Source organism: Roseovarius confluentis (genome assembly GCF_002917925.1).
GTDB lineage: Bacteria > Pseudomonadota > Alphaproteobacteria > Rhodobacterales > Rhodobacteraceae > Roseovarius > Roseovarius confluentis.
Genome location: NZ_PPFE01000001.1, coordinates 1 through 113861, shown reverse-complemented (window position 1 = coordinate 113861; position 113861 = coordinate 1). Strand labels below are relative to the sequence as shown.

Below are 113861 nucleotides of genomic sequence, written 5' to 3'. Positions count from 1 at the left end.
GTAGTGGTGCACGAAGTCCATGACCTGACGGTCGAGGGCCGCACGGTAGAGCGCGAACTGGCGCTGTTGCGCGTCACCGGCACCGGCGACAAGCGGGTCGAGGCCCTACGGCTTGCGGATATCTTCCGCGCCAGTGTGGTGGACAGCACGCTGGACAGCTTCGTCTTCGAGATTACCGGCACGTCGGAAAAGGTTGATGCGTTCGCTGACCTCATGCGTCCGCTGGGCCTGGAAGAGATCGCCCGAACAGGTGTTGCCGCGCTATCCCGAGGAAACTGATCCGCGGTACCGTTAAAATCTAGCGGGACAGATTGACCTTCCCAAGGCGAGCGCTGGGCTGCTGCGGCTGCGCGGCAGTTCGGACGTCCATGCCGGGCTGAACCGGAAACGGCAGAACCTTGCGCTCTTCGCTGTCCTGCGCAGCGGCGTATCCAGGATCACTGTCCGAGGTAGCGCAGCGCAGATCGGCCGCGAGGCAGGGGTATTCCTCGGTTGCAACGACCTCGACCTCGAAGGCAAGGCGCATGCCGCGACCGTCACGGATCTTGAACGCAACGAAGTCTCCCTCCTCGAATTTCGAAGCTTTGGTGGAGTCGCTCGGTTCACCTTCGAAGAACGCCAGTTCGCCATGATCTTCACACCAGATCAGCGCGCGGTTCGAACACCGATCAGCCCACAATACTGCACCGTACATAGCAACCTCGCTGTATCCTGAATTTAGGATAGGCCAGCGCAAGGTTGCGATCACTGGAAATCTGAAGCATCTGCGGCACCTATTTGTGTCAGCAGTCAACGAATCTGACGCTAAAGCGCGTCAACTTCTGGACAGAATCGTACATCTTCGTGTAGCGAGGGCAATAATTCCATTCGCGAGACTATGGACGACGTATGGGAGGACGGAGAATCGGTACTGTTTTGAACCGGAAAACCCAGTCAAACACCCCGCCTGCCTTGTCGCCCGATCCTGCGGTCCTTCGCGGTATATTTGGCCAGAACTTACAGATCCTTAGTGCACCGTACAAATCTGTCTCAGGCCTGTGCCGGGAGATTGGGATCAATCGCACGCAGTTCAACCGCTACCTCTCTGGCGAAAGCTTCCCACGGCCCGATCTGTTGTACAGGATCTGCCAGTTCTTCGATGTGGATGCCCGGATCCTTCTGGAACCGGTCGAGTCGATTTTCGCGACATCGCCCGAACTTCTGGGCCATTCTTTCCTGTCAGGCTTTTTCGGAGCGTCGCCCACCGCTGTGCCCGAAGAGATTTTTCCCAGCGGGTTCTACAGTTTCGTCCGACGGTCCTTCATCGACGACACCCTTTTTACCATCGGCCTTGTCCACGTGCACCGCGAGGCGCCCTATACGTTTCTGCGCGGATTCGAGCCGCGTGATGCGATGCGCAGCCAGGGTCTGTCCACAGAGCCCGCGAGCAGGGAATTCCGCGGCCTGATCATGCGGCAGGAGGAAGGCGTGGCGGCGCTGGTCACGCATCGCAACTCGCTCGCCTGTTCGTTCAACTTCCTGACCCCCGAAACCTCTTTCCAATCCAATATCTGGGAAGGCTACGCGACACGCACCGTGCGTGAGAAAGTGACCGGGAGGCGCGCGGCCCGGATGGTCTATGAATACCTTGGTCCGGGGCTGACCAAGGCGCTGCCGGTGGCGCGGCAAGCCGGGCTGGTAACACTGGAAGAGGTTCCGGTATTTCATGCGCGACTGCTGCGCCTGAAAGAGGAATTCCGCTAGGCCGCAGGCCTCACCTGCGTTTAGACAGTCGCTTTGCGGAAATTCGTGTCGTGAATCGTCGGTTTTTCCGGCGCGGTTTCAGGCAATCGGTGAACATCACCAGCCAAGGGGATGTGTTACCGATGTCTGCAACGATCACCGATCTCTCCGCCGTTCGCACCAGTGTCGAAAAGGCCAATGGCCTTCCCAACGCCCACTACATCGACCCCGCCATCTACGCCGAGGAACGCCAAGCGCTGCTCTATACGCAGTGGGCCGGGCTGTCTGTCGCGGCCGACGTGCCGGAGCCGGGTGACGCCAAACCGATCGAGTTCCTGGGGATGCCCCTGCTGCTTTTGCGCGACAAGGATGGCGACGTCCGGGTGTTTCAGAACATCTGCCGTCACCGGGGCATGATCCTTGTGGAAGAGCCACGCAAGATCGAGGGTGCGATCCGCTGCCCCTATCATTCGTGGTGCTATTCCACCAAGGGCAAGCTGGTCTCGACCCCGCATGTGGGCGGACCGGGTCACAATACGCACGACGCGATCAAGCGCGACAACCTGGGCCTGATCGAGGTGCGCAGCCACGTGTGGCGCGATGTCGTGTGGATCAACGTCTCGGGCGATGCGCCGGTCTTCGAGGAGGCCATGAAGGACGTCATCGCGCGCTGGTCGGAATTTGAATTGCCGGTCTATCACGGCGGATTCGACAGCAAGATCGAGTTCGAGGTCAACACCAACTGGAAGCTGGCGGTGGAGAACTATTGCGAGAGCTACCACCTGCCGTGGGTGCATCCGGGGCTCAACAGCTATTCCAAGCTGGAGGACCACTACAACATCGAAGAGCCCGGTGCATTCTCGGGTCAGGGCACGATGGTCTATCGCCAGCTGACCAACGAGAACGGCGAAAAATTCCCCGATTTTGAAGGAGTTGGCGCAAAGTGGAATGAACAGGCGGAGTACATCGCCGTCTACCCGAACGTCCTGCTGGGCGTCCATCGCGACCATGCCTTCGCCATCATCCTGGAACCGAAAGGTCCCGAGAAAACGGTCGAACATATCCACCTCTACTATTCCGTGCCCGATAGTGACGAAGGGCTGCGGATGCGTAACACGCAGCTTTGGAAGACGGTCTTTGAAGAGGACATCTTCGTGGTCGAAGGCATGCAGCGCGGGCGGCACGCGGACCAGTTCGACGGGGGGCGTTTCTCGCCTGTGATGGACAGCCCGACCCATTGTTTTCACTCCTGGGTCGCCGGCAAGATCGAAACCTATCGTGGTATGGGAAAGGCGGCGGAATGAGTGCAGTTCTGGACAACGCGATGATCGCCGCGCACGAGGCGCATGACAGCTCCGCGCTGATACAGCTTTACACCAAAGCCGCGGATACGGCGAACGATCTGGATGCGTCGTGCTTCTACCTGACGCATGCGTATGTGTTCGCGTTGGAGGCCGGGGCGCCGGATGCGCGGCGGCTGCATGCGCGGCTGGTGCGACACGGTCGCGAGGCGTGAGGCGACTCAAAAGTTAATTTTTTCGAACGCCCGATTCCGGCGTCGGTATCGCGTCGGTATTCGGGTGGTATCGCGACGGTGCGGTTTTCAGCGGAGCCCGAGTTAACAGGACGTGCGGTGGAACGGCGCGATCGGAAAGACGTGAAGATAGGGTGAAGACGGCGCGCGGAGGTCGCGTGGGTTTTCACCCACCCTACGAATTCGGCAAGACGTTATCCCGGACCTGATCCGGGATCTCTGGCGGCAAGGGATCTTCGCCCCTGCCCGCAAATCGAACGATCAGCGGGCCAAAACCGCCTTAATGGAATGGCAGGAATTTCGCGCGACACTGAGCGGACCCCCCGTCGAGGCCACATGCAGAGCAGACCGGACAAATCCCTGATTCAACGCCACGCGCGGCTTTTCGAGCTTCTGCGGCAGGAGAATGCCGCGCGGCGGGTGCGTGACAGGTCAACACAAGTGCAGATCACTGACGGCAACGCGGCGCTGACGTTTCGGGAACTGGCGGAGTTGTCTTTCGACACCCGGCCCGCGGTGCTTTAGCCGCGGAACCCCGTGGCGATGACAAACTTCTCGGAACTGTCCGAGCGTGACGCGGGTGGCTTGACGTTGGCGACTTTGGCGAAGCGTTGCTTCAGCAATTTCTGCAAATCGCCCTCGGCCCCTCCGGCCAGCACCTTGGAGACAAAGGTGCCGCCCTCTTCCAGAACGTCGAAGGCGAGATAGGCCGCGGCCTCGCACAGTGCGATGATGCGCAGGTGGTCGGTCTGTTTGTGGCCCGAGGAGGAGGCCGCCATGTCCGACATGACCACGTCCGCCTTTCCGCGCAGCCATTCCTTGACCTTGTCGTCGGCGTCGTCTTCCATGAAGTCGAGCACGTGCAACTCGCAGCCCGCGATGGGTTCGACCTCTTGCAGGTCGATACCGAGGATATAGCCCTGCGCCTTGCCGGATTTCTCGCCCAGTGCGTTTACGCGCGGCACGGCCACCTGGCACCAGCCGCCGGGGGCACAGCCGAGGTCTACGACGCGCGCGCCGGGGACGAGAAAACGGAACTTGTCGTCCAGTTCCATGATCTTGTAGGCGGCACGGCCACGATAGCCTTCGGCCTGGGCGCGTTTCACGTAAGGGTCATTGAGCTGCCGTTGCAGCCAGCGGGTGGAACTGCTGCGCCGGCCCTTGGCGGTCTTGACCTTGACGGTCAGGTCGCGCTGGCCGCGGCCGGACGTGTTCTTGCCCGTGGGGCCCTTGCCGGTTGGTTTCTTCGCCATCAATCCTGTCCTTCGATCAATACGCCGTCGGCGGCCATCTGGGCGTAGAGCATCCCCTCGCGCAGGCCGCGGTCAGCGACCGACAGGCGGTCGGTGGGCCAGCAGCGCAGAAGCGCCTGAAGGATGGCTGCACCCGACATGATGAGCGCCTGACGGTCGAGCCCGATACGCGGGTCACGACGGCGTCCGGCGGGGCCCATGGCGAGGTAGTCGCGGATCACGCGGTCGATCTGATCGGACGTCATGCGGAGCCCGTCGACCTTGTTGCGGTCGTAGCGTTTGAGGCCGAGATGGCTCGCCGCGACGGTGGTGACAGTGCCCGAGGTGCCGACGATCTGAAAGCCTGCGCGGGGCGGCTCGTCCTTGTAAGGGGCGAATTCAGCGAGGTTTTCCTCGAAGAACCAGCTCATGAGGGCAAAGCGGGCGGCGTCATCCTCGACATCGTTGAACTGGTCACGAAGCGTGGCCACGCCAAGCGGCACGCTGATCCAATCGACCACGCGGGCCGACGGGCCATCGCCGCGTCGCGCGTCGGGAAACCCGCCATGCATCCGCATGATGGCCGAGGCCCGCTCGCGCGGGCGCACATTGGTCAGGTCGATCCACACAAGCTCGGTCGAGCCACCGCCGATATCGACGACCAGCAGTTGCTCGGTCTTCTTGCTGACCAGCGGGGCGCAGGACACGACGGCCAGCTGCGCCTCTTCCTGGGGTTCGATGATGTCGAGGCGCAGGCCGGTCTCCCGCTCGACCTTCTTCATGAAGGCGGCGCCGTTGGAGGCGCGGCGGCAGGCCTCGGTGGCCACCAGCCGCATGTTCTTGACCTTGTTGCGCTTGAGCTTTTGCTGGCAGACGCGCAGGGCCTGGATGGTGCGGTAGATCGAGGCGCGCGACAGCTTGCCGCTCTGTTCAAGCCCCTGCCCCAGCTGCACCGATTTCGAGAAGCTGTCCACAACTTTGAACTGAGCGCCGTCAGGTCGGGCGATCAGCATACGACAACTGTTCGTTCCCAGATCCAGCGCCGCATAAAGCGAGCCGGATTCGGGCGAGATCAGTGCGGGGCTTTCGACCTTTGGTCGTTCTGGTGAACGAGGGACCGCGCCCGCACTTTCGGGACGCTTGGGCGCCATAACTCACGCCCTCCATTTCGAGTTACCTAGAAGGTAGTGGTTGCTTGGGCTTCGCGCAAGCTTTGAGCCGCGCACGGGATAAACTTGAATCATTTTCCAGTGCCTTGCGATGGCCTCGAAACGGCATGGCGGATAAGGTGACGTCGCTGGATGACGTCGTTAAGTCGAAAAACGACCCTGTCGGAGGCAACGGGTGAATTAGAGAGAGTCAACCGAGGTAGAGGAATCAGCGATGGTTGATGTGACTGTGGTATACTGGCGGGACATCCCCGCGCAGGTGATCGTCGGCAAAGGCCGGCGCGGGTCCAAGCGCCCCCTGCCCGAGCGGTTCGAGCAGGCCATTGACCGCGCCGCGATGAAGATCGGCGCCGAGGATACCGATGCCTATCTCGCCGAGTGGCGCAAGGCCGCCCCCTACGAGGTGGAGGGCGATGCCGACGCGGTGGCCGAGGCCGAGGCCGCACGGCTGGACAAGGAATACGATCAGGCGCGCATCAAGCAGCTGATCGCGAATGACGGTTGGGCCGGCTCGTCGTGAGTTCTGGCCGCAAATCTTTCTGGGAGGCCGCGATGGCGCTTTTGAACTTCAAGAAACGTGAGACCCCGGGCGCGCGCACGGTCAACCCGCAGGTGGAGGCCTTCCTGGACGGCTATTCCATCGAGGTGATGCCGCGTACTGCCGAGAAGGTGGACAATTTCCGCGATCTGCTGCCCGAAGGCACGCGCGTCTACATCGCGCATATCGAGGGCACGCCGATCGAGGACATGGTCGTGACCGCCAAGCGCGTGGCCGCCGAAGGCTACAAGGTGATGCCGCACTTCCCCGCGCGGATCATCAAGGACCAGGCGACGCTGGAGGACTGGATCGCGCGCTACCAGGGAGAAGCGGGCGTCGAGCAGGCGCTGGTGCTGGCCGGTGGCGTCAAGGATCCGCATGGCGATTTCGACAGCTCGATACAACTGTTGCAAACCGGCGCGTTCGACCGGGCGGGATTCAAACGGCTGCACGTGGCGGGCCACCCCGAGGGCAACCGCGACATCGACCCAGATGGCAGCATGAAGAACGTCGAGGATGCCGTTCAGTGGAAGCAGAAATTCTCGGAGCGCACCGATGCCGAGATGGCTCTGGCCACGCAGTTCGCCTTTGACGCCGACCCGATCATCAAGTGGGCCGACGACCTGGCCGCGGCCGGTGTGACCCTGCCCATCCATATCGGCATCGCGGGGCCCGCGAAACTGCAGACGCTGATAAAGTTCGCCATCGCCTGTGGCGTGGGCCCGTCGCTGAAGGTGCTGCAAAAGCGCGCGATGGACGTGTCTAAGCTGCTGTTGCCCTACGAGCCCACGGACGTGCTGACCAAGCTGGCGGCGCACAAGGCGGCCAACCCGGACTTCAACATCACCAACGTTCACTTCTTCCCGCTGGGCGGCATCAAGACCAATGCCGAGTGGGCGATCGAAAACGGTGGCGCGTCGACCGTGCCCGCCGCCAAGCAAGGATAAGTCATGACGCGTACCATCGTCGAAAGCAAAACCAAGACCGCCATCATCGGGTTCGACCAGCCGTTCTGCGTGATCGGTGAGCGGATTAACCCGACCGGCCGCAAGAAGCTGGCCGCCGAGCTGGAAGCGGGCGATTTCTCCACCGTGGAGGCCGATGCCATCGCGCAAGTCGCGGCCGGCGCGACGGTTCTGGATATCAACGCGGGTGTTGTCTACAACTCGAACCCCGATCCCAACCAGACCGAACCGCCGCTGATGCGCAAGGTCGTGGAACTGGTGCAGGGGCTGGTCGATGTTCCGCTGTGCATCGACAGTTCGGTGCCCGGCGCGCTGGAAGCGGGGCTTGAGACCTGCGAGGGCCGTCCGCTGCTGAACTCGGTCACCGGCGAGGAAGAGCGGCTGGAACTGGTTCTGCCGCTGGTCAAGAAATACAACGTTCCGGTGGTGGCGATCTCGAATGACGACACCGGGATTTCCGAAGACCCCGACGTGCGCTTTGCCGTCGCCAAGAAGATCGTGGAACGGGCCGCCGATTTCGGCATTCCGGCGCATGACATCGTGGTCGATCCGCTGGTCATGCCGATCGGCGCGATGGGCACGGCCGGTTTGCAGGTCTTCACGCTGGTGCGGCGCCTGCGGGAAGAACTGGGCGTGAACACCACCTGCGGCGCATCGAACATCAGCTTCGGGCTGCCCAACCGGCATGGCATCAACAACGCGTTCCTGCCGATGGCGATGGGTGCGGGCATGACCAGCGCGATCATGAACCCGATCGCCCTGCCCGTGAAGGAAGCCGACAAGGCCGCCAAGCGGGCCGAGGCCGAGGCCGCGGGGATCATCATCCCCGAGGACATGGACGACGAGACCTTCTGCAAGCTTTTTGAACTGGGCAGCACCAAGCCGCGTGCCGGCAAGGAAATGGAAGCCATTCGCGCGGCCAACTTCCTGACCAACAACGACCCGCATGGCGGCGAGTGGATCAAGTTCAACAAGGCCCCGCCGAAAGCCGGCGAGGAAGAGGCCGGACGTGGCGGACGCGGTGGACGGCGGCGTCGCCGGGCCTGAGGAACAGGACAGTGAAATGGGAAAGCCCCGGTTTCGGCCGGGGCTTTCCTGCGTTCAGAGGCGGAGACGCGGCTCAGCTAGGGGTGGTCGTATCGCTGTCGGCCTGAGTCTCGATCTCGGCGTTCAGCTTGGCGCCGAGCAGCACGATGAAGGCCGAGAGCCACAGCCATGTCAGCAGGATGATGACACCGCCCAAGGTGCCGTAGGTCTCGTTGTAGCTGCCGAAATTCTGTGTGTAGACGGAAAAGGCGACCGTACCGACCAGCCACAGGGCCGTAGCGGCCACCGCGCCGGGGCTGATCCAGCGCCAGCGGGCGGGCGGACGGGACGGGCCGAACCGATAGAGCACCGCAAGGCCGAGGATGGCGAAGAACGCCAGGATCGGCCATTGCAGCCACAGGATCGCGGTTTCCAGCCCCTCCGGCAGGACGAGAAAGCCGATCATGTTCGGCAGGACGATCATCGCGCCCAGGGACACCAACAGGCCAGCTATGATGAACAGCGTCAGCGCGATGCCGGTGGCGTAAAGGGCGACGAAACCGCGGGACTCCTCCTCGTTATAGGCGATGTTCATACCTTCCATCAGCGTCATCATCCCCTTGGTCGCGCCGTAAAGCGCCAGTAAAAGACCGATGATGGCCGCCAGTCCCGTGGCGCCTTCGTCGCCGCCGGTGACCTGAAGCACCTGGTCGCGGATGATCTCGGCCGCGTTCTGGGGCAGGATGGCGACGATCTCCTTGAGCTGCGTGGCGACATCACCGGGGTCCAGCAGGACACCCGCGATGGAGATCAGGGCGACCGCGGCAGGGAAGATCGCCAGAAGCCCGAAGAAGGCGACGCCGGCGGAGACCACCGACATGTGGTCTGCGACGATGCTGGACTTGATCCGAAGTGCGATGTCCCACCAGCCGCGGCGCGGGATGCGGGCCGGGTGTTCTGCGATGTGTTCGCTTGCGTCGTTCTGCATGGCGTCCTGTCCCCTAGCCTGTGGTGTTTCGGACTCAACGCATGACCGGGCCAAAAGATCGGGCCGAGGACCGTGAAAAATGCTGAGGCCGCGCGGGTGGTCCCGTGTCGGGGCCCGCGGGGTATTGGAAACACGTCGGTACAGGACCTGATTCCGGCGCCTAAAGGTCCCCTGCACCGGTGCTCGGCGCGCAAGGCCGGGCCCCTTGTGACACGATATCAAGGCCTGAGCACACTCCGGAAGCGAAACGAGCGGTGCTTCGCCCACATCTTTGCGAAGTATTTGATACCGATCCCAAGCCACTGATATCATGTTGGTTTCCGGTGGAACACTCCTGCATTTCTGTGTTCAAACCGCAAGCGTTTCAGAACAGTTGTCTTCGGCGGTCGAACATTCTACGCAACCAATGGTATATTTTGGTTGATATTTGGTGTGTGGGATGCCAGCCTACCACGGCGGGCAAAAGATGACGCGAACCAGGAAGTGCACAGCGTTTCATACTGCCTTGGAAAACAAGAGTTTGCCCGACGCATGTCGCGGACATCCGATGGCCCGAGGCCCATCGGGCACCGTTCCTGCCGAGGGCATGTTTTATGTCTGGGAGGACAAGAGTTGAGTGACATTTCGATACCCTTGGGTGGAAAGGACGCCGACAAGGGCGCGTCCGACGCATCGGAGAGCGAGACAATCTATTTGGATGCGCCGGGAACGACGCTGAAAGACACCTGGAAGAACGCAGGCCCCGGCATCGCCGCCGCGATGACCGGTATCGGCGCCAGCCACATCATGCACGGGCCCACGGCCGGCGCGCAGTTCGGCTATGCCCTGCTGTGGATCATCCCGGTGGCCTATATCCTGAAATACTGCTGTTTCGAATTCGCCCACCGCTACACGATGGTGAAGGGCGAAAGCATCATGAACGCCTATGCCCGGGTCGGCCAGTGGCCGTTCTGGTATCTTGGCTTCCAGTCGCTGGCCAACACGTTTGGCATCGCTGGGCGGGCGCTGGGGTGTGGCGCGCTACTCTGGGCCGCCTTCCCGTTCATGCCCCTCGAGATGTGGTCGATGTCCGTCCTGCTGATCAGCGTCGCCATCCTGTGGCTGGGCAAGTACGAGGTGTTCGAAGGCATCGTCAAGGTCGCGATCATCGTCTTCGCGCTGTCGTCCTTTGTCGCCTTCGCGCTTCAGGCGCCGCCTGCGGGTGAATACCTGTCGCGGCTGCTGCCGAGCCTGCCGCCTGCCGGTGCCATGATCCTTTTCGGGTCGATGTTCGGGTACTTCCCGACCACGACCGAGGTCTCGGCGATGCAGTCCAACTGGGCCGTCGACAAGAAAAGCGGCATGGTCTACGTGCGGGAAATGCGGGAGAAAGGCCACAAGGTCGACGTGCATCCCGACTACATGAAGAACTCGATGATCCTCTATCGCCGTGACATGAATGTGTCCTACATCGTCGCGGCGCTGACCGGCATGGTGTTCCTGATCGTCGGTGCCGTCGTGCTGAACCCGATCGGCCTTGTTCCCTCGGGGCGTGAAATGGGCGTAACGATCGCACGCATCTACACCGACACGTTCGGCGCGTGGGTCTTCCCGATCATCATCGCCGGCGGTATCGCGGCGCTCTTTTCGACCGTATTCACCTACTTCGACGGTCAGGCCCGGGTGTTCGAGGAATGCTGTGTCCGGCTCAAGACAAGCTGGGACAAGCCTACGACACGCAAGCTGATCAACCGCGGTTTTCAGGTGTTGTGGGTCGTCGGCGGCGCTGCCGTGATGTTCGGCATGCCGAAGCCGATCCTGGTGGTGCAGGTCGCCTCGATCCTCGCACTGGTCTTCTCACCGGTCATCTACTGGCTGACGATCAAGGCGGTCACCGACGGCTTTCAGACGCCCGAGGAGCGCGAGCATATGCCCGGCCGCTTCATGATGGGGCTGGCGTGGACCGGTACGGTGGGGCTTGCCCTTGTCTCGGTTTACGTCCTGTTCATGATGGCCACGGCGTAGCACCAAACAGGACCTTGCAAGCGCAGGCCGCGCCACGGGAAACCGTGGCGCGGTTTTTTGACCGGACCGCTCTTTCGTTTCAGGTCACGCGGTGAGCCACCAACGCTCCATGTAGCGTTCGCCGTCGAGATCCCAGTTGGTAGCAATCGTCTCGGGCGTGCCGACGTCGTCGCCCACCCCGAAGACATAGGATGCGAACATCGGGATGGCCGAGCCGCCCTCTTCGTTTAGGATCTTCTGCATTTCGAAATACATGTCGCGGCGCTTGGTCTCGTCGAGTTCCGCGCGGGCCTCGACCAGAAGCTTGTCGAAACGCTCGTTCGACCAGTGTGACTCGTTCCACGACACGCCGGTCTGGTAGGTGGTCGAAAACATCTGGTCCTCCACCGGACGCCCGCTCCAGTAACTGGTGATGAAGGGGGATTTCATCCAGTGGTCGGCCCAGAAGCCGTCATTGGGCTGGCGGTTGACGTTGAGATCGATGTTTGCGCCCTTGGCGGAGTTCTGGATCAGGATGGCCGCGTCGACCGCTCCGGCGAAGGCGGCCTCGGAGGCCATGATCTCGATCTGGAGCGAGTCGAGGCCCGCCTCCTTGAGGTGGAACTTGGCACGGTCGGGGTCATAGGTGCGCTGTTCCAACTCGTCGTTGTAGAAGCGCTGGCCCGAGCCGATGGGATGGTCGTTGCCGACCTCGCCGTAGCCGAAGAGGATCTTGTCCACCAGTTCCTGCCGGTCGATGGCGTATTTCACGGCGAGCCGGATGTTGTTGTCGGTATAGGGATCGACATCGCAGAGCATCGGCAGCGAATAGTGCAGCGTGCCGGTGGTGGTCTTGAGATTGACCCCGTCGCGGCGGCCCAGCAGGGCGGCGGTCTTGAGATCGACCCGGTCGATGACATGGACGTCGCCCGAGACCAGCGCCGAGGTGCGGGCGTTCTGGTCGATGATCGACAACACCTCGACCGTGTCGAAGAAGGCCACGTCGTCGTTCCAGTGGTTGGCGTGGCGGGAAAGCTGCGAGCTGACGCCGGCATCGTAATTGTCGAGGACGTAGGAGCCGCAGCCGATGTAATCCTGCCAGTTCATCGTGCCGTCATCGTTGGCGGGCATCACCGGCAGGTGGTAGTCGGTCATGATGAAAGGGAAGTCGGCGTTGCCGCTCTCCAGCTCGACCACCACGACGAGGTCGCCATCGGCGGTGATCTCGGTCACCGGTGCGACGAGCGGCCCGGCGGCAGAGGTGTTGCCCTCGCCCCGGTGGTGGTTGATCGAGGCGATGACGTCGCTGGCCTTGACCGTGCGGCCATTGTGGAATTCCAGACCGTCGCGCAGCTTGAACGTCCAGGTCTTGGCGTCGGGCGAGGATTCCCAGCTTTCGGCGAGCGAGGGCGCGAGGCTGCCGTCGGGCGCGATTTCGGTCAGGTAGCCCTGGTAGCCACCCAAGGAGAGGCCAATCGTGTAGCCGTTCTCGATGACGCCGGGATCGAGCTTGTCGGTGGTCGCGCCGTGGCCACGGGCGACGCGAAAATGACCGCCTTTCCGTGGGGTCTGGGCGTGAACCATGTCGGCGGTCAGGGACAGGGCCGAGACAGTCGCGCCGGCGGCCAGCCCCTGTTGCATGAAGCGGCGGCGCGAGATCCGTCGCGTGCGCAGGTCGCGCGTCAATTTGTCGAGGAAATCCATTCTCTTCTCCTTGTTGGACCGGCCTTTTGGGTGGCCGTTTCTTGTTTTTGCCGGGATGCGACGCATGTCTTGCCGCTCCCGCAGCGCAAGCATAGCGCGGTTATTCGCGGCCTGTCTCTTGGTTGTTGGCGCGATGCGCGGGTTCCCTCTGGCAAGCGACTGGTTTTTCAGCGCCCTGCCCGTCCCAGCGGCGCTGCGAATGGCAGGGGCGCATTGAGGGTCGATGAAAGGACGGCAGCCGGTGAGGTACGGTGGGTTTTCACCCACCCTACGCGGCGGACGCCATCCCGGGACAGGCCCGGGACCGGAGCACCGAGGCGCGGTCAGGCGACCGCGGTGCGTACGCCTTCGGTCTCGAAGAGCCGCCCCGGGCCCCATCCGCGCGCATCTATCCCGGCGCGGCCCAGAATGTGCCACAGCAGCGCCTGGTTGGAGCTGATGACCGGCAGGCCCAACTCGGATTCGAGGGGGTCGATCACGCCGAAGGTACGTAGGTTGGTGCAGGAGGTGAAGATGGCCTGCACGCCCTTGGCCTTGGCGGCCTCGGTGACGGCGGCGTGGGTGGAGCCTTCGGTGATGCGCGCGACGCGACGGTCGTCGGTTTCGCCGAAGCTGAGGTTGTGCACGACCTCGATGCCGCGTGATTCCAGAAAGCTGCGCATGGGGGCGATGACCTGCGCCGAGTATGGCGTGACCATCGCGATGCGCGACGCCCCGAGCGCGCGGAGACCGGCGACGACCGCGCTGATCGGGTTGGTGACGGGGACGCCGGGATGGGCCAGTTGCACCTGCCCCTCGACCAGCTCGGGGCCCATCAGCGCCGAGGCGGAGGTACAGCCATAGCCCACGGCATCGAGCCCGTCCGGCAGAAGCGAGGCGGAGGCGGCCATGCGTTCCTGCATGGAAACGAGGTTTTCGGCCGTGACCTCGTTGTCCGAGAAGATGCGGGTGTGATGCACGGCCACGTCGCGGCCCGCGAGGATGCTGCGCGCCTCGGTTTCCAGCGTCTCGTCGGTGCTCAGGACCACGAGACCGATGCGCGTTCCCATACCGTTGTCCAGGTCGTATTTCATCGCGTGCTCCCGTCCGGCCAACTGACAGTGCCGCCTGCCACTGCCGCCGCGACGCCGGTTGTCGCGGGGCAGGATGTTGGCAGGCCGCGTAGCACGCGCACGGCAAGATGGCCGAAGGCCTGTGCTTCCAGCATATCACCATCAAGGCCCACCGCCTCGACCGGGTCCACCACGGCGTCGAGTGCGGCGCGCAGCATGGACATCATGACGGGGTTCTTGCGCCCGCCGCCGCAGACCAGCAGGCGTTCGGGCGGGGATGGGCAATGCTCCATCGCCTGCAGAACCGCCGCGGCGCTCATCGCCGTGAGGGTGGCCGCGGCGTCGGCGTCACCGAGTTCGTGCACGAGGGTGTAGAGGTCGGAAAACGCGTCGCGGTCGAGGCTTTTCGGGGGGATCTTGCGAAAATACGGCTCGTCGAGGAAAAGCTCGAGCGCGCCTTGCGCCACGGTGCCTTGCAGAGCCAATGCGCCGTCACGGTCGCAGGGCTCGCCCCTGCGCTGCATCATCAGGTCGTTGACGGGGGCATTTGCAGGGCCGGTGTCAAAGGCCAACAGCGCGCCGTCCTGATCGGGGCGGTCGCGGCTGGGGTCGATCCAGGTGATGTTGCCCACGCCCCCCAGATTTAGGAACGCGAGCGGGCGTTCGGCCCCCATCCACTTGGCGCAGGCGAAGTGGAAGAACGGGGCGAGCGGCGCGCCCTCGCCACCAAGGCGCACATCGGCCGAGCGGAAATCCCAGATCACCGGGAGGTCGAGATGCATGGCCAGCGCCGCACCATCACCCAGCTGGTGCGTTCCGCGCCCCTGTGGATCATGCGCCAAGGTCTGGCCGTGGAAGCCGACGATCTGCGCGCCTTCAAAGCGCGACAGCACGTCGACATGGGCCTGTTGGACGAGCGGCAGGACCTCCTGCCCCACCTCGTCGGGCCATTTGCCAAGGGCGTCGCGCAGAACGGCTTCTTCCGTGGAAGAATACTCGCGATAGCCGCTGTCGCCGAAGGCAAAGATCGCCTCGCCATCGGTCTGGACCATGGCGGCATCGACCCCGTCGAGAGAGGTGCCCGACATCGCCCCGAGCGCCCAGACCGGGCCGCTCTTCAAACCGGCCTTCAACATGGCCTTTTCCTTCGCCTGAACCATCCCTATACATGCCGCGCAAAACCAGCTGGGACAAGCGATATGACCTACCACGCCAAATCGGATTTCATGGCCACGATGATCGAGCGCGGCTTTCTGGCCGACTGCACCGATTACCAGGGGCTGGACGACGCCCTGAGCGCGGGCGTGGTGCCGACCTATATCGGTTATGACGCCACAGCGCAGTCGCTGCATGTGGGGCACCTGCTGAACATCATGATGCTGCGCTGGTTGCAGAAAACGGGGCACAAGCCGATCACGCTGATGGGTGGCGGGACCACGAAGGTGGGTGACCCGAGCTTTCGGTCGGACGAGCGGCCCTTGCTGGGGCCCGAGCAGATCGAGAGCAATATCAACGGGATGCAGCAGGTCTTTGCGCGATACCTGGCCTATGGCGACGGGCCCACGGATGCGCTGATGCTGAACAATGCCGAATGGCTGGACGGGCTGAATTACCTGGAGTTCCTGCGCGATATCGGGCGGCATTTCTCGGTCAACCGGATGCTGTCTTTCGAGAGCGTCAAGTCGCGGCTGGACCGGGAGCAGTCGCTGAGCTTTCTCGAGTTCAACTACATGATCCTTCAGGCCTATGACTTTCTGGAGCTGAACCGGCGCTATGGCTGCCTGTTGCAGATGGGCGGGTCGGACCAGTGGGGCAATATCGTCAACGGGATCGACCTGACGCGGCGGGTGCTGGACCACGAGATCTATGGCCTGACCTCGCCCCTGCTGGAGACCGCCGACGGGCGCAAGATGGGCAAGTCGGCGGATGGCGCGGTGTGGCTGAATGCGGATATGCGGTCGCCTTACGAGTTCTGGCAGTTCTGGCGGAACACGATGGATGCCGATGTGGGGCGGTTCCTGAAGCTTTACACCGAGTTGCCGGTGGACGAATGCAACCGGCTGGGCGCGCTGGCAGGGGCCGAGATCAACGAGGCCAAGGTGATCCTGGCGAACGAGGTGACGACCCTGCTGCACGGGGCCGATGCGGCGGCGAAGGCGCAAGCCACGGCGCGGGAAGTGTTCGAGAAAGGCGGTGTCGGGGACGATCTGCCGACGCTGGAACTGTCGCCGGCCGAGGTAGGCGACGGGATTTCCATCGTGCAACTGATCGTGAAATCCGGACTGGCCGGATCGGGCAAGGAGGCCAAGCGCCTGATTGCCGAGAACGGCGCCCGGATGGACGACCAGCCGCTGACCGATGCGGGGTTGATCGTGGATCAGGGTGCGCTGTCGTCACCGATCAAGCTGTCGGCGGGCAAGAAGCGGCACGCTTTGGTGAAGATCGCCAAATGAGGCATTGACGCCCCGGAATTATTGAAAAATTCCGGGGCGTTTTGCTTGCAAGACAACGAGCGCGTGGCGGCGTCAGGGTTTCAGCATGACCTTGCCATCACGACCGGGGGTCAGAGAAGCGGTCACGGCGTCGGTGACCTGATCGAGGGAATACGTGCCGTCCGCTGCCAGCGGCAGCTTGCCCTGCACCGCGAGTGTCACCAGTTCGGTCATCAGGCTTTCGCGGCGGTCGGGGTCCATCTCGGGCCCGACACGGGCGCCCCAGAAGCCCTTGACCGTGATCTGTTTCATGATGAGCGGACCAGAGGCAAGCGGCATTGGTGCGCCGGTTGCTGTGCCGAAGACGATCATTTCGCCGTCGCTCGACAGCAGGTCGACAAGATGTGCCGCGACCTCACCGCCAACGGAATCGATGGCCGAGACGCCCTTGCCGTCGCCGATGGTTTCACTGACTTGATCGGTCCAGTCGTCGTCAGAGGTGGAAATGACATTCGTGGTTCCTGAGTCGCGCAGGCCTTGCGCGGCTTCGTCCCGGCGCACGAGGTTGACGAGGTTGATGCCGCGTTCCTTTGCTAGAACGGCCATGATGCGGCCCACAGCCCCGTTGGCGGCAGTCTGGATGACCCAGTCGCCCTGCTCGGCCTTGAGGCTGTCGAGCAGGGAAATGGCCGAGAATGGCATGGCGATAAGCTGCGCGCCCTGCTCGTCGGAGATCTGCTCGGGCAAGGGCATGAGGCCGTTCGCGGGCGCGAGGAAATACTCGGCCCATGTGCCATGCACGCCCGCGACGGCGACGCGCTGGCCCTTGAGGCTGTCATCGACGCCTTCGCCCACGGCGTCGACGATGCCCGCCGCCTCGGAGCCGCCGATCGCACCGGGCAGTTCGGGCTTGTAGCCGTAGGTGCCGCGCACCGTCCAGAGGTCGTGGTTGTGGATGGGCGACAGGAGGGTCCGGATACGCACCTGCCCCTCGCCCGGTTCGGGCGTGTCGGTGTCGGTCGTGTAGAGGACCTTGGCGGGGTCGCCGAATGTATCGTGGATCGCGGCTTTCATGAAGATCGACCTTTCCTATTTGGTGTGTGGCCGGACAACGGACCTATTCCCGGCGAAACGGGTGGCGATGTGCTTTGTTCCTGCGCCGCCGCGCTGCCGTCGCGGCAGCGGTTCAATGTTACACAGAGATCGCTTGCGTTCCACGCTATATATCCATATTTCGCGATATATGGATAAGCCAAGCGCCCTTGCCGCCTTTCAGGCCCTGTCACAGGATACACGGCTGGACGTGTTTCGCCTGTTGATGCGGGCTGGCCCCGAGGGCATGGCGGCGGGCGAAATCGCGGCAACTTGCGGCGTGCGGCAGAACACCATGTCGGCGCATCTGTCGATCCTGTCGCAGGCCGGGTTGGTCCGGGCCACGCGGGACGGTCGCTCGGTGCGCTATCGCGCCGAGATCGGGGGCCTCCGTGGGCTGCTGGCGTTTTTGATGGAGGATTGCTGTGGCGGAAATCCTGCGCGATGCCAGTCGCTTATCGACGAAATTTCGCTGGAATGCTGACCCGGACAGACGCGAAGGATAGGCAGAGATGACGGACAGAACCGACACCCCGCAGGACAGCGGACTGGGCGTTTTCGAACGCTACCTGAGCGTCTGGATCGCGCTGGCGATCGTGCTGGGTATCGCGCTTGGCGTGATGGCGCCGGGGCTGGTGGAGGCCGTCGCGGCGGCAGAGGTGGCACGGATCAACCTCGTGGTGGCGGTGCTGATCTGGGCGATGATCTATCCGATGATGATCGGTGTGGACCTGAGCACCATTCCGGCGGTGGCGAAACAGCCGAAGGGGCTGGTGATCACGCTGATCGTCAACTGGCTGATCAAGCCGTTCACCATGGCGCTGCTGGCGGTGCTGTTTTTCGATTACGTTTTCGCGCCGTGGATCGCGCCGGAGGATGCGGCGCAGTACATTGCCGGGCTGATCCTGCTGGGCGCGGCGCCCTGCACGGCGATGGTCTTCGTGTGGTCGCAACTGACGAAGGGCGACGAGACCTACACACTGGTGCAGGTGTCGGTGAACGACCTGATCATGGTCTTCGCATTCGCCCCTATCGTCGCGGTTCTGCTGGGGGTGACCGACATCACAGTGCCGTGGCAGACACTGGTGACGGCGACGGTCCTCTACGTGGTGCTGCCGCTGGTGGCGGGGCTGGTGACGCGGCGGATGCTGGGCTCGAAAGCGGCGATCGAGGCGTTCACGACACGGGTGAAGCCATGGTCGATCATCGGCCTGATCGCGACTGTGGCGATCCTGTTCGGGTTGCAGGGCAGCATCATCCTGGCGAATCCCTTCGTGATCGCGCTGATCGCGGTGCCGATCCTGATCCAGAGCTACGGGATTTTCGCGCTGGCCTATGGCGCGGCCTACGTGATGCGCGTGCCGCACCGGGTGGCGGCGCCTTGTGCGATGATCGGGACCTCGAATTTCTTCGAGTTGGCGGTGGCTGTGGCCATCAGCCTCTTTGGTCTCAATTCGGGTGCGGCGCTGGCCACTGTGGTCGGTGTGCTGGTGGAGGTGCCGGTGATGCTGTCGCTGGTTGCGTTTGCAAACCGGACGCGGGCGCGGTTCGGTCAACGCCAAGAGGTGCGCGGATGAGTGATTTACCCAACCTGAACGCGGACGCCCTGCCGGGCACAGACGAGGACCGCCTGTTCCCGGCGGAGCGGGCCCGCCATGCGCCGCAAATCCTGCTGCTCTATGGCAGCTTGCGGGAACGGTCGTTTTCGCGGCTGTTGAGCGAAGAAGCGGCGCGGGTGTTGCGCCATCTCGGTGCAGAGACGCGGACATTCGATCCGCATGGCCTGCCCCTGCCCGACGATGCCGAGACGAGCCATCCGAAGGTGGCGGAGCTGCGCGAGTTGGTGCTGTGGTCGGAAGGTATGGTCTGGGTCAGCCCCGAGCGGCATGGCGCAATGACCGGCGTGATGAAGGCGATGATCGACTGGATCCCGCTGGCGCCCATCGGCGGCATCCGCCCGACGCAGGGCAAGACCCTGGCCGTGGCGCAGGTGAGTGGCGGGTCGCAGAGCTTCAATGCGGTGAACCAGATGCGGATCCTGGGCCGGTGGATGCGGATGCTGACGATCCCGAACCAGTCGTCCGTGCCGAAAGCGTGGGACGAATTCGACGAGACCGACCGGATGAAGCCGGGGCCGCTATACGACCGGGTGGTGGACGTGATGGAGGAGTTGGTGAAGTTCACGCTGCTGACGCGCGATCAGGCGGCGTACCTGACCGATCGGTATTCCGAGCGGGTCGAGACGCTTGAGGAATTGTCGAAGCGGGTGAATACGTCAAAGGCGATCGGGACAGAGTGAATGGGTCGCGCGTGGGTTATCACCCACCCTACGCAGGTGGCGGCGGGACTCAGCGCGCGGCCAGTGCCTCGGACAGGACTTTGTGGACCACATCCATGTCCACGTCCTCGGCCACGAAGGCGTCTCCGATGCCGCGCGCGAGGATGAAGCGCAGCTTGCCGTCGACCACCTTCTTGTCCTGGCTCATGAGCTCGATAAGGCCGTCGGCATCCGGCAATTCTCCTGCAATATCCGACAGGTCCACCTTCATGTTCATGTCGCGCAGATGGGCGCGGACGCGGCTGGGGTCTTCCTGCGAACACAGGCCCAGACGGCTTGAGAGCTCGAACGCCAGCGCACAGCCGATGGCGACGCCCTCGCCGTGAAGCAGGCGGTCGCCGTATCCGGTGGCGGCCTCGAGCGCGTGGCAGAAGGTGTGACCAAGGTTCAGGAGCGCGCGGCGGCCGTGTTCCTTTTCATCCTCGATGACGATCTCGGCCTTCATTTCGACCGAGCGTTTGACCCCCGCGATCCGGCCAGCCATGTCGCCCTGCGCCATACTGGGACCGTGGGTTTCCAGCCAGTCGAAGAAGGCGGCGTCCCCAAGCAGGCCGTACTTTACCACTTCGCCATAACCGGCCAGGAAATCACGACTTTTCAGCGTTCCGAGTACATCCGTATCCGCCAGAACGAGGCTGGGCTGATGGAAGGCACCGATGAGGTTCTTGCCCTGGGGCGCGTTGATGCCGGTTTTGCCTCCCACGGAACTGTCGACCTGGGCAAGCAGGCTGGTGGGTACCTGCACGAACCGCACCCCGCGGCGCAGGACAGACGCGGCGAAGCCCACCAGATCGCCGATGACGCCGCCGCCGAAAGCGATGACCACGTCGCTGCGTTCGACCTTTTCGGACAGGAGCCATTCGACACAACGCTCGAACTGCGGCCAGCCCTTGGTGCCTTCGCCGGGGGGCAGCGCGAGGGCGGTGCTGTCGATGCCGCCCGCCTTCAGTCCCGCCTGAAGCGTGGCGAGATGCAACGCTCCGACTGTTTCGTCCGTGACGATGGCCACGCGGGGGCGGCGCAGCAGCGGCGCGATCAGCGCCCCGGCCTGTCCGAGAAGCCCGGGGCCGATATGGATGTCATAGGCCCGGTCGCCCAGCCCCACGTGAACGCGTTCTGTCATGTCACCTTCTCCAGCACATCGGGCCGCTGTTGAAGCGCCTCGCACACCTTGATGGCCATCTGGTCGATCGTGTAGGATGCATGGGCGGGCACCGCGAGATCGGCCATTTCGTAATACGGCAGCCGCGCCTCATAGAGGTCCTTTAACGTCTTGTAAGGATCAGCCGTGCGCAGCAAAGGCCTGGTATCTTTATGCTTTACGCGATTCCACAAAAGCTTCAGGTCGGCCTGAAGCCAGACCGAGACGCCCTTGGCCCCGATAAGATCGCGGTTGCGCTCGGAGAGGAAAGCGCCGCCTCCGGCCGACAGAATGCAACGATGGCCGTCGAGCAGCCGGTCGATCACCTGCGTTTCGCGGTCACGGAAAAACGCCTCGCCGTCGCGGGAAAAAATTTCGGCGATCGTCATGTTCGCCGCGGCCTCGATCTCGACATCGGAGTCGAGCAAAGGAACATCAAGCATGGCCGCCAACGCCTTGCCCACGGCGGTTTTTCCGGCGCCCATCATACCCACCAGCACGACGGTTTTCTTCAACTGCCAATGTCCCGAGGCCGCCACTTTCGGCGCTCCTATGCCAATCTCTTCTTTTCAGCCACTGAATGACGTGATCTTGATGAAATTGCCAGTTATAAAGTGGTAAAAGACGGTAAGAAACGGGCAGGCACGTTATGTTCAGACTTCTCAAATGGCTGATCTATCTTGGCATTCTGGCGTTCCTGGCGCTGGTCGGCTATGCCTATATCGGCCCGTTCTTCGGGGCGGATTTCTCGCCCGAGCGAGAAGAAATTCGACAGGAAATCATACTTGAAGACACTTGAAACCATTTGTTTCTCAATAATTCTTGCCACGCCGGTGCTGGCGCAGGAACCGCTGGCGGCCATCGACTGGTTGAAAGATCCCGCGCCGATCAGCGTGGCCAGACCGCTGGAAGAGGCGCTGAAACCGCCCGCGGCGGACGACGTGGAAGGCGCCGTGGTGCCGGACGTCGAGGTGATGCCGCTGGACGGAGCACAACCCGATGCGGCGGGGCTCTTGCCCGGCAGCACCACGGGGCTGCCGCCGAACCTGTGGGCGGGCAGCAGCACCGACACCCTTGTGTCGCAATTCTCGCGCCTGCCGCCGGATCCGTTACCGGCGATCCAGGCGCTGTATTACACGTTATTATTGGCCGAAGCCGAGGCGCCCGCTGACGCGGGACGCGACGCGCGGTTTCTGCGGGCACGGCTGGCCGCGCTGCGCAAGATGGGGGCCGTGGATCCGGCGCTGGCGCTGGTGCAGCAGGCGGGAAGTTATGATGCCAATCTGTTCGATCAGTGGTTCGACCTGTCGCTCCTGACCGGCACCGAGGAAGAGGCCTGTGCCGCGCTGAGCCGGGAACCCGAGTTGAGCGAACGATACGACGCACGGATCTATTGCGGGGCGCGCGCCGGGGACTGGCAGACTGCGGCGCTGACTTACGAGACGGCCACGGCGGTGGGAGTGCTGGACACCGCAAGCACGCGACTTTTGGCGCAGTACCTGGACCCCGAGACGATCGGGGCCGAGGTGTCGCTGGCCCCGTCGACGCAGATGACGCCGCTTCTGTATCGCCTGTACGAGGCGGCGGGCACGCCCCTGCCCACACGCAATCTGGCGCGGGAATACGCGGTGGCGGACCTGCGCGGGCTGACCGGGCTGAAGGCCGAGATCGAGGCGGCAGAGCGGTTGACCCGCACCGGCGCCCTGCCCGCCAATCGCCTGCTGGGACTTTACACAGACCAGCGCCCGGCGGCCTCGGGCGGGGTGTGGGACCGCGTGGCGGGCGTGCAGAATTTGGAACAGGCGATTGCCGATACCGACCCGCAGGCGGTGGCGCGCCATCTGCCGGGGCTATGGCGGGACATGAAACGCGAAGGCCTTGCGGTGGCCTTTGCCACGCTGTTCGCGCAGTCCCTGTCGACGCTGGAGCTGGACGGGCGGGCACGGGACGCGGCGTTCGAGGTGGCACTTTTGTCACAGGATTACGAGACGCTGGCACCGAAGCTTGCCGGGAGCGACGCACGGGCGCAGTTCCTGTTGGGGGTGGCGCGGGGCGCACCGGATGCCACGCTGGCCAGCGAGACTCCGCAGGTCGCCATAGCCGAGGCCTTTGCCGCAACAGCCGCGCACACCGACCACGCAGACATGTTGGAAGCCGGGCGGCTGGGCCAGGCGATTCTGACCGCGGCGTTGCAGCTGGACACTGCCGGACCGAACCAAGCGAGCGACATCGTGGCGGGCCTCGCGACACTGCGCTCCGTGGGGTTGGAGGACACCGCGCGACAGGCGGCGTTGCAGATCCTGCTACTGAAGGCGGACACGTGAGCACGGCGCACTGGCTGGCGAATTTCCTCGACGCGCAGGCGGCCGAGGCCGGGGCGGCGAAAAACACGTTGCAGGCCTATGCCCGAGACCTGACGGATTTCACCGAGTGGCTGGAACGGACCGGCCAGGATGCCGCCAGCGCGGGCCAGGCGGATATCGAGGCCTACCTGGTGCATTGCGACGCGCAAGGTCTGGCACGCTCGACACGGGCGCGGCGGCTGTCGGCGATCAAGCAGCTCTATCGGTTCGTTTTCGACGAAGGGCTGCGTAGCGACAATCCGGCGATCCAGATCAAGGGGCCGGGCCGGGATCAACGCCTGCCCAAGACGCTGGAGCTGGACGAGGTGGACCGGCTGCTGGAGGCCGCACGGGCCACGGGCCGGAGCGAGGCCGACAAGCTGCGCAACACCTGCCTGATGGAGCTGCTATACGCCACGGGGATGCGGGTGACCGAGCTGGTGTCGCTGCCGGTGGCGTCCTGCCGGGGCGATCCGCAGATGTTGTTGGTGCGCGGCAAGGGCGGCAAGGAGCGGCTGGTGCCCATGTCGCCGCCTGCAAGGCAGGCGCTGGCGGCGTGGCTGGAGAGACGCGATGCCGCCGAGGAGGCCGCGAAAGCCAAGGGCAAGCCGGTGTCGGCCTTCCTGTTTCCCTCGGGCGGCAAGGCGGGCCACCTGACGCGCAATCGCTTTTTCCTTTTGGTCAAGGAGTTCGCCGTGGCGGCGGGAATCAGCCCCGAGCGGGTGTCGCCCCACACGCTGCGCCATGCCTTTGCCACGCATCTGCTGGCCGGGGGCGCCGACCTGCGCACCATCCAGACGATGCTGGGTCATGCCGATGTGGGCACGACAGAGATCTACACCCATGTGCTCGAGGACCGCCTGCGCGAACTGGTGTTCGACGCGCACCCGCTGGCTCAGGAGGAACGGCGCAACGATGCGGGCAGCATGTCTTCGGACGGCCAGTAGCCGGTGCGAAGCGCGTTGTCGTAGCCTTGGGTCAGGCCTGCCGACTGCATGTCCGCATGGGCAGCGGCATGATCGTAGTCCAGTTTGTGGAACGTGACCGCGCCGTCCCGCAATAGCGCGTACTCGGTGCGCGGCGTGCCGTCATTGGGCGGCATGCCGATCACACCGGCATTGACCCAGTCAACCTGCCCGATACGGCGCTGGAAGGCGATGCCGGAATGACCCGCGAAGACGATATCGACGGGCCCGCCCTGCGTCTCGATCAGGGCGATTTCGCTGGCGAAGGCAGACGCGGGGCTGCTGGACCAAAGAAAGCGGCTGATATCGCTGAGACCGCCATGGATGACGGCGCAGCGCAGGCCGTGATGGGTGAAGCGGATCATGTCAGGCAGACCGTCCATCCATGCGCGGGCGTTCGCACCGATGGCCGCGTCGGCATGGGCATACCAGCCCGCCGACAAGAGGTCGCAGACGCTTCCGTTCTCGAAACCGCAGCCGCAATCCATCTGGTGCGCGGCCAGCTGTTTCTCGCAATTGCCGGCCACGACGGGCAGACCCGCCGCCCGGATCAGCGCCACGGTCTGTGCCGGCGCCCCGCAATAGGCCACCAGATCGCCGGTGCAGATGGTGTCGCGCGGGGCAATTCCGAGACGCGCCGTCAGGGCCAGCAGAGCCTGCGTCGCGTGCAGGTTCGAATACGGCCCGCCGAAGACCGCGAGCGGAGTGTCCCGCGCGCCCAAATCGACAAGTTTCATCGCCTGTTTCCTTGAATGACCGGCGTCCACGCCCCATAACCCCTGCAACGCACAACGTGACTATTGGACAATGGACCCCGCCTTAACAACCTTTGACACTGCCTTCTGGATCTCCGCCGGTGCGATCCTGCTGCTTCTTGTTCTGTCCGCCTGCTTCTCGGGCAGTGAAACCGCGCTGACCGCCGCATCGCGCGGCAAGCTGCGGGCCCGCGCCGACAAGGGGTCGAAAGGCGCCGAGCGGGCGCTGCAGATCACCGAGGACAACGAGCGTCTGATCGGCTCGGTCCTGCTGGGCAACAACCTTGTGAATATCCTGGCGACCTCGCTGGCGACGGCGCTGTTTACCCGCGCCTTCGGTGAGAGCGGCGTGGCGCTGGCGACGCTGGTGATGACGCTTCTGGTCCTGATCTTTGCCGAGGTGCTGCCCAAGACCTACGCGATCACCAATGCCGAGGCGGCGGCGTCGCATGCCGCTCCGGTCATTCGCTGGGTGATCGTCGTGTTCTCGCCCGTGGTATCGGCGGTGCGCCTGCTGGTGCGCGGCGTGCTGCGGGTGTTCGGGGTGAAGACCGACCCCGACAGCCAGATCCTGGCCGTGCGCGAGGAAATCGCCGGGGCTCTCTACCTTGGCCACTCCGAGGGCGTGGTGGAAAAGGAGGACCGTGACCGGATCCTTGGCGCGCTGGACCTGGGCGACCGCGCGGTCGAGGAGATCATGCTTCACCGCAGCCAGATCGAAATGATCGACGCGGCGCTGGAACCAGAGGCGATCCTGGACCAGTGCCTGAAATCCAACCACACGCGCCTGCCGATCTATCGCGACGATCCCGACAACATCATCGGGGTGGTGCACGCCAAGGACTTGCTGCGCGCCATGCACACGCTTGCCCTGCAGGCCGAGGGCGCGCGCGGCGCCTTGGCGACGTTCGATATCTGCGACGTCGCGATGGAGCCCTATTTCGTGCCGGAGACCACCACGCTCGATGACCAGATGCGGCAATTCCTGCGGATGCGGAGCCATTTTGCGCTGGTGGTGGACGAGTATGGTGACTTGCAGGGGCTGATTACGCTGGAAGATATCCTGGAAGAGATCGTGGGCGAGATCACCGACGAGTTCGACCCGGACGGCGACCACCCCGTGGGGCGCAGCGATGACGGGCAGTTCCTGGTGGACGGGGGCACGACGATTCGCGATCTGAACCGGGCGACGGACTGGACGCTCCCGGATGACGAGGCCAACACGGTGGCAGGTCTTGTGATCTACGAGGCGCAGATCATCCCGGAAGTGGGACAGGTGTTCAATTTTCACGGCTTCCGCTTCGAGGTGGTGGAGAAGGAAGACAACCGGCTGACCAAGTTGAAGGTGCGTAAATTGTAGCGCGGGTGTGGTGGGTTTTCACCCACCCAACGGAGGCTGTGACGGCGTGGTGGGTCCGCGCGTGGGTTTTCACCCACCCTACGGAGGCATCGAGGTCCCGGGTCAAGCCCGGGACGGGATGCGCGTAATTCGGGGCGCAGTGGTGGGGTGCAACCCCACCCTACGGAAGCCGGCAGGTCCCGGCGCGATGTCGTGCGGACCCGTAGGGTGGGTGAAAACCCACGCGCGGACGCCGATGTGATCGCCCATCTCAAAACAACTCCATCTGGTCCCCGGCCCGTGCGGGCGGTTCAAACAGATCACATCGCAGCGGCGGCTGCTTGGCATCCAGCCCCAGCCGCCTTGCAGCCACCTTGAACCGCTGCGCCACCATCTCGGCGTAAGGCCCTGACCCGCGCATCCGGCGCCCCCAATCCGCGGCGTAATCCTTGCCGCCATGCATGTCGCGCACATGGCCCATGACGCGGGCGGCCCGGTCGGGGCAGGTCGCGGCCAGCCATTCGCGGAACAGCGGCGAGACCTCCAGCGGCAGGCGCAGCATGATCCAACTGGCGGCATCGGCCCCTGCCCCGGCAACGGATTTCAGTATCGGCTCGATCTCGTGGCAGGTCAGACCCGGGATCACCGGCGACACCATGGCGCGTACCGGGATACCCGCACTAGCCAGCCGCTCGATCACTTTCAGCCGCCGCGCCGGGGCCGGTGCGCGCGGCTCCATCGCGCGCGACAGCTTTGCGTCGAGCGTGGTGACGGAAATGCCCACCCGTGCCAGCCCGCGCGCGGCCATGTCCGACAGGATGTCGATGTCGCGCTCCACCAGGCTGCCCTTGGTGACGATGGCGACGGGGTGATTGAACTGTGACAGAACCTGGAGGCAGGCGCGCATGATGCCATGAGTCTTTTCGATGGGTTGGTACGGATCGGTATTGGTGCCGATGGCGATGGGCCGAACCTTGTAGCCGGGCTTGCGCAGTTCCGCGGCCAGCACCTCGGGGGCGTCGGGGCGGGCGACCAGCCGGGTTTCGAAATCAAGCCCCGCCGACAGGCCGAGCCAGGCGTGACTGGGCCGGGCGAAGCAATAGATGCACCCATGCTCGCAGCCCCGGTAGGGGTTGATCGAACGGTCGAAGGGCAGATCAGGCGAGCGATTGTACGTGATGATACTGCGCGGCCGCTCGATGCTGACGCGGGTGCCGAGGGCCGCCTCCTCGGGTGCGAGGTTCCAGCCGTCGTCCTCGAAACTTCGCGACTCGCGCTCGTAGCGGCCCACGGCGTTGCTGACCGCCCCCCGGCCCGGACGGCGCAAACGTGGATCGATGGTGTCGGAGGCATCGGACATGCCCGAATTATAGGAACATTAAGAGAACATATGCAACAAGCGGATAGTGAGCATGGAGATTTTCCACCGCTGCGGGCGTGAAACTGCGCCATCTGTCGGTGCAAGAACCGAGCATGTCGGAATTGGAAAGTCGTGTGCGACAAAATGGACGTAATCGCGGAGGCTAGACAACGGGCCACGCGCCACACCAAGGGATCAAGCACATGTCCGACGAAGAAGACGACATCATCCTCAGCGAACTGGACGACGAGGAGCTTGTCCAGCAGATGTTCGACGACCTCTATGATGGTCTGAAAGAAGAGATCGAGGAAGGCGTGAACATCTTGCTGGAGCGCGGCTGGCAACCCTACCAGGTGCTGACCGAGGCGCTGGTGGGCGGCATGACCATCGTCGGCAAGGATTTCCGCGACGGTATCCTGTTCGTCCCCGAGGTGCTGCTGGCCGCCAACGCGATGAAGGGCGGCATGGCCATCCTCAAACCGCTGCTGGCGGAAACCGGCGCGCCGCGCGTGGGCAAGATGGTCATCGGCACGGTCAAGGGCGACATCCACGACATCGGAAAGAACCTGGTGTCGATGATGATGGAAGGTGCGGGATTCGAGGTGGTCGATATCGGCATCAACAACCCGGTCGAGAACTACCTCGAGGCGCTGGAAACCGAAAAGCCGGACATCCTGGGCATGTCGGCGCTGCTGACCACCACGATGCCCTACATGAAGGTCGTCATCGACACGATGGTCGAACAGGGCCTGCGCGACGACTATATCGTGCTTGTGGGCGGTGCGCCGCTGAACGAGGAATTCGGCAAGGCCATCGGCGCCGATGCCTATTGCCGCGACGCCGCCGTGGCGGTGGAAACCGCAAAGGACCTGGTGGGTCGCAAGCACAACCAGGGTGCGACGGGCTGAGCCTTTGCCAATGGTGACCGAGAAAGCCCTGCCCGACCCGGCGGGGCTTTTTTCGTCAAAGCACTGCGCTTATGTCATTGCGGAAAGGAACACGCCCATGCCGCTCAACAAGCTGGTCCTGCTGCTGATCGCGGTGATCGCCGCCGCTGGCGCCACGATCTTTGTGGCGACGTCCGCCTGGGGCCCCGAGACACTGTCGGAGAACTGGATGATCGCGGTGCCGCTGGTGCTGGTGGTCTATCTTTTGGTGCGCGCCATCGGCCTGCGCGGCGGCGGGCGCTGAGATGCTGCCGAGCGACACAACCCTGACCGAGGACGGCTTTTCCGAGCGCACGAAAGGCAACATCCTGCTGGTCGCCTGTGGCGCGCTGGCGCGCGAGATCCTGGCGTTGAAACAAGCCAATGGATGGGATCACATGGTCCTGCAATGCCTGCCGGCAAAGTACCACCTTTTTCCCGACAAGATCGTGACAGCGGTCGAACGAACGGTGGCCGAGAACCGCGATGCCTATGACCAGATATTCGTGGTCTACGCCGATTGCGGCACCGGCGGGCTCTTACAGGCGAAATGCCGCGAGCTGGGCGTCGAAATGGTCGAAGGACCGCATTGCTATTCCTTCTTCGAGGGCAACGAGACCTTCGCGGCCCGGGACGAGATCACCGCCTTCTACCTGACCGATTTCCTGGTCAAGCAGTTCGACGCCTTCGTCTGGAAGCCGATGGGCCTCGACCGGCATCCCGAACTGCGCGACATGATCTTCGGCAACTACACCACGCTGGTCTACCAGGCCCAGGTCGAGGACCCCGCCCTCAAGGCCAAGGCCCAGGACTGCGCCGACCGGCTCGGGCTCGACTTCGAATACCGTTTCACCGGCTATGGCGACCTCGAAACCGCGCTTGCCGCCCGCGCCTGAGCGGCCTTTTCCTCTGGCCAAAAATGTCCCGGGGAGGAGGTCGAAACCAAAGTTTCGACCGGAGGGGCAGCGCCTCTCTTCATGAAAAAAATCGAGCGTGGCGCAGCCACTCCACTGGGTTACGCGGCCTCCGACGCGACCACGCGAATGCGTTCGATCATCGCGCGAAGACCGTTGGAGCGTTGCGCCGACAAATGGTCGTTCAATCCCAGCCGGGCCAGTTCGCCGGGGGCATCCACCTGCCCCACCTGCCCCACCGGCAGATCATTGTAGAGCGCACGCAGCACCGCGATCAGGCCGCGCACGATCAAGGCGTCCGAATCGCCATCGAAGCGGAACGTGCCGGCCTCGGTCTGCGGGTGCAACCAGACCTGGCTCGCACAGCCATCGACCTTCGTCGCGGGTACCTTGAGCGCGTCGTCGAGCCCGTCCATCGCCTTGCCGCGGTCGATCACGTAGCGGTAGCGGTCTTCCCAGTCCTCCAGAAACTCGAAATCCTCGACGATCTCTTCGAATGCCTGCTGCGCCATGCAACGCGTCTCCTGTCTGTTTCTTGCCCCACAGTTAGGCGTGCAACACCTCGAGGTCCAGTGCGCCAAGTCCCTTTTCAAGCCCGCGCGGATGGGGTAGTCGAAGAGAAACGAGGAAGGGGCGGTCGAAATGCGGGTTCTGCTTTCGGTGATGTTGATCTCAAGCATGACGCTGACAGCGTGCAGCGGCTGGCGTGATTCCGGCGCCAACCCGCGCAACTGGTTCGGCAACAGCAGGTCCACCCCGATCGTGAACACCACCAATACCGGCGAACGCCGTTCGCCCAGCGACCGGCAGACCGGCAACCCGCTGATCGACGATCAGAACGCCGAGCTGATCGTGCGCCGCAATGCCTCTTCGGCGCAGAAGGCGGGCATCTTCCGCCGCCGCGCCAAGGTCGAGATCTACGACGGCAGCCTGGTGGACCAGGTGACCAGCCTGGTGGTCGAGCCGCTGCCCACGGGCGCCATCGTGCGCGTGACCGGCCTGCCGCAGCGCGAGGGCGCGTTCGACGTGCGCCTGCTGCCGATCAACGAGGACGGACCGATCAACGGCGTCATGGAATACACGCTGAACGCCTATCAGCCGATCGAGACGCCGGTGGGCGCGCAAAGCACCCGCGAGGTGCGGGTGGGCGCGTTCCTGAGCAACAACGACCTCGAAGAGATCAACGAGATCCGCGTGCGCGGCGAGTTGAACGCTCTCAGCTCACGCCGCTGACGGCTTAGAGGTCGATCGCCACGATCGACCCGCGACGCGCGGCCAGCGCCACCTTGCCGTCGCACAGCCGCATCGCATCGTCACCGAAGACGTCCCGCCGCCAGCCTCCAAGGGCCGGCACATCGCGTTCGCCCGCCGAGATGGCGTCCAGGTCGGCTGCCGAGGCTATGAGCTTGGAGGCGACCGAGTATTCCTCGGATTTCGCCTTGAGCAGAACGCGCAGAAGGTCGGCCAGCGCCGGGTTGATCTGAAGCCGCTCGCGGCTGCGGTCAGGTTTGGGCAGGTCGTCGTTGGCGCAATCGAGCCCCGCCTTGACCGCAGCGATGATACCGTCGGCGACGTCGCCCCGTCGGGCCTCGCGCAGCAAGAGCCGCGAGCGTGACAGGTCGTTCGCCGATTTGGGTTTGGTCGAGGCCAGCTCGACCAGCGCATCATCCTTGAAGACCCGGTTGCGGGGGATGTTGCGCGTCTGGGCATAGTCTTCGCGAAAGCGCGCCAGCTCCCGCACGATGGCCAGGAACCGGCCCGACGCGTTGCGAGTCTTGACGCGCTGCCATGCCTCTTCGGGCCGGGTGATATAGGTTTCGGGGTCAGTCAGGACCTGCATTTCCTCCGCGACCCACTTGTCGCGGCCCGACTTTGCCAGCTTTCCGGCAAGAAACTCGTAGATGTCACGCAGGTGCGTCACGTCGGCAATGGCATAGGTCTTCTGAGCGTCGGTCAGCGGGCGGCGCGACCAGTCGGTGAAGCGCGAGGTCTTGTCGAGCGATTGCTTGGCGATCTTGCGCACCAGCGTCTCGTATCCCACCTGCTCGCCGAACCCGCAGACCATCGCCGCCACTTGGGTATCGAAGAGCGGGTCGGGAATGAGCCCGGCATCGACGTAGAAAATTTCCAGGTCTTGCCGGGCGGCGTGAAAGACCTTGACCACCGAAGGGTCGCGAAACAGGTCGTAGAGCGGTTCGAGCGACATGTCCTGCCCCTCGATGGGATCGACCAGCACGGCATCGTCCTCGCCGCGGGACGGCAGGGCCAGTTGGATCAGGCAGAGCTTGGAGTAATAGGTCCGCTCGCGCAGGAACTCGGTATCGACGGTGACATACTCGGACTCGGCCGCACGGGTGCAAAAGGCGGCGAGGTCTTCGGTGGTGGTGATGGTGTGCATTCCTGCTCCCGCGGATCAAACGTGGTAATCCAATCGCCTATACCGAGGCGCGGCGGAAAGCAAAGCGCAAGTGATGCGTAGAGGCCGGCGATCGGATGAGAGGCCCACAAACGCATCACCTTTCGTGATGATGTGCGCAACATTCATTCGTTTTAAAAATACTTTGCCCGGGTCTATGTGACATGCAGTTCCAATAATGGAGACATGCCATGACGACCCTCGACCATATCCCCGCCCGCCCTGCCCCGCGGTTCGACCTGCGCACCGTGGCAATGACGCTGAGTGCTATCCTGCTGCTGGCGTTAGGCGCCGTCGCGCTCACCGCGCCACCCGACCGTGTGTCGGCGGACTGGCACGGCAACGTTGCGGCTTCGGCGCCGCGTTAAGACCATGAAAGGGCCCGCTTGCCCTGTCCTGTCAGGGCAGGTGCACCGGCGTGTGGTCGCCGGCGGCGAAACGGCGCAGGACGGCCGGGTAAAGCCGGTGTTCCTGTTCCAGCACGCGGGCGGCCAGCACCTCTGCTGTATCACCGGGACGCACGGGCACGCGGGCCTGACCGAGGATCGGGCCGTCATCGAGTTCCAGCGTGACCTCATGGACGGTACAGCCGGCCTCGGCCTCGCCCGCCTCGATGGCGCGGGCGTGGGTGTCGAGGCCGCGATACTTAGGCAGAAGCGAGGGGTGGATGTTGATCATCCGGCCCTGCCAGCGCGAGATGAAATCGTCGGTGAGGATGCGCATGAAGCCCGCGAAGCAGATTATGTCGGGGGCGTAGCGCTCAAGGGTCCGGGTCATCACGGCCTCGAAGGCCGGGCGGTCGCCCTTGAAATCTCGGTGATCGACAAGCTCGGCCGGCACGCCGCGCGCCTCGGCCTTGGCAAAACCGGGGGCATCGGGCGTGTTGCAAAGCGCCACCACGGGGCGTGCCGGGTGGTCGCCGGTCATGCTGTCGATCAGCGCCACCATGTTCGAGCCGCTGCCGGAAAACAGGATTGCGACGCGTTTGGTCACGCGAGATTGCCAGTGTAGCGCACGCCCTCACCCTCGGTGACATGGCCCAGGCGGACCACGGTCTCGCCGGTGCCAACCAGAAGGTCCGCAAGCGCGTCGGCGCGGGCCGCATCGACCGCCAGCACCATGCCCACGCCGCAGTTGAAGGTCTTGAGCATCTCGGTCTCGGCCATACCGCCCTGCGCCATCAGCCAGCGAAAGACGGGCGGCAGGTCGAAGCTGTCGAGGTCGATGTCGACGCCAAGGTCATCGGGCAGAACGCGCGGGATATTCTCGGTCAGGCCACCGCCGGTGATATGGGCGAGCGCATGGACGCCGCCAGCACGGATCGCTTCCAGCGCTTGGGTCACGTAGAGGCGCGTGGGGGTCAGCAGGGCCGCGCCGAGGGTGCCATCAGACCAGGGGCAGTCGGCATCCCAGCCGAGGCCCGACATCTCGACCAGCTTGCGCACGAGGGAATAGCCGTTGGAATGCACGCCGTTGGAGGCAAGGCCCAGCAGGACATCGCCCGAGGTCACGCCCGCCGGCAGGTCGCTGCCACGCTCCATGGCGCCGACGGCAAAGCCGGCGAGGTCGAAATCACCTTCGGGATACATTCCCGGCATTTCCGCCGTCTCACCGCCGATCAGCGCGGTGCCGGAGCGCACGCAGCCTTCGGCGATGCCTTCGATGATGCGGGCGGCCGTGTCGGTGTCGAGCTTGCCGGTTGCGAAGTAGTCGAGGAAGAAAAGCGGTTCGGCCCCCTGGCAGACAAGATCGTTGACGCACATGGCGACAAGGTCGATGCCCACGCCATCCACGTTGCCGGTGTCGATGGCGATGCGCAGCTTGGTGCCCACGCCGTCGGTGGCGGCCACCAGGATGGGGTCGGTATAGCCCGCGCCCTTGAGATCGAAAAGCGCGCCGAAGCCGCCCAGACCCGCCATGACGCCCGCGCGGTTGGTGCGCTTGGCGGCGGGCTTGATCCGGTCGACGAGCGCATTGCCCGCGTCGATATCAACGCCGGCATCGGCATAGGTGATCCCGTTCTTGGCGTCGGTCATGTGCGCTCTCCGCTCTGGCTTGGGGCTTCGGTTAATCCATCGCGCCCGCCCGTGCAATCGGGAAAGCCCCGAACCCTCTCAGAGCCCTTGACGCCCGCCCTGCCGCCGCCTATCCCGAGCAGAGGTCGGGCCTGTAGCTCAATTGGTTAGAGCAGAGCGCTCATAACGCTTTGGTTGGGGGTTCGAGTCCCTCCGGGCCTACCAATGATTTAAAAGGTTAGAGAAATTCAAGTTTTTTGAGGAAAAGGGTCATAGAACCCATCCGCGCCGCCTTGAGACCTGATTTCCGGAATGACTAGGTCGGCCAATCAAAAGCTCTACTGCCTGGCACGGTTCAAATACCGACTGTAAGGCGTCTGGTTTTCGAATTTTTCTCCCGGATCTCTTTTTGAATCCTCGAGGAAAAGCCGGTAGAGTGCGCCACTTTTTCGATTTGGCCCACGAACATGGCAGAGCCATAGCCAATGAGATGCTTCGGGTTGGCCCTCATTGTGTGCTGAGCCGACAGCGCGATTTCAACCGAAATACGCTACGCGTTCCATTGAACGGTACCAATCCTGTCGATGTCGTAGCCGCCATAGGCGTTCGCCCGCGTTCGGAAGGCATCCGTGGCACAGAAGTTCATAAGCGACTGGAAAGGCGGCTCGAACCACGCCCTGCGGTCGACAAGCAAGGCGAACTCTTCCTCGATGACGTGTACAAACTCCAGCCCGTAGCTCCGCGCGACCGCTTCTAGCCCGAAAGTCGTCTCGGCCGCGCCGCGCCGAACCGCCTCCACCGCTTCGTCTTCAGTCCGGGCGACGTCAGCGAGGTCGAGCGCCGCAAGATCCACCCCCTCGCGCTCGGCCAGGTGTCGGAATAGCGTGTCGGTGCCCGACCCCGCCTGCCGCGGAACAAGCCGGACCCCGTCAAGATCGTGAAGTCCCGCCGGCACGCGCCCTCCGGGCCGGACGACGAGCCCGCGCCGACGTATCGCGAACCGGACGAGAACCGCGTTCTGGCGCGAGGCCGCCTTCGATACGGCAGGCACATTCCAGCGGTTGGTGTCAGCGTCAAGAATATGCAGGCCGGCTGCGATGCCCTCGCCGCTCGTGAAACGTTCGAGCCCGTCGTTCGAGCCGTCATGCAGCGTGGCCAGTCCGCATCCCGACTGTCGGATCGCCCAATCCAGCAAGGGATCGTGACTGCCAAGCATGATAGGCGTGCGCGATTTGGACGCGTCGCCTTGCGCGTCTCCGCCGCCACCGGACTGCGCCTTTTCGATCCATGTGCGGATCTCGTTTGCCGGAAACAGCAGCTTTCCCGTGGCGCGCGAACACGGCACGGCACCCGACGCGGCAAGGTCATAGACCTTGCGTTCCTTCAGGCGCAAAAGCTCGGCCAGTTCCTTGACAGTCAGGTATTCGTGGTCGGGAAGGTCGAGCTCGGTCATGGCGCCTGGATTTGTGTCTCGGGACGGCGGGTGCACCGCCGCCCCGACACGTCTATCAGTTTTTCGGTGCGTTGGGGAAGAACAGTTGCTGGTCGGCCACCTTGTAGGACCCGATTGCCTCCTGCCCCTCGTCCGAGACCAGCCAGTCGGCAAAGGTCTGTGCGGCGTCCACGTTCACGCTGGGGCATTTCTCGGGATTGACCGGGATCACGCCGTACTGGTTGAACATGTCCTCGTCGCCCTCGACCTGGATCGCGTAATCCTGTTTGTTGTCGAAGCTGATCCAGGTGGCGCGGTCGGTCATGACATAGGCGCCCATGCCGATGCCGGCGTTGAGCGTCGCGCCCATGCCCGAGCCCGTCTCGCGGTACCAGTCGCCGCTGGCCGCGGTGGGATCGACGCCGGTGTCGGACCAGAGCGCCATTTCCTTCTTGTGCGTGCCGCTGTCGTCGCCGCGCGAGGCAAAGAGCGCGCCTTCTTCAGCAATTTTGGACATCGCGCCCTGCACGTCTTCCATGCCGCCCACGCCCGCCGGGTCCTCGCCCGGGCCGACGATGACGAAATCGTTATACATCAGGTCCGTGCGCGAGGTGCCGAAGCCCGCCTCGACGAATTTCTCCTCGGATGGCTTGGCATGCACCAGCAGCACGTCGCCATCACAATTCTCGGCATTCTTGATGGCTTGACCCGTTCCCACGGCGACGACGTTCACCTGGATGCCGGCCTTGTCCTGAAAGATCGGCAGCAGGTAGTCGTAAAGCCCTGAATTTGCCGTCGATGTCGTGGACTGTACGATGATCGACTGGTCCTGCGCCCAGGCTCCTCCGGCCATGAGCAGCGCGACAGTGGCCGCACCGAATGTGTTCAATTTCATGATGAATACTCCCTTTCTTGAAGTCTTTCAGACGACGAGCTTGCCGTTCAGGTAATCCCTTGCCGCCTTACTTTGCGGTTCGGGAAAGAAATCGGCGGCGCGGCTGTGTTCTGTTACGCCGCCGCCGCTGAGAAACAGGATGTCGTCGGCCATGCGCCGCGCCTGCCCCATGTCATGGGTGACGAAAACGATGCGCACGCCGCGCGCGCTGGCCTCCCTGACGATCTCCTCAATGGCCAGCACGGACGCCGGATCGAGGCTGGCGGTGGGTTCGTCGAGAAACAGCACCTCGGGGTCGGCGGCCAATGCGCGGGCCAGCGCCAGCCGCTGCGCCTCGCCGCCCGACAACAGGCGCGCCGGCTGGTCGGCCTTGTGGCCCAGCCCGACGTGATCCAGGAGTGTATCGCGCCGCGCACGATCCTTGCCGCGCACCTTCAGCACGAAGTCGACGTTGGCGGCCACGGACCGCCGCAAGAGAACCGGCTTCTGGAACACCAGTGCCTGCCGCGCGGTGATGTCCTGCGGCCCCTGTCCGCTCCAGTCGATTGTTCCCGAAGTCGGGGCCATCAGGCCATGGAGCAGCTTGAGTAGCAGGCTTTTGCCCGCCCCGTTCGGACCCATGACCATGGTGCAGCCTTCCGGCTGCAGGTCGAAGCTCACTCCGTCGAGTATCGTTGTCTGGCCGAAACGCAATTCCAGGTCACGTACCGCGAGCGGCAGGATCGGCGCGGTCCGGGCGCGGGGCACAACGTGATCGGCTGATGAGGCTGCCGTATCAAACATAGGCTTGCCGCGCCGCTGTCATGCGGACCGATTGCACGGCGGCGTTGACGCCAAGCGCGATGACCAGAAGGATAATGCCGAGCGCCAGTGCCAGTGCCAGATCGCCCTTGGACGTCTCCAGCGCGATGGCCGTGGTCATCACCCGTGTCAGGTGGTCGATATTGCCGCCGACGATGATGACAGCGCCCACCTCGGCCACCGCGCGGCCGAAACCGGCAAGCCCCACCGTCAGCAGGGAATATCGTGCATCCCACAAAAGCGCCTGCACGGTCTGCAACTTCGTCAGGCAGAGCGAGCGGAACTGCTCGGCATATTCAGCATGCAGGTCTTCCAGCACCTGCCGCGAAAGGGCCGCGACGATGGGTGCGATCAGGATGGTCTGCGCGATGATCATCGCGGTGGGCGTGTAGAGCAGCCCGAGGAACCCCAAGGGGCCGGAGCGCGACAGGTGCAGGTAGACCAGCAGCCCCACCACCACCGGCGGCAAGCCCATCAGCGCATTCATCACGATCAGCACCGCGTTGCGCCCGGGAAACCGTCCGATGGCGATCAACGCCCCGATGGGCAGGCCGATCAGGCAGGCCAGCGCAGTGGCCGTCAGGCTCACGCGCAGCGACAGCAGCACGATTTCGATCAGATCCCCATCGCCCGAGGCGACGAGGTCGAGCGCGAGGCCGAAGGCTTCTCCCATGGACTGCAAAATTTCCCACCTTGCAAATCTTCCGTTCCCTCGCACACTATGCGATCCAACGGACAAAGTTCAAGCATCGCGGTGCCTGAAAAGAAATTCCACATACCAAGGAAAACCGATATGTTTCCTGCGCCCTGCTCGCGACTGCAAATTTTACGGACATGGCGATGAGTGGCAAGACCCTGCGCCCCGGCGAGGTAAAAGTTGCGACTCCACCGTCTGCCGATGCCGCGCTCCAGTTCATCGGGACCATCCGCACGCCATGGACACGGCGCGAGGACTGTCCACGTCAAGGCCGGCAGGACGGCCCCGAGTGCCGCATCGAACTGAATCCCGTATGGCACCCGGCTCTGGAGGGGCTGGAAGACTATGAGACCATCGAGGTGCTCTACTGGCTGGATCGCAGCCGTCGCGATCTTGTGCGGCAAAGCCCGCGCAGCGACGGATCGACCATCGGCACCTTCGCCCTGCGCTCTCCCGTGAGGCCCAATCCCATCGGCACGTCGCTTGTGCGGTTGGTGCGGATCGAGGGCGGCACGTTGATCGTGCGCGGGCTGGATTGCCTGGATGACACGCCGCTGATCGACCTCAAGCCCGACCGGTGCGCCTTTACCCCCATGGCACCGCCGAAACCCTGAGTATCCCGAATACAAAGAATGGAAGACAGACCATGCGACACGTATCCCTACTGGCAGCGGCCCTCGGCCTTGCGATGAGCGCCGCGCAAGCCCAAGACCTGTCCCTTTACGCTGCGGGCAGTCTCAAGGCCGCGCTGACGGACGTGGCCGCAGACTATGCCGAGGCCTACGATACGCCCGTCGCGACAAGCTTCGGCCCCTCCGGCCTGATGCGCGAGCGAATCGAGGCGGGCGAAACCGCCCATGTCTTCGCCTCTGCAAACATGCGCCACCCCCGGACACTGGAAAGCGCCGGCAAGGGCGGCCCCGTCGCGCTCTTTGCCCGCAATCGGCTTTGCGGGCTGGCGCGGCCCGAGGTGGAAGTGACGTCCGAAACGCTGCTCGACGTCATGCTGGACGAGAACACCCGCCTGGGCACGTCCACGCCCAAGGCGGATCCGTCAGGTGACTACGCGTTTCAGCTGTTCGAAAAGTCCGGCCATGCCGAGGCGTTGAAGACCAAGGCCCTGCAATTGACCGGCGGGCCGGACAGCGCCGCGCCGCCCGAGGGGCGCAACACCTATGCGTGGGTGCTGGACAGCGACCAGGCCGACCTGTTTCTGACATACTGCACCAACGCCGTGCTAGCCCGGAAAGAAGTGCCGGACTTGCAGATCGTGCAGATCCCGGAACCGCTGTCGGTCGGCGCGGATTACGGCCTGCTCGTGCTCGACGGCGCGCCGCCCGAGGCATGGAAGCTGGCACTGCACATCCTGTCACCGGCAGGCCAGGCCGTATTGGCGGAGTACGGGTTCGACGCCGCCGCGGTGCCGAAAGGAGAGTGACGTGAGATATCTGCTGCTGATGCTGATGGTGTTGGCGCTGCCGGTTCAGGCGCGCACGATCACCGACAGCGCCGGGCGCGTCGTGGATATCCCCGACGATGTGACCACCGTCTTCGCCGCCGGTCCACCCGCCGCCATCCTGCTCTACATCATGAAGCCCGAGGCGATGACGGGCTGGCCCCGCGCCCTGCGCCCCGAGGAGCGCGCCTATATCGCCGCGCCCCATCGCGATCTGCCCGAAACCGGCCGTCTGACCGGGCGCGGCGGCGAGGCGAACCTGGAGCGCGTGCTGCAGATCGAGCCCGACCTGATCCTCGATTTCGGCTCGGTCCGGGACACATATGTCGACCTTGCGGACCGTGTGCAGGACCAGACCGGCATCCCCTATATCCTGATCGACGGACGGTTCGAGAACACGCCCGCCGCTCTGCGCCTTCTGGGTGAGGCACTGGGTGTGCCGGAGCGCGGCGACGCCCTGGCGCAGGATGTGGAGGCGACGTTTGCCCGGATCGACGCCATTCTCGATGACGTCCCGGAAGAGGAGCGCCCCCGCGTCTACCTGGCCCGGGGTCCCGAGGGGCTGGAGACGGGCATGAAAGGGTCGATCAATACCGAGATCATCGAGCGCGCGGGCGGGCGCAACGTGGCGGATGATGGCGGCGCGACGCGCGGGCTGGTGCAGGCCTCGATGGAACAGGTGATCGTAGCCAACCCCGACACCATCGTGACGTGGGACCCGAACTTTTACGGCAAGGTTTTCGACGACCCGCTGTGGCAGGGGATCGACGCGGTCGAGGACGGGCGCGTCTTCCTGTCGCCCACCGCACCCTTCGGCTGGATCGACCGGCCGCCATCACTGAACCGGATGATGGGCCTGATTTGGATGGCCGGATTGTTGTATCCTGATCGGTGGGAGGGCGACCTGCGCGCGGAGACCCGCGACTTCTATGAACTCTATTATCATGTCGACCTGAACGACGAAGACCTTGAGAGGCTGCTGGTATGGGCCGAGGGACGACCGCCGAACTGAGGGGCTCAAAGCCCGGCCTGACCTTGACCGGTGGCCTTGCCCTGTGCGTGGCCGCGCTGGCGTTCGGCGCGGTCATGATCGGGCCCTTTGGCCTGTCCCCGGGCCAGACGCTGGCGGCATTGCTGGGGCAAGGCGAGCGGCAGGCGGAGATCGTGGTGTGGAACATCCGCCTGCCCCGCGTCGCGGCGGCGCTGCTGGTGGGGGCGGCGCTGGCGGCAGCGGGGGCCAGCTACCAGGCGCTTTTCCGCAACCCGCTGGTGTCGCCGGATATCTTGGGCGTGTCGGCCGGTGCCGGGCTTGGCGCGGTTGCCGGGATTTTCCTGTCGCTGCCGGTGGCGGCGATCCAGGCGTCGGCCTTTGTCGGCGGCATGGCAGCGGTGGGAATCGTGACGCTGGTGGCGTCGATGGTGCGCAACACGGACCGCACGCTGACGCTGGTGCTGATCGGGGTGGTGATCGGCGCGCTGGCCGGGGCGGCGACGTCGTTGCTGAAAGTCATGGCCGACCCCTATGACCAGTTGCCAGCGATCACCTTCTGGCTTCTGGGCTCGCTGGCCGCGATCACCACGGAGGATATCCTGCCCGCCCTGCCCATGGTGCTGATCGGCCTCGTGCCGCTGGCCCTGCTGCGCTGGCGGATCAACGTCCTGAGCCTTGGCGACGAGGAGGCGCGCGCGCTGGGGGTCGAGGCCGGGCGCACGCGGTTCCTGGTGATCGCCGCCGCCACGCTGATCACCGCGAGCGTCACGGCGCTGGCCGGCGTGGTGGGCTGGGTCGGGCTGGTGATTCCGCATATCGCGCGGATGCTCGTCGGGCCCGGCTTTGGGCGGCTCTTGCCCGCCTCTGTGCTGATCGGCGCGGGGTATCTGCTGATCGTGGACACGGCGGCGCGGACAATGGCGCAGGCCGAGGTGCCGTTGGGCATCCTGACCGCCGTGATCGGCGCGCCCTTCTTCGTGTGGTTGCTGGCCCGTGGCCGGCGGGGATGGTCGTGATGCTGGAGGCGCGGGAGCTGGTGATCGGCTACGGACGCACGCAGGTCGGCGCGGATCTGGGCCTGTCGGTTCAGGCCGGAGACATCCTGTGCCTGCTTGGCCCCAACGGCTGCGGCAAGACCACGCTCTTTCGCACCCTCCTGGGCCTGCTGCCTCAGCTGGCCGGTGAGGTGCGGCTTGGGGGCACCCCGATCACGTCACAGCGCCGGGCCGAGATTGCCCGGCGCATCGCCTATGTGCCTCAGGCTCATGCACCGCCATTTCCATTCGAGGCGCTGGAGGTCGTCCTGATGGGGCGCACCGCGCGACTCGGGCCATTGGCACAACCTGGAAAGGCGGATCGTGATGCCGCGCAAAACGCGATGGATCAGCTTGGGATCGGCGACCTTGCCGCGCGCGATTATTCGCGCCTGTCCGGCGGTCAGCGACAGCTTGTCCTGATCGCGCGGGCGCTGGCGCAGGATACACCGCTGATCGTCATGGACGAACCGACCGCAAGCCTCGATTTCGGGAACCAGGCGCAGGTGTTGGCGCGGATCGCCCGGCTGGCGCAGGGCGCGTCGTCCGAGCGGCGCGGGATCATCCTGTCGACCCATGACCCGGACCAGGCCTTTGCGCTGGATGCCCGCGTCCTGTTGATGCACCAGGGCCGGATCATGGCGGATGGCCCGGCCAGCGAGGTGCTGACCGGGCACAACCTGAGCACGGTCTACGGCATCCCCGTGACCATCGAGACCACCGGGTCAGGCCGCAAGGTCTGCCTGCCGTCCCTTCACCTTCAGTCGGACCCGACGATCACGTCCGACGCCTTGACGATTGCGTAGGCCGTCTTGCCGACCTCCAGCCCCAACTCCTCGACCGACGCATTGGTGATCATCGCCGTCACGGTGGTGCCGCCGCCAAGGTCGATCTGCACCGTGGCGTTGACCGCGCCCCTGTCGATGGCGGTCACGGTTCCGGGCATCTTGTTGCGTGCGCTGAGTTTCATGGCGGGTGTCTCCTGTCATCATGGTTTGCTTGCCTACGGTATGGTCAACAACCGCGATTTCAACTCTTTAGGACTGATTTCGCGTCGCGTTGGAAACGCGGAGGAATTGCGATGAGCCCGCACGCTCCAGATCGTTTTCGTTTTGACCTGCGCGAAGTGAACGGGGCCCTGGGGGACCTGGGCACGCTGCTGCCGCTGACCATCGGGGCCATCGCCCTTGTAGGGCTCTCGGCGACACAGGTGCTGCTGGGCTTCGGCCTGTTCTACATCGCCACCGGCCTGATCTACCGCCTGCCGGTCCCGGTTCAGCCGATGAAGGCCATCGTGGCCGTGGCGCTGGTGGCCGAGATCTCGCCCGCGTCCATCGCGCTCAGCGGGATGCTGATCGGTGCGGCGCTGCTATTGCTGGGAGGAACGGGCGTCATAGACCGGATCGCGCGGCTGGTGCCGCAATCGGTGCTGACCGGGCTTCAGCTGGGGCTGGGCCTGGGGCTGGCCTGGATATCGCTCGGGCTGATGGCCGGGCAGCCGCTGATCGGGGTGGTGTCCCTCGGGCTTGCGGCTGCGGCGTTGCGGCTGGGGGCACATGCGGCATTGATGACGCTGGGTTTCGGCGTGGCGGCGGGCCACTTCATCGGGCATGAGGCCCTGCCCGATCTGTCGGGCGCTGCGGCCATGGGCTGGTTGGCGCCGGTTCCAGACCTTGAGGATATGCGGATCGCCATTGCCGACCTCGCCCTGCCACAACTTGCCCTGACCCTGACCAACGCCGTTTTCCTGACCGCGCTTGTTGCGCAGGACAGTTATGGCGCGCGCGCCGCGCGGGTGACGCCCAGGCGCCTGTGCGTGACCTCGGGTGCAGCAAACCTGGTCCTGTCTCCTTTCGGAGCCTTGCCGATGTGCCACGGGGCCGGGGGCGTGGCGGCGCATCACCGTTTCGGCGCACGCAGCGGGGGCGCGCCGGTGATGCTGGGGGCCGCGCTTCTGGCGGTGGCTCTGCTGCCGCAAGACTTGCGGCACACGGCGTTGTTGGCCGTCCCGTCTGCAACGCTGGGAGCCTTGTTGCTGATTGCCGCGGTCGAACTTGCCGCCAATCGCCGGCTTTTCGATGCCAGACCCTCTTGCAGGCCCGTCATCGCGATCACCGCGCTCGCGACGCTTCTGGGCAACCCGCTGATCGGGCTGGTCCTCGGGACGCTTGCCGAGGCGGTCCGGAAGGCCATTCTTGCCCGTCTGTCGGGCCAAAAAGCGGATCAACCGGAATGACGACGCCACAGTTTCGGGTCCTGGTTTCGAGAACGCCGCGTCGGGAAGAACACCCATCATTCACGAATTCTATCAGGATGGCCGATTTCGATTGGCTTTATGCATATGATTGACAAGCTCGAAATGTTCATCGCCGTGGCCAAGGAAGGCCATTTCGGTCGCGCGGCCTCCGGCCTGGGCATCACCCAGCCGACCCTGTCGAACGGGATCAAGACGCTGGAGGATCACCTTGGCGTGCAGTTGATTTTTCGCGGGTCGCGATTTGGCGGGCTGACGCCGGAAGGCCAGACCGCGCTGGACTGGGCCAGGAAGATCGTCGGGGACACGCGGCAACTGCGCGAGGAAATGCGCGTCAAGCGGGATGGCTTGTCGGGGCAGTTGCGCATCGCCGTCATTCCGACGGCCCTGACGGTGGCGGCGCGGCTCTGTCAGCGCTTCAATGCCAAGCATCCGAAAGTGCATTTCACCATATTGTCGCGCACGTCGATCGAGATCATGTCGATGCTCGACAACCTGGAGATTGATGCAGGCATTTCCTATCTCGACAACGAACCGATGGGGCGGGTCAGCACCGAGCCGCTTTATGAGGAACGCTACATGCTCGTGTGCACGAACAACTCCCCCTTTGCGAACCGGCATGACGTGGCCTGGGAGGAGTTGTCGGGTAAAAAGCTTTGCCTGCTGACCCCGGACATGCAGAACCGGCGGATCATCAACAGGAATTTCTCCGCGGCCAACGTCTCGCCCGAGACATGTATCGAATCCAATTCGACGATCGTCCTGGTGGCCAATGTCGAATCCGGCGGTTACCTGACAGTGCTTCCCGAGGAGCTGGCACGCTTCCTCGTGGCCGGAAAGGCCCTGACTGTCGTGCCGCTGACAGGGCGCGAGCCGTCGCACGCGGTCGGCCTCGTGGCTCCTTACCGAGAGCCGCATACCCCTGTTCTGGATGCTCTTTTGCGCACGGCGAGGAAACTGTCGAAAGCGGTTTGATAGCCTATCCCTATCGGTCGACCGATCTGCGATATTGTTGTCGGCCCGCACCTTCTGTCTGCTTGAAACAATAACATGCAGGAGGTTAGCCCATGCCATCAGCCGCCCCCACACCCACCGAAGACGAGCTTGCCGCGGTCATCGACGCGAATGCCGGCCTGGAAGGCCCGTTACTGCCGATACTGCACGCGCTGCAGGAAAATTTCGGCCACATTCCGCAGCCGGCCATGCAGATGATCGCGGATCGTCTCAACATCACCAAGGCCGAGTTGCATGGTGTCATCAGCTTCTACCACGACTTCCGCAAAGCCCCTGCCGGGCGTCATGTTCTGAAGATCTGCCGCGCCGAGGCCTGCCAGGCTATGGGCGGCAACGCACTGGCCGAAGAGACGCTGGCAAAGCTGGGGCTGGACTGGCACGGCACCTCAATCAACGGTGCCGTCACGGTCGAGCCGGTCTATTGCCTTGGCCTCTGTGCCTGCGGCCCGGCCGCGATGATGGACGACCGATGCGTGGGCCGGGTGGACCGCAGCCGCATGGATGCGCTGCTGGCGGAGGTGGGCGCATGAAGATCTATGTTCCCATGGATAGCGCCGCCAAGGCGCTGGGCGCCGACGAGGTTGTCGCCGCCCTGAAACAGGCCGCGCCCGAGGCGCAGATCATCCGCACCGGCACCCGTGGCATGATCTGGTTGGAACCGCTTGTCGAGGTCGAGATCGAGGGCATCCGCCACGGTTTCGGCCCCGCGACGCCGCAGGACGCGGCGGCCATTCTCGATGGCAGCAGCGCCAAGGCGCTCGGCCCGGTGGACGAGCTCGACTGGATGAAGCGCCAGACACGGCTGACCTTTGCCCGCGTCGGCGTGATCGATCCGCTGTCGCTGGACGCCTACGAGGCGCATGGCGGCCTCGCCGGGCTAAAACGTGCTCTATCGATGACCGGCCAGCAGGTCGTGGACGAGGTCAAGACCTCCGGCCTGCGCGGCCGCGGCGGCGCTGGGTTCCCGACGGGGATCAAGTGGCAGACCGTGCACGACGCGGACGCGCCGCAGAAATACATTGTCTGCAATGCCGACGAGGGCGACAGCGGCACCTTTGCCGACCGCATGATCATGGAGGGCGACCCCTTCACCCTGATCGAGGGCATGGCCATCGCCGGACTGGGGGTCGGCGCAACCAAGGGATATGTCTATCTGCGCTCCGAATACCCGGATGCCATCGCGGTGATGACCCGCGCGGTCGAGATAGCCCGCGCCGAAGGCGTCCTAGGCGAGAATATCCTCGGGTCGCCGCACAGCTTTGACATGGAGATCCGCAAGGGTGCCGGCGCTTATGTCTGCGGCGAGGAAACCTCGCTGCTGAACTCGCTCGAAGGCAAGCGCGGGGTCGTCCGCGCCAAGCCGCCGCTTCCGGCGCTCGAAGGGTTCCTGGGCCGGCCCACTGTCGTGAACAACGTCATCAGCCTGGCCACCGTGCCGGTGATCTTCGAGAAAGGCGCCGAGCATCACGCCAGCTTCGGCATCGGCAAATCGCGCGGCACCATCACGCTTCAGATCGCGGGCAACGTGGCGCGCGGCGGCCTGTTCGAGACCGGATTCGGCGTGACGCTGGGCGAGGTTATCGACGACCTTGCCGGCGGCACGGCCACCGGTCGCCCGTTCAAGGCGGTGCAGGTCGGCGGGCCGCTCGGCGCCTACATGCCGCAGTCGAAATTCGACGCGCCCATGGGATACGAGGAATTCGGCGCCGAGGGCGGGCTCATTGGCCATGCCGGGCTGGTGGTGTTCGACGACACCGCCGACATGCTGGGCATGGCGCGCTTCGCGATGGAATTCTGCGCCGTGGAAAGCTGCGGCAAGTGCACCCCCTGCCGGATCGGCGCGGTGCGCGGGGTGGAAACCATCGACCGCATCGCGCGCGGCGACGCCGACGCCGTGACCATCCTCACCGATCTTTGCGAGACGATGACCGACGGGTCTCTTTGCGCGCTGGGCGGCTTCACGCCCTACCCTGTCATGTCCGCGCTCACCCACTTCCCCGATGAATTCTCGACCACGAAGGAGGCCGCAGAATGAAAGACCTGATCATTCCCGACGACCGCGACATGGGCACCCCCGCCAAGACGGGCGAGCCCGTGACCCTGACCATCGACGGCTTCGAGGTGACCGTGCCCGAAGGCACCAGCGTGATGCGCGCGGCGGTCGAGGCAGGCATCCAGGTGCCCAAGCTTTGTGCCACCGACAGCCTTGACGCGTTCGGCTCCTGCCGCCTCTGCGTGGTGGAGATCGAAGGCCGGCGCGGCACGCCCGCCTCTTGCACCACGCCCGTCGCCCCCGGCATGGCCGTGCACACCCAGTCGAAGAAAGTGCGCAAGATCCGCACCGGGGTGATGGAGCTTTATATCTCGGACCACCCGCTGGATTGCCTGACCTGCTCGGCCAATGGCGATTGCGAGTTGCAGGACATGGCGGGCGCCGTGGGCCTGCGCGACCAGCGCTACGAGGCCGGGCGCAACCACTACGACGCCAAGGGCGGCACGCTGGCGCAGGGCGATACCCGTGCCCGTGCCCCGGAGGGCGACAAGGGCAATCCCGAGTATATCCCGGCGGACACGTCAAACCCCTATTTCAGCTATGACCCCAGCAAGTGCATCGTCTGCAACCGTTGCGTCCGCGCCTGCGAAGAGGTGCAGGGCACCTTTGCCCTGACGATCGAGGGTCGCGGTTTCGAGTCCCGTGTCAGCGCGGGCACCGCTGAGGACGATTTCCTCGCCTCGGATTGCGTCAGCTGCGGCGCCTGCGTGCAGGCCTGCCCCACCGCGACGCTGCAGGAAAAATCCGTGATCGAGATGGGCACGCCAGACCGCTCGGTCGTGACCACCTGCGCCTATTGCGGCGTCGGCTGTTCCTTCAAGGCCGAAATGCAGGGCGATGAGCTGGTCCGCATGGTGCCCTACAAGCACGGCAAGGCGAACCGGGGGCATTCCTGCGTCAAGGGGCGCTTTGCCTATGGGTATGCCCATCACAGCGACCGCATCCTGAACCCGATGATCCGCGACCGGGTGGACGAGCCCTGGCGCGAGGTCAGTTGGGATGAGGCGCTGGACTTTGCCGCGTCGAAAATGCTGAGGTTGCAAGAGACATACGGCAAGAAATCCATCGGCGTCATTACCTCCAGCCGCTGCACCAACGAGGAAACCTACCTGGTGCAGAAACTGGCGCGCTCGGTCTTCGGCAACAACAACACCGATACCTGCGCCCGCGTCTGCCACTCGCCCACCGGCTACGGGCTGGGCCAGACCTTCGGCACCTCCGCCGGCACGCAGGATTTCGACAGCGTCGAAGACACCGACGTGATCATCGTCATCGGCGCCAACCCGACCGACGGCCACCCCGTCTTTGCCAGTCGCATGAAAAAGCGCCTGCGCCAGGGGGCGAAGCTGATCGTGATCGATCCGCGCCGGATCGACCTGGTGAAGTCGGCCCATATCGAGGCCGCACATCACCTGCCCCTTCGGCCCGGCACCAATGTCGCCGTGGTCACTGCGCTGGCGCATGTCATCGTGACCGAGGGGCTTATGGATCAGGACTTCATTCGCAGCCGCTGCGACTGGGAAGAGTTCCAGGAATACGCGGCTTTCGTGTCGGACCCGCGCCACAGCCCCGAGGCGACCGCGCTGCTGACCGGCGTAGATCCGCAGGCATTGCGCGCGGCGGCGCATCTCTATGCGACGGGCGGCAACGGCTCGATCTATTACGGCCTCGGCGTCACCGAGCACAGTCAGGGTTCGACCACCGTGATGGGCATCGCCAACCTCGCCATGCTGACTGGCAATCTTGGCCGGCGCGGCGTGGGCGTGAACCCCTTGCGCGGACAGAACAACGTGCAGGGCGCCTGCGATATGGGGTCCTTCCCGCACGAACTGCCGGGCTATCGCCACGTCAAGAACGCCGACGTGCGCGAGATGTTCGAGGCGCTCTGGGGCACCGAAGTCGACCCCGAGCCGGGCCTGCGTATCCCCAACATGCTGGACTGCGCGGTCGACGGCACCTTCAAGGGCCTCTACTGTCAGGGCGAGGACATCCTGCAATCGGATCCTGACACCAAGCATGTCGCGGCGGGCCTTGCGGCGATGGAATGCGTTATCGTGCATGACCTCTTCCTGAACGAGACGGCCAACTACGCGCATGTGTTCCTGCCCGGCTCCACCTTCCTGGAAAAGGAAGGCACCTTCACCAATGCCGAGCGCCGCATCAACCGTGTGCGCGAAGTGATGAAACCGCTCAACGGCTATGCCGACTGGGAGGTGACGCAGCTGCTGGCCAACACGATGCTGAAGAAATCCGGGCGTGCGGAATGGACCTATACCCATCCCGCCCGCATCATGGAGGAAATCGCGGCCACCACGCCCTCTTTCGCCGGGGTCGATTACGCCCTGCTGGAAACCAGGGGCAGCGTGCAATGGCCCTGCAACGAGGAGCACCCCGAGGGCACGCCGCTGATGCACGTGGACAGCTTCATGCGCGGCAAGGGCAAGTTCATCATCACCGAGTACGTGGCGACCGATGAAAGAACCGGACCGCGCTTCCCGCTGTTGCTGACCACCGGGCGCATCCTGTCGCAATACAACGTGGGCGCCCAGACACGGCGCACGGAGAACACCGTCTGGCACGAAGCCGACGTGCTGGAGATCCACCCGCATGACGCCGAGAACCGCGGCGTGAACGAAGGCGACTGGGTCAAGCTGGCCAGCCGCTCGGGCGAGACGGCGCTGCGGGCGACGATCACGGACAGGGTCAGCCCCGGCGTGGTCTACACCACCTTCCACCACCCCGACACCCAGGCCAACGTCATCACCACGGATTTCTCGGACTGGGCCACGAACTGTCCCGAGTTCAAGGTAACGGCGGTGCAGGTCAGCCCCTCGAACGGGCCGACCGACTGGCAGGAGGACTACGCGGCACAGGCCGCGCAGGCCCGCCGCATCCTTCCGGCGGCGGAATGATGGCCTTGGGTTTTTCTCCCTGCCAAAGCCGCTCGGGATTGTCTGTACAGGCAGAGGGCGCGCACATGGTCAGGCGCGCTCTTCCCGAGGAACTGCCAGTCGCGCTGGTCTTCGACGGTTCGACCCAGGCGGTGATGATGGCCACACCGGACGATATCGCGGATTTCGCCCATGGATTCGCCGTGACCGAGGGAATCGTGACAGACCTCGCCCAGATCGAAAGCTTCGAGGTCGCCAGCCATGAGCGCGGCATCGAGGCCCGTTTCTGGCTGCGGGCGGACCGACGCGAGGCGCTGGCGGCACGCCGCCGTTTCATGGCCGGGCCGGTGGGCTGCGGGCTGTGCGGAATCGACTCGCTGGATCAGGCGGTACGCGACGTACCATGCGTGGCACATGTCGGCCCGACCTTCAGCCGGGACGACATTGCCCATGCCGCCGACGCGCTGGCCAATATCCAGCCCCTGCACCGCCGCACCCGCGCGACCCATGCGGCGGGCTTCGTCCTGCCGGGCAAGGGCGTTGTCATGGCGCGCGAGGATGTTGGCCGCCACAACGCGCTCGACAAGCTGATCGGTGCGCTCTGGCGGGCGGGGCGTGACCCGTCGGCGGGCGCTTTCGTCATGACCAGCCGCCTTTCGGTCGAGCTGGTGCAGAAATGCGCCATGGCCGGCTGCGGCACGCTGATCGCCGTCTCCGCCCCCACGGCCCATGCCATGCGCCTGGCCGATACGGCCGGTATCACGCTGGCCGCCTTTGCCCGCGGCGGCGGTTTCGACCTGTATTCCAACCCACACCGCATTACCCACGAGGTACCTGATGTCGCCTGATAAACTGGTCATGATGGCCAACCAGATTGCCACGTTCTTCAAATCCCAGCCCGGTAACGACCAGGCCGAACGGGTCGCGAACCACCTGCAGGATTTCTGGGACCCGCGAATGCGTCGCCAATTCTGCGAGTACGTGGAAAACGGTGGCGAGAACGTCGATGATATAGCGAGAAAGGCGGCAGGGCTGATCACTTGAGTCGAGCTCAAGATGTCTCATTGGTCTCGCACGAAGAGCGCGGCGGTGTACTGGCTGGACGTTATACCGCCGTTTGAATTTCCCCAGCGGTGAGCGGCAGGGGCAATTCCGAATTGCGCCAGATGCACTTTTTGCTGCGCCAGCCTTTACTAAATGGATTGAAAGTTAAATAGTCCGCTCGGACACACGTCCCTCATAACGCTTTGGCTGGGGGGTCGAGCCCCGCCGGGCCTACCAGTACAACCCCGACGAGAGGCACCATGCGCACCCCCCTGACGATCCTTGCAGCCCTAGGTTTTCTTTCCGCCTGTGCCGACACCACGCCGGTCACGGCATTCACCTCGGACATCTACGAGGTCTACGGGGTGGAAGACGGCGACATGCTGAAGCTGCGCGGTGGACCGGGCCTGGGGTTCGAAACGCGCGTGGGGCTGCCCAACGGAACGTTGGTGCGGGTGCGTGACTGTAATCGGGTCGGTGGCACGCGCTGGTGCGAGGTGGCGCTGGACCGGGCGCCCGGTCTGACGGGATACGCATCGGAGACATATCTGCGGCCACGCTCGTAATCGCTGAAGCACTGGCGCCGGCGCAGTGTTCGGCGCAAAAAAGACTAGACAATACGTATTTTCCATTCCGGAAACTCCAAAAGTTTCCGGGCGGTTTTCCTTTGAAGAAGGCGGCTTACCTCGCTGCACCCATGGCGAGCAAAACTAAACTGTTGGTTTCACTTTTCACCTGCATTATGTGACGGCCCAACTGCCCGTCCGTTGCCAGGAGCCTGTTCATGCGCCGTCCACTGCCTGCTTTTCTTTCCTGCCTGCTGTCGCTGCTGATCGCCACGGCCGTCGCCGCGCAGGACGAAGACCCGTCCAAACAAGCAGACGCACCACCCAAGCCGGTCAAGCTGATGACGCTGTCGAGCGAGCCCGTTACGGTGCGCCGGCAGTTTTTCGGTCAGGTGGCGGCGCGGCAGACCGTCGATCTTGCCTTCCAGGTGCCTGGCAAGCTCGAGATGCTGGAGGCGGAGGAAGGCGCGCGCAAGGCTGAAGGCGCCGAGATCGCGCAGCTGGACCTGTCGGGATACCGGCGCGCCGTGGCCGAGGCGGAGGCCAATTTCGAGAAGGCGCAGCGCGATGCCGATCGGCTGGAGACGCTGCGCGGACAGGCGGTGAGCGAGGTGCAGGTCCAGGATGCGCAGACCCAGCTGCGGCTGGCCGAGATCGCGCTCAACAGCGCCCGGGAAGACCTGGAGCACGCGACGCTGCGCGCGCCCTTCGACGCGCTGATCGCCAAGCGGCTGGTGGCCAATTTCCAGACGGTTCAGGCCGGCACACCGGTGGTCCGGCTGCATGACGTGTCGGAAATTCGGGTCGATATCCAGGTGCCGGAAATTCTGTTCCGGAAGGCCGGGGCCGATGACGATGTCGCGTTCTTCGCCGAGCTCCCGGGGGACGGACGCCGCTATGACCTTGCGTTGCGGGAATTCGAGACCGAGACTTCGGCCACCGGGCAGACCTATACGATCACGCTGGCCTTTATCGAGAATCCCGGCGCCTTCGTCTTTCCGGGCGCGTCGGTCACGGTCTACACCGCCGTCGAGGGGCCGGGGAAGACAGGCGTCATCCTGCCGGAGACCGCGCTGGTCTACGACCCTGAAGGCAATGCCGCGGTCATGGTCTTCGAGGACGGAAAGGTCACGGCGCACGCCGTCGAGATCGAGGTGCACGAGGACAGCCGCATCTACATGACCGAAGGCCCCGCCGACGGCACCCGGATCGTCGAGACCGGCGCCGCGCAACTGCGCGACGGCCAGAGCGCCCGTCCCTTTACCCGCATCGGGGAGTAGGCCCATGTCCATTGCGCGCGCCTCGATCGACAGGTCGTTGATCACGTGGATCCTGATGCTGACCTGTCTGATGGGCGGGATCTGGGGATTTGCCACGATCGGCCGGCTGGAAGACCCGGCCTTCACCATCAAGAACGCCATCGTGATCACGCAGTATCCCGGCGCCTCGGCCGAACAGGTGGCGCGAGAGGTCAGCGAACCGATCGAGTCCGAGATCCAGAAGATGGGCGAGATCGACTTCATCACCTCGTCCAACAAGCCGGGAATCAGCCGGATCTCGGTGAACATCGAGAGCACCTATGACGGCACGGAACTGCCCGCGATCTGGACCAAGCTGCGCAACCGGGTCCAGGACGCCACGCGCAACCTGCCGTCCGAGGCCGCGCGTCCGATCGTCAACGACAATTTCGGCGACGTGTTCGGGGTGTTCTATGCCTTTACCGCCCCCGGCTTTTCCGATGCGGAAGTGCACGAGATATCGGAGTACCTGAGGCGCGAATTGCTGGCTGTGGAGGGCGTGGCCGACGTGGCGCTGGCGGGCCTGCCGTCGGAGGCGGTTTACGTTAACGCGCGGACCTCGATCATCAGCAACCTGGGCGTCAGCCCCGACGCCATCGCCGGTGCCCTGTCGCAGGCCGACACCCGCACGCCCGCCGGCAGTTTCCGGCAGAACGGGCAGGATATCCGCATCCAGGCGCCCGTGGGGTCGGACACCGTGGACGAGATCGCCAACCTGACCATTGGAGTGGGCGGCGACGTGATCGACCTTTTGGACCTCGCGCAGGTCGAGCGTGACCGGGTCGCGGAACCGACCGAGATTATCCGGTTCCAAGGCACGGAGGCGTTCACGCTGGGGGTCGCTGGCAAGGCGGATCTCAATATTGTGGACGTCGGCAAGCGGGTGGATGCGCGGCTGGCCGAACTGATGCGCGACGTACCTGCCGGGGTGGAACTGCACCCGATCTACCAGCAGCACGTGGTGGTGGACGAGGCATCGAACGATTTCCTGCTGAACCTGGCCATGTCGGTGACGATCGTGGTGCTGGTGCTTGCGGTCTTCATGGGCTGGCGCTCGGCCGTGGTGGTGGGGTCGACACTGCTTCTGACGGTGGTGGGCACGGTGTTCCTGATGGCCATCTTCGGGATCGAGATGGAGCGGATTTCGCTGGGGGCGCTGATCATCGCGATGGGGATGCTGGTGGACAACGCCATCGTGGTGGCCGAGGGGATGCAGGGCGACATGGCGGGCGGCAAGTCCGCACGCGATGCGGCCGAGGACGTGGCCGGCAAGACCCAGACGCCCCTGTTGGGTGCGACGGTGATCGGGATCATGGCCTTTGCAGGCATTGGCCTGAGCCCCGACGCCACGGGCGAGTTCCTGTTCTCGCTTTTCGCGGTGATCGGAATGTCGCTGCTCTTGTCCTGGGTGCTGGCGATCACCGCGACGCCGCTTCTGGGGCATTACTTCTTCAAGGTGGGCAGTGGCGACGCTCATGACCCCTATGCCGGGCCGCTCTTCCGCGCCTACCGCGCGGTGCTGTCCGGCGCGCTGCGGGTGCGCTACCTGGTGATCCTGGCGCTGATCGGGGTGACGGTGGTGTGCTACATGGGATTTGCGCAGGTCAAGCAGCAGTTCTTTCCCGATTCCAACACGCCGCTGTTCTACGTGCATTACAAGCTGCCCCAGGGCGCCAGTATCCATCGCGTGTCGGAGGACATGGCCCAGGTCGAGGCGTGGCTGGCCGAGCGCGACGACGTGGTGTCGGTGGCCACCTTCATCGGTGGCGGCGCGACGAGGTTCATGCTGACCTACGCCCCCGAGGAGGCGCTGCCGACCTATGGCCACCTGATCATCCGCACCGAGACCCTGGAGCAGATCCCGTCGCTGCGGGCGGATGTCGAGGAATTTGGCCGGACCGCCCTGCCCGAGGGCGAGTTCCGCACGGAGCGGCTGGCCTTCGGCCCCGGTGGCGGGGCGCCTATCGAGGCGCGGTTCTCGGGGCCCGACCCCGATGTGCTGCGGCAGCTGGCCGATGAGGCGGCAGGAGTCATGGTCGGTGCGTCAGACCGGCTGGTAGATCTGCGCACCAACTGGCGCGAGCGGGAACTGACGCTGGTGCCGCGATTCGCCGATGAGCGGGCCAAGGCGGCGGGTGTTGCGCGCGACGACCTGGCCCAGGCGCTTCAGTTCGGGACCGAGGGCGTGCAGGTGGGGTTCTACCGCGAGCAGGACCGGCTGATCCCGATCATCATGCGGGCCGACAGCGCCGGGGGTGAGGGCGCGGAACACCTGGCCGACCTGCCGGTCTATTCCGACGCGGCGCAAGCCTATATCCCGGTGGCGCAGATCACCGACGGGTTCGGGTGGGAAGCACAGAACACGTTCCTTGTGCGGCGCGACAGGGTCCCGACGATATCGGTTCAGGCCGGGGTGCCCGCGGGCGAGAATGCCGCCAGCGTCTTTGGTCAGCTGCGCGGCGCGGTCGAAGCGATGGATCTGCCCGAGGGCTATGCGCTGGAATGGGGCGGCGAATACGAAAGCTCGACCGAAGCGCAGACGGCATTGGGCAAACAGTTGCCGATATCGTTGATCATCATGGTGCTGATCTCGGTTCTGCTGTTCGGCAAGATCCGCCAGCCGGTGATCATCTGGCTGCTGGTGCCGATGAGCGTCAACGGCGTGGTGATCGGCCTGTTGGGCACCGGCCTGCCGTTTTCGTTCACGGCGCTGCTGGGGCTGCTGAGCCTGTCGGGGATGCTGATCAAGAATGGCATCGTACTGGTCGAGGAGATCGACCTTGTACGTGCCGACGGCGTGCCTTTCCGGCAGGCCGTGCTGGATGCGTCAACCTCGCGCCTGCGGCCCGTGGTGCTGGCGGCGGCGACGACGATCCTGGGGATGATCCCGCTCTTGTGGGACGCGTTCTTTGCCTCGATGGCGGTGACGATCATGGGCGGGCTGGGATTCGCCTCGGTGCTGACGCTGGTGGCCGCGCCGGTCTTTTATTACAGCTTCTTTCCCAAGGAGCGAAAGGCCGACGCCGCCGCAACAGCCTGACACCGGGCCCCTGCCCCCGGCCCTGATCGTGGCCCGACGCCTGTCAGCGCCCGATCACCAGGTCGACTTGCAACCCGCCAAGGCGCTCGCTGCTTCCCAGGCGCAGCGTGCCGCCATGGGCGCGGGCGATATCCATCGCGATGGCCAGGCCCAGCCCGACCCCGGTGCCGAGGTTCTGGTTGCGGGCCTCGTCCAGCCTGGCGAAGGGTTTGAGCGCCTCTTCGCGCTGCGACTGCGGGATGCCGGGGCCGTCATCCTCGACACGAATGCGCAGGGCACGGTCGGTCAGCTGGACCGACACCTCGGCCCTTTTGCCGTAGCGCACGGCGTTTCCGATCAAATTCTCGACCGCGCGCCGCACTCCGCCGGGGCGCAGTGCCACATCGCCCTGCCCTTCGCAGGGGCCAAGCTCGACGGCCTTTCCGGCACGCTGGAACTCCTCGACGATCCGCGCGACGAGGGCCTGCGGATCGGTGGGCTCGGGTGTCGTTTCCTGCGCACCGCGGGCGAAATCGAGGAATTCGGTGATCAGGCGTTCCATGTCGGACACGTCCTTTTCCATCGGGCCGCGATCCTCGGCGTCGAGCATCGAAAGGGCCAGTTTCAGCCGCGTGATTGGCGTGCGCAGATCGTGGCTGACCCCCGACAACATCAAGGTGCGCTGTTCGATCTGGCGCTCTATACGGGCGCGCATGTCAAGGAAGGCTGCCCCCGCCGCGCGCACCTCGGTCGAGCCCGACGGCCGATAAGCGACGTGGCGGCCGCGACCGAACGCCTCGGCCGCACTGGCCAGGCGTGTGATCGGGCGCAGCTGATTGCGCAGGTAGAAATAGGCGATGATCGTCATCAGCGCAGCGAAGAAGAACATGTAAACCAGCAGTTGATGCGGGTTGGAGGCCGACACGCGCCGACGGTCGAAGGTCAGCCGCACACCCTCGTTCTGCATGGCGAAATACAGGTGCACAACCTGGTCATCGGGCAGCTCGAGCGCGTGCAGCATCGGCAGAAGCCGGTTAAACTCGGCAATCACGTAGCCGCCTGTGAAGTCGTACCAGCGGCGGCTGTCGCCTTCGGGGAGCGCGTCGAGCGGCATTTCCTCGACCGAGATACGCAGGTTCCGCGCCAACCGCGAGTCGCCGATTTCGGACGGTGGCAGATCGGCGTCGAGCAGAACCACGACCTCGCGGCTGGCGGTGCGGGTCATCTGCTTGGTCACACCTTCGAAATGGCGCTGCACGAAGACGATCGAGACCACCAGCATCAAGGTGATCACCGGCAGCAGCAGGATCGCGATGGCGCGACCGTAAAGCGACCGGGGCATATAGGGTTTGAGCCAGCGAAAGGACATGCGCTAAACCTATCCGCGACGATCAGGATCGGAAAGAGCCAAGCATATGGATGAAGACCGCCCCACACCCGGCGTCGCCGAGGAACTTTCGCCGGGCCTGCGACGGGTACTCGCCGACAACCCCTCGCCGATGACCTACTGGGGGACGAATACCTACCTGGTGGGTACGCGCGACATCGCGGTGATAGACCCCGGACCCGACGATGCGGCACATCTGGCCGCCATACTGGGCGCGTTGACCCCGGGACAAAAGGTGAGCCACGTGCTGGTCACGCACAGCCACGTCGATCATTCGCCGCTGGCGCATCGGCTGGCGCGCGAGACGGGCGCGCAGGTGCACGGCTTCGGACCGTCGGTAGCTGGGCGCAGCGCCATCATGAAGCGGCTGGCCGCATCAGGACTCGAGGATGCCGGCGAAGGCGTGGAGGCCGGCTTCACCCCGGACGTCGCGTTGAGCGATGGCACGGTGATCGAAGCCGAGGGTTGGGCGCTGGAGGCACTCTGGACCCCTGGGCATCTTGGCAACCACATGGCCTTTGCCCTGGGCGACATTGTGTTTTGCGGTGACCTGGTAATGGGCTGGTCCAGTTCGCTGGTGGCGCCGCCGGACGGAGACCTGACGGATTTCATGGCCTCCTGCCGTCGATTGAGAGCCCGCGGTGCAAAGGTGTTTCATTCGGGTCACGGCGCGCCGATCAAGGACCCGATGGAGCGGCTCGACTGGCTGCTCGCGCACCGCGAGGGGCGCGAAGCGTCGATCCTAGGTGCGCTGCGCGACGGCCCGGCAGACGCACAAACCCTGGCGCGGCGTATCTACACCGACACGCCCGTCGCGCTACTTGGCGCGGCCGCAAGAAACGTTCTGGCGCATCTCATTGATCTTCATGGAAGAAACCTGGTTGTCCCGGATGGAAACCTGACCGCGACCTCGCGTTTCGAATTATTGTGAAGGCGGCGAAATTTTTGTCACAATCCCTCTGGACGCCGCCAGACGAGGTTGCTATATCCGCCCCCGGTATTCCGGCGTAGCTCAGCGGTAGAGCAGTTGACTGTTAATCAATTGGTCGTAGGTTCGATCCCTACCGCCGGAGCCAAAATCTCTCAATAATATCAGAGATATAGGCAGCAGGCCGCTTCAGGCGGCCTCTCGCCTTTTGGCTTGAATCGCCACGGAGTCGCCACCGTGCGCACGATGCAACGTGGTGCGGCATCGCGCACGGTGAATGCGTCTCGCTCGGGCTTCCTCACCGCCGCGCAACCGATTTCCGTTTGAAATTCCGGGCGTTTGCCGAAATCCTGAGAATCCCGCCCCGAGGCGCCGAGCGCAGGAGACCGCATGTCCGAAGTGATGAAAGCCCTGAGAGGCAGCGCCGATCCGTTGGAAAACGATCTCGCCCGGGTTTACGATCATTGGCAGGAGGTCAAGCGCAGCCAAGGCCAGCGGGCGGGCCTCGGGTATGAGCCCCGGGACATCAACGCATTGGGCGTGGTCTCGGTGATTTCCAGCCGGGTCTCGAACGCCTCTGCCGGGTTCGAGGAGATTGACCCGGATCAGAGCTATGAAGCCTTGGTCATCAAATACCCGGAACGGTTCACCCCGGACGTGATCGCCGCCGCGCATGAACGGTTGAAGCTCGGGGCGAGCAAGGTTCAGGAGTTCCGGCGGCAGGACATTCAGTTTTTCCTCAAATCCAGCGCAATTGAGCTTTTCGGAGAGCCGGGCGTTCGCCCGACCGCCGAAAGCTGGGTCGGTCGGGATGCAGCTTTGCCCGAGCTTCACAAAGAGAACAGCTATGCCGACGACATTTTGACCAAGGGCTTCCGGGGCCTCGTGTGGCTACATGAGCAGGAGAAAGACGGCGAGCGCGGGCGGGGTTTGACGGCCGTGGTCGAGTTCGGCCCCATGCAGCCGGATCGCCGCGCCCGGGTGCTGGACGCGGTGTTCTTCGAGCGCCCGGTGGGGAAAGAACTCTTGGAAGCGCAGAAGGATGACGGCACTTTCATTGCCAGCATCGGAGCGAGCCGCCACAGCCGGATTTGGCCGATCTCGGATAGCGACGTGGACTCGCTACTGTCCGCCGTTCGGGAAAAGGCCCACAAAATCGCGCAATACGAGAACCAGAACCCGGACCCGCACGAGCCTCTTAACCTTGAGAAGGTCGAAGACGCCACCGCCCTACGTCAAGTGGTCCTGCGGCGATACCAGAGCGCGTTCCGGCAGGCCCTATTGAGCAAACGGCCGAACCGCTGCGCGATAACCGGGACGAGCGAGCTTTCGGTTCTGGAAGCCGCCCATATCATCCCCTATGCCGAGCGGTTTGCCGACCGGGACAAGCCCGAGAACGGCCTTCTGTTGCGGAGCGACATTCACAAGCTCTTTGACGCACACCTGATTTCGATCAACCCTGAAACCAAGGCTATCGAGGTTTCAGACCGGATCGCATCGCCGGATTACCAGAGCCTTCGCGGCAAAACCGTCACAGATGAAGTCTCCCCCAAGAGCCTCGGATTCCACTTCGAGAACTTCCGAAAACAGCACCTTTAGCGACATGAGCCACCACGGCGGGGTGATCCACGCCAGACGAGGACTCGCACCTTCCTACCTCGGCGCGCTGGCGCTGAATGCCTGTTTCTGGGTGCGCAATCCGATTTGCGCCTAGCATCCCCCAAAGAAAACGAGTAGCCCGTTTCTCAAACAATACGATGGGGGAGCAGATGACCGACGCCGCACCGACAAAGCCCGAAGAGACAGTCCGACAACAGATTATCAGGGACTTGCTTCGACTTGGGTGGAAGGAAACCCAGCTTCGGTGGAAGTCCGAATGGCAGGTGCCAGACACGCCGCATGATCTGACCAAGCGCGAGCGCGGCCAGAAGTATGCAACCTGTGGTTCGGCCGATTTGGTCGCCTTCGCCGATGACAGCGGCGAATGGTATGCCCTGCAAGTGATCTTCGAGTTCAAGGCCCCGGACATTGAGGCCGGGCGTTCTCAACTCCTGCGCTATCTCAGCAACGAGCCAATGGCGAAAATGGGGTTCTGGACCAACGGCAGCCAAACTCTCGCCGTCTACAAGCGCCATCAATCGGAATGGGTCTTTGTCGAGAACGCGGGTCTCCCCCACCCGACCGATGATTTGACCCAGCCCCCGGACGAGCCCCCGACTTGGGACAAGATGCGCCAGCCGAGCGAGGCCGAATTGTCCGGGGCGCTCAAGCGCCTCGTGGCGACGGTCGTGGTTTCTGACCCGCATGTGGTGCGGCGCGAGGAACAGCTTCGGGAATTGCTGCATATCCTCCTCGTGAAGCTCGAAAGTGACGCCATTGCCAGCCGGTCAGCCAATCGCGGCAACCCGGTGGACTTCCGCATTTATGGCGATGCAATGACCAAGGTGGCACTCACCGCGAACCGGGTGCGAGAGAGCTACAAAGAGTATTACCACAAGCAACGGACGAGGATTTTCAACGCCTCTGACAGGGAAGACCTTTTCCTGAGCGATGACACGATTTTCGCCGTGGTGGCCGAGTTGAGCCCGTTCCGCATCCTCGGGGATGACGTTGACCTCCTCGCCAAGGCGTTCCAGATTTTCCGAACCTCGGCGCTCAAGAGCGGGGAAGGCCAGTATCTCACGCCCTTGCGCGTGGTGCGCCCTGCCATCATGGCGATGGAGATCACCTCGGCGGACAAGGTGATTGACCCCGCCTGCGGCTCCGGGGCTTTCGTGGTGGAGTCGCTGCGGCAGGTCGCCCAGCGCGAGTTCCCGGGCGAAGACGAAGCCTATCATCTGGTGAAATGGGCCAACGATAACCTCTATGGGGTCGATAAGGATGACATCGGTGTCAAGCTGACCAAGGCCACGATGGTCGCCATGCGGGACGGCTCAACCCACGTTCTCCTCGGGGATGCGGTGCGCACAAACCTCTGGCCCGCTAAATATCCGAGGCTCAGTCAGGAGTTGGGTAGCCCGGCGGAGAAATTCGGCCTTGAACAGTTCACCGTGGTCGTTACCAACCCACCTTTCGGCGCCAGCCTGAAGGTCAAGGCGGCAGACTGCCGGGCGGCGGGCTACACGATTTCGACCTATGCCGCGATGAAGGGTCCGAATGACCATGCCGACTTGGAAATCGGGCTGGTCTACCTTGAGCAATGCTATCGCTTGCTCCGAGTGGGCGGGCGCGTCGGGATCGTCCTGCCCGAGACCTATTTCTTCAGCTACTCCTATCGGTGGCTCCCCTATTGGCTGAATGGACGCCTCGCCCTGCGGGGGATGCTCAATATCCCGATGGAAGCCTTTGAAGAGTTCTGCCGGGCGAAAACGAACTTCTACATTTTCGAGAAAGTAGGCCACGTCGAAACGGCGTTCGACTCCTCTGCCATCCCGAAAAAGACCACCGCGAAGAAGGAGGCAGGCAAATGAGTATCCGCAAGCCGAGCTGGTTTTCCAGCGAAACGATTATGGTTTCCACCGCCCCGACCTGCGGCCTGACGAAAGGCGGGCGCCTCCTGCCCATCGTGGACCCCAACACGGGTAAGCGGGTTCAAGAGATTGACCCAGAAACCGGGGCGGCCGTGGACGCGGTAGACGACAAGCTGAAGGCGGACGCCATTGCGCTGGCGAACGGCGAGACAACCGAGACCCTGAATTTCATCCCGGCCGCCGAGATTGACCTTCGCTGCGCCGTGCCCGCCTACTATGACCACCGCTATCGGGATCAGTTCAACGAGGCGATGAAAGCGCCGCAGTTCGCCGGGTTCGACACGGCCTCAATCGGCGATCTGATTCAGCAAGGCGTCCTGAAAGGTCGCGGCGGTCATGGCTCGCCGTCGCAGGACGAGCGGATTGGGGATGTGCCCTACATCAAGGTTTCTGACCTGCGCGCTGGGCTGGTGAACATCAACCCGACTAACCGGATTCCCCTTTCGGTCGCCAAGAAGTTCTGGCACGGCCAGAGTTCGGGCCTTCAGGCATTTGACCTCGTTTGCCCCGAAAGAACGTCCAAGAACATCGGCGATTTCTGCATCCTCCTGCCCGGGCAAGAGCGCGTGGTGATGACCAAGGAAGTCATCGTTCTCCGGCCGGGTCCGAAGGCGAATTTCGATCCCTTCTATCTGCTTTGGGCACTATCGCTGAAAGTGGTGCGCGACCAATGGCGCCGGGTGATCTTCATGCAGACCAACCGGGAAGACGTGGGCAAGCGGTATCTCGAAATTCTGTTGCCCGTGCCCCCGTCGCCCGAACGCGCCAAGGAAATCTCCGAGCCGTTCCGGTCCTTCTATCAGACCCTCGCCACGGCGCGCTCGGCGCTGTCCGACTATCTGAATCAGGAGAAGCAACACCACTTCTTTGTCTCCGGCGCCGAAGAGGTGACGCCAGCCGGTGATGACGAAGCCGCCTCCTAGGCCCCCGAGCGCGTCAGCCCAGACGAAGCCTGTGCCCCGGTGCCCTCAGCGCCGGGGGCAGTCGTCTTCTCCCCGTGATGCGGGGCTTCGTGCGCTGGGCGCAGGGCGTGGCCGCAGCCCGATCATGCCGCCCCAAGGAGCAGAGCCGCAGAGCTACAGCACCTCGTCCCAATCGTTGCCCGGCAAGGCGTCGATTGCAGAGTCGAGCGCGCGCACACATCCCAGAGGACTAACCCGTATACCCGGATCGGCCCGGGCATAAAGTCATCGGCAGTCATACGGTCGAGCGTGTTCACCGATACACCGACATAGTTGGCCTCGGCGCGGTTGAGCATCCGGCGGGTCGGGAAAGGGAGAGCTTTCGTGCGTTCGGTTATTCGGTATGTTCTCCTCCCCCGGGTGACGATCCAGAGCCAGACCATAGCACACGCCCGGCGTTCGGATCACCAAGACAACGGGGCGCCCGAGGTCGCTCGGGTCCTTCCGAGGGGGTGGGGATCGTCAGGGGGTTCGCGGAGCCCCGGTTCGCGAAGTTTTTTCGGAAGTCATGAGTTTTAGCCAAGATTTTTTAGAATCGAGGGGAACCGGGTTTCTGATTCAAAATTTTCTGTGCAGCGGGAAAGACCGGGGCTCCGCGTTACCCGCATTCCCACCAGCCGGTAAGGACCCGTCACGGTAAAGCCGGGAATGCTGGGAAAGTCGGCAAGCCCTTGAGCAGCACCCGGACAGCCAGCCACGGTAGAGCGGCGGCTCAGCGCCTCGGGGTTGGTCCGGGTGATCCGGGTCAGCCCGGATCGGGACGCTTCACCCGGATCGCACAAACGCTCGACAGTTCAATACCTTACACACCCCCGATCCAAGTGATCCAAGTGATCCAAGTAAAAAGGCAAATCGTCTGAGGAATCCGTTTTGGGAGAACATCACCCCGGAGAACAGGGGCGTAGAGAAGCATAAATAAAAGAATATCCAAAAAAGGGTGGATCGCCCGGATCACTTGGATCACTCGAAAAAAACAATGGGTTACAGATAGATTCACTCGGATCACTGCCCGGAGCACCCGGATCACCCCGAAGTAATAGCGGGAAGTTCGGGAACGGCAATTAAGCCGGGAGCGCTGGGAAAGCCGGTAAACCCCGCCCTGGACAATCCACCACGGCAAACGGGGAACACCGCAGCCCGGGTTGCGCGTCATATCAGTGCATCGGCTTCCGGGTCATCGTCCACCCCGGCGTCAGTATCACCCCACTGCACCGGAGCCCCAAGCCACCGCTCGAACTTCGCACGACACTCAGCCAGCGAAGGGAAGACAAACACACGGGCACCGGGCTTCCTATCAACGCGGGGCCGCTTTTCGGCCAGTTCGTCACCCAAGAGCCGCTTCAAATCTTTGGTGAAGACCGACTCGACAACGGGATCACCGCCAAACCGCCTTTCACGCAATGCAGCCTTATAGCTCGCCCTCACCGCCTCCTTTTTCACAGTGATCGGATCAGACCAATCCCCGAAATCCTCGAACTCGGCCAACACCTCGAACCACCAGAGTTCCACGCCCCGAAGCGAGGCGATTTTCTGATCCCGCAGGGCTTCGGTTTGCGGAACGTCGCGCACGTCGAACCCGGCAAGGTCAACCGAAAGGAGATATGCAAGAAACGCGGCGGGTCCGGTCCCTTCGATCTCATCATAAAGCGGGCCGAACCATCCGGCCTCGCGCTGATGGACGTCCGAAACGTCAAAGGCCGCATAGCGGCGCTCATCCTCCGAGGCCGGAACTGCCCATTCATCGTTGGTCGTCATCAAGACGCGCAGAAAGGAGTCGACTTCGATCCGATCAACCCCCTTCCGTTCGATGGGCTGGGTGCGTGCGGTGATGAGCGCCTGAAGGGTGCCCTTCTTGCTCACGTCGCCCGATCAAAACGCCTCCTCGACGTGGACGAGGAGCGCAGTGGCGAAGGGAGCGTTGAACCGCCCGGTCAGGTCATCGGCCCGGATGATGTGGGCAACGTGCTTGCGGCCAATCATCCGCCCCATGATCTCGGCCAGCGTGTCCTTGCCCACTCCCTTGCCGCCACGCAGCACGAGGGCAACTCCGGGCTTCCGACCGGGGTTCTGCACGAGGTCCGCAAGCCACCCGATGACATACCGGAAATGCGCTTCGTTCCCCGCCGCGATCACATCCCGAACGTGCGCGACAATCCTCTCGCACGAGCCTTTCAGTTCAGGCTGCACGGCAAGGCCGGAGTAGAGATTGAGCGCACTCTTGGGGGCGCTGCCGCTCGGATCAAAGACAATGCTGTGATAGGTGCGCCGCCCGGGGGAGGTGATCCAGTGCTTGGAAACCGGAACCATCGCCCCCTTGGCCCCGGCGGGCACCAAATCATTCGCGTAAAGGGCGTGCAGCCCTTCCACCGGCCCAAGTTCGATCTGGTCTCCCGTGAAATCCGCAATCCAAGTCTTGGCACCGTGGCGCACCACTGCGTGACGCTCGTTCATCCGCGCCGTCGCGCGGTCAACCTTGGGCTTCCCGACCTTGGACGCCGGAGCGGCCGTCGTCGCCCCAACAAGGTCTTCTATGCCTGCGAGCTCATTCGCCGGAATGCTGGTTTCAGCATCGTCGAAGTCCGCCAGAGGATCACACCACGGCAGCGGCCGAGCCATGCCCGAATTGAGGCCGTTGCTGATGTGGCGCTCAAGATCGCGGGAGGAATAGTCGGCCAGATAGCCCACTTCATCTGCCGCTGCCGTCAACGCCTCCCGCGCCTGTTCTTCAGAAAGGACACTGCACGCAACATACCCTCCGAGGTGAACGGCTTGCCGATGAATTTCTCCGGTGCGAGAAAGGCCCTTCTCTGCGGCCTCGACAATCCGGGCCTTGGCCCAATCAAGCATCGTCAGGGCGTGGGCCACCGCGTTGGAAACCCCCGACTGGTCAACAGCTTCCTGCGGCGCCTCGGAAAGCATGGCGCTGGGCGGACAGCTCGGACCAATTGCTAGCGCATCCAAGTCGTCGGCCTCGTCTATGCACCGGGGTCCGTCAACGAGCAAAGTCCTCACCGTCGCTTCGCCTTCGACGGACCCGAAATAGAACCCCTGCGAGAGCCGAAAGGACTCGTCCGCCAAAACGCCTTGAAGAACACCATTCATCCGCGCTGCCATGTTAAACCGTATATCGGGCGGCAAGGGGCGGCTGAAAGGGAGCACAAGACGGAAGCGGTTGCCTTTGCCGGGCTTCAAGTGGCTCGGCGTAGTGTAGACCAAGGCCAGAACGCCAGCTTTGTGGAAAGCGTCCCGGGCGGTCTCCGGCGTGATCTCGCCTGCGTCATAGTCGCCCTCAATCCCGGACACTTCGAGCACGTTTGCGTCACAGCGATACGAGCGCCCCGAAGGCGAAAGCGCGGTCGTATCACCGAAACGCGCCAGCTTCAGAAACGGCAGGTATTCTTTCGCCTCGGCCGAGGTTCCGGGGATGCGCGCGGCGAGTTCTTTCAGCGTTTCGACTTTCTCGACCTTTCGCCCCCCCGTTTCGTCGGGAAAAATCGTGTAGCGGAAAGGCGCGTCCGCAGGCCGGAGACTCGACTCTTGATCGGGCGCGGCCCGAGAAGTATTCTTCATGTGCATTCTGATTTTCCACACTTTTGCGCTCGGACGGTCCCAACGCCCGGGCGTTTCACTTTTCTTTTTCGAGCGACAGGAAATAGCCACACAGGTGGCGGCCGGTGTGCTGATCGCGCCGGTGGCGAAGCATCGAAGCCCGGCAATGTGCCGCGCGGTAGCTCGGTTTCCCCGCAAGCAGTTCTTCGTCCGCGCCGTGGGTGTGGCGGATTCCACAGACTGGGCACGGCTCAACGAAAACGACAACATCGCCTTGCTGATCGTGGTGCAACCGGACGGCGTAGGTGGGGAGTTCGGTGCGGGGTATCATTCACCACCCCCAGACTTTGCCGTGCAGAACGGCGATAGCCTCGGCTGCGCCATCGGAAACCGTCTCCGGTTCAAGCTGGTCGCTCAAGATCAAGTGCGATCTCGCCCGCACTCCTTCCTCAAGTTTCTGGACGAGAGTGAAATGCGCTTTGCCACGCGGTGCGACCGGAAAATTCGCTCTTGCATTAGCGGCAAGAGCGGCCGAACGCATGATCGCAACGGCAAGCGTTTCTCCCTTTTTCAGCACCGGCTGGTCGCGCGGATCAGGAAAGAACTCTCCCGGGATCATCCGGCGAATACGGAAACTGCGGCCCGGGTGGGCATCAAACCAGTCGCGGTCCACTGCAAGGAGTTCTTCGGTCATCACGCGGCCCCGTGGCGAACGGTGCGGCCTTCCGCCCACTTCAAGAGCGAGGGGACATGATACCGGACCGCACCACGGCCGAAGACGACATAAGGAAGGCCTTCAAGGTCCCGATAGTGCCGGTATTTTTCCAGCGAAGAGCGCGAGAGACCGAGAATCTTCGCGGCGTCATCGGTGCTGACATAAAGAGGAAGGGATTCGTTTTGCATTTCAGGCTCCGGGCAAGGATTTACCCGGACACCACAGCATGAACTTTCCGAATTACCCAACCAGTGCAAGCACTTACATTATTGCTGCAAGCACTGAGAATTTTCAGCCCTCGACATCCCGATTCATTTCGCTCCCGTCCTTGATCTCTTTGATCCACCTATAAACCGTGGCTTCGGAAGGACGTTTCTGATCCTCCCCGTCACCGAACTCGTCAATCAAATAGCCAATAATTTCTTGCGGTCTTTTCCCTTTGGCAACCAGCCGCCGGACAATGGGGAAAAACTCTGCCCTCTTGGGGTCCTTGTCGCGCTTTGCCTTGCCCCCGAGCGAGGCGACTTCTCTTGCGATCAGCGGGACGCGTGGCGCACCGGCAGGAGCGTCCAGAGCTTGGCGCGGCAAGTATTTGCGGCACTCAGGATCATCCCGGGCGACCTTGAGCCACGGAATGGGCACCCCGGCCGCAACCGTCTTCGCGATCGCCTCCTTGGGGGGCATGGTAGTCAGGCGCAGCCCGCCAATATAACCGTGTTGCTCCTCGAGTCCGGCATTCAGTTGCCGCAGGTCATCGGGTTTGCGCGCACCGAACGGGACTCCGTAGAAATCATCTGCGCCGGGGAGGAAAGACATATCGGCGCCCCCGGTGTTGCGCCCCACCTCTGGATCATAGCCACACAGCACCGCCATCGCCTGCGAAGGCTTCCAAGAACGCGCGGCCAGCCAATCCCGCAGCCGCCGCATCTTAGCCCGTTCCTTGGGTGGCAGGTGCGCAATATCATCGTGGCCGCAGACCGCGCCCAGCGGGTGTTCCTCGGTCATGCCTGTGTCCCCCGTTTCCTGCCGTCAATCGGCACCACGTTCGCCCCCAAGCCGAGTGCGGCGGCTACCTCGTTTCCAATCAAGTCAGCCGCACGGCGCTGCGGATCGGCGGCAAGGTGGGCGTAACGTTTCGTCGTGGCCGCCTGCGAATGCCCGAGCAAAGCGCCGATCTGGTGCAGACTCAGGCCCGCCCCGGCGCCCACGGCCGCGTTGGAGTGGCGCAGATCATGCAACCGCGTCCCTTCGATTCCGGCTTCACGGCAAACCGCGCGCCAAAGGCGATTCACGTCCGCACGGGGCTTCTCGTTCTCGGTCCCCGCCGAGGTGCTGGCGATCACATAGCGCCCGGTGCGCGGCAGTCCGTCCAGCAAGGCCAGCGCAGCCCCTCCCAGAACGATCACCTTGGCGCCCGTCTTCGAGTCGGGCAATCGGAGCATCCCCCGCCCGAAATCGACATGCGCCCATTGCAGGTCCAAGATTTCCCGAACCCGGGCGCCGGTCAGCAAAAGGAGCCGAATTGCCGCCACCGAATGCACGTCGAAATAGGCACGGCGGTTCTCGGGCGCAGGCAGGTGCTTCGCGCCCGGTGCTGCCTCGTTCACTTGCCACGGTAGCCCCTCGGTTTCCGCTAGGGTCAGAGCAGCGCAGAGGGCCTGCATTTCTTCCGAGGAAAGGAACCGTTCGCGACCCTTCTCCTTGAACGCCTCCACACCGGATGCCGGATTCTGCGATCCTTCGGGGAGAAGGCCGAGGTCAATGGCCCACGAGAACATTGCCTTGAGAACCGCCAGCGCCCGATTGGCGATGATCGGGCCGCCCCTCGTCTTCTGCGCGGCCGTGCGTTTCGCGCCGGTCTTCTTGGCGCCCGTCGCCTTGCGAGCAATCGCCCCGTGCAGCTTGGCAACGTCGCTCCGAGTCAACGTCACGGCCTTCCGGGAGCCAATGGCGGGCAAAATGTGAGTATCGAGAACCGCGCGATACAGCTTTGCGGTTGCCTCCTTGCGCTTGGGATCAACGTGCCGGGAAAGCCACTCGGCCGCAATCTCGGAAATCGTGTCAGCCGCCCGGGCTTCGGCGCGTTCGGCCGCAGGATCGGCACCGAGGCGCACCTTGGCGAGCAAGTCTTTCGCCATGTCGCGGGCCTGTTCCGGCGTGACAGTCTCGGGATTGCCCAGCACAACGCGCTTCTTGGCCGTGCCGCGCCCCCCGGCACCCGGGCGATATTCCAGAATCCACGAGCGCGAACCCGAGGGGCGCACGAGGAGCCCGAAGCCTTTCAAGGCGTCATCGTAATAGGTGACGGGCTTCTCGGGGGTCTCGATTGCCGCGATGGTGCGGCGGGCGATCTTGATAACGGGCATTCCGGCCTCCGGGCTTCCGGTGGCGACTTGAGGGCAGAATCGCCACCGAGTCGCCACCGATCATTGAAATTACAAGATAGGCACTCCGGCCAAAAACACAATTATGAAAGCGAAAACAGTGCTTTAATGAAAGAGTGTGAAACGGCATGAAAGCCTGTGAAACCGGATTTCTATAACTGTTAATCAATTGGTCGTAGGTTCGATCCCTACCGCCGGAGCCAAAATTCCACTATCGACCAGACGCTTAACGCGCTTGTGGGACCCGGCAATTCCGGACGCCACTCGCCTGAGTCCCAGGGTGGGTCCCAAAGTTGTGACTTTTGGTGCCTCGCGCTATGCACGGCGCGCGCAGAATATCGGATGATTTTATTCAGCGCGGCGGGTTTTACGTCACGGTGAAGCTGAGATTTGAAATCAGCGCGAATAAAGATGTTTCCATGAGAAAGGTTGATGCGCCTCATTTGAGCACGCGTTGACCGCCACACCCCCGTCCCTAAGCCAAATCAAAATTGCTGCAATCATTCGGAGCGGCAAACAAAACCTTGAACGTCTGATGTTTTTGACTGTGCTGTCAAACGATACGACTATTGGCAAAAAAAGCATTGCTGGATCTGATGAGCGCCTTCGCGCACACTCAAAAAGTTCTAAAGAAACAGCATACAGTGCAATGGGCGGACTCCCGACCTTCGCTGCGACCATGTTGAATGGCTGATGTGCGCAGAAAGCGGCCGCGCCCGGTCGAGTTGGTGCACCTTTTTCTACAGGCGCACCCGATATACTGGCCGTCCAAGAATTGTCGCCGACCCTGCGCCACAGCTTCAGGAAAGCGGTCATTCTTCCAACGCGAAGCGCGTTCTAAGGGCAGAGATCCAGTTCGCGGAGAAGGCGCACATCTCACCTGGTGGCAGCGCAACGGCGATGTGGACGATGCGGGTGTGGGCAACAGCGCGATGATTGCGTGACCGAGCGCGCCTGTGGCTCGATTTGTCAGCCGGATCCATTCGGACCGAAGCGCTACGCCCGCCGGACAGTCTCGGAATGATCTGGCGTCGCTCGTTCGGGCAATGCTGGGCGCGGACCGTCGGGCTGGCCATTCGACGTCCGGACCACCGAAATGAAACAGGGTGCGGCCCGGCAGGCCGCACCCCGTCTTGAATCGCCCGGCTTCAGGCGAGGTTCTGGCTGAAGAACGACTCGAGCCTGTCGAAGGGGATGATGTCCACCTGGTCATACAGATCGACGTGATCGGCGCCGTCGATGATCATCAGTTCCTTCGGTTCTGCCGCCGCCGCGACCGCCTCCTCGCTGAAATAGCGCGAGTGTGCCTCGGAGCCGGCGATCACCAGCATGGGGCGCGGTGCGATCTCGTCGATGTAGGTCAGCAGCGGCATGTTCATGAAGGACAGCGGGTTGGTCACGGTCCAGCCGTCGTTCGAGTTCACCGACCGGGGGTGATAGCCGCGCTCGGGATCCTTGTAATAGGCGAAATACATCTGGATCACCGGGTCGTCGATGCCGTCGAGGCTGTCGGGCAGGCCACCAGCCAGAGCGGGGCTGTCGGACGCAGCATCATCCCAGCGTTGACGGCTCATGGCGGCGAGGTTTTCGGCGCGCTGTTCGTCGGTGAGGCTGTCGTAATAACCCTTCGCCATCACGCGGGACATGTCATACATCGAGGTCGTCGCGACGGCCTTCACCCGCTTGTCGGCGGCCACCGCGTTCAGCGCCATGCCGCCAAAGCCGCAGATCCCGATGATGCCGAGCCTTTCGCGGTCCACCGCATCATGCAGGCCGAGGAAGTCGATGGCGGCCATGAAGTCCTCGGTGTTGATGTCCGGCGAGGCCACCGAGCGCGGCTGGCCGCCGCTTTCACCGACATAGGACGGATCAAAGGCCAGGGTCACGAAACCACGCTCGGCCATGATCTGCGCGTAAAGACCGGCGGCCTGTTCCTTGACCGCGCCAAACGGGCCAGCAACGGCCAGCGCTGGCATGACGCCTTCGGAGCGCTCGGCGGGCATGTAGAGATCGCCCACGAGGGTGATGCCATAGCGGTTGGTGAACTCGACCTTGGAATGCTCGACCGCATCGCTTTGCGGAAAGGTCTTGTCCCAGTCGCTGCTCTGGGCGCGCAGCGGGTTGCCGAAGGAGGCGGCGGCGATGGTGGCGGCGCTCACGCCTGCCATCTTGAGCAGGTTGCGGCGGCCCTGATCGGTGACGTCGGTTGCGGCGGGGGTTTGCGGTATTTCGGTCATCTTTGATCCCTTTCTTGCTTTATCTGCACTCAAGATGGGGGCGGGAAACCATACGATTAGACCGCAAAGTCCGGATGTCGCTATGAGGATCATTCATCAATGGGCGCGCTGCAGGTGCGGCTTTGATCCATTCCGCGCATGACTGCATGCCGGAATCCCGCATAAACGCGCGCGCTCCGAACGGATAGAAGAGGCCGAAGGCAGACAGACGGAGCAGACCTTGACGGACATTCCCCTCGAACAGCCAGACGAGACGACCCACGGGGCCTGGGCCGCCGTCTGGTCCATGTCGCTTTGCGTGGCGATGCTGATCGCGTCGGAGTTCATGCCGGTCAGCCTGTTGACGCCGATGGCCGAGGGGCTTGGCGCCACGACCGGGCAGACAGGGCAGGCGATCTCGATCAGCGGGCTTTTTGCGGTGGCCACCAGCCTTGCAATCACCACCATCGCGGGGCGGATCAACCGCAAGACGGTGCTGGTGGTGCTGACGGCGCTGATGCTGATCTCGCTGGTGGTGGTGGCGCTGGCGCCGTCTTTTGCGGTGCTGATGGCGGGTCGGGCACTGCTGGGGGTCTGCGTCGGCGGGTTCTGGTCGCTGGCGACCTCTATCCTGATGCGCCTGGTGCCAGAGGCCGACGTGCCCCGCGCGCTCGGGCTGATGTATGGCGGACAGGCGATCGCGGCGGCCTTTGCCGCGCCGCTGGGCAGCTACCTTGGCGACATCGTCGGCTGGCGCGGTGTGTTCTGGGCGCTGACGCCGGTGGTGGCGCTGAACCTCGTGTGGCACCTCGTGGCGCTGCCCTCGCTACCGGTGACGACGCGGGCCAGCCTTGCCACCTTCGGCACGCTGCTGCGGCGTCGCCATTTCCGGCGCGGGCTGATCGCGATCACCTTCACTTGGGGCTCGGCCTTTACCATGTTCACCTACCTGCGGCCTTTCCTCGAACAGGTCACCGGCGTCGGTGTCGACCTGTTGTCAGTGCTGCTGCTGGTGCTGGGCGGGGCCGGGTTCGTCGGCTCGTCGCTCTCGGGGCGCATGGTCGGAGGCCGGGTCGAGCGGCTGCTCTGCCTGCCGGCGCTGGTGATAGGCGTTTGCACGGCGGCGCTGCTGATCGTTGGGGGATCGGTGGTCGCTGCGGGGCTGCTGCTGGCGATCTGGGGCGCGATGAACACCGCCATGTCGGTGATCTGGATGAGCTGGATGTCGCGCAACGTCGATGACCTTCCCGAGGCGGCGGGCGGGCTGATAGTCGCGGTGATCCAGGCGTCGATCTTGCTGGGCGGCGTCATCGGGGGCTTCCTGCTGGACCTGTGGTCGGTCGAAGCCACCTTTGCCGGAAGCGTTCTTCTGGCCATCGTGGCGCTTGCGATCACCGGCACGGGCCATAATCTGTTGAAACCGAAGACGGAGAGCTGAGACATGACGACCCGACTTAACCGCCGCGCCATCCTTGCGGGTGGCGCCGCCGCCCTGATGATCCCCGCCGTGGCCCGCGCGCAGTCGATGCAGATGCGCGTAGGTTTCGACGACCAGCAGGCGGTCTATCAGTTGTTCGACAACCCGACCACGCGCGACCTTGTCTCAATGCTGCCCGCCGAGCTGGAGATCCGGGACTTCTCGACCAACGAGAAGATCGTGCATCTGCCGCGTCGCCTCGACGAAGGTGGCTTCGAGACGTTCAGTGACGAGACGCCGGGGGATCTGTGCTACTTTCTCGGCTGGGGTAACCTCGCGCTGTTCCACGACGATTACACATTCCGCGATGACCTGATCCGGCTGGGCCATATCGAGGGCGAAGTGGCGCCCCTGCTGCACAAGGGCACCTTCCCCGTCCGCATCGAGATGATCTGATTAGGGCACAGGAACGCCCGTCATCTCCGCGAACCGGTTCAGCACTTCGTCCTGAAAGCTGGGGTCCTCGACCTTGGGATCGGGGCGCTGGCGGCGCATGTGGTGCCAGTAGCCGCCCGTCTCCTCCCCGGCACCGGTCGCCAGCCAGCACTGGGTGATATGCGCTTGATCCAATGGATCGCTGGCCGAGGCACCGCCCATCCGCGTCGGCACCCAGCCGGGATCGACCGTGTGGCAGATAGCATCGAGCCTGCGCGCAAAACCCGCCGACAGGGCCGTGACCAGCAGCTTGCTCTCGCCATAGGCGCTGCTCGCCGACCAGCGGCGGCGGGTCCAGTCCATGTCGTCCAGCGCCCCGTCGTGGCCCCGGTGCATCGAACTGCCGGTAAAGATCAGCCGCGCGGGGCGATCCGCCAGCAGGCTGAGAATATAGGGCGCCAGCGCGTTGACCATCAGCACCCGAAGCAGACCATCCGGCGTTTCCGCCCGCTCATCGTCAATGATCCCCGCATTGTGGAGGTTCGCGTCCATCGACCTGATGGCGTTCAGATCCTCGGCCAGCTGCCGGACCTCAGTCAGATCGCCCAGATCCCCTGTCAACACTTGGGCCCTGTCTGCCAGCGCCCCGAGACTTTCGGCGCGTTCGGCATTGCGTGCGTGGAGGATGACCTCGTGCCCCTCCTCGAGGAGGGACTTCGCGGCATTATGCCCGACCCCCGTCGTCGAACCGGTTACGAAAATGCGAGCCATATCGTGCCTTTCTGTCTGTCTTGCCGATTATCCACAAATCGGATGTAATCGCATTTGATCAATCGACCATCCTGAATGAAAGACAGACCGTGCCCCGCGAAAACCTCAACGACCTCCGGGCCTTTCTGGCCGTGGCGCAGGAAAGCAACTTCACCCGCGCTGCCGCCCGCCTCGGCGTGTCGCAATCGGCGCTGAGCCACACGATCCGCCAGCTGGAGGAACGGCTCGGCCTGCGCCTGCTGACCCGGACCATGCGCGCCGTCGCCACGACCGAGGCCGGGCAGCGCCTGCTTGACGGCATCAGCCACCATATCGGCCAGATCGATGCGCAGCTCGACGAGCTTGGTAGCTTGCGCGAAACACCTGCGGGCACGGTCCGACTCGTGTCCTCCGAGCTTGGCATCAGCCAGGTGCTCTGGCCCAAGTTGCAGCCTCTGCTACAGGCAAACCCGGACATCAAGGTCGAGATCACGCAGGACAACGGGTTCAACGACATCGTGGCCGAAGGCTTTGACGCGGGCGTGCGGCGGGGCGAGCACCTCGCCAAGGACATGATCTCGGCCCGGATCGGCGAACCCCTGCGCTACATCGTCGTGGCCGCGCCGCAGGTGTTCGAGGCGCACCCCAAGCCGACCCACCCGCGCGACCTGGCTGACCTGCCTTGCGTCAACTTCCTCCTGCAATCGGCCAAGCGCACCTTCCCCTGGGAATTCCGCGAGGACGGACATGATCTGCGGGTCCGGGTCGACGGGCCACTGGCGTTCAACAACATCTTTCTGGTTCTCGACGCGGCGCTCGCCGGTTTCGGCTGCGCCTACATGTCGGTGGATCTGGCCGACCCCCATCTGAAGGCGGGACGCCTGGTGCAGGTGCTGGATGACTACTGTCCGTTCTTCGATCCCTTCCACCTCTACTACCCCAACCGGCGCCAGCCTTCGCCAGCGTTCAGGGCCGTCCTGGAGGCGTTACGTCACAAGGGCTGAGCTGCGCAGAGGCGGCGCCGTGCTAAACAGGGGCACCGCTGTCATGCGAAGAGGCAAGCCATCGTCCTTGCTTCCGATGGCACTGTATGGCGGAATTGCGAAATCTCCGCAGAGTAAGTGAGCAGTTTCGGCTACGGGATCGCTTTCGCGCCTCTCATCGACGAAGTTGGGGTTCGGCCGACACGCTTGATTGAAAGCCAGCTTGCGCCGCCGACCCAATAATCGCCCGCTTGCACAGCGAACATCCGCTCCGCGCTCCGTGCCAAGGTGTGATGGCCGACGCGACAAGAAGGGCCATTCTGGGCTGACACCGGTCATCCGCTGCGCCAAGCGCGAAGGTCGGCTTTGGGCCGAGAGCAGACAAGCGCGACTGATTGGGTCAGGGTCTGCTACGCGGACTTTTCCGCCTTTCACCCTAGACAAGTCATCCACCGCTTTCGGCCCTCAGTAGTGCCTTGTCGAAAGAGAAGCGAGCGACCCGTTGACCGCCTTACTTGCCGTTCTGATCCTTTCTCAATCCCTCTCAACACCCTTGACCTCTTCGAAGACCAGTTCAGGCAAAACGACTTCCCAATTGGCGCGTTTCAGCAGATGGTGGAAGCGCTCATCTGCATCCTCTTTACTCCGATGTATAATGGCCGCGATCTCGCCGGCGACAAAACTCGTGCCAGATGGCGGTGCGAAGGCTTTTGACATCCGCCCGAGGGACCGCCCTCGAGCATCCTCGATCTGCCAGCGATCGCAGACAGTGGAGAGCCTGACCGGATCGCCGACCTGTGCTTCGGCGATCGCGTCATGAACGATGTGCCGATCACCTTGGCGTCCTGCGAATGACAGGTCGACCATCTTCATTTCAGGCGATTGAAAGAACCGGCGTGGGCCGGGGACTGTCGTCAAGTCGGGCACCACGTGTCGCGTGACCACGGCAGGCGACTCGGTGGGAAGGTATTCGTGATTGTCATTGCTCATGACGATCAAATTGCGCCGCGCGCGCGTCATGGCGACATAGAACAATCGCCTCGGCGCGTCCTGATCTTCTTTTCGCGAGGGCCGCTCCCAACCACCATCCATGATCACGACATCGTCGAATTCGAGACCCTTCGCGCGGTGAGCCGTCAACAATTTGAGGCCGCGCTGCACCCCCCAAGAATCCTTCGACCATTCAGCAAACCATTCCACCACATCAGGGGTCGGAAGCGCCTTGCCATCAACTTCTCGCGCAAGCTGGCCAAGGCCCTCGCCAATCCGGTCAGTCCAACAGCTTGCGGGTATCGCGTTCAGAATTTCGGTCAGGTCGCCCAAGCTGACCATGGCCCCCTGCCTGTCGCGCAGACTGCCGACAAATCTCTGCATCTCACGGGTGCGCCACACACTTGGCAAGTTCTCGTTCGCCATCTCGACTGGAATTCCATGCGCCTCAGCAAAGTCGCGGACCGGTAGAAGCTTGCGCCAATCACGAGAAATGATTGCCGCACCTTTCCAACTCCAATCCGGGATCAGTTTTGACAGTCGGACCATCTCGTTGACCGCAGCAAGGGCCTGAGCGTCATTCCCGGCTGGGCAGCCAAGAATTTGAACCCGCCCTTGCGCAACCGGGTCCAGGCTTTCCATGATCCCTCCGGCCGGGTCTTTCTGCCGCGATTGGTCGACGGTAATTCCGTGCCCCGTTTTCATTCGCTCGCGCGATCCTTCGATCACGGCGTTCGCCGCCGCGATGATGTTCTTCGACGAGCGGTAATTGTCGGTCAGAAAGACCGGCTTGGCGGAGTAATCCTGCTCGAATTGCCGGATGTGGCGCACTGAAGCACCTGCAAACGCATAGATGTTCTGGTCGTCATCGCCGACCGCGAAGAGGCTGATCCTTTGGTCCGGGTCGTCGATGCTGCGCCCGGCCACGGTGGCGATCAAAGCGTATTCCTCAGGGCCTACGTCCTGATATTCGTCGACGAGTATCCAGCGGAACCCCTGGATCAAGGTCTCTCGCAAGGCTTCGGCCTCGACCTTGTCCAGCCCGTCGCCGCGCAACAGACGCGCTGCATCGGTCAGAAGCGTATCGAAATCAGGCGCATCTGCCCCTGCTCGACCGGCAAAACTCGCCCCGACCAGGCGCATGGCCAGGGCATGGATCGTCAGAACCGTCACGAACCGCGCGTCGTCGCCAATCAGCCGCCGCAAGCGCTCCCGGATCTCGGCCGCCGCGTGGCGATTATAGGCAAGAACCAGAATGCCGTTGGGATCCTCGCGCCTGATCCGGACCAAGTAGGCGACACGATGGACCAACACACGCGTCTTGCCCGAGCCCGGACCCGCAAGCACCAGCACATTGGTCTGTTCGCGGTCGTCACGCACGATATGCTCTTGGATCTTGTTGCCCAGATCATCGACAATCTCCGCATAGGATTGGGGCGTGGCCTGCCGCCTGAACTCTGACATCCGCCCCGGCATCCAAGCCTTCATGAAGTCGGATTGATCCAGTGCGAAATAATCATGCGCGAGCCGCTGGGCCTGATCGATATCGTCGATGCCTTTGGTCGCGTAGGCCGCCATCACGTGAGTCTGGACGGTTTGTTCGCTGTAGTGGTCTTCGAGTGGCGCGAAATGCTGGGTCGTAAAACCGCCGCCTTCCGGATTGATGTGCAACGTCATGGCTGAGCGAAACACGGACAAGCCCTTACCCAGAGTCACCACCTGCTGTTCGTGCAGCCACAGAAGCGCACGGTCCATCAGCTTCGACGGATCATTGACGGACGCTCGCAAGAACGCATCGCTACTGATCGCCGCCAGAAGGTCACCAAGGGTGGTCTCAACAGGAACGTCCTTGCCGCGCAGGCCGGCCTGAACCTGGTCGATCAAATGAGACACCAACCGCTCCGCCGCCTGCCTCCGAAGCTGAGCGGACTGCTCGACGACCGCCCACGATCTTTGTAGGCGCACCAAGAGGCTGCCTTTAGAGGCTTTGCGCAGGCCAATATTGCCCCGCCCGCCATCCATGTCGCGGCCGTCTTGCGCCATGCCGCGGAGCAGTCCCTCGACGATGTCAGGCCGCACAGAGGCGTGGCCCCGCTCCCGCAGGGCTTGCGCAACTGAGGTCAGATGACAGGACAAAACCTCGTCGATTTCCGCGTCGGGCGCCTGCTCTCTCAAAATCGCGATCAGGTCGGCTTCCAGCCGGGATGCCGCATCGAAGCGTTTCGACGATGCATTCTCGACACGGACATGCACGAAGATGGTGATGTTCGTGTCGTCCTTTGCGATGCCGAGCGCCTCGAGGTCCACCAGAGCCTTTCGAACGCCCGACACCGTCAGCCCACTGACCCCGCATAACTCGTCCGTGGTGATGCCTTCTTCCTGCGGCGCGTTGATGATATGCTGCACGATAGCCGTCAGGTCCTCTCGCCGCCGCTCTGTGATCTCGGCAGATGCGAGGATTTCGCGAACCTCCTTCATGCTCTTGACCCGTAGCGACGCAGGAAACACCTGCACCCGATTTTCCTCGCGGTTCAGAAGGTGCGCTTCTTCCAGCCAGGCGACGGCCGTCTTCACCCGCGTATCATCAGTATTGCTGTCCCGCTGGAAATCCCGGTCTTTTTCTTCATGCACGATCTCACCCGGCGTGGCGACGATTTCACCGCCCTTTCCGGTTCGTGTGTCAAGCCGACGAAGTGCTTTCAGGATCGCGCCGATCTCGTGCCGCGCGAGTCGAGACCGCGCGCTGAGGCTGAACTGACGATCTACGTCTTCGGTATTGAACAGAAGTACGCAGTTTGCAGGCTCGCGGTCCCGTCCGGCGCGCCCGGCCTCTTGCAGGTAGTTTTCCAGCGACCCCGGCACGTCCCCGTGAACCACCAGACGAATGTCCGGCTTGTCGACCCCCATCCCAAAGGCGTTGGTGGCCGCGATTACGCGCAAATTGCCGACGCGGAAGTCCTCCTGGATCTCACGCTTGTCATCGGCGCTAAGGCCCGCATGATAACGTTCCGCCGCGATGCCGTGTTGTTTCAAGAACTCCGCCACGCGCTCGGTAGCGTTTCGGGTCGCACAATAGACGACCGCTCCTGACGCACCCTCACGCGGAAGTCGGGCCTCGATCGTGTCGAGGATATCGGTCATCTTGGTTGCCCGCTGCGTTGGCAGCACCTGGAAGCTCAGGTTCGACCGCGATGCGCCACCGTCGATCAACGCCAGCTCGGACCCCAACCGCTCTTTGAAATGACTGCGTATGTCCTGCACGACGTCCGGCTTTGCCGTTGCGGTCAAGCAAAGTACCGGAGCGGGTTCATCGCCTGAGCTCTCCTTGATGAACCGCGAAACATAGCGATAGTCGGGTCGGAAATCGTGCCCCCATTTCGATACGCAATGCGCCTCGTCCAGCACCCATAGCCCTACCTCGCGCTGTGCCAAAACGGACCGAACTGTTGTGCTGCGCAATTGTTCGGGCGAAATCAATAGGATCGCAGCGTCCCCAAGCCGTACCTTGTCGAGCGCATCCTGACGCTCGGGCAAAGACAATAGCCCGTTGATCGTAACCGCCGAGGAAATTCCGGCCCGTACCAAGCCCTGAACCTGGTCCGCCATCAGCGCCACAAGCGGCGATATGACGACGGTCAAGGCCCCGGTTTTGTCGAACCGAGACAGCGCGGGGATCTGATAGCAGATGGATTTGCCCGTGCCCGTCGGCAGGATGCCCAAAAGGTTGTCACCTTCCATGGCCGTCGCCACGATCTTTTCCTGAAGCGGGCGTCCGTCTTCGTCGACCGGGTCTGGACGGAAACTTGGGAAGCCGAACCAGCGCTCGAGCGCACGGGCAGGATCGTTATGCTCTACGCAATAGCCACATTGCGGATTACGACAATTCGTATCCCTCAGGGCTTTGACGAGACGTGCTGCGTCACGGAACTGCGCCCGCACCCAAGGCGGCATGACAGAATCCCCACCAGCGACCGAAATCCAGGCAAGGGCATATGCCATCGGCCAACCCAGCTCAGTGTCCGAGAGCCGCTCGAGCACAGCGTTCACCTGTGCGCCACAGGCCACGTCTTTTAGCAGCGTCTGAATGGCCTCATGCGCTTCCGCTTGCGTCGGGATGGACGCCCCGCGTACATCGCTGAACAACCGATCAAACCCGTCGCTACCGGGACCTCGGCAGCACAGCCAGTGATAGGCCATCATCGTTTCTGGCGACAACGTGTTCAGCGATACGAAGGCGTCGATCTGGTTGCGAAGAACCTCGAACACGAGCCGCGCGTCGAACTCAGGATCATTGACGTGACCACTTTGCAGCCGCCCATCGCGGTAGTGTTTCACCAGATTGTGGTAGGGATTGCGCGGGGATGCCAGTGGGTTGAGCCACAGCGTGTCAATCGGTCCCTCTGCGAGCTTTGAGAAGCGCGGCGAGACCGCCATGAGATGCGGCAGGTCATGGCGCAGAATATTGTGCCCAATGACATGAGCGAAACCCGCGCAAAACAGGTCGAGTTTTTCAAGCGCGACTTTCGGGTCACCTTTCCGATGAACGATTCCTCCTCCATCGCTCTCTGGCACGGCGGCAAAGGCGAATATCCGGGCTTCATTCGGATCGACCTCCAGATCAATTGACAAACAGCGCGACAGGATTTCGGATTGGCCTCGCGTCATTTGAATCTTGTCAATTACCGGCGGGTCAGCCTTTGGCATTTCGGGCTGGAATGGTCGGCTACGGCCAAGGGCTTTCGTTATGCCGCGGGAAATTATTTTTTTCATACTGGCAGGTTAGTGTTTAATCCCAAGGAGCGGGACCTTCGGAAGCCATTTGACCAAAGATATTCTCTCGATGCCATGCCAGATTTGCCGGATGGGGCCAGTTTCTCTTGTCTTTGGGCTTCCAGCGACAACCTAGCCGGACGTCCGGATTACCACGTCCTGGTAAAGTCGCTTGTTTGTGTTGTCCGTCATTCGGTTCCCGAACATGAAGGAATGGACAATCAGGTGGAGAGACTATTGGCGCGTGTCTTACCACTTCGAACCGGGTGAGACTGAATGAAGTTATCCTGTCTGACGTGGCTCGGCGAACCCGCAAGAAATTAGCTTATCGAAGCATAACCTGAACTGCCGCTGATCGCGATTCTTCGGGTTATCGCCCGGTGAGGCGTGACGGCTAATTTTTGAGCGTTAAATTTATTAAGCCTTTATAGGCATTTGAGAGAGTCATTGCGCGATTTCATGAAAATTCCGCACACAAAGGTTGAATACGCTTCAGTTGAAAAGGTACGCAATGGGACATTAAAGGCCGGCGAAAACTTCTATAAACGAAATTTTCCGGCTGGGCGGCGAGGTCCAAACCGATCCGACCGCCAGTGATCACAGGGATCTGCCCACGCAACGACGTGCGGACTGAACAACGACAACCCTGACGGTACCGCCTCTGTGTTCCGCACCGCGGAATCCGGAAGCCCGGTTGCGGCCAAGTGCGGGCTGCCGTCACCAGATAACGGAGAGAGACATGACCAGCGATGTCGCCGGCAACGCCGAACTGACGATGACCAAGCAGACCTACAGCAAGGATCCGCTGGCAGACCGCGAGACGGGACATTATCGCAAGGAATACGTCACCAGCTTCGTCGACAAATGGGACGAGTTGATCGACTGGGACGGTCGCGCCCAGAGCGAGGGTCAGTTCTTCATCGACATCCTGAAGGCGCGCGGCAAGGAACGCGTGCTGGACGTGGCCTGCGGGACCGGCTTTCACTCGGTGCGCCTGACCGAAGCGGGTTTCGACGTCACCGCTGCCGACGGCAACGCGGCCATGGTCGCCAAGGCGTTCGAGAACGGCCAGAGCCGCGGCCTGATCCTGAAGACGGCCCAGGCGGACTGGCGCTGGCTGAACCGGGATATTCACGGCAAGTACGATGCGATCATCTGCCTGGGCAACTCTTTCACCCACCTTCACGAAGAGCAGGACCGCCGCCGCGCCCTGGCCGAGTTCTACGCCGCGCTCACGCATGACGGCGTGCTGATCCTCGACCAGCGGAACTATGATGCCATGCTCGACCACGGCTTTTCGAGCAAGCACAAGTTCTATTATTGCGGCGACGATGTCACCGCCGAGCCGGACCATATCGACGACGGGCTTTGCCGGATGCGCTACAGCTTCCCCGACGGGTCGTCCTACACGCTGAACATGGCCCCGATCCGCAAGGATTACATGCGCCGCCTGTTCCGCGAGGCCGGGTTCGAGCGCGTGCGCACCTATGGCGATTTCCAGGATACGTATGCCGAGGAGGAGCCCGACTTTTTCATCCACGTCGCCGAGAAATCGGCCGAGCACGTGGCCCGCTGGGGCGGTAACGGCGCCGATGGAAACGCGGATATCCGCGATGTCGCGGAAACCTACTATGACAGCGACGATGCCGATACGTTCTACTCCACCATCTGGGGGGGCGAGGACCTCCATATCGGGCGCTACGCGACCACCAAGAACATCCGCGAAGCCAGCGACCTGACGATCGAAAGCATGATCGAGGCGCTGCCCGACCTGAAAGCCGGATCCCGGGTTCTGGACCTTGGTGCGGGCTATGGCGGCGCGATGCGCACCGTCGTGAAGAAGACCGGCTGCGAGGCTGTCTGCCTTAACATCTCCGAGACGCAGAACGAGTATAACCTTGGCAAGGTTCGCGCCGCGCGGCTGGCCGACAAGATCAGCATTCGCCACGGCGTATTCGAGGACGTGCCAGAGGCCGACGAGAGCGTCGACGTGGTTTGGAGCCAGGACGCCTTCCTGCATTCCGACCAGCGCGACCAGATCCTGGCCGAGGCGTTCCGCGTGCTGAAGCCGGGCGGGCACCTGATATTCACCGACCCGATGCAGGCGGATGACGTGCCCCAGGGCGTGTTGCAACCCGTCTATGACCGGCTGCAACTCAACAGCCTCGGGTCGCCGGGGTTCTACCGCCAGACAGCCGAGGGGCTCGGCTTCGAGACCGTACAGCAGGAGGATGCGGTCGGAGATCTGCGGGCGCACTATGCCCGGGTCCGCGAAGAGCTTCTGGCGCATTACGACGAATTGCGCGAAAAGGGCTGCTCGGCCGAGTATCTCGACAAGATGGCGGTTGGCCTGCAGAACTGGGTGAAGGCCGCAGATGACGGCCACCTCGCCTGGGGCATCCAGCATTTCCGCAAGCCCGTAAAACACTGAAGTCCACGACGGGGGCGCCGTGGCGCGCCCCCGCCCTTTCGCTCCCGACCACCGAGATGGAGACACGCACATGACAGGTACGTCCGACACGCCGTCGATTTCATTCGAGCTTTTTCCGCCCAAGTCGGAGGCCGGTGTGACCCGACTGCGCGATACCGTGGCGCAACTGAGTGCGGCCGACCCGGAGTATTTTTCGGTCACCTACGGCGCCGGAGGCACCACGAGGGACCGCACCGCGCGCATCGTCGAGATGGTGGGTAACCGCACGGGGCTGCCGGTGGCGCACCACTTCACCTGCGTCGGCGCCAGCCGGGCCGAGATCGACGCCCAGGCCGAGGCGTTCTGGGAGACCGGCATGCACAGTATCGTCGCGCTGCGCGGGGACCTGCCGGAGGGCCAAAGCCTGCCCGAGGATGGCTATAACGATGCCGCGGAACTGGTGGCGGCACTGCGCCGCAAAGGCGAGTTCGACATTTCGGTCGCCGCCTACCCAGAGGTGCACCCCGAGGCCCGCGATGCCGCTGCCGACATGGACCACCTCAAGCGCAAGATCGATAACGGCGCGGCGCGAGCGATCACGCAATATGCTTTCGACACCGACACCGTGCTGCGGTTCGTCGATCGCGCGCGGGCCGCGGGCATCGACGCGCCGATCGTTGCCGGGATCATGCCGGTTGCCAATTTCGAGGGGCTGAAGCGGTTTTCCGCAGGCTGTGGCGCCTCGGTGCCCGACTGGATGGGCCAGATGTTCGACGGGCTGGACGAAGCCCCTGAAACCCGCGCGATGGTGGCGACGGGCGTTGCCGCCGAGCAATGCCGCCGCCTGATGGAAGCCGGGATCACCGACTTTCACTTCTATACGCTCAACCAGCCGAAAGTCACGCTGGCTGTCTGCAGGACATTGGGGCTGACACCAAGTATTGTGGCCGAGAACGCCGCTTGAAGGATTGAAGAACGCATGACCAATACCAACGACATAGCCGCCGCCAACGCCGACCGCATCCTGGTGCTGGACGGGGCGATGGGCACGATGATCCAACAGGAAAAGCCCGACGAGGCCGCCTATCGCGGTGCGCGGTTCAAGGATCATCCCAGTGATGTGGGCGGCAACAACGAGCTGTTGACCCTGACCCAGCCCGACATGATTCGCAAAATCCACGAGGATTTCCTGCATGCGGGCGCCGACATCCTGTGCACCAACACCTTCGGCGCGAACGCGATCAGCCAGGCCGATTACGACATGACCGACCTGGTGGTCGAGATGAACACCGAAGCCGTCCGCCTTGCGCGGGAGGCCGCAGACGCGGTCGCCACGCCAGACCGGCCGCGCTGGGTTGCGGGAGGCATCGGCCCGACCAACCAGACGGCCAGCATCAGCCCGGACGTGAACGACCCCGGCTTCCGGGCGGTGACGTTCGACGACCTGGCCCGCGCCTATGGCGAGGCGGCGCGCGCGCTGATCGAGGCGGGCGCCGACCTGCTGCTTATCGAGACGATCTTTGACACGCTGAACGCCAAGGCCGCGCTTTTCGCCATCGACAGCCTGTCGGACGAGGGCCTGACCATTCCGCCGCTGATGATCTCGGGCACCATCACCGACCGTTCGGGGCGCACCCTGACCGGCCAGACGCCCGAGGCGTTCTGGGTGTCGATGAGCCACGCGCGGCCCTATTCCATCGGGCTGAACTGCGCGCTGGGCGCGGGCGAGATGCGCCAGCACGTGCGCACCCTGTCCGAGGTGGCCGATACACGGGTCAGCGCCTATCCCAACGCCGGCCTGCCCAACGAGATGGGCGGCTATGACGAAACGCCCGAGGAAACCGCCGAGCATCTTGAAGAGTGGGCGTCGTCGGGGCTGGTCAACATCGTGGGCGGCTGTTGCGGCACCACGCCCGAGCATATCCGCGCCATCGCGGAGGCGGTCGCGGGCAAGGCCCCGCGCAAGATCCCGCAGAAGGTCAAGCGCATGCGGCTGAGCGGCCTGGAGATGTTCGAGACACAAGGCGCGAACGTTAAGGAGGGCGCAGCATGAGCACCGGAGTTGCCAGTTTCATCAATATCGGCGAGCGGACCAACGTCACCGGCTCGGCCAAATTCAAGAACCTGATCATGGACGACGACTATGCCACCGCGCTCGACGTGGCCCGGCAGCAGGTCGAGAACGGCGCGCAGATCATCGACGTGAACATGGACGAAGGGTTGCTCGATTCAGAGCAGGCGATGAAGACCTTCCTGAACCTGATCGCGTCGGAGCCGGACATCAGCCGCGTGCCGGTGATGATCGACAGTTCCAAGTTCGAGGTGATCGAGGCCGGGCTGAAATGCGTGCAGGGCCGCGCCGTGGTCAATTCGATCTCGCTCAAGGAGGGCGAGGAGGCGTTCCTGGAACAGGCCCGCACCGTGCGGCGCTATGGTGCCGCCGTGGTCGTAATGGCGTTCGACGAGAACGGTCAGGCTGAAACCGCGAAGCACAAGTTCGACATCTGCAAGCGGTCCTACGATCTGCTGGTCGAGAAAGCCGGGTTCGAGCCGTGGGACATCATCTTCGACCCCAACATCTTTGCCGTGGCGACGGGGATCGAAGAGCATAACGACTATGCCAACGCCTTTTTCGAGGCGACCCGCCTGATCAAGGAGGCGATGCCGGACGTGCATGTCTCGGGCGGCCTGTCGAACGTGTCCTTCAGCTTTCGCGGCAACAACGCGGTGCGCGAGGCGATGCACTCGGCGTTCCTCTACCACGCGATCCCGCTGGGGCTGGACATGGCGATCGTCAATGCCGGGCAGATCACGGTCTATGACGACATCCCCGAAGAGCTGCGAGAGCATGTCGAGGACGTGCTTCTGAACCGCCGCGACGATGCCACCGAGCGCCTGCTGGAGATTGCCGACAAGTACAAGGGCACCGGTGAAGCCTCCAAAAAGGAAGACCCCAAGTGGCGCGAACTGCCGGTCGAGAAACGGCTGGAACACGCGTTGGTCCACGGCATCACCGACTATGTCGTCGACGATACCGAGGAATGCCGCCAGCGCGCCGAAAAGCCGCTCGATGTGATCGAGGGGCCGCTGATGGACGGCATGAACGTGGTGGGCGACCTCTTCGGGGCGGGCAAGATGTTCCTGCCGCAGGTGGTGAAATCCGCCCGCGTGATGAAGGCCGCCGTGGCGCACCTGCTGCCCTTCATGGAAGAGGAAAAACGCCTGTCGGGCGACACCTCGGCCAAGGGCAAGGTGATCATGGCGACGGTCAAGGGCGACGTGCACGATATCGGCAAGAACATCGTCGGCGTCGTGCTGCAGTGCAACAACTACGACGTGGTCGATCTTGGCGTGATGGTGCCGGCCGAGGATATTCTCGCGGCGGCGAAGAAGGAAAAGGCCGATATCATCGGGCTGTCCGGTCTGATCACCCCGTCGCTTGACCGGATGGTCGACGTGGCCGCCGAGATGAAACGGCAGGAGTTCGACCTCCCGCTGCTGATCGGCGGGGCGACCACCTCGAAAAAGCATACCGCGCTGAAGATCGCGCCGGAGTATGAGTATGGCGTGATCCATGTCGATGACGCGTCCAAAGCCGTCGGCGTGGTCTCGAGACTGCTGTCCAAGACAGCGCGGCCGGACTTTCTGGCCGATGTCGTCTCCGAGCAGGACAAGCTGCGCGACGGGATGAAAGGCGCCGGCGACCGGCCGACCGCTGCGCTGGCCGAGGCGCGTAAATCCAGATTCGACGGCGGCTGGGAGAGCTACACGCCACCTGCCCCGCAGACGCCGGGCCTGACGGTCATCGACGACATGAACATCGCCAAGCTGCGGGAGTTCATCGACTGGACGCCGTTCTTCAACACCTGGGAGATGAAAGGCAAGTTCCCGAACATCTTCGACGATCCCGACAAGGGGCCCGCCGCGCGCGAACTGTACGACAACGCGCAGAAGATGCTGGACCGGATCGAGACCGAAGACTGGTTCAGTCCGCGCGGCGTGGTTGGCCTCTGGCCAGCAAATGCGCAGGGCGACGATATCGTCGTATGGGCGGACGAGGACCGCAAGACCGTGCGCGCCCGCATGCCGCAGCTGCGCCAGCAGCGCAGCAAATCGAACGGCCGGCCGCAGATGTGCCTTGCCGACTTCGTGGCGCCCGAGGGCACCGAGGACTGGGTGGGCGGCTTTACCGTGACCGCCGGGCGCGAGGTGCACGACATCGCCGACCGGCTGAAGGCCGAAGGCAACGATTACGACGCCATCATGGTGCAGGCGCTGGGCGACCGGATCGCCGAAGCCTTTGCCGAGGCATTGCACGCCCGCGTGCGGCGGAGCCTGTGGGGCTATGCCGCCGATGAAACGCTGGATAACGAGGCTCTGATCCGCGAGCAATATCGCGGCATCCGCCCTGCCCCGGGCTATCCGGCCAACCCGGACCACACCGAGAAGCGCACGCTGTTCGACCTTCTGGATGCGCCCGAGCATACCGGCGTCACCTTGACCGAAAGCTGCGCGATGTGGCCCGCCTCGGCGGTTTCGGGGCTCTATTTCGCCCACCCTGACTCGGCCTATTTCGGCATTGGCCGCATCGGCCCCGACCAGGTGGCCGACTACGCCGAGCGCAAGAGCATGAAGATTGCCGAGGTGGAGGCGTGGCTGCAACCCAGCCTGTCCTACACGCCCGACAAGTCATCGGCCGATCGAAAGATCGCCTGACCCCTGCAAAAATCCAATTTTTGCCAAAAGCGACCCAACCCCACGACAGTGGAGAAAGGAACGATTATGAGCGACAAGTCATGGCTATTCACCAGTGAATCGGTGTCCGAGGGGCACCCCGATAAGGTCTGCGACCGGATTTCGGACGCGGTACTGGATGCCTACCTCGCCGCAGATCCGCAATCGCGCGTGGCCTGCGAGACGCTGGCCACCACCGATCACGTCACCATCGCCGGCGAAGTGCGCGGCCCGGAAAGCGTGCTGAAGGAGGTCGAGCAGATCGCCCGAGATGCAATCCGCGACATCGGTTACGAACAGCATGGCTTTTCCTGGAAGGATGCAGAGATCGTCTGCCGCCTGCACGCCCAATCGGCCGATATCGCGATGGGCGTCGACGAGGGCGAAAAAGGCGAGGAAGGTGCCGGCGACCAGGGCATCATGTTCGGCTATGCCTGCAACGAGACCGAGGAGCTGATGCCGGCGCCGATCCAGTTCGCCCACAAGATCCTGCGCACGATGGCCGAGGACCGGAAATCCGGCAAGCAGCCGAATTTCGGGCCGGATGCCAAAAGCCAAGTGACGTTGAAATACCAGAACGGCAAACCGGTCGGCCTCGACACCGTGGTCGTCTCGACCCAACATGCCGAAGGACTGAGCCAGGACGACGTGCGCGCGCTGGTCGAGCCCTACATCACCGATTGCTTCAAGACCGAGGGCTGGAGCCTGCCGTCGCAGGACAAGATCATCGTCAACCCGACCGGCAATTTCGTCATCGGCGGCCCGGACGGTGATGCGGGCCTCACCGGCCGAAAGATCATCGTCGACACCTATGGCGGCGCGGCCCCGCATGGCGGCGGCGCGTTTTCTGGCAAGGACCCGACCAAGGTGGACCGCTCGGCGGCCTATATCTCGCGCTACATGGCCAAGAACGTGGTCGCCGCCGGGCTGGCCGACAAGTGCCAGATCCAGCTGGCCTATGCCATCGGCGTGCCCGAGCCGGTCGCCCTCTATGTCGACACGCTGGGCACGGGCCGGGTCGACGAGACCAAGTTGGCCAGCACCCTGCGCGAGATGGTCCGACTGACCCCGCGCGGCATCCGCGAGCATCTGGGCCTTCTGAAGCCGGTGTATGCACGCACCGCTGCCTATGGCCATTTCGGGCGCGTGCCGGACGATGACGGCGGCTTCAGCTGGGAACGCACGGATCTGGCCAGCGAACTGGCCCGCACCTTCGGCGTATCCGCCGCAGCAGAATGATCCGAAACATCAGAACGAAAAAAGGAGACGCGACATGAACAAGCCAGAGAGAGTCAGTCCCGCGGACAGCGCGATCCGTGACATCGCTCTTGCCGGTTTCGGCCGCAAGGAGCTGGACATCGCCGAGACCGAGATGCCGGGCCTTATGGCCCTGCGCGAGGAATACGGGTCTGAAAAGCCGCTCAAGGGCGCGCGCATCGCGGGGTCGTTGCACATGACGATCCAGACCGCCTGCCTGATCGAAACGCTGGTGGCGCTGGGCGCGGAGGTCCGCTGGGCCTCGTGCAACATCTTTTCCACCCAGGACCACGCCGCAGCCGTGATCGCCGAGGGCGGCACGCCGGTCTTCGCGGTCAAGGGCGAGACGCTGGAAGAATACTGGGATTATTGCGACCGCATCTTCCAGTTCGAGGACGGCGGCGCCAACATGATCCTGGACGATGGTGGCGACGCCACGCTCTATATCCTGATCGGCGCGCGGGTCGAGGCCGGTGAAACCGAGCTGATCGAGACGCCGACCTCCGAAGAGGAAGAGTGCCTGTTCGCCCAGATCAAGAAGCGCATGGCCGAAAGCCCCGGCTGGTTCACCAAGCAGCGCGAGATGATCAAGGGCGTCAGCGAGGAGACAACGACCGGCGTGCATCGCCTTTACAAGATGATGCAGGAAGGTCAGCTGCCGTTCCCCGCGATCAACGTGAATGACAGTGTCACCAAGTCCAAGTTCGACAACAAGTACGGCTGCAAGGAAAGCCTTGTCGACGGTATCCGCCGCGCCACCGACACGATGATGGCCGGCAAGGTCGCCGTGGTCATGGGCTATGGCGACGTCGGCAAAGGCTCGGCCGCCTCGCTCAAGGGTGCAGGCGCCCGGGTGTTGGTCACGGAAGTCGATCCGATCTGCGCGCTTCAAGCGGCCATGGATGGCTTCGAGGTGACGACCCTGGAAGACGTGGTGAATACCGCCGACATCTTCGTCACCACGACCGGCAACAAGGACGTGATCCGCATCGAGCACATGCGCGAGATGAAGGACATGGCGATCGTCGGCAATATCGGTCACTTCGACAACGAGATTCAGGTCGCCAGCCTGAAGAACCACAAGTGGACCAACATCAAGGAACAGGTCGACATGATCGAGATGCCCTCGGGCAACCGCATCATCCTGCTCAGCGAAGGGCGCTTGCTGAACCTCGGCAACGCCACCGGCCACCCATCCTTCGTGATGTCAGCCAGCTTTACCAACCAGGTTCTGGCGCAGATCGAGCTGTGGAAGAACGGCGGCGAATACCAGAACGAGGTCTATATCCTGCCCAAGCACCTGGACGAAAAGGTCGCGCGCCTGCACCTGGACCGCATCGGCGTGAAGCTGACGGAACTGGCGAAAGACCAGGCGGATTATATCGGTGTCTCGCCGGATGGCCCGTACAAGCCCGAGCATTACCGGTATTGAGGAGCCAGACATGACCGAACGAACTCCGCATATCGTGGGTTTGGGCAACGCGCTGGTCGATGTCGTCGCCGCGGTCGAGCCCGATGTCGTCACGCGGCACGGGCTGACCCCGGGAGGCATGCACCTGGTGGATGCCGACGCGGCCCACGCCCTGTTCGAGGATGTCGGCCCCGGTATCCGCCAGTCCGGCGGATCGGTGGCCAACTCCATCGCTCACCTGGCCGACACGCCTGTCCGGGGAACCTACCTGGGCAAGGTGGCCAACGATGATCTCGGCGACGCTTTCTGCGAGGAAATGTCGGGCATGGGGCTGGCCGCACCGGTTGCCGTCGCACAGAACGGCGATCATGGGACCGGCCGCTGCGTCGTGCTGGTCACGCCGGACGGCGAGCGCACCATGAGCACCTACCTGGGGGCGGCGACCACGTTGATGCCTCCGGAGGCGCTCGCGGCCCTTCCCGAAGAGTTCGATATCCTGTTTATCGAAGGCTACATATGGGACGCCCCGCATGGCGCGGCGGTGATCGAACGCCTGGCCGAAGCGGCGCAGGCCGCCGGGGCGAAGGTGGCGCTGACACCTTCGGATGCCGGCTGCGTCGAGCGCAACATAGACGTCATGCGCAACTTCGTCTCGCGTCATGTCGACATCCTTGTCGGCAACGAGGCCGAGGTGGCCGCGCTTGCGGGACGCGAAGGCGCGGACGCCGCCCTTGGCTGGGCAATGACGCGGGTTTCGGTCGCGGCAGTGACCGAGCACGACAAGGGCTCCATTGTCGCCGATGCCGAGGGGCGCCACCACATCCCGGCTGTCGACGTGCCGGAAGTCGTCGACAGCACCGGCGCGGGGGATGCCTACGCGAGCGGTTTCCTGGCGGCACTGGCCCGCGGCTTGCCGGTACAAGAAGCTGGCAAGCTCGGTGCGGAAAACGCGGCCCGGGTGCTGGTCCACTACGGTGCGCGGGACGGTGACGCAGCCAAGGCGATCGCCTTGCCGGCGGCCTGACTACAACAGCAAGCAGCGGTTTGCCGGTCTTGGGTGCCACGAACGCTCATGGTTCCACCGGCCAGCATTGACGAAGCAACTCGCGGTATCGGCCAGACGAATGGGCTGGCCGATACCACGCACGGCCCTTGCCGCGCGCCACAAGTGCGTCCTGTGCGTTCTGCAAAGGTTTCCTGCTAGGCATGCCCCCTTGCGTCGGGCGAGACGTGACCGCGCAGCTATGGGTTTTTCATGAAAAAGCCGGGGCGAGGACAACGCATTCAAGCCTTTTGCTCGCAAACACCAATTTGAGCCTAGACCTGGTCCGCCCGCGCCCTCTCCACAAGTCCGGTCTTGAGCGCGAACCAGACCATCTGAGCGTCTGTTTCCAGGCCAAGCACGCTCTTGATCTGGTAATGATTGTTCCGCACCGTCTTGAGGCTGATAGATAGAGCGTCAGCGATTTTTTCAGCCGGCCAGCCGCTTGCCAGCAGGCGCAGGATTTCAGTCTGGCGCGTGCTCAGCTCATCCAGTCCGCTGCCGGCGCCCGAGATCCGGTCTTGCGCGATACCCTCTATCACGTCGGGTGAGATCACCGTGCGCCCCTCCAGCACTCCGAAGATTGCCTCGATGAGGTTTGCCGGATCGCTGCTCTTCGTGACATAGCCGGCCGCACCGGCTTCGACCGCTTTCAACGCAAAGGCCGCGCCTTGATGCATCGTGAACACAACGATCCTTGCGGCCTCGTCGTATTGCCGAATGTGGCGGATCGCTTCTATGCCGCTGGCACCGGGCAAGGTCACATCCATCACCACAACGTCTGGCGATGTCTCGCGGTAGCGGCTGTAGGCGCTGCGCGCGTCCTCCGCCTCGGCCACGATCCGCAGCCCCGGTTGCAGGTCGATCAGCCGGCGATAGCCTTCTCTCACGACCGGGTGGTCGTCGACGATCATCACAAGGCGCTCGGTCATGCCGCGTTTCTCGCAATAGCGGCAGGTACGGTCACGTCGACCCGAACGCCAAGATCGGTTTCCCGCATCTGCAGTTCGCCGCCCATCGCGGACGTGCGCTCGCTGATACCCAGAACACCATGCCCACTTTGCCCCCGGACCAGCGTGCCGCCGCCATCATCCTCTACGCTCAAGGATATACTGTCGCCGGCCTGCCGCAGCGCCACGCGAACACGGGCCGGCGCGCCATGCCGCATCGCGTTGGTGACACATTCCTGTACGATCCGGTAGAGGTCCAGTGCCACTGCATTCGACATCCCCTTTTCGTCCAGGTCATAGTCCAGCGTCAGCCGGGTACCGCGCTGGGTCGCCCAGCCGTCCAGCATGGTGCGCAAGCTGGCAGCAAGGCCGACGTCCTCCAGATCCGGCGGACGCAGACGGGCGAACGCGCCGCGCAGGCAATCCATCATGTTGCGGATATTGGCCCCGATGGTCTTTGCATCGCGATCGATGTCCGGGCGGTCCTGCGGGGCGGCACAGCTCATGGACGCCGCGAGTGCGGCCGTCGCGGTGAGGGTCTGACCGAACTCGTCATGCAGGTCCCGCGCCAACTGACGCCGCTCCACGTCCTCGACCTCTATCAGCTTTCGCGTAAGCGCATGGCTCTGCGCGGCGCTGGCGCGCAGCCGCTCCGCCAAGTGATTGACGGCCCGGGCAATCTGGCAGAACTCCTGTGCGCCGCCCGGCTCGACCCGCGCATCAAGATCGCCGCAGGCGAGCCGGTCAAGCCCGGACACGATACCGCGGACCGGTCCGAGCCTCCAGACTATTGCGATGGAGCCCAGGACCAATACGCCGGCCGCCATCGCCAACGTCTGCCACAGGGCCAGACTTGTCCGCTGCCACGCCAGCGTCGCTGCGGCCACCGGATCGAAGGACGCCTGAACGTGGAACGCGCCACTTTGCGACGCGGACCCTGACCGGGTGACCGAGGCAGGCGGTTCGAACACCCGTTCGGAAAGGTCGCGAAACCATCCCGGCGCGATCTGGCCGAAGACTTGCCAGCCGGCACAAAGACGCCGTTCCGAGATCAGTCGCTGTTCGTACAGGATGCACGTGCCCGGTGCCATCACCCCCAGAAGCTTGATAGACGTCATCTCTGCATAAAGTGGATCACCCACGCGCGGCTCCATGTGATAGTTTCGCTCCAGCACATAGCTGGCGCGCGTCAGCGTGGTCTGGGTGTCGCTCCGGGCGGACCGATAGGCATCCCCGGCCGCCAACCCAAGCGTCATGGCGCCTGCCAACGCCGTGACCAGCCACAGCGTCAAGACCAGTCGAAACCGAAGGCTCATGTCATTCCCTCCCTAAGCGCGCTGCCACCAAGGATCGGGCAAACCGGCCCGCATGTCTCGGGCAATTTGCCCGACATGCACCGAAAAGCATTTCGAAGCCTTCTTTGCCTGCACTCAGCGTGGTTATGTCATCGAAGCAACAGGAGGACCGGATGGAGGATATCGCAGACAGGACGGCACGCGTTCGACCGGACTCCGCGAAAATTCTGGTGACCCGGATGGAAGCGGGGCTTGTCGGGCACGCGGCGCTGGTGGAACGGCTGATGATCGCGCTTCTGACCGGCGGGCATGTGCTTATCGAGGGCGCCCCGGGCATTGGCAAGACCCGTTCGGTGCGCAGGCTGGCCGACGGTGTAGAGGGCAGCTTTGCCCGCATTCAATGCACGCCCGACCTGATGCCATCCGACATGACCGGCACGCAGGTCTACCGGCAAGAAAGTGGCAAGATGGATTTCCTGCCTGGACCGGTGTTTCACAATCTTGTCCTCGTTGACGAGATCAACCGTGCTCCGCCCAAGGTGCAGTCCGCCCTGCTGGAGGCGATGGGCGAGGGCCAGGTCACCGCCGGCGGGCAGACCCGTCCCCTGCCCGACCCTTTCATGGTGATCGCCACACAGAACCCGTTGGAGCAGGAAGGCACCTTTCCCCTGCCCGAGGCACAGCTTGACCGCTTCTTGATGCATGTCGTTCTTGATATGCCGGATGAGACCGCGGAAATGGAAATTCTCGATCTCGTCGAGACGGAACTGCGCAGTCATGCCGGGGGCGAAGCCCCGACGCTGGATCACGCAACGCTCGCCGCCATGCAGGAAGACGTGCTTCAGGTCCACCTGTCCCCCGCATTGAAGCAATACATGGTGGCGCTGGTGATGGCGACACGCCGTGCGACCGAAGCCATTGACCTGACCGATCGGATCCGCCACGCGGTAAGCCCGCGCGGCACGCTTGCCCTGGCGTCGAGCGCCCGTGCGCGCGCGTGGCTGCACGGCCGCGATTTCGTGGTGCCCGAAGACATCGCGGCACTGGCATCCGACGTTCTGTGCCACCGCATGGCGCCGACCTGGCGGGCGCAGGCCGAAGGCCACACCTCCCGCACGATCGTGGCCGAGATCCTTTCGGCGGTTCCGCCACTATGAGTCTGCCCCGGGCATCCGGGGCCGAGGTCTCTCTCGACCGTCTCGTCGCGATCGGCGGCCTCGTCACGGGCAAACACCCGCCCGGCCTTTCCCATGGGGTCGCGGGGGGTCTCTCCGGCCCGCGCCGCGGCGAGGGCGGCGATCTTTTCGACCTGCGTCCGTTTCAGGACGGTGACGATCCGCGCCGGATCGACCCGTCCGCCACGGCGCGCAGCGGACGGCCGCAGGTCCGCAGCCGGCACGAGGAAGTAGAGCGCACGCTTTTGCTGGTCGCCGATTTTCGCCCGCCGATGCTCTGGGGCACACGCGGGCGTTTCCGCTCAGTCGCCGCCGCAGAAGCATTGGCTTTGGAAGGCTGGCGCGCGCTTGTGACCGGAGGACGCGTCGGCGTGATGATTGTCACCAGCGGCGGCGTGGAGATACTGGACCCACGCCCGCGCGAAGCCGCAATGCTGCGCATGGCGGGCGCTTTGGCGCGGGCCCATGAAGCGGCCCTCGACGCCCCGGATGCACGCTATGAAAGCCTTGCGGTGATGTTGGAAACCGTAACTGCGCTGACAGCGCCGGGCACTGCTGTCAGGATCGCGACAGGGCTTGATACGCCCGGCGCGGATTTCGGCATAGTGGCGGCGGCCTTGATGCGGAAATGCCCACTCGAGGTTCTTCTGGTGCAGGATAGCGTGGAGGAGGCGCCACCGCCGGGCCGCTTTTCGGCGCGTATCGGCGGAAGCGTCAGGCCAGGCCGTTTCGGGGCCTCCACCTCTGCCGACCGTCTTGCAAGCCACGCCATACCCCACCGGATATTGAACGCGGCAGACCCGGTGTGTCCGGAGGCCGCATGAGACCCGAAGATCTGATCGCCCGTCTTGCCGATATCCGCATCCCGGAGAGCTTTGCCCGCTTCGGCCTGCACGACGCGCTGGCGGCTGCGGCGCTCGGCCTGATCGTGGGCCTGTTGTTCGCGCGGCTGGCAAGGTTCGCAACCGTCAGGAAGACGCGACCGACACAGACGGCCCGCGCCGCCATCGCCGATTTGTCCGGTGACGATCCCCAGGCCCGGCTTGCCGGACTTGCCAGCCTTCTGCGGGATCTTGGTGGCACGCCTCCGGACGGTCTGCGCGAGGCGCTCTACAATCCGCGCCACCCGCTTGATCCGACGGTGCTGGAAACCGCCATCATGGCCGCTGCCCAGCGAAGGGCACACCGATGAGTTTCGCGTTCCCCTGGGCGGCGCTGCTGCTCCCGCTGCCATTCCTGCTGTTCCGCCTTCTGCCCGGACGCCCGGTCGCGGCCAGCGCACTGAACCTGCCACCGGCCATCGCGGAAACATTCCGCCCCATCGATACGGCACCCGTGCGGCGCCATGCCTTGACGACAATCCTGGTCCTTGCATGGATTTTTCTAGTCGCCGCCCTGACCGACCCGCGCATGGAACGCACGCTTGAAATGGTGCCCGCCTCGGGGCGCGACATCGTCCTTGCGCTTGATCTTTCCGGCTCGATGGAGCGCGAGGATTTCGTTCTGGACGGCGCACAGGTTTCGCGCCTGGCCGCAGTACAGGACGTGGGCGCGCGTTTCGTCCGCGCCCGCAAGGGCGACCGGGTCGGACTGGTCGTCTTCGGTGAGCGCGCCTATGTCGCGGCGGCCCTGACGCATGACGTCTCCGCTGTCGCCCAGGTGATCGAAACCGTTCAGATCGGTGTCTCCGGCAAGGCCACGGCCATCGCGGATGGCCTGGGTCTTGCGCTTCGCCGGCTGCGAGTTCGCGATGCCAAAAGCCGCGTGATCGTGTTGTTGTCGGATGGGCAGGATACGACCGGAACGGTCGATCCCGTTGCCGCCGCCGTCACCGCCGAAACGCTGGGCGTGCGGATTTACACGATTGCACTCGGTCCGGCCGATCTTGAAACCGCCCCGGATGCCCGCGACGCGGTCGACAGCGATACCCTGCGCCGCATTGCCGAGGCCGCACAAGGCCAGACCTTCCGCGTGCGCACCACCGAGGACCTCGTGGCGGTGACCGAGGCCATCGACCGGCTCGAGCCCAGCCTGGCCGATGCCCCCCCGATCCGCGGATGGCAGAACTACTGGCCATGGCTGGCCGGCGCGGCGCTGGCGATGCTGGCGACGGCGCTCGGGTTGCAGGCGCGGGAGGCAGCGTGACGGACCTGTGGCAGATCATCCTGCTTCGCCCGCTGTGGCTGGTCGGCGTTCCGCTGTCCTTGCTGGCCGGGGCCGCCGTCGCCCTGAGGGGCAACGGACTGGACCGATGGCGCCGCGTCATCGACCCGGACCTGCTGGTTGCCTTGCGCGGCCTGGGGCATGTCGTGGAAGGCCGACGCGATGCAGGGCCGTGGCTGCTGGCTCTTGCCGGCGGGCTGACCGCTTTCGGGCTGGCGGGGCCGGCCACCCGCGATCCCGACGCGCCGGTACTACGCAATCTCGACGCGGTCATGATCCTGATGGACCTGTCCCCATCGGTGACCCAAGGCGGCGGGTTCGATGACGCCCAGGCCGCCGTGTCGCGCATGATCGACCGTCACGGCACACGGCCCGTGGCCTTGGGCGTCTACTCCGCCGAAAGCTTTCTTGTCAGCGTGCCAACCGAGGATCCGGCCGCCTTGCAAACGGTCATCGCCGTGGCAGACACCGAGACGATGCCGGTGGGGGGCAGCCGCCCGGACCGCGCGCTCGACCTCGCACGGCAGACCCTGGCCGACGCGGCCGCGGCGCATCCCGATGTGGTGCTCGTCTCCGACGGCGGCGGGGTCGGACCCGAGGCGCTGGACCGGGCCCGCCAGATGGCGGCTGCGGGCCTGCGTGTCTCGACCGTCTTCGTGGCGCCCGACGACCCGCCTTACGGCATGCCCGCCGCAGACCGCGAAGCGCTTGCCTCGGTCGCAAGCGCGGGCGGCGGCGTGATCGTGGATGCGTCCGACCTCTCGGGCGTCGAGACGATCCTGAGCGAGCGCCAGGGCGCCGCCGAGGCAAACGACACCCTTCGCAACCTGCGCTATTCCGACCAGGGCAGATGGTTCGTCACCCTTGCCCTCCTGCCGCTTGCATTCCTCCTCCGCCGGAGGCGTGACGCATGAGCCGCGTGTCGCTTTCAGTCCTTGCCGCGGCCCTGCTTTGCGCCGTGGTCGCCGGCCCCGAGGCATGGTCCAAATTGATCTGGCGTGCGGGCTTTCCCGACCTGGCTCTCCCGCTGATCAAGACCCCCGGCGCACGCGGCGCGGCGCTCTACCAGGCCGGACGCTATGCCGAAGCCGACGCCGTATTCGCCGAGCTTGGCCGCAGCGCGACCTACAACCGGGGCATGACACTGGCCGCGACGGGCGACCACAGCCTGTCGGTCGCCTATTTCGATGCCGTGCTGTTCGCCGACCGCTACGATGCCGACGCCCGCCACAACCGCGCGGTCGTATCGGCCCTGATCGAGCCGGTGATCGGCGAAGCCCGCGGGCACGGCCGGATCGAGACAATCCTGTCGAAAAGCGGCGTCGAAACCGCGGCTTTTGATCCCGACGACCCCACGCAACCCATCCAGGCGGCGGAACGCGACCCAAGGCGTGCCAGCCTGAAACGCTCGGTCACCGGCGAGCGGACATCGGCGGCGGACGCAGGCTGGCTCGACACGCTCGCCGATGCGCCGGGGGCCTATCTCAAGGGCCGCCTTGCCGCCGAGATGGAACGTCGTCGCAAGGACGGCGAGGCCCATCGCGAGGAGCCCAGCCGATGGTGAGGTTGCTGACCCTTCTGCTTCTGCTGGCGACACCCCTGGCCGCGCAAACGCCCCAGACGCTGAAACTGGAGCTCGTCTTGGATCCGCGTGAAACGGAACCGTTGGAGGGCGAGATGGTCCTTGCCACGATCCGCGGCACCTATCGCGAGACCATCACCAACGAGGAACTCAAGCTGCGCAGCATGACTGATTTTGACTGGACGCGGCTGGGACAGGACGCTTGGAGCGATCAGCGCATCGACGGTCGCACCGCACGGGTGTTCGAGCGGCGCATCGCCTTCTTCCCGAAGCGGGCCGGAAATCTGGAGATTCTGCCGATCGTGCATGAACTCGAGATCATCGGCAGCGGCGGACAACGCGAAATTGTTCTGGTCCGGTCTGATCCCGTGCGCATCGAGATCGAAGAAAAGCCGACAGGCGCAGACGAGTCGTGGTTCCCGGTCCGCGCGCTGGAAGTCTCCGACACCTGGGACGCCGATCCGGCACAGTTGGAGGACGGGCAAAGCGTGACGCGCCGGGTCGTGATCCGAGCACTTGGTGCGACCCCCGAGATGATGCCGCAGCAGCCCGCCTTGCGCGAACCATGGCTGATCACCTTCACCCCGCCGGAGGACCTCAGCTTTCAGGTCACTTCACAGGGTCCGGTCACGACCTTGGTCTGGGTCTGGAAACTCCGCCCGATCACCGGAGAGCCGGGCGTTCTTTCCAAGGCAACTCTGCCCTATTTCGACACGACGTCACGGACGGCGACCACCGCCACGCTGTCTGCGGCAAACATCGGCTACGCGAGTTTTGCCGACAATGCGGCATCCGGTTGGCGCAAGGACACCGGTGTAGGCTGGCTGCATCTGGCTGTTCTTGGCGCAAGTGCCGTGTCAACGATGATACTGGCGTTGCGCGGCCGCTCTGCTGTGTCGGCCCCGGCCGCGCGGCTGCGCCGCTGGATGCGCATGCTACGGGACTTAAGACGCTTGCGGGGCCATGCGCGACGTGGAGATGTTCCACGCTTCCGGGCGCTTGCGGCAGGCCTGCTGTCCCCGCCCTCGGCCACGCCGCCGACCAGTACGCACCCTGCCCTGCGGACGGTCGATGCCATGCTGTTCGGCGATTGCAGCGTGCGGATCAGCTTGGATCTTCGGCCCGTCCTTCGCAACGTCGAACACGCGCTGCTTTACTCCGCACGTGAGCCCGGCGAAACTGCGGGCCGCGCCGAAACTTCGACAGGGCCGCACCCGACGAAATCCGTCCGGGCGTACAAGCACTCGAATGGCTCGCGTTTCATATCGAAGACAGGGTCAATGTTGAGATAACCAAAGAAGCCGGCATCATGAGAAAGGCGGCGCTGATGAAGCGGCCGATGAAAGCCGTGCAATTCCCTCCGAGTCCCCTCGGCTGGTAAGCAATGTCCGCCGGCATTCTCTTCGCGCAAAGGCCCGAGAACATATCTCAGAAGCAATGGCGCTTTTATCGAGAATCCGCGCCAGCGCCGCTTTCGCGACAGGCTGTCCGCAGAAGGCTCAGTCGGTGGCGCCCGCAATGGACCAATCTTCTGCCTGGGGCGACACCGTTGAAGCTCACTCGGACGACGGCGGAGGCGACGGACGGGCGCTGTATCCCGGCCTCGGATGCCGCGTCGCTGAGCGGTGCGCTTCAACAAGTGAGCGCGCCAGAGCCCGCGCCGGAACCGAAAGGCCCGCTTTTCGTCGATGAGTTCGATCGCGCTGAACTCGGCGCTGACTGGACGGTAAACAATCCCGATCCGTCCGGCTTCATTCTCGACGATGGCACCCTTGTCACGATGACCGTTCAGCCCGGCTACATGGGCGATGCGGAAGACCAACCCAATGTCTTCAGATGGACCGCGGCCGAGTTTCCCGAAGGCGACTGGGATCTCAGCGCCGATTTCACTGCGCGCATGGGCGAGGTCCAGTCATTGGGCGGCCGGCGGGCCATCGTGCAGGTCGGGCGTCATGCGGATATCGACAAGACGATCTCGGCATATGTCTATCGGCAGGGCAATTCCAATGACGACCTGCGGCTGCGGGCCATGTCCGGCGGCACCGAAACCCGCGCCGAAGTCGAGATCGCCGGCAATGTCCGCGGCTACGACCTGGCCCAGATCCTGCGGGATTTCGAGGAAAAGGGCGCTCGACTGACGATCTCGAAACATGGCCGTGACTACGTCGGGCGGCTCAAGCTGAACGGCTGGACCCTGCAGGAGGGTGGCCCCGAGGTGATCGAGACGGACCCGATCCAGATCCTGCGCACACGCGGCGACCCGGCACTCTTTTGCCGGAACGCTGGGGTCGGAACAGACCGTCGCGGAATTCGACCGGATCGAGATTGTGGAGGTGGAGTGATGCAGTGCAAAACCGTCTGCAAGGTCATCGCATGCGCCGGCGCGATTTGCGTTGGGACGACCCTCGCGCCCAGGCGCAGTCGTGCGGCACGCCAGCTAAAACCGGTGGCACTCCGCTCTATCCTTTGCCGCATGAGGCAGAATGGGGGTTCATCGGCCGCGACGGCGAATGGCGTCTTGCCCCCGCCTGGCTACAGGCCCGCCCCTTTTCCGAAGGAGTCGCGGCGGTCGAAACCGCCGCAAGCTGGGGCCTGATCGATCGCACCGGCAGCTATCTCGTGAGGCCGGGTGCGAAAGATGCGGACAGTATCATCATATCAGGTGAACGTTTCGCGCTCTCACCCTCCAAACCGATGTCCGATGGTTGCAGCGCAGCCACCCCGGCCGATGGCAAACCCCATTACATCACCGCCGACGGCGATATCTGGACCCCGCCCGCCTTCGAGGGTCGCAAGGTGTGGGATTTCGGCAGCTTCTCGGATGGGCTTGCCTGGGTGCGTCTTGCCAACGACCGCGTGGGCTGGATCGACACCGACGGCCAGATGGCGATCGCGCCGGACTTCATCGACGGTGGCGATTTTGTCGACAGCCATGCTCCGGCCGCCGTGAAATCCGAGAACCGCGGCTATATCGACCGCTCGGGCGAGCTGGCGTTCCCCAGAATATTCATTCTTCAAGAGGCGGCTCGCGCTACCGAAAGGCGCGCGCCGGTCCGCATCGGCGACGATGCAGGTTACATGGATGACACCGACTGGATCATCCGCGAGATCTCGATGCCGGGCGGGGAAACGCGCGCGCTCGACGCCGTGACGCCGTTTTCGGACGGGCGCGCCCCCGTGCGCCCCGCCGGCATGTCGTCCGGCCCGGTCTGGATCGACATCGAGGGGGGGCGTCGCCGTGAATCCCGAGGCAGGTGCCCGTTTTACGATATGCAGCGATACGCGCTTGCCCGCCTACCAGAATGGCCTTCTTCCGCTCGTCGTCGGCGCTGGAACGAATATCTGCGGCAATACCCCAGACATCAGCTACGAAGGTCCGGGCGACCCGCGCTCCGGCCCCTCGCGGATGCTCTGGCACCTCCCGTGGGAACGCGACAAGCTCGTCTGGCTCGACCGCGACGGCGCCACGCAGATCGATTCCGCCACCTGCCGCCGCGCGCCGGGCGTGGCCGCCCTGCCCACGGAAACCGAGGAAGGCGGCCTTGCGTCGGGGGCCTATCGCATGGCGCTTGCCGGCATTGTCCAAGGCAATGTCGGACCCTACCGCGCAGACGCCCCCTGCAACCGGTCGGAGTTCAAGATGGACGGCAACCAGGCCACCAATGCGCGTGGCCCGTGGACCCTGTCGCTCACCGGCACGGCAAAGTGGCAGGGAGAAACCGTGGACCTGTCGCTCAGCCTTGGCCTGCCCGAAGAGATCGGGCCCGGCACGCATGAGATCGGACCGACAGACAAGGATAAGCTTCCATCCGCATACCTGTGGATGAGTGTCAGCGATGCCGGTCCGAACGCCCCGCGTCCGGCCACCTACACCTCCAAAGGCGGTGGTAGCCTTACCCTTGCTCGGCGCGACCAGGACGCGATCACAGGCAAGGCCGAGATCACTTTCGTGTCGCGGGACGATCCTTCCGACGAGGTGACGCTGGCAGCGGACTTTGACGAGATCCCGTATTCAGCTGGCCCGGAGGTCACCCTTGTCGAGACGACCGGCACCGTGACGGCGCTGGACGAGTCGATACCCGACGATCCGCTGATCAACTTTTTCACCCCGGCAAAGGCCGTAGAGGGCGAGGACAAGCTGGTGCTGTCGTTGGGCAAGTTCGGCCCCAAGCTGGAACTGGACTTTCCCGCCGGGCACAGCGGCACATTTACGGCCGGCGCCGACGCGCCGGTGTCGATCACCTTCGCCGGTATGCCGGTCAGCGCCAAGGGTAGCCTTGAACGGTCCGAAGACGGCGGTCTGGGCGGCGAGCTCACCGCAGAACTTGGCGCGCACGACCAGTTAGAGGGTGCGGGCAGCGTGACCCTCCGCTTCGCGGGCATACCGGTCGAGAGCGGCGAATGATCCGCCCTGCCCTCCTCGCGCTTGCCCTGCCTGCCGTGGCCCATGCGCAGGACATCGACAGTGTCTACACCAGCTATGACTGGGACGCCGATTGCCGGACGCTGGAAAAGGACCTGCCCCCCGAGGAGGCGGCGATGGGTTTCCAGCTCGTCTGCCCGGGGCCGCAGGGTTTCTACCTGATGCTGACGGAGGGAGATGCCCGCATCTCGATGGACTACGGCAGGACGCAGGTCTTCGGCCCGCGGGAAAGTTTCACACCATTCAATACCGTGCATGATACCGTCGAATGGCGGCGGCAGAGGCTGAAAGGCGAGATGCAGCCCTTCGCCACCATTCACCGCTGGGATGTCGGACCCAGCTTCGATGACCGCGAGATGCTGGTCATCAGTACGGTCGCCACCACGCCAGACGCCGAAAGCTGCATGGTCGGCGTCATCGACACCACTGACACGCCAGACGCCAACGCGCTGGCTCGTGCCGTGGCCGATCGGTACGCGCCCGGATTCGTCTGCGGGAACGCGCATGCGCGGGCCTTCGGCTTTGTTCGTATTGACACGCCCTTGCCACGGCGTGTTCCGCCTCATTCCAACGCAACGACAGGAGACCAATGGTGATCCGTCCCTTCACCGCTGCCCTTTTTACAACCCTGGTCGCTGCCACGAGCAGCCTTGCCGAAGGCCGTGTCAGCTTCATTGCGGATGCGGGAGACGCGGGCCAGATGAGCATGACGGAACGTTGGTTCGGCAGCGCGCTGCGCACTGATATCGAGGGGATGGACGCCTACATGCTCCTGCGGGACGACAGCGTGTATTCCATCATCTCGATGGCCGGGCAGATCACCGTCATTGACCTCGGCCAGATGAAGGACATGCCGGGCGCGGCGAACCAGACACCGTCGCAGAACGAGGCTGGCGTGGTTTTCCCCGACGAGATCGTTACCATCGAGGAGATGGGCGAGACACGCGAGATCGCCGGGGTCGAAGGGGACGTCCATGAGATCGAGTGGGTCGACAATGCCGGACAGCCCCGCACAGACACCGCCGTTCTGACCGACGATACCCGCCTGCTGGAGCATCAAGCGCTCAAGATGCAGCTGATCGAGGCGATTAGTGGCGAGGCGCCAAATCCGCTCATGGTAGAGCTTCAGGATCGCGGCCTTGCGGCGCTGTCCTTCGGTGACCGCTTCAAGGTGACGGAAGTGAACGGCGATGCCGGGCCCGCCGGGGATTTCGAGCTGCCGGCAGAGCCGATGGACCTGGGCAATATGATGAACATGGGCAACCAATGATCCGGCCAGCGCCGTTTCCCGCCGTACTGGCGGCTGTCCTGTACGCTGCAACCTTGCCTCTGCACGCGCAGGACAGCTGCGATCTGAACGCGCCGCCGCCAGCCCCTGTCTGCTCGGTCGAGGGCATGCTGCAAGCGATCAATCCGACGCAGACGTTCGACCTTCTGGGCAACCTGAACCCGAACGCCTTTGCCGGTGGTGCAAATGCCGACCTGCTACCGGGGCAGGCAAGCCTGTCGATCGCTGGCGGGGTCAGCGCCGGCGGTGCGGCCTGCGCGCGGCACCTTGCGGCAAAGCGCATCGGCGGCACCGAGGGCGTCCCGGGTCTCGACCAGGGCACGATCGACTTCGTCGAAGACATGTCGGGCGAGTCCCTCGACATCCCCACGGCCAGCGGCGGCGCAAGGCGCGCCGTGTTCGAGGTTTTCAGTCCGAACCTCTTTTCCTTCCAGGGGGGCAGTCTCGGCCTCCCGCTCGCCTATCGCCATGGCGGCATCGGTGGCTGGCCGCGCAACAGCGGTGCGCATCTGGTCATCGCGCTGACCGATGCCGGGCCCGGTGATCTGCGCGCCGGTGCAATTTATGAGGTGCGTGCCGTGAGTGGCGACGGCGACGCCGACCCGTCGACGGTTTTTTCATCCTGGGCCGGTCAGATCCGTCCGCACCCTTATCTGCCTCCAAACACCGAGAACATGCGCCGCGAACAGGAATTCGAAAAACACATGTGTCGTGCCACACGACAAGGCGCGCTGAAGACACTTGAGCTTTCGACGATCCCGCAGGGTGCCACGGTCGGCCGGCAGGTCAGAGAGTTGAACTGCGACATGGACGGGGTTGCCCAGGCGGGCACCCGGACGCAAATTCTGACGGGGGAACTGTCGGGCACGGTTCATATCGAGCGCATCACCGACACGCATGTGATCGGGCGGTTCCACCTTTCCGGCACAGCGGCGGTGGAGCGGGAGCGTCGGACGTGGAGTTCGAGGGGGCCCGGTCGTGTCGATGTCGACCGGGAGACGGGGGACAAGCCCCTGCGCGTAACCGGCCGCTTCGCCGCCCCCAACATGCGCAATATGGGCTACGCGATGGGTATGCTGGAAATCGCGCAGGCCCCGACGGATGGCGAAGCGCCCGCCGCCCGGCTGCGGCTCGTATCGCACCGCCCGGCGCGCGACGCGCAAAACCTACCCTGGGACGCGCCCGGTATCCGCTTGACGTTCGACCGTCCGCTCGCCCCGGTCTCCGTCACCCCGAGTGCGGTGAAACTTGAGACCGGCTATGCGACCGAAGACGGCGGAACAGAAATCCGCCCGGTCGAAACGCGTCTCCGTTTGTCCGGCACGGAGACCGTCATCGTCACCCCGCAGACCCCGCTCCGCGACGGCGTGCGCTATCGCCTCACGGTGCGCGCCGGCGCATCGGGCATACACGGCGCGGAAGGCGAGCAGATGGCAGTCGACCGAGCCTGGGGGTTCGACACGATGGTCGATCTCGACGACACGGAACCCATGCAGGACGGCCTTGCCGAACATCTCGTGTAGGCCGAAGGCATCGAGAGCGATACCATCCAGGTCGTCACCGACACGCCGCTTGTCGGTGGCAAACCGACGGTGATCCGAACCTATCCGAAATGGCGCCCAGACCCGGACATCGCCACGGGCTGGCGGGTCCAGTCCTTTCCCGCGCATATGCGGGTCCGCCCCGGCGCGTCTATCGAGGCGCCCTTGCTGGCCCCGGAAAAGCGCGATGTGACCGTCCGGCGCCCCGACATGTTCTCGCCCACGGAACGGCGCATGGCCGAAAACAGCGTCAATTTCTTCGGCTGGACGCCGAAATTCGAAGAGGTCGCCTCTGTTCGAACCGAGGTTGAGCCGATCCGCGAATGCGACGCCGTCACGCGCATATTCTCGGGCTACGAGAACATCCGCTGGGATCCGCTCGAACGGGATCTGAACATTGGCTACGTCTTCGCCCGTGTCGGGCCCTGGTACGATTACCTGCCCCAGAACGTGGTAAAGGAGGTGGCCCTGACCGCCGAGCGGTCCGAGGACTACATCGAACAGCTTTTCCCGGTTCAGTCGGTCCGGCTTTCCGAGACCCCGGCCCCACCGGCCGACCCCGATCTCAACGAAAAACTCGTGGCCGAGATCGAGAAGATCTACCAATTCGAAATGCTGGCCGAAACCTTCTCGCCCGACACGATGGACACCCTCCGGGCCTTCAACGACTTCCTCGCGAAGCCGCCCGCGATGACCGAGAAAATCAGCAAGCGCGGCATCGTGCGCGCAAAACTCCTGAATGCCGTTCAGGAACATCTCATCGCGAACAACAGCTACGAGCGTTTCGACCTGGTGGTGATCTTCATGCCCTATGAATGGATCAAGCTGCTGGGCGTCACGATTACCCCGAGGATCGACCAAGCCGACAATCCAACCCGCGAGGCCGCGCAGCCCTTCATCGGCATGAGCCTCAGCAAGGCTCTGACAGGGGTCAAACGTACCGCGAACAACGGCGCCATCGCACACGAGGTGGGCCACGCATTCGGACTTGATCACATGCCGGGCGTTCCGCCGGACACCACCACGACCGCCGTGGCGGACCTGCATGAAGGCACCCGTTGGGAAGGGATCGAAGGTATGCGGATCGCCCCCGACGGTCGGTCCGGAAAAAACAAGTCCTACGAGGACGGAAACGCCGAAACCGACCTGGAACTGCTGCCGCTGATGTATCCGCGAACGCAGCCGAAGGAAAACCAGTTCATCTCGAAGGATCACTACCTTCTGCTGTTGAGAAACCTGAAAAAGGATTTCGTGGCCTTGTCCCCGTAGAAAGCCACAAAAGTGCAGACGTCGGAAAGCGGTCGCGCGGCTTCTTGGTTCCGCCCCGTGCCTTTGACAAGTCGGCGGCCCAAGCCTCCGGCGGCGCGATCAGCTTGCCAGCTTTTCCTGCTGCGCAAAGGGGCTGAGGCCCAGCCATGTCTGCATGGAGCTGATCAGCTCCGAGGATCCGACCAGCAGCAGCGCGTCGCGGTCGACGGCATCTGTCACCGACCGAAGGCCCATCCAGATTTCCGTCATCGTGCGCAGATCGACGGTCACATAGAGATCCACGTCGAAACCAGGGTCGATATGGCACAAGTCCACGGTCCGGTCCGGCTCGACGATCAGCCACCACCTGCGCTGAGACTCGGGCAGTTCAGGATAGATTAACTCGATCACCACGCGCTGGTTCGGCACAGGCGTCGTGTCGAGGTTGCGGCGCATGTCCCACATCAGAAGTTCGGGATCGAGATTCTCCAGCGATGGCTCGGTCTCGACCCATTTCTGACCCCACATGCCGATGGCCTCGATCACCGGCTGCAGGTCCTGCCCGGCCTGCGTCAGCCGGTAGGCCTCCACGTCTGGCGGATCGGTCAGCCGCGTGCGCTCCACGACACCTGCCGCTTCCAGCTCGCTCAGGCGCTTCGACAACAGCGCCGGCGACATCCGCGGGACGCCGCGCCGCAACTCGTTGAACCGGGTCGATCCGGCGACCAGCTCGCGCAAGAGGACAACCGTCCAGCGGGTGCACAGCACTTCGGCCGCCATCGCGACCGGGCAGAATTGCTTATAGCTCGCATTGGTCATGACAACCCTCCCTTGGTTCTCGGGTCCGTACCATGACTGATTCCCCCCCGAGCCCGCCAGTTCAGACTCTGTACCGGGGCGATTCAGTTCGTGAACTGGCGCGATGGTGAGGCTGACTGGCATTTTGCGCTCATGCCGATTGGCACCGGCAGAACGAGAACTGACTGACACGAAAGGAGAACGGTTATGCCCCTTGTCGATATCGAACTGATCGAAGGTGTCTTCGATGAAGACCAGAAACAGCGGATGATCCGCGACGTGACCGAAGCGATGGTCGGCGTCGAAGGCGAGGCCATGCGCGGCGTCACATGGGTCCGGGTGCACGAAATCGCCAGCGGCGAATGGGCCATAGGCGGCAAGCCGATGACCGCCAAGGACGTCAGGGCTGCGCCGTCCGAGCCGGCCTGAGCAATTTACCAAGCACATTTGAAAGGAGGAGCCATGACCCGCCAAGTGCCAGAGGACTTGCTGACCGTAACGCTGTATGAGCGCCTTGGAAGCGGCGCCGGCATCCGCCGGATCGTCGACGGGGCGGTCGCGGCCCATATGGACAACCCACTGATAGGACAGCGGTTTGCGCCCTACGCGGACCAGCCCGAGCGGGTCGAGGAGATCAAGCAGCACACCTGCGATTTCTTCGCCGTGGGCAGCGGCGGGCCGGGCGACTACCAGGGCCGCAGCATGGCCGACGCCCATCGCGGCATGGAGATCGAAGCAGCGGAATACGATGCCGCTTGCGACGACATTCTCGGGACGATGGAGGCCTTGAACTACGACGCGCCTACGCGCCGCGAGGTCAGGGACATCCTACAGTCCCTGAAATCGGACATCATTCACGTATGAGGGGCCCGGTTCCCACGAACCGGGCCGACGAAAGGCAAGACAAACATGACGAACACCATCGAAACCCACCGCTTCGAGCGCCCTGACGATCGGCTCGACATGAAGGACCGCGGCGGCATCGACATCGTGAAGACATCACAGGGGTCGACCGGCATGCACGCCGTGTTCGAACCCGGCTGGACCTGGGAGGCGGACGAGAAACCGCTTCTCGGTCATCCGGACACATGCCCGATGCACCACACCGGCTACTGCATGTCCAGCCGGCTCGTGGTTCGCATGGTCGAGAGCGGCGCGGAAACGCCGATCACCAAGGGCGATTTCTTCGAGATCCCGCCAGGTCACGATGCCTATGTCGACGGTGACGAGCGCGTCGAGATGATCCTGTTCGAAGCGTCCGGCGCGCATCCGTAACGCACCCCGGAGGCCCGGCCACAGGACAAGATAAAGCACGGGCTCCTCCCCGGACGGAGCCCGCGTCGCGCGCCTTGGTGGCGGGTCTACGTCCTGCTCGGGCTGAAACGATCACGATAGGCCGACGGTGTGACGCCACAATGGCGTTTGAAGATGCGGCGGAAAAAGGCGACATCCTCGTAACCCACAGTGAGTCCGACCTGCTGGATCGATGGTGCGCCGTCCTCGAGCCTCTTTCGCGCGGCGTTGACGCGCAGCATCTGCTGGTAGACACCGGGCCTGTGGCCGGTGGCCGCCTTGAACCGGCGCACGAGGTTGCGGCGGCTCATGCTTGCGCGTTCGGCGAGTTCCTCCACACGAACGTCGCGGGCGAAATGTTCGGAGAGGTGATGTTCGGCATCCCGGATCTTTTCGTCGTCGTGCCGTCGCGCCAGTGGCAGCAGGGCATAGCCGGACTGGCTGGGCCGCGGCATGTCGAGAAGCAGTGCCTTCGAGCACTCGATGGCAACGGTTCGACCGCAGAGAGGCTCGACGAGGTGCAGGCTCAGGTGGCTCGCGGCGTTGACACCACCGCTGCAATAGAGGCCGGCATCCTCGGTCACGAACAGGTCGGTCCGCCAGTCCACATTCGGGTATCTTTGGGACCGAGGAAGATGGCCGCATCGGGTCAGTCTGCATCTACGAAGCGCGGGACCGAGAGGCCATCCGAGAACACGGGCGTCGCATCAATGCGCCCAGCGAGGATATTCGGCTCGCCCGCGGCACCGCCGTGAAGCGGAACGATCCCGAGCCGGTGACCATCGTATGACAGCATTTCCCTCGCAGATCTCTGCGAGGGAAACCCAACAGCTTCGATGAGCCCTGTTCTCACGACGCGTACAGTCAGCACATCCGACTTACGGCTGGACGCGCCAATAGCACACTTTTCGCATCTGCAGCGAATGCCGGTTCGACGCACAAAATCGGAGACAGCTGCTGGTCAGGTGAGTGACAGCCAAGGGCCGTTTGATCTGTTCAAACTGTAGGGGCAGGAAGCCGATTTTCTTCACAGGCGCGCACACAACGGTCGCCGAACACGAAATCAGAATGTTAGATCTTTCAACTCCCACATACATTGCGCTTACGTGGCCTCTTGTGGGTGCCAGAAGACTTGGGAATTGGGCAATCCTTCTCGGCTAAACTCTTTGAATGCGTGCAGTAATATCCTGCATGGCTATCCTGTCGTTGCCCAAAGCGCCAAGCCCAGTCCCAGGGTCGCGATGAAGATCCACGCCGACCCACCCAGGATCAACGGACGCAGGCCCTTCTGCCGCAATCGTTTCAAATCGGTCTCCAGCCCCATCGCCGCCAGTGCCGCCGTCAGCATCAACGCCGTCAGCGTCACCGTGGCGTCATGCAGCCGGTCCGGCAGGCTCACCAGCGAATTGACCCCCATGAGCATCACGAACCCGAGCACGAACCACGGCACAATCGTAAGCTTCGAGCCAGAGGCCTGCTGCCCGCCCTGGCGGAACTGCAGGACACCCAGCGTCAGGATCAAAGGCGCAAGCAGCAAGACCCGTGTCAGCTTGGTCACGGTACCGACGTGGCCGGCCTCTTCGCCCATTGCAAAGGCCGCGCCCACGACCTGGGCCACCTCGTGGACCGTCGCACCCGCCCAGAATCCGTAGGTTTCAGGCGACAGCTCCAGCATGTGAGCCGCCATCGGCCCAAGCAGCATCGCGCTCGTCCCGAACAGCGTAACGCAGGCGATGGCATAGGCGACATCTTCGTCCGATCCTCGTGTCACCGTGTCGCACGCCAGAACCGCAGAGGCACCGCACACGGACGTCCCCGCAGCGATCAACTGTACCAGCCGGCTTTCCACGCCCAGCAGACGGCCAAGCAGGCACGTGAATGCAAACGTCCCGGCCAGGGTCGTCGTGACGGCGACAACACCCCGCAAGCCCAGGGTAGACACCTCTCCGACCGTGACCTGAAGCCCCAGCAATACGATTGCAGTGCGCAGGACAGGCTTGAGGGCAAAGCGGATACCGGGTTGCAGCAACGGCGGGCTGCCCACGGCGACACGCCAGCCGATTCCGAGCAGCAGTGCAACGACCAGCGGGCTGAGCGCTGCCAGACCGGTCGCCCTCTGGACAAGCGTGGCGATGGCGGTGATGGCCATGACCAGTGCCAATCCGGGCAGGTGCGCATAGAGGTCTTGAAGCACACCGGGGTGTGCGCGTTGGCTCAGGGTTTGCATGGCTTAGGTCCTCGGTTTCTGCACCTGCAAAATGCCCCAATTGAAATGTTCATAAAATTAACTAATATCGAACGTAATAATCGATTGGATTGATGATTGACGCTAGACCAGCTCCGCATATTTCTTGAAGTCGCCGAACGCGCCCATGTCACCCGTGCGGCAGAGGCGCTGAAGATGACGCAATCCGCCGTGTCGGCCGCCCTGCGCGCACTGGAGAGCACTCATGGAGTGCAGCTTTTCGACCGGGTCGGGCGCGGCATCACCCTCACCGAAGCAGGCCACAGGTTCGTGCCCGCGGCCAAAAGCGTTCTGAACCAGGCAGAGACCGCGGAACTGATCCTCGATGATCTTTCGGCGCGGCCGAGGGGGCGATTGCGGATCGAGGCAAGCCAGACGGTGGCGACCTATGTCCTGCCCCCGGTTCTGGTACGCCTCAGGCAGGCACACCCCGACCTCTCCGTCCGGCTTGGCGTGGGCAACACCTCAAGCGTTGCCAGGGCCGTGGCCGACGGCGCTGCCGACCTGGGTTTCGTCGAAGGCGAGGTCGTGCTTGGCGATCTTCGTACACGGGTTGTGGCGCGCGACGAACTCGTGCTGGTCATGCGGCGCGGACATCCCGCAGCCCGCAGCGCGATGTCAGCCCAAGCCTATCGCAAGCTCGACTGGGTGATGCGGGAGGAAGGCTCGGGCACACGCGCCGAGGTCGAAGTTCACCTGGCCCAGTTGGGGCTGAGCCGGGATGACCTTGCGGTCCTGCTGGAGATCCCGTCGAACGAAGCGGTCCTGTCGGCAGTGGCGGGCAGCGACTGCGTGTCCATGGTGTCACGACGCGTCGTCGACGCGCTGGCGGAAGACGGTGCAGTCCACCAGCGCCGCGTGACCTGGGCGCCGCGCCCGGAGCGTCCGTTTACCGTGCTGTCGCATCCGGAACGGCATCGCACCCGGGCAGTCGAAGCGCTTATGGCCCTGATCGACGCGGGCTGAGCCGAACCCCACCCCTCCGATGGCCGGACCGACCGGCCTCAGCCGCCGGTCAGAGCCGGGGACATGCGTTGCGACAGCTCCGCCGTCAGCCGTTTGCGGTCAATCTTTCCGACATGGTTTTCCGGCAGGCGGTCCACGCGTTCGATCCCGGCAAGACAATGGGCGCGACCAAGTGCGTCCCGGATCTTTCGGTTCAATTCGTCGAGCGCCTCGATCTGCCCCGTGCCTTCCACGAAGGCGAACGGCACTTCACCGAGATCAGCATGTGGCGCGGGCACCACGCAGGCCGCCCGTATGCCCGGACTTGTGAGCAACACATCCTCGATGCTTGCGGGCGCCAGGTTTTCACCACCGCGTATGATGATCTCCTTCAGGCGGCCGGTCAGGAAAAGATACCCGTCTTCGTCGAGATATCCCAGGTCGCCCGACCTGACCCAGCCCTCCGGGTCGAACGGCGGATGGCCGACATAGCCAAGGGCGGACAAGGGACCGCGGAACGCCACTTCGCCGCGGCTTCCGTTCGGCAAGGGCGTGTCCCCACCAGGTTCGAGAATTGCCACCTCGGCACCGGGAATCGCGCGTCCGACAGAGCCGCGCCGGGCCGCCCCCGGCGGATTGGCGGTCGATGTGCAGGTAAACTCCGTCTGTCCATAGCTCACCAGCACCTGGCAGCCCAGATGCGCTTCGATCCGGTCCTGTGTCTCGACCGCAAGCGGCGCCGAGCCGCATCGAAGCATCCGCAGCCGGTCCGTCGCCCCTTGCGGGATCGGATGATCCAGCAACCTTTGGAACATCGTCGGTACACCGGTGACAACGGTGGGCTTGAGGTCCGCCATCGCGTCCAGCGCGGCTTCCGGCGTGAAGCGCGGCAGCAAGGTAATCCGCGCGCCGCGCATCAATGGATACAGCAACTGGTTAAGAATGCCATTGGTATGGCTTAACGGCATCATGTGCAGGTAGTGATCATCGCCACCCACCGGCGTGATTTCCGACAACCCCCGTGTATTCGCCGCGATGTTGCGGTGACACAGGCGAACTGCCTTGGGGCGTCCGCTCGATCCGGAGGTGAAGATCAGCAGAGCTTCCTCTTCGGCGCTTGGAACCGGAATCGTGTAACCGCCGGCGGCACCTTCCGGCACAGGCGGCGTCACGAGGCGCAATCCGGCCGCGTCGGCCAGCGCCTGCGCCGCCTCCCGGTTGGTGTCGTCACAGATCAGACCTGTAAAGCCACCGTCCACCAGCTTGGCCACGACCGAACCTTGCGCCTCGCTCCTGCTCAGGACGGTCAGCGGCAGCCTGGCGTGCAGACAGGCCAGAAGGTCCGTGCAGAGATCCACGCTGCGATCCTGCAACAAGGCGACCCGGTCGCCGGGAACAAGGCCCGAGGCCAGCATTGCCCCGGCACGGGCCACGACCCTGGCGTGCAGCGTGGTATAGCCTATCGTCTGCCCGTCCGCGGACAATGCCGGCGCGTCCCCGCGCAGGCGCGCCTGTTGCTCGAATGCGGTAACGAAATCACTCATGCGGCCAGCTCCGGCATTCGGACCGCGGCATCCGCTTCGAATGTGCCATCGGGATCCAGCGCCCTCAGCGCCGCCAGTTCCGCCGCGGTGGGTTCGGGGGTTGGACCG

107 protein-coding genes, 2 tRNA genes and 1 pseudogene (1 of these 110 running past the window's edge) are annotated in these 113861 nt (G+C 63.8%); 71 read left to right on the top strand and 39 right to left on the bottom strand.

Annotation, left to right across the window (positions count from 1 at the left end; all coding sequences use genetic code 11):
- Window positions 1-279 carry the 3' portion of an acetolactate synthase small subunit gene (ilvN, locus tag C2I35_RS00545; protein WP_103761095.1) on the top strand. It extends 282 nt beyond the left edge of the window, so the window shows 279 of its 561 coding nt (coding positions 283-561); its start codon lies beyond the left edge, outside the window; it ends in the stop codon at window positions 277-279.
- 19 nt (window positions 280-298) lie between these two features.
- Here ilvN and C2I35_RS00540 read toward each other — a convergent pair whose 3' ends face one another.
- Window positions 299-694, bottom strand: a complete 396-nt coding sequence (locus tag C2I35_RS00540) for a hypothetical protein (protein WP_146049930.1) — start codon at window positions 692-694, stop codon at window positions 299-301.
- Window positions 695-1113: 419 nt separating this feature from the next.
- Here C2I35_RS00540 and C2I35_RS00535 point away from each other — a divergent pair, with 419 nt between their 5' ends.
- The 4 genes from C2I35_RS00535 to C2I35_RS00520 all read left to right on the top strand — a co-directional run bounded on the left by C2I35_RS00535 (window position 1114) and on the right by C2I35_RS00520 (window position 3781).
- Entirely contained in the window at window positions 1114-1743 is a 630-nt protein-coding gene (locus C2I35_RS00535; protein ID WP_338020431.1) for an XRE family transcriptional regulator, read from the top strand.
- A 122-nt stretch (window positions 1744-1865) separates the two neighbouring features.
- On the top strand, window positions 1866-3026 hold the full coding sequence (locus tag C2I35_RS00530) for an aromatic ring-hydroxylating oxygenase subunit alpha (protein WP_103761092.1): 1161 nt from the start codon (window positions 1866-1868) through the stop codon (window positions 3024-3026).
- A complete protein-coding gene (locus C2I35_RS00525) occupies window positions 3023-3238 on the top strand; it encodes a hypothetical protein (RefSeq protein ID WP_103761091.1) in 216 nt (71 codons plus the stop codon). The genes C2I35_RS00530 and C2I35_RS00525 overlap by 4 nt, the downstream gene beginning before the upstream one ends.
- A 354-nt stretch (window positions 3239-3592) precedes the next feature.
- The gene (locus C2I35_RS00520; RefSeq protein WP_103761090.1) at window positions 3593-3781 is read left to right on the top strand and encodes a hypothetical protein; all 189 of its coding nucleotides are present in this window, start codon (window positions 3593-3595) and stop codon (window positions 3779-3781) included.
- Here C2I35_RS00520 and C2I35_RS00515 read toward each other — a convergent pair.
- On the bottom strand, window positions 3778-4509 hold the full coding sequence (locus C2I35_RS00515) for an RlmE family RNA methyltransferase (RefSeq protein WP_103761089.1): 732 nt from the start codon (window positions 4507-4509) through the stop codon (window positions 3778-3780). The genes C2I35_RS00520 and C2I35_RS00515 overlap by 4 nt on opposite strands.
- Window positions 4509-5639, bottom strand: a complete 1131-nt coding sequence (locus C2I35_RS00510; RefSeq protein ID WP_103761088.1) for a Ppx/GppA phosphatase family protein — start codon at window positions 5637-5639, stop codon at window positions 4509-4511. Before C2I35_RS00510 ends, C2I35_RS00515 begins: the two co-directional genes overlap by 1 nt.
- A gap of 232 nt (window positions 5640-5871) precedes the next feature.
- Between C2I35_RS00510 and C2I35_RS00505 the strand changes: the two genes are divergently transcribed.
- Genes C2I35_RS00505 through C2I35_RS00495 form a run of 3 tightly spaced genes read left to right on the top strand, consistent with a single transcriptional unit; the run spans window position 5872 to window position 8207 of the window.
- Window positions 5872-6177 (top strand): virulence factor, encoded by a 306-nt coding sequence (locus tag C2I35_RS00505; RefSeq protein WP_103761087.1) that lies wholly within the window; start codon window positions 5872-5874, stop codon window positions 6175-6177.
- Between the two features lie 32 nt (window positions 6178-6209).
- Window positions 6210-7142 (top strand): methylenetetrahydrofolate reductase, encoded by a 933-nt coding sequence (locus C2I35_RS00500; RefSeq protein ID WP_103761086.1) that lies wholly within the window; start codon window positions 6210-6212, stop codon window positions 7140-7142.
- A 3-nt stretch (window positions 7143-7145) separates the two neighbouring features.
- The gene (locus C2I35_RS00495) at window positions 7146-8207 is read left to right on the top strand and encodes a methyltetrahydrofolate cobalamin methyltransferase (RefSeq protein WP_103761085.1); all 1062 of its coding nucleotides are present in this window, start codon (window positions 7146-7148) and stop codon (window positions 8205-8207) included.
- Between the two features lie 73 nt (window positions 8208-8280).
- On the opposite strand, the gene C2I35_RS00490 is transcribed toward C2I35_RS00495, so the two are convergent.
- Complete coding sequence (locus tag C2I35_RS00490; protein WP_103761084.1) at window positions 8281-9174, bottom strand: YihY/virulence factor BrkB family protein; 894 nt, start codon at window positions 9172-9174, stop codon at window positions 8281-8283.
- A gap of 612 nt (window positions 9175-9786) precedes the next feature.
- Here C2I35_RS00490 and C2I35_RS00485 point away from each other — a divergent pair.
- Window positions 9787-11178, top strand: a complete 1392-nt coding sequence (locus C2I35_RS00485; RefSeq protein ID WP_211286089.1) for an Nramp family divalent metal transporter — start codon at window positions 9787-9789, stop codon at window positions 11176-11178.
- Between the two features lie 84 nt (window positions 11179-11262).
- Here the strand turns inward: C2I35_RS00485 and C2I35_RS00480 are convergent, their stop codons facing one another.
- The 3 genes from C2I35_RS00480 to C2I35_RS00470 form a co-directional block, all read right to left on the bottom strand.
- A complete protein-coding gene (locus C2I35_RS00480) occupies window positions 11263-12861 on the bottom strand; it encodes an ABC transporter substrate-binding protein (protein ID WP_103761082.1) in 1599 nt (532 codons plus the stop codon).
- Window positions 12862-13184: 323 nt separating this feature from the next.
- On the bottom strand, window positions 13185-13934 hold the full coding sequence (locus C2I35_RS00475; protein ID WP_103761081.1) for a maleate cis-trans isomerase family protein: 750 nt from the start codon (window positions 13932-13934) through the stop codon (window positions 13185-13187).
- On the bottom strand, window positions 13931-15049 hold the full coding sequence (locus C2I35_RS00470) for an anhydro-N-acetylmuramic acid kinase (RefSeq protein ID WP_103761834.1): 1119 nt from the start codon (window positions 15047-15049) through the stop codon (window positions 13931-13933). Before C2I35_RS00470 ends, C2I35_RS00475 begins: the two co-directional genes overlap by 4 nt.
- A 63-nt stretch (window positions 15050-15112) precedes the next feature.
- Between C2I35_RS00470 and tyrS the strand changes: the two genes are divergently transcribed.
- On the top strand, window positions 15113-16366 hold the full coding sequence (tyrS, locus tag C2I35_RS00465) for a tyrosine--tRNA ligase (RefSeq protein ID WP_103761080.1): 1254 nt from the start codon (window positions 15113-15115) through the stop codon (window positions 16364-16366).
- A 72-nt stretch (window positions 16367-16438) separates the two neighbouring features.
- Here the strand turns inward: tyrS and C2I35_RS00460 are convergent, their stop codons facing one another.
- Window positions 16439-17419, bottom strand: a complete 981-nt coding sequence (locus tag C2I35_RS00460; RefSeq protein WP_103761079.1) for a zinc-binding dehydrogenase — start codon at window positions 17417-17419, stop codon at window positions 16439-16441.
- A 169-nt stretch (window positions 17420-17588) separates the two neighbouring features.
- Between C2I35_RS00460 and C2I35_RS00455 the strand changes: the two genes are divergently transcribed.
- From C2I35_RS00455 to arsH, 3 genes are read left to right on the top strand one after another with little or no spacing between them, the layout of a single operon-like run.
- Window positions 17589-17921 (top strand): ArsR/SmtB family transcription factor, encoded by a 333-nt coding sequence (locus C2I35_RS00455; protein ID WP_103761078.1) that lies wholly within the window; start codon window positions 17589-17591, stop codon window positions 17919-17921.
- A 28-nt stretch (window positions 17922-17949) separates the two neighbouring features.
- Window positions 17950-19014, top strand: a complete 1065-nt coding sequence (gene arsB / locus C2I35_RS00450; protein ID WP_103761077.1) for an ACR3 family arsenite efflux transporter — start codon at window positions 17950-17952, stop codon at window positions 19012-19014.
- Window positions 19011-19736 carry an arsenical resistance protein ArsH gene (gene arsH, locus C2I35_RS00445; protein ID WP_103761076.1) on the top strand — a complete coding sequence of 242 codons (726 nt, stop codon included), beginning with the start codon at window positions 19011-19013 and terminating at the stop codon, window positions 19734-19736. Before arsB ends, arsH begins: the two co-directional genes overlap by 4 nt.
- A 49-nt stretch (window positions 19737-19785) precedes the next feature.
- Here arsH and aroB read toward each other — a convergent pair whose 3' ends face one another.
- Window positions 19786-20898: a 3-dehydroquinate synthase gene (gene aroB / locus C2I35_RS00440; protein WP_103761075.1), complete on the bottom strand. Its 1113-nt coding sequence runs from the start codon at window positions 20896-20898 to the stop codon at window positions 19786-19788.
- Window positions 20895-21476 carry a shikimate kinase gene (locus C2I35_RS00435; RefSeq protein ID WP_103761074.1) on the bottom strand — a complete coding sequence of 194 codons (582 nt, stop codon included), beginning with the start codon at window positions 21474-21476 and terminating at the stop codon, window positions 20895-20897. The genes aroB and C2I35_RS00435 overlap by 4 nt, the downstream gene beginning before the upstream one ends.
- 89 nt (window positions 21477-21565) lie before the next feature.
- Here C2I35_RS00435 and C2I35_RS22030 point away from each other — a divergent pair, with 89 nt between their 5' ends.
- The 3 genes from C2I35_RS22030 to C2I35_RS00425 are packed head-to-tail and all read left to right on the top strand — an operon-like array spanning window position 21566 to window position 24205.
- Entirely contained in the window at window positions 21566-21715 is a 150-nt protein-coding gene (locus C2I35_RS22030) for a hypothetical protein (RefSeq protein ID WP_170067083.1), read from the top strand.
- Window positions 21702-23240, top strand: a complete 1539-nt coding sequence (locus C2I35_RS00430) for a hypothetical protein (protein WP_103761073.1) — start codon at window positions 21702-21704, stop codon at window positions 23238-23240. The genes C2I35_RS22030 and C2I35_RS00430 overlap by 14 nt, the downstream gene beginning before the upstream one ends.
- The gene (locus C2I35_RS00425; RefSeq protein WP_103761072.1) at window positions 23237-24205 is read left to right on the top strand and encodes a site-specific tyrosine recombinase XerD; all 969 of its coding nucleotides are present in this window, start codon (window positions 23237-23239) and stop codon (window positions 24203-24205) included. The genes C2I35_RS00430 and C2I35_RS00425 overlap by 4 nt, the downstream gene beginning before the upstream one ends.
- Here the strand turns inward: C2I35_RS00425 and C2I35_RS00420 are convergent.
- Complete coding sequence (locus C2I35_RS00420; protein WP_103761071.1) at window positions 24154-24960, bottom strand: metallophosphoesterase family protein; 807 nt, start codon at window positions 24958-24960, stop codon at window positions 24154-24156. The genes C2I35_RS00425 and C2I35_RS00420 overlap by 52 nt on opposite strands.
- A gap of 70 nt (window positions 24961-25030) precedes the next feature.
- On the opposite strand from C2I35_RS00420, the gene C2I35_RS00415 reads away from it, so the two are divergent.
- Window positions 25031-26338 carry an HlyC/CorC family transporter gene (locus C2I35_RS00415; RefSeq protein ID WP_103761070.1) on the top strand — a complete coding sequence of 436 codons (1308 nt, stop codon included), beginning with the start codon at window positions 25031-25033 and terminating at the stop codon, window positions 26336-26338.
- A gap of 250 nt (window positions 26339-26588) precedes the next feature.
- On the opposite strand, the gene C2I35_RS00410 is transcribed toward C2I35_RS00415, so the two are convergent.
- Window positions 26589-27677 carry a PA0069 family radical SAM protein gene (locus C2I35_RS00410; protein WP_103761069.1) on the bottom strand — a complete coding sequence of 363 codons (1089 nt, stop codon included), beginning with the start codon at window positions 27675-27677 and terminating at the stop codon, window positions 26589-26591.
- A gap of 203 nt (window positions 27678-27880) precedes the next feature.
- Here C2I35_RS00410 and C2I35_RS00405 point away from each other — a divergent pair, with 203 nt between their 5' ends.
- The 3 genes from C2I35_RS00405 (at window position 27881) to C2I35_RS00395 (ending at window position 29499) form a co-directional block, all read left to right on the top strand.
- Window positions 27881-28585, top strand: coding sequence for a corrinoid protein (locus C2I35_RS00405; protein WP_103761068.1), 705 nt, complete (start codon window positions 27881-27883; stop codon window positions 28583-28585).
- Window positions 28586-28682: 97 nt separating this feature from the next.
- The gene (locus C2I35_RS00400) at window positions 28683-28868 is read left to right on the top strand and encodes a hypothetical protein (RefSeq protein ID WP_146049929.1); all 186 of its coding nucleotides are present in this window, start codon (window positions 28683-28685) and stop codon (window positions 28866-28868) included.
- A 1-nt stretch (window position 28869) separates the two neighbouring features.
- Window positions 28870-29499 (top strand): DUF1638 domain-containing protein, encoded by a 630-nt coding sequence (locus C2I35_RS00395; protein WP_103761066.1) that lies wholly within the window; start codon window positions 28870-28872, stop codon window positions 29497-29499.
- Between the two features lie 119 nt (window positions 29500-29618).
- Here the strand turns inward: C2I35_RS00395 and C2I35_RS00390 are convergent, their stop codons facing one another.
- Window positions 29619-30029 (bottom strand): SufE family protein, encoded by a 411-nt coding sequence (locus C2I35_RS00390; RefSeq protein ID WP_103761065.1) that lies wholly within the window; start codon window positions 30027-30029, stop codon window positions 29619-29621.
- 130 nt (window positions 30030-30159) lie between these two features.
- On the opposite strand from C2I35_RS00390, the gene C2I35_RS00385 reads away from it, so the two are divergent.
- On the top strand, window positions 30160-30750 hold the full coding sequence (locus C2I35_RS00385; RefSeq protein ID WP_103761064.1) for a hypothetical protein: 591 nt from the start codon (window positions 30160-30162) through the stop codon (window positions 30748-30750).
- 4 nt (window positions 30751-30754) lie between these two features.
- On the opposite strand, the gene rnd is transcribed toward C2I35_RS00385, so the two are convergent.
- Window positions 30755-31915, bottom strand: coding sequence for a ribonuclease D (gene rnd, locus C2I35_RS00380; protein ID WP_103761063.1), 1161 nt, complete (start codon window positions 31913-31915; stop codon window positions 30755-30757).
- 209 nt (window positions 31916-32124) lie between these two features.
- Here rnd and C2I35_RS22025 point away from each other — a divergent pair, with 209 nt between their 5' ends.
- Entirely contained in the window at window positions 32125-32301 is a 177-nt protein-coding gene (locus C2I35_RS22025; RefSeq protein WP_170067082.1) for a hypothetical protein, read from the top strand.
- Window positions 32302-32332: 31 nt separating this feature from the next.
- Here C2I35_RS22025 and purN read toward each other — a convergent pair whose 3' ends face one another.
- Entirely contained in the window at window positions 32333-32926 is a 594-nt protein-coding gene (purN, locus tag C2I35_RS00375) for a phosphoribosylglycinamide formyltransferase (protein WP_103761062.1), read from the bottom strand.
- On the bottom strand, window positions 32923-33969 hold the full coding sequence (gene purM / locus C2I35_RS00370) for a phosphoribosylformylglycinamidine cyclo-ligase (protein ID WP_103761061.1): 1047 nt from the start codon (window positions 33967-33969) through the stop codon (window positions 32923-32925). The genes purN and purM overlap by 4 nt, the downstream gene beginning before the upstream one ends.
- 127 nt (window positions 33970-34096) lie before the next feature.
- Between purM and C2I35_RS00365 the strand changes: the two genes are divergently transcribed.
- Window positions 34097-34173 (top strand) — tRNA-Ile (locus tag C2I35_RS00365).
- Between the two features lie 325 nt (window positions 34174-34498).
- Here C2I35_RS00365 and C2I35_RS00360 read toward each other — a convergent pair.
- From C2I35_RS00360 to C2I35_RS00345, 4 genes are read right to left on the bottom strand one after another with little or no spacing between them, the layout of a single operon-like run.
- Window positions 34499-35401: a substrate-binding domain-containing protein gene (locus tag C2I35_RS00360; protein WP_103761060.1), complete on the bottom strand. Its 903-nt coding sequence runs from the start codon at window positions 35399-35401 to the stop codon at window positions 34499-34501.
- Window positions 35402-35456: 55 nt separating this feature from the next.
- On the bottom strand, window positions 35457-36275 hold the full coding sequence (locus tag C2I35_RS00355) for an ABC transporter substrate-binding protein (protein ID WP_103761059.1): 819 nt from the start codon (window positions 36273-36275) through the stop codon (window positions 35457-35459).
- A gap of 27 nt (window positions 36276-36302) precedes the next feature.
- Window positions 36303-37058, bottom strand: coding sequence for an ATP-binding cassette domain-containing protein (locus C2I35_RS00350; protein WP_103761058.1), 756 nt, complete (start codon window positions 37056-37058; stop codon window positions 36303-36305).
- A complete protein-coding gene (locus tag C2I35_RS00345; protein ID WP_371931571.1) occupies window positions 37051-37758 on the bottom strand; it encodes an ABC transporter permease in 708 nt (235 codons plus the stop codon). The genes C2I35_RS00350 and C2I35_RS00345 overlap by 8 nt, the downstream gene beginning before the upstream one ends.
- Window positions 37759-37916: 158 nt before the next feature.
- On the opposite strand from C2I35_RS00345, the gene tsaA reads away from it, so the two are divergent.
- The 5 genes from tsaA to C2I35_RS00320 are packed head-to-tail and all read left to right on the top strand — an operon-like array spanning window position 37917 to window position 42060.
- Window positions 37917-38387: a tRNA (N6-threonylcarbamoyladenosine(37)-N6)-methyltransferase TrmO gene (gene tsaA, locus C2I35_RS00340; protein ID WP_103761833.1), complete on the top strand. Its 471-nt coding sequence runs from the start codon at window positions 37917-37919 to the stop codon at window positions 38385-38387.
- 32 nt (window positions 38388-38419) lie between these two features.
- A complete protein-coding gene (locus C2I35_RS00335) occupies window positions 38420-39211 on the top strand; it encodes a molybdate ABC transporter substrate-binding protein (protein WP_103761056.1) in 792 nt (263 codons plus the stop codon).
- Between the two features lies 1 nt (window position 39212).
- Complete coding sequence (locus C2I35_RS00330) at window positions 39213-40241, top strand: iron ABC transporter substrate-binding protein (RefSeq protein ID WP_211286087.1); 1029 nt, start codon at window positions 39213-39215, stop codon at window positions 40239-40241.
- On the top strand, window positions 40214-41236 hold the full coding sequence (locus C2I35_RS00325; RefSeq protein ID WP_103761055.1) for a FecCD family ABC transporter permease: 1023 nt from the start codon (window positions 40214-40216) through the stop codon (window positions 41234-41236). Before C2I35_RS00330 ends, C2I35_RS00325 begins: the two co-directional genes overlap by 28 nt.
- The gene (locus C2I35_RS00320; protein WP_211286086.1) at window positions 41236-42060 is read left to right on the top strand and encodes an ABC transporter ATP-binding protein; all 825 of its coding nucleotides are present in this window, start codon (window positions 41236-41238) and stop codon (window positions 42058-42060) included. Before C2I35_RS00325 ends, C2I35_RS00320 begins: the two co-directional genes overlap by 1 nt.
- On the opposite strand, the gene C2I35_RS00315 is transcribed toward C2I35_RS00320, so the two are convergent.
- Window positions 42015-42224: a TOBE domain-containing protein gene (locus C2I35_RS00315; RefSeq protein ID WP_103761054.1), complete on the bottom strand. Its 210-nt coding sequence runs from the start codon at window positions 42222-42224 to the stop codon at window positions 42015-42017. The two genes, C2I35_RS00320 and C2I35_RS00315, sit on opposite strands and share 46 nt — an antisense overlap.
- A gap of 111 nt (window positions 42225-42335) precedes the next feature.
- On the opposite strand from C2I35_RS00315, the gene C2I35_RS00310 reads away from it, so the two are divergent.
- From C2I35_RS00310 to C2I35_RS00265, 10 genes are all read left to right on the top strand, one after another.
- Window positions 42336-43490: a putative sulfate/molybdate transporter gene (locus tag C2I35_RS00310; RefSeq protein ID WP_103761053.1), complete on the top strand. Its 1155-nt coding sequence runs from the start codon at window positions 42336-42338 to the stop codon at window positions 43488-43490.
- 105 nt (window positions 43491-43595) lie between these two features.
- Window positions 43596-44483 (top strand): LysR family transcriptional regulator, encoded by an 888-nt coding sequence (locus tag C2I35_RS00305; protein WP_103761830.1) that lies wholly within the window; start codon window positions 43596-43598, stop codon window positions 44481-44483.
- Window positions 44484-44575: 92 nt separating this feature from the next.
- On the top strand, window positions 44576-45052 hold the full coding sequence (locus C2I35_RS00300) for a formate dehydrogenase subunit gamma (RefSeq protein WP_103761052.1): 477 nt from the start codon (window positions 44576-44578) through the stop codon (window positions 45050-45052).
- Window positions 45049-46557, top strand: a complete 1509-nt coding sequence (locus C2I35_RS00295; RefSeq protein ID WP_103761051.1) for a formate dehydrogenase beta subunit — start codon at window positions 45049-45051, stop codon at window positions 46555-46557. The genes C2I35_RS00300 and C2I35_RS00295 overlap by 4 nt, the downstream gene beginning before the upstream one ends.
- Entirely contained in the window at window positions 46554-49487 is a 2934-nt protein-coding gene (gene fdhF / locus C2I35_RS00290) for a formate dehydrogenase subunit alpha (RefSeq protein WP_103761050.1), read from the top strand. The genes C2I35_RS00295 and fdhF overlap by 4 nt, the downstream gene beginning before the upstream one ends.
- On the top strand, window positions 49484-50314 hold the full coding sequence (gene fdhD / locus C2I35_RS00285; protein ID WP_103761049.1) for a formate dehydrogenase accessory sulfurtransferase FdhD: 831 nt from the start codon (window positions 49484-49486) through the stop codon (window positions 50312-50314). Before fdhF ends, fdhD begins: the two co-directional genes overlap by 4 nt.
- Window positions 50304-50510: a formate dehydrogenase subunit delta gene (locus C2I35_RS00280; protein ID WP_103761048.1), complete on the top strand. Its 207-nt coding sequence runs from the start codon at window positions 50304-50306 to the stop codon at window positions 50508-50510. The genes fdhD and C2I35_RS00280 overlap by 11 nt, the downstream gene beginning before the upstream one ends.
- A 260-nt stretch (window positions 50511-50770) precedes the next feature.
- Complete coding sequence (locus tag C2I35_RS00275; RefSeq protein ID WP_103761047.1) at window positions 50771-51076, top strand: SH3 domain-containing protein; 306 nt, start codon at window positions 50771-50773, stop codon at window positions 51074-51076.
- A gap of 218 nt (window positions 51077-51294) precedes the next feature.
- On the top strand, window positions 51295-52356 hold the full coding sequence (locus C2I35_RS00270; RefSeq protein WP_103761046.1) for an efflux RND transporter periplasmic adaptor subunit: 1062 nt from the start codon (window positions 51295-51297) through the stop codon (window positions 52354-52356).
- 4 nt (window positions 52357-52360) lie between these two features.
- Window positions 52361-55414 carry an efflux RND transporter permease subunit gene (locus C2I35_RS00265; protein WP_103761045.1) on the top strand — a complete coding sequence of 1018 codons (3054 nt, stop codon included), beginning with the start codon at window positions 52361-52363 and terminating at the stop codon, window positions 55412-55414.
- Window positions 55415-55457: 43 nt separating this feature from the next.
- On the opposite strand, the gene C2I35_RS00260 is transcribed toward C2I35_RS00265, so the two are convergent.
- Entirely contained in the window at window positions 55458-56762 is a 1305-nt protein-coding gene (locus C2I35_RS00260; RefSeq protein WP_103761044.1) for an ATP-binding protein, read from the bottom strand.
- A 46-nt stretch (window positions 56763-56808) separates the two neighbouring features.
- Between C2I35_RS00260 and C2I35_RS00255 the strand changes: the two genes are divergently transcribed.
- The 5 genes from C2I35_RS00255 to C2I35_RS00235 all read left to right on the top strand — a co-directional run bounded on the left by C2I35_RS00255 (window position 56809) and on the right by C2I35_RS00235 (window position 62161).
- Window positions 56809-57711 (top strand): MBL fold metallo-hydrolase, encoded by a 903-nt coding sequence (locus C2I35_RS00255; protein ID WP_103761043.1) that lies wholly within the window; start codon window positions 56809-56811, stop codon window positions 57709-57711.
- Window positions 57712-57781: 70 nt separating this feature from the next.
- Window positions 57782-57856: transfer RNA gene (locus C2I35_RS00250), tRNA-Asn, on the top strand.
- A gap of 242 nt (window positions 57857-58098) precedes the next feature.
- The gene (locus C2I35_RS00245; RefSeq protein ID WP_103761042.1) at window positions 58099-59307 is read left to right on the top strand and encodes an HNH endonuclease; all 1209 of its coding nucleotides are present in this window, start codon (window positions 58099-58101) and stop codon (window positions 59305-59307) included.
- A 77-nt stretch (window positions 59308-59384) separates the two neighbouring features.
- Window positions 59385-61178: a type I restriction-modification system subunit M gene (locus C2I35_RS00240; protein WP_103761041.1), complete on the top strand. Its 1794-nt coding sequence runs from the start codon at window positions 59385-59387 to the stop codon at window positions 61176-61178.
- Window positions 61175-62161 (top strand): Ku family protein, encoded by a 987-nt coding sequence (locus C2I35_RS00235; protein ID WP_146049928.1) that lies wholly within the window; start codon window positions 61175-61177, stop codon window positions 62159-62161. The genes C2I35_RS00240 and C2I35_RS00235 overlap by 4 nt, the downstream gene beginning before the upstream one ends.
- 1188 nt (window positions 62162-63349) lie before the next feature.
- On the opposite strand, the gene C2I35_RS00225 is transcribed toward C2I35_RS00235, so the two are convergent.
- The 6 genes from C2I35_RS00225 to C2I35_RS00200 form a co-directional block, all read right to left on the bottom strand.
- On the bottom strand, window positions 63350-64060 hold the full coding sequence (locus tag C2I35_RS00225; protein ID WP_103761039.1) for a primase-helicase family protein: 711 nt from the start codon (window positions 64058-64060) through the stop codon (window positions 63350-63352).
- Between the two features lie 9 nt (window positions 64061-64069).
- A complete protein-coding gene (locus tag C2I35_RS00220; protein ID WP_170067081.1) occupies window positions 64070-66019 on the bottom strand; it encodes a primase-helicase family protein in 1950 nt (649 codons plus the stop codon).
- 61 nt (window positions 66020-66080) lie between these two features.
- The gene (locus C2I35_RS21775; RefSeq protein ID WP_146049925.1) at window positions 66081-66443 is read right to left on the bottom strand and encodes a hypothetical protein; all 363 of its coding nucleotides are present in this window, start codon (window positions 66441-66443) and stop codon (window positions 66081-66083) included.
- Window positions 66443-66652 carry a helix-turn-helix transcriptional regulator gene (locus C2I35_RS21770; protein ID WP_146049924.1) on the bottom strand — a complete coding sequence of 70 codons (210 nt, stop codon included), beginning with the start codon at window positions 66650-66652 and terminating at the stop codon, window positions 66443-66445. The genes C2I35_RS21775 and C2I35_RS21770 overlap by 1 nt, the downstream gene beginning before the upstream one ends.
- Window positions 66653-66755: 103 nt before the next feature.
- Window positions 66756-67469 carry a cytochrome c-type biogenesis protein gene (locus C2I35_RS00205; protein WP_103761035.1) on the bottom strand — a complete coding sequence of 238 codons (714 nt, stop codon included), beginning with the start codon at window positions 67467-67469 and terminating at the stop codon, window positions 66756-66758.
- On the bottom strand, window positions 67466-68830 hold the full coding sequence (locus C2I35_RS00200; RefSeq protein WP_103761034.1) for a site-specific integrase: 1365 nt from the start codon (window positions 68828-68830) through the stop codon (window positions 67466-67468). The genes C2I35_RS00205 and C2I35_RS00200 overlap by 4 nt, the downstream gene beginning before the upstream one ends.
- Before the next feature lie 472 nt (window positions 68831-69302).
- On the opposite strand from C2I35_RS00200, the gene C2I35_RS21765 reads away from it, so the two are divergent.
- Complete coding sequence (locus C2I35_RS21765; RefSeq protein WP_146049923.1) at window positions 69303-69542, top strand: hypothetical protein; 240 nt, start codon at window positions 69303-69305, stop codon at window positions 69540-69542.
- A 454-nt stretch (window positions 69543-69996) separates the two neighbouring features.
- Here C2I35_RS21765 and C2I35_RS00195 read toward each other — a convergent pair whose 3' ends face one another.
- Window positions 69997-71085, bottom strand: coding sequence for an alpha/beta hydrolase (locus C2I35_RS00195; protein WP_103761033.1), 1089 nt, complete (start codon window positions 71083-71085; stop codon window positions 69997-69999).
- A 220-nt stretch (window positions 71086-71305) separates the two neighbouring features.
- Here C2I35_RS00195 and C2I35_RS00190 point away from each other — a divergent pair, with 220 nt between their 5' ends.
- Together C2I35_RS00190 and C2I35_RS00185 are read left to right on the top strand one after the other, a co-directional pair.
- Window positions 71306-72502, top strand: a complete 1197-nt coding sequence (locus C2I35_RS00190) for an MFS transporter (protein WP_103761032.1) — start codon at window positions 71306-71308, stop codon at window positions 72500-72502.
- A gap of 3 nt (window positions 72503-72505) precedes the next feature.
- Window positions 72506-72937, top strand: coding sequence for a cyclophilin-like fold protein (locus C2I35_RS00185; protein WP_103761031.1), 432 nt, complete (start codon window positions 72506-72508; stop codon window positions 72935-72937).
- Here the strand turns inward: C2I35_RS00185 and C2I35_RS00180 are convergent, their stop codons facing one another.
- On the bottom strand, window positions 72938-73687 hold the full coding sequence (locus C2I35_RS00180) for an SDR family NAD(P)-dependent oxidoreductase (RefSeq protein ID WP_103761030.1): 750 nt from the start codon (window positions 73685-73687) through the stop codon (window positions 72938-72940).
- An 89-nt stretch (window positions 73688-73776) separates the two neighbouring features.
- Between C2I35_RS00180 and C2I35_RS00175 the strand changes: the two genes are divergently transcribed.
- Complete coding sequence (locus tag C2I35_RS00175; protein WP_103761829.1) at window positions 73777-74670, top strand: LysR family transcriptional regulator; 894 nt, start codon at window positions 73777-73779, stop codon at window positions 74668-74670.
- Between the two features lie 513 nt (window positions 74671-75183).
- Here the strand turns inward: C2I35_RS00175 and C2I35_RS00170 are convergent.
- Window positions 75184-80304 carry a RecQ family ATP-dependent DNA helicase gene (locus tag C2I35_RS00170; RefSeq protein ID WP_103761029.1) on the bottom strand — a complete coding sequence of 1707 codons (5121 nt, stop codon included), beginning with the start codon at window positions 80302-80304 and terminating at the stop codon, window positions 75184-75186.
- An 844-nt stretch (window positions 80305-81148) separates the two neighbouring features.
- Here C2I35_RS00170 and C2I35_RS00160 point away from each other — a divergent pair.
- The 7 genes from C2I35_RS00160 (at window position 81149) to C2I35_RS00130 (ending at window position 91245) form a co-directional block, all read left to right on the top strand.
- Complete coding sequence (locus C2I35_RS00160) at window positions 81149-82840, top strand: glycine/sarcosine N-methyltransferase (protein ID WP_103761027.1); 1692 nt, start codon at window positions 81149-81151, stop codon at window positions 82838-82840.
- A 70-nt stretch (window positions 82841-82910) separates the two neighbouring features.
- Window positions 82911-83783, top strand: a complete 873-nt coding sequence (metF, locus tag C2I35_RS00155; protein ID WP_103761026.1) for a methylenetetrahydrofolate reductase [NAD(P)H] — start codon at window positions 82911-82913, stop codon at window positions 83781-83783.
- Window positions 83784-83798: 15 nt separating this feature from the next.
- The gene (locus C2I35_RS22710; RefSeq protein ID WP_103761025.1) at window positions 83799-84872 is read left to right on the top strand and encodes a homocysteine S-methyltransferase family protein; all 1074 of its coding nucleotides are present in this window, start codon (window positions 83799-83801) and stop codon (window positions 84870-84872) included.
- Window positions 84869-87535 carry a methionine synthase gene (gene metH, locus C2I35_RS00145; RefSeq protein WP_103761024.1) on the top strand — a complete coding sequence of 889 codons (2667 nt, stop codon included), beginning with the start codon at window positions 84869-84871 and terminating at the stop codon, window positions 87533-87535. Before C2I35_RS22710 ends, metH begins: the two co-directional genes overlap by 4 nt.
- A gap of 66 nt (window positions 87536-87601) precedes the next feature.
- Window positions 87602-88792: a methionine adenosyltransferase gene (gene metK / locus C2I35_RS00140; protein WP_103761828.1), complete on the top strand. Its 1191-nt coding sequence runs from the start codon at window positions 87602-87604 to the stop codon at window positions 88790-88792.
- Between the two features lie 34 nt (window positions 88793-88826).
- Window positions 88827-90242, top strand: coding sequence for an adenosylhomocysteinase (gene ahcY, locus C2I35_RS00135; RefSeq protein ID WP_103761023.1), 1416 nt, complete (start codon window positions 88827-88829; stop codon window positions 90240-90242).
- A 10-nt stretch (window positions 90243-90252) separates the two neighbouring features.
- Window positions 90253-91245: an adenosine kinase gene (locus tag C2I35_RS00130; RefSeq protein ID WP_170067080.1), complete on the top strand. Its 993-nt coding sequence runs from the start codon at window positions 90253-90255 to the stop codon at window positions 91243-91245.
- A 293-nt stretch (window positions 91246-91538) separates the two neighbouring features.
- Here C2I35_RS00130 and C2I35_RS00125 read toward each other — a convergent pair whose 3' ends face one another.
- Together C2I35_RS00125 and C2I35_RS00120 are read right to left on the bottom strand one after the other, a co-directional pair.
- Window positions 91539-92195: a response regulator transcription factor gene (locus C2I35_RS00125; protein WP_103761021.1), complete on the bottom strand. Its 657-nt coding sequence runs from the start codon at window positions 92193-92195 to the stop codon at window positions 91539-91541.
- Window positions 92192-93529, bottom strand: a complete 1338-nt coding sequence (locus C2I35_RS00120) for a histidine kinase (protein WP_103761020.1) — start codon at window positions 93527-93529, stop codon at window positions 92192-92194. The genes C2I35_RS00125 and C2I35_RS00120 overlap by 4 nt, the downstream gene beginning before the upstream one ends.
- A 152-nt stretch (window positions 93530-93681) precedes the next feature.
- On the opposite strand from C2I35_RS00120, the gene C2I35_RS00115 reads away from it, so the two are divergent.
- The 8 genes and pseudogenes from C2I35_RS00115 to C2I35_RS22705 form a co-directional block, all read left to right on the top strand.
- The gene (locus C2I35_RS00115; protein ID WP_103761827.1) at window positions 93682-94665 is read left to right on the top strand and encodes an AAA family ATPase; all 984 of its coding nucleotides are present in this window, start codon (window positions 93682-93684) and stop codon (window positions 94663-94665) included.
- Complete coding sequence (locus C2I35_RS00110) at window positions 94662-95507, top strand: DUF58 domain-containing protein (RefSeq protein WP_103761019.1); 846 nt, start codon at window positions 94662-94664, stop codon at window positions 95505-95507. The genes C2I35_RS00115 and C2I35_RS00110 overlap by 4 nt, the downstream gene beginning before the upstream one ends.
- Complete coding sequence (locus C2I35_RS00105) at window positions 95504-95875, top strand: hypothetical protein (protein WP_103761018.1); 372 nt, start codon at window positions 95504-95506, stop codon at window positions 95873-95875. The genes C2I35_RS00110 and C2I35_RS00105 overlap by 4 nt, the downstream gene beginning before the upstream one ends.
- Window positions 95872-96828 (top strand): VWA domain-containing protein, encoded by a 957-nt coding sequence (locus C2I35_RS00100; protein ID WP_103761017.1) that lies wholly within the window; start codon window positions 95872-95874, stop codon window positions 96826-96828. Before C2I35_RS00105 ends, C2I35_RS00100 begins: the two co-directional genes overlap by 4 nt.
- Window positions 96825-97760: a vWA domain-containing protein gene (locus tag C2I35_RS00095; protein ID WP_245890348.1), complete on the top strand. Its 936-nt coding sequence runs from the start codon at window positions 96825-96827 to the stop codon at window positions 97758-97760. Before C2I35_RS00100 ends, C2I35_RS00095 begins: the two co-directional genes overlap by 4 nt.
- Window positions 97757-98410: a tetratricopeptide repeat protein gene (locus C2I35_RS00090; RefSeq protein WP_103761015.1), complete on the top strand. Its 654-nt coding sequence runs from the start codon at window positions 97757-97759 to the stop codon at window positions 98408-98410. Before C2I35_RS00095 ends, C2I35_RS00090 begins: the two co-directional genes overlap by 4 nt.
- Window positions 98404-99720 carry a BatD family protein gene (locus C2I35_RS00085; RefSeq protein ID WP_103761014.1) on the top strand — a complete coding sequence of 439 codons (1317 nt, stop codon included), beginning with the start codon at window positions 98404-98406 and terminating at the stop codon, window positions 99718-99720. The genes C2I35_RS00090 and C2I35_RS00085 overlap by 7 nt, the downstream gene beginning before the upstream one ends.
- A gap of 1081 nt (window positions 99721-100801) precedes the next feature.
- Window positions 100802-100960, top strand: a pseudogene (locus C2I35_RS22705) (hypothetical protein); the annotation flags it as partial.
- Window positions 100961-101107: 147 nt separating this feature from the next.
- Here the strand turns inward: C2I35_RS22705 and C2I35_RS22360 are convergent.
- On the bottom strand, window positions 101108-101362 hold the full coding sequence (locus C2I35_RS22360; RefSeq protein WP_245890346.1) for a hypothetical protein: 255 nt from the start codon (window positions 101360-101362) through the stop codon (window positions 101108-101110).
- 140 nt (window positions 101363-101502) lie between these two features.
- Window positions 101503-101649 (bottom strand): hypothetical protein, encoded by a 147-nt coding sequence (locus tag C2I35_RS22355; RefSeq protein ID WP_245890345.1) that lies wholly within the window; start codon window positions 101647-101649, stop codon window positions 101503-101505.
- Between the two features lie 65 nt (window positions 101650-101714).
- On the opposite strand from C2I35_RS22355, the gene C2I35_RS22350 reads away from it, so the two are divergent.
- The 5 genes from C2I35_RS22350 (at window position 101715) to C2I35_RS00050 (ending at window position 106949) form a co-directional block, all read left to right on the top strand.
- Window positions 101715-102833: a hypothetical protein gene (locus C2I35_RS22350; RefSeq protein WP_245890344.1), complete on the top strand. Its 1119-nt coding sequence runs from the start codon at window positions 101715-101717 to the stop codon at window positions 102831-102833.
- On the top strand, window positions 102830-103447 hold the full coding sequence (locus C2I35_RS00065; protein ID WP_103761010.1) for a hypothetical protein: 618 nt from the start codon (window positions 102830-102832) through the stop codon (window positions 103445-103447). The genes C2I35_RS22350 and C2I35_RS00065 overlap by 4 nt, the downstream gene beginning before the upstream one ends.
- Window positions 103441-104121, top strand: coding sequence for a hypothetical protein (locus C2I35_RS00060; RefSeq protein ID WP_103761009.1), 681 nt, complete (start codon window positions 103441-103443; stop codon window positions 104119-104121). Before C2I35_RS00065 ends, C2I35_RS00060 begins: the two co-directional genes overlap by 7 nt.
- Complete coding sequence (locus C2I35_RS00055) at window positions 104118-105662, top strand: Ig-like domain-containing domain (protein WP_103761008.1); 1545 nt, start codon at window positions 104118-104120, stop codon at window positions 105660-105662. Before C2I35_RS00060 ends, C2I35_RS00055 begins: the two co-directional genes overlap by 4 nt.
- Before the next feature lie 69 nt (window positions 105663-105731).
- Complete coding sequence (locus C2I35_RS00050) at window positions 105732-106949, top strand: hypothetical protein (protein WP_103761007.1); 1218 nt, start codon at window positions 105732-105734, stop codon at window positions 106947-106949.
- A gap of 99 nt (window positions 106950-107048) precedes the next feature.
- On the opposite strand, the gene C2I35_RS00045 is transcribed toward C2I35_RS00050, so the two are convergent.
- A complete protein-coding gene (locus tag C2I35_RS00045; protein WP_103761006.1) occupies window positions 107049-107747 on the bottom strand; it encodes a winged helix-turn-helix transcriptional regulator in 699 nt (232 codons plus the stop codon).
- 186 nt (window positions 107748-107933) lie between these two features.
- Between C2I35_RS00045 and C2I35_RS00040 the strand changes: the two genes are divergently transcribed.
- The 3 genes from C2I35_RS00040 to C2I35_RS00030 are packed head-to-tail and all read left to right on the top strand — an operon-like array spanning window position 107934 to window position 109001.
- Window positions 107934-108155 (top strand): tautomerase family protein, encoded by a 222-nt coding sequence (locus C2I35_RS00040; RefSeq protein ID WP_103761005.1) that lies wholly within the window; start codon window positions 107934-107936, stop codon window positions 108153-108155.
- A gap of 33 nt (window positions 108156-108188) precedes the next feature.
- Window positions 108189-108590: a group I truncated hemoglobin gene (locus tag C2I35_RS00035; RefSeq protein ID WP_103761004.1), complete on the top strand. Its 402-nt coding sequence runs from the start codon at window positions 108189-108191 to the stop codon at window positions 108588-108590.
- 45 nt (window positions 108591-108635) lie between these two features.
- Window positions 108636-109001, top strand: a complete 366-nt coding sequence (locus tag C2I35_RS00030; protein WP_103761003.1) for a cupin domain-containing protein — start codon at window positions 108636-108638, stop codon at window positions 108999-109001.
- Window positions 109002-109087: 86 nt separating this feature from the next.
- Here the strand turns inward: C2I35_RS00030 and C2I35_RS00025 are convergent, their stop codons facing one another.
- Both C2I35_RS00025 and C2I35_RS00015 read right to left on the bottom strand, forming a co-directional pair.
- Window positions 109088-109627, bottom strand: a complete 540-nt coding sequence (locus tag C2I35_RS00025; RefSeq protein WP_245890343.1) for a GlxA family transcriptional regulator — start codon at window positions 109625-109627, stop codon at window positions 109088-109090.
- Between the two features lie 587 nt (window positions 109628-110214).
- The gene (locus C2I35_RS00015; RefSeq protein ID WP_103761002.1) at window positions 110215-111246 is read right to left on the bottom strand and encodes a YeiH family protein; all 1032 of its coding nucleotides are present in this window, start codon (window positions 111244-111246) and stop codon (window positions 110215-110217) included.
- Between the two features lie 96 nt (window positions 111247-111342).
- Between C2I35_RS00015 and C2I35_RS00010 the strand changes: the two genes are divergently transcribed.
- Window positions 111343-112230 carry a LysR substrate-binding domain-containing protein gene (locus C2I35_RS00010; protein WP_103761001.1) on the top strand — a complete coding sequence of 296 codons (888 nt, stop codon included), beginning with the start codon at window positions 111343-111345 and terminating at the stop codon, window positions 112228-112230.
- A gap of 38 nt (window positions 112231-112268) precedes the next feature.
- Here C2I35_RS00010 and C2I35_RS00005 read toward each other — a convergent pair whose 3' ends face one another.
- Window positions 112269-113753 carry a class I adenylate-forming enzyme family protein gene (locus tag C2I35_RS00005; protein WP_103761000.1) on the bottom strand — a complete coding sequence of 495 codons (1485 nt, stop codon included), beginning with the start codon at window positions 113751-113753 and terminating at the stop codon, window positions 112269-112271.
- Window positions 113754-113861: the final 108 nt, after the last annotated feature.

Bases quoted from the DNA above. Each gene is read 5' to 3' on its own strand.
- C2I35_RS00470 (WP_103761834.1), bottom strand. From the start codon at position 15,049: ATGTTGAAGGCCGGTTTGAAGAGCGGCCCGGTCTGGGCGCTCGGGGCG.
- C2I35_RS00125 (WP_103761021.1), bottom strand. From the start codon at position 92,195: ATGACCGAGCGCCTTGTGATGATCGTCGACGACCACCCGGTCGTGAGA.
- C2I35_RS00510 (WP_103761088.1), bottom strand. From the start codon at position 5,639: ATGGCGCCCAAGCGTCCCGAAAGTGCGGGCGCGGTCCCTCGTTCACCA.
- C2I35_RS00390 (WP_103761065.1), bottom strand. From the start codon at position 30,029: ATGGCGCAGCAGGCATTCGAAGAGATCGTCGAGGATTTCGAGTTTCTG.
- C2I35_RS00180 (WP_103761030.1), bottom strand. From the start codon at position 73,687: ATGGCTCGCATTTTCGTAACCGGTTCGACGACGGGGGTCGGGCATAAT.
- C2I35_RS00400 (WP_146049929.1), top strand. From the start codon at position 28,683: ATGCCGCTCAACAAGCTGGTCCTGCTGCTGATCGCGGTGATCGCCGCC.
- C2I35_RS00320 (WP_211286086.1), top strand. From the start codon at position 41,236: ATGCTGGAGGCGCGGGAGCTGGTGATCGGCTACGGACGCACGCAGGTC.
- C2I35_RS00360 (WP_103761060.1), bottom strand. From the start codon at position 35,401: ATGACCGAGCTCGACCTTCCCGACCACGAATACCTGACTGTCAAGGAA.
- C2I35_RS00265 (WP_103761045.1), top strand. From the start codon at position 52,361: ATGTCCATTGCGCGCGCCTCGATCGACAGGTCGTTGATCACGTGGATC.
- C2I35_RS00455 (WP_103761078.1), top strand. From the start codon at position 17,589: ATGGATAAGCCAAGCGCCCTTGCCGCCTTTCAGGCCCTGTCACAGGAT.
- C2I35_RS00195 (WP_103761033.1), bottom strand. From the start codon at position 71,085: ATGACCGAAATACCGCAAACCCCCGCCGCAACCGACGTCACCGATCAG.
- C2I35_RS00410 (WP_103761069.1), bottom strand. From the start codon at position 27,677: ATGTCCGATGCCTCCGACACCATCGATCCACGTTTGCGCCGTCCGGGC.
- C2I35_RS00255 (WP_103761043.1), top strand. From the start codon at position 56,809: ATGGATGAAGACCGCCCCACACCCGGCGTCGCCGAGGAACTTTCGCCG.
- C2I35_RS00395 (WP_103761066.1), top strand. From the start codon at position 28,870: ATGCTGCCGAGCGACACAACCCTGACCGAGGACGGCTTTTCCGAGCGC.
- tsaA (WP_103761833.1), top strand. From the start codon at position 37,917: ATGAGTGGCAAGACCCTGCGCCCCGGCGAGGTAAAAGTTGCGACTCCA.
- C2I35_RS00325 (WP_103761055.1), top strand. From the start codon at position 40,214: ATGGGCCGAGGGACGACCGCCGAACTGAGGGGCTCAAAGCCCGGCCTG.
- C2I35_RS00040 (WP_103761005.1), top strand. From the start codon at position 107,934: ATGCCCCTTGTCGATATCGAACTGATCGAAGGTGTCTTCGATGAAGAC.
- C2I35_RS00500 (WP_103761086.1), top strand. From the start codon at position 6,210: ATGGCGCTTTTGAACTTCAAGAAACGTGAGACCCCGGGCGCGCGCACG.
- C2I35_RS00055 (WP_103761008.1), top strand. From the start codon at position 104,118: ATGATCCGGCCAGCGCCGTTTCCCGCCGTACTGGCGGCTGTCCTGTAC.
- C2I35_RS00405 (WP_103761068.1), top strand. From the start codon at position 27,881: ATGTCCGACGAAGAAGACGACATCATCCTCAGCGAACTGGACGACGAG.
- C2I35_RS00420 (WP_103761071.1), bottom strand. From the start codon at position 24,960: ATGAAACTTGTCGATTTGGGCGCGCGGGACACTCCGCTCGCGGTCTTC.
- C2I35_RS00355 (WP_103761059.1), bottom strand. From the start codon at position 36,275: ATGAAATTGAACACATTCGGTGCGGCCACTGTCGCGCTGCTCATGGCC.
- C2I35_RS00170 (WP_103761029.1), bottom strand. From the start codon at position 80,304: ATGACGCGAGGCCAATCCGAAATCCTGTCGCGCTGTTTGTCAATTGAT.
- C2I35_RS00100 (WP_103761017.1), top strand. From the start codon at position 95,872: ATGAGTTTCGCGTTCCCCTGGGCGGCGCTGCTGCTCCCGCTGCCATTC.
- aroB (WP_103761075.1), bottom strand. From the start codon at position 20,898: ATGACAGAACGCGTTCACGTGGGGCTGGGCGACCGGGCCTATGACATC.
- C2I35_RS00460 (WP_103761079.1), bottom strand. From the start codon at position 17,419: ATGAAAGCCGCGATCCACGATACATTCGGCGACCCCGCCAAGGTCCTC.
- C2I35_RS00200 (WP_103761034.1), bottom strand. From the start codon at position 68,830: ATGCCCGTTATCAAGATCGCCCGCCGCACCATCGCGGCAATCGAGACC.
- C2I35_RS00110 (WP_103761019.1), top strand. From the start codon at position 94,662: ATGAGTCTGCCCCGGGCATCCGGGGCCGAGGTCTCTCTCGACCGTCTC.
- fdhD (WP_103761049.1), top strand. From the start codon at position 49,484: ATGATGGCCTTGGGTTTTTCTCCCTGCCAAAGCCGCTCGGGATTGTCT.
- C2I35_RS00060 (WP_103761009.1), top strand. From the start codon at position 103,441: ATGGTGATCCGTCCCTTCACCGCTGCCCTTTTTACAACCCTGGTCGCT.
- C2I35_RS22025 (WP_170067082.1), top strand. From the start codon at position 32,125: ATGACGACCCTCGACCATATCCCCGCCCGCCCTGCCCCGCGGTTCGAC.
- C2I35_RS00280 (WP_103761048.1), top strand. From the start codon at position 50,304: ATGTCGCCTGATAAACTGGTCATGATGGCCAACCAGATTGCCACGTTC.
- C2I35_RS00480 (WP_103761082.1), bottom strand. From the start codon at position 12,861: ATGGATTTCCTCGACAAATTGACGCGCGACCTGCGCACGCGACGGATC.
- C2I35_RS22030 (WP_170067083.1), top strand. From the start codon at position 21,566: ATGTTCAGACTTCTCAAATGGCTGATCTATCTTGGCATTCTGGCGTTC.
- C2I35_RS00475 (WP_103761081.1), bottom strand. From the start codon at position 13,934: ATGAAATACGACCTGGACAACGGTATGGGAACGCGCATCGGTCTCGTG.
- C2I35_RS00270 (WP_103761046.1), top strand. From the start codon at position 51,295: ATGCGCCGTCCACTGCCTGCTTTTCTTTCCTGCCTGCTGTCGCTGCTG.
- C2I35_RS00300 (WP_103761052.1), top strand. From the start codon at position 44,576: ATGCCATCAGCCGCCCCCACACCCACCGAAGACGAGCTTGCCGCGGTC.
- arsB (WP_103761077.1), top strand. From the start codon at position 17,950: ATGACGGACAGAACCGACACCCCGCAGGACAGCGGACTGGGCGTTTTC.
- C2I35_RS00120 (WP_103761020.1), bottom strand. From the start codon at position 93,529: ATGAGCCTTCGGTTTCGACTGGTCTTGACGCTGTGGCTGGTCACGGCG.
- C2I35_RS00415 (WP_103761070.1), top strand. From the start codon at position 25,031: ATGGACCCCGCCTTAACAACCTTTGACACTGCCTTCTGGATCTCCGCC.
- C2I35_RS00350 (WP_103761058.1), bottom strand. From the start codon at position 37,058: ATGTTTGATACGGCAGCCTCATCAGCCGATCACGTTGTGCCCCGCGCC.
- C2I35_RS00185 (WP_103761031.1), top strand. From the start codon at position 72,506: ATGACGACCCGACTTAACCGCCGCGCCATCCTTGCGGGTGGCGCCGCC.
- C2I35_RS00260 (WP_103761044.1), bottom strand. From the start codon at position 56,762: ATGTCCTTTCGCTGGCTCAAACCCTATATGCCCCGGTCGCTTTACGGT.
- C2I35_RS00035 (WP_103761004.1), top strand. From the start codon at position 108,189: ATGACCCGCCAAGTGCCAGAGGACTTGCTGACCGTAACGCTGTATGAG.
- C2I35_RS00085 (WP_103761014.1), top strand. From the start codon at position 98,404: ATGGTGAGGTTGCTGACCCTTCTGCTTCTGCTGGCGACACCCCTGGCC.
- fdhF (WP_103761050.1), top strand. From the start codon at position 46,554: ATGAAAGACCTGATCATTCCCGACGACCGCGACATGGGCACCCCCGCC.
- C2I35_RS00115 (WP_103761827.1), top strand. From the start codon at position 93,682: ATGGAGGATATCGCAGACAGGACGGCACGCGTTCGACCGGACTCCGCG.
- C2I35_RS00045 (WP_103761006.1), bottom strand. From the start codon at position 107,747: ATGACCAATGCGAGCTATAAGCAATTCTGCCCGGTCGCGATGGCGGCC.
- C2I35_RS00005 (WP_103761000.1), bottom strand. From the start codon at position 113,753: ATGAGTGATTTCGTTACCGCATTCGAGCAACAGGCGCGCCTGCGCGGG.
- C2I35_RS00245 (WP_103761042.1), top strand. From the start codon at position 58,099: ATGTCCGAAGTGATGAAAGCCCTGAGAGGCAGCGCCGATCCGTTGGAA.
- ahcY (WP_103761023.1), top strand. From the start codon at position 88,827: ATGAACAAGCCAGAGAGAGTCAGTCCCGCGGACAGCGCGATCCGTGAC.
- C2I35_RS00065 (WP_103761010.1), top strand. From the start codon at position 102,830: ATGATCCGCCCTGCCCTCCTCGCGCTTGCCCTGCCTGCCGTGGCCCAT.
- tyrS (WP_103761080.1), top strand. From the start codon at position 15,113: ATGACCTACCACGCCAAATCGGATTTCATGGCCACGATGATCGAGCGC.
- C2I35_RS22355 (WP_245890345.1), bottom strand. From the start codon at position 101,649: ATGTCGATCCAGACCGGGCCGGACGACATGCCGGCGGGGCGCACGGGG.
- C2I35_RS00015 (WP_103761002.1), bottom strand. From the start codon at position 111,246: ATGCAAACCCTGAGCCAACGCGCACACCCCGGTGTGCTTCAAGACCTC.
- C2I35_RS00105 (WP_103761018.1), top strand. From the start codon at position 95,504: ATGAGACCCGAAGATCTGATCGCCCGTCTTGCCGATATCCGCATCCCG.
- C2I35_RS00275 (WP_103761047.1), top strand. From the start codon at position 50,771: ATGCGCACCCCCCTGACGATCCTTGCAGCCCTAGGTTTTCTTTCCGCC.
- metH (WP_103761024.1), top strand. From the start codon at position 84,869: ATGAGCACCGGAGTTGCCAGTTTCATCAATATCGGCGAGCGGACCAAC.
- C2I35_RS22710 (WP_103761025.1), top strand. From the start codon at position 83,799: ATGACCAATACCAACGACATAGCCGCCGCCAACGCCGACCGCATCCTG.
- C2I35_RS00240 (WP_103761041.1), top strand. From the start codon at position 59,385: ATGCCTGTTTCTGGGTGCGCAATCCGATTTGCGCCTAGCATCCCCCAA.
- arsH (WP_103761076.1), top strand. From the start codon at position 19,011: ATGAGTGATTTACCCAACCTGAACGCGGACGCCCTGCCGGGCACAGAC.
- purM (WP_103761061.1), bottom strand. From the start codon at position 33,969: ATGACCGACGCCAAGAACGGGATCACCTATGCCGATGCCGGCGTTGAT.
- C2I35_RS00530 (WP_103761092.1), top strand. From the start codon at position 1,866: ATGTCTGCAACGATCACCGATCTCTCCGCCGTTCGCACCAGTGTCGAA.
- C2I35_RS21770 (WP_146049924.1), bottom strand. From the start codon at position 66,652: ATGCAAAACGAATCCCTTCCTCTTTATGTCAGCACCGATGACGCCGCG.
- C2I35_RS00525 (WP_103761091.1), top strand. From the start codon at position 3,023: ATGAGTGCAGTTCTGGACAACGCGATGATCGCCGCGCACGAGGCGCAT.
- C2I35_RS21775 (WP_146049925.1), bottom strand. From the start codon at position 66,443: ATGACCGAAGAACTCCTTGCAGTGGACCGCGACTGGTTTGATGCCCAC.
- C2I35_RS00520 (WP_103761090.1), top strand. From the start codon at position 3,593: ATGCAGAGCAGACCGGACAAATCCCTGATTCAACGCCACGCGCGGCTT.
- metF (WP_103761026.1), top strand. From the start codon at position 82,911: ATGACAGGTACGTCCGACACGCCGTCGATTTCATTCGAGCTTTTTCCG.
- C2I35_RS00515 (WP_103761089.1), bottom strand. From the start codon at position 4,509: ATGGCGAAGAAACCAACCGGCAAGGGCCCCACGGGCAAGAACACGTCC.
- C2I35_RS00335 (WP_103761056.1), top strand. From the start codon at position 38,420: ATGCGACACGTATCCCTACTGGCAGCGGCCCTCGGCCTTGCGATGAGC.
- C2I35_RS00385 (WP_103761064.1), top strand. From the start codon at position 30,160: ATGCGGGTTCTGCTTTCGGTGATGTTGATCTCAAGCATGACGCTGACA.
- C2I35_RS00090 (WP_103761015.1), top strand. From the start codon at position 97,757: ATGAGCCGCGTGTCGCTTTCAGTCCTTGCCGCGGCCCTGCTTTGCGCC.
- C2I35_RS22360 (WP_245890346.1), bottom strand. From the start codon at position 101,362: ATGGCTGTCGACAAAATCGCCACCGTCGATGAAGTCCGGCGCGATCGC.
- C2I35_RS00490 (WP_103761084.1), bottom strand. From the start codon at position 9,174: ATGCAGAACGACGCAAGCGAACACATCGCAGAACACCCGGCCCGCATC.
- C2I35_RS00505 (WP_103761087.1), top strand. From the start codon at position 5,872: ATGGTTGATGTGACTGTGGTATACTGGCGGGACATCCCCGCGCAGGTG.
- metK (WP_103761828.1), top strand. From the start codon at position 87,602: ATGAGCGACAAGTCATGGCTATTCACCAGTGAATCGGTGTCCGAGGGG.
- rnd (WP_103761063.1), bottom strand. From the start codon at position 31,915: ATGCACACCATCACCACCACCGAAGACCTCGCCGCCTTTTGCACCCGT.
- C2I35_RS00130 (WP_170067080.1), top strand. From the start codon at position 90,253: ATGACCGAACGAACTCCGCATATCGTGGGTTTGGGCAACGCGCTGGTC.
- C2I35_RS00495 (WP_103761085.1), top strand. From the start codon at position 7,146: ATGACGCGTACCATCGTCGAAAGCAAAACCAAGACCGCCATCATCGGG.
- C2I35_RS00315 (WP_103761054.1), bottom strand. From the start codon at position 42,224: ATGAAACTCAGCGCACGCAACAAGATGCCCGGAACCGTGACCGCCATC.
- C2I35_RS00310 (WP_103761053.1), top strand. From the start codon at position 42,336: ATGAGCCCGCACGCTCCAGATCGTTTTCGTTTTGACCTGCGCGAAGTG.
- C2I35_RS00305 (WP_103761830.1), top strand. From the start codon at position 43,596: ATGATTGACAAGCTCGAAATGTTCATCGCCGTGGCCAAGGAAGGCCAT.
- C2I35_RS00220 (WP_170067081.1), bottom strand. From the start codon at position 66,019: ATGTTGTCGTTTTCGTTGAGCCGTGCCCAGTCTGTGGAATCCGCCACA.
- C2I35_RS00295 (WP_103761051.1), top strand. From the start codon at position 45,049: ATGAAGATCTATGTTCCCATGGATAGCGCCGCCAAGGCGCTGGGCGCC.
- C2I35_RS00205 (WP_103761035.1), bottom strand. From the start codon at position 67,469: ATGACCGAGGAACACCCGCTGGGCGCGGTCTGCGGCCACGATGATATT.
- C2I35_RS00030 (WP_103761003.1), top strand. From the start codon at position 108,636: ATGACGAACACCATCGAAACCCACCGCTTCGAGCGCCCTGACGATCGG.
- C2I35_RS00160 (WP_103761027.1), top strand. From the start codon at position 81,149: ATGACCAGCGATGTCGCCGGCAACGCCGAACTGACGATGACCAAGCAG.
- C2I35_RS00540 (WP_146049930.1), bottom strand. From the start codon at position 694: ATGTACGGTGCAGTATTGTGGGCTGATCGGTGTTCGAACCGCGCGCTG.
- C2I35_RS00235 (WP_146049928.1), top strand. From the start codon at position 61,175: ATGAGTATCCGCAAGCCGAGCTGGTTTTCCAGCGAAACGATTATGGTT.